Below are 115,343 nucleotides of genomic sequence, written 5' to 3'. Positions count from 1 at the left end.
ACTGCTGATTCGTTTAATACAGTTAGTGTATTTACTAAAATTTCTATATCTCCAGTTGGAATATTAGGATTTTTAGAAGCACGTTCAATTACTTGTCCTTTAACTTGAATGACAAACTCTCTCCCAAGGTTTTTAGCTGCTTCAAATACTGCTTTATCAGTTCTCTCAGCATCAAAGATTAACTGTGTGATACCATAACGGTCACGTAAGTCAACCCAAATCATAAAACCTTTATCGCGATGCTTGCTTACCCATCCTGACAGGGTAACTTCTGTATTTATATCCGAAGCTCTTAAGGCTCCGCAATTATGCGTTCTGTACATTGCTAAAAATTATTTCTACAAATTTATAAACTTATTGTGAATGAGAGAATAAAAGCTAAGACATTATACATAGATTTTATTAATTTCTAAGATTTTGCTATTTGCTTGTTTTTCATTAGGATAAAGATATAGGCTAATATCGCTCCGCATAAAGCAAGTCCTGCTCCAACCCATTCTGGAGAATTGTATCCTAATCCCATTGTGATTGGTATTCCTCCTAAGGATGCTCCCAAAGCATTTCCTATATTGAAAGAAGCTTGTCCTGCTGAGGCAGCTAACATTTCAGATCCTTTGGCATTGTTTATTAATAGCATTTGCAAAGGAGATCCTATTGTGAAAGCAACTAATCCTGTTATTAATGACATAGCGTAAGCCATCCATTGAATGTGAACTGTGTAATATACGATAATCAAACAAATCGCCATTGCACAGAAGGAAAAGATTACTGCTTTTGCTGGAGGGAAAGTATCTGCTAATTTTCCTCCTACAAAGTTTCCTAAGAACATTCCTAATCCTACTAAAGTCATTACTATAGGTATTTTTGCTTCTGCAATCAGGGCAATGTTGGTCATCATCGGCGCGATATAGCTTATCCACGCGAATAAACCTCCAGTACCAATAGAGATTAAAGCAACTAATACCCACGCTATTGGAGTTTTAAAGAAAGCTGTTTGCTTTTTTAAGTTGGTCTCTTTATCTGCTTCTAATTTCGGAACCCAAGCAGCTATTGTCAACGCTGATATTATACCCAGAGAAGCAATTAACATATAAGCTGTACGCCAAGAGTACTCGTGTCCAATATACGTACTCAATGGTACACCAACTAAATTCGCTGTAGTTAATCCTGCAAACATGATTGCTACAGCTTGTGCTTCCTTCCCTTTCTTTGCCAAGCGCGTAGCCACAACTGATCCAACACCAAAGAATGCTCCATGAGGTAATCCTGACATAAATCTCGATATGATTAATGTTGTATAACTTGGAGAGATTACAAATAATAGGTGAAAAACTGAAAACATGACCATTAAAGACATTAATACTTTATGTGGTGCATACTTATTGGATGACATCACTAAGAGTGGAGCTCCTACCACCACACCTAAAGCGTATGTAGATATGAAGTTACCCGCTTTTGGGATGCTTATCTTTAAGTCATTAGCGATATCAGGTAATAAGCCCATCATTGAGAATTCGGTCATTCCGATGGCTAATCCACCTACTGCTAATGCTATTAAACTTTTGTTCATTTTCTTTTGTTGAGTTTTAATTTTGTATAAATATTATATTGTTTCTTTTCCTCTTTCATATTGGTTTGCCCATTGTAAATCGACACCTAATTCGAGAGCCGCTTTCATTACAAAATGGGGATCTCTTAAAAAGGGTCTTCCTAAGAGAATACAATCTGCTTGATTGTTTGCTAAAATCTCATCGGCTTGTTTACCTGTTTTTATTAGGCCAACAGCCCCAACAAGAATATTAGCTTGTTGTTTGATCGCCTGAGCAAATGGTATTTGGTAATTTGGTTTGATGTCAATGGATTGGTGTTTTACCAATCCTCCCGAACTAACATCAATAAGTTCTACTCCTAATTGAGATACTATTTCTGAAAGCTTAATACTCTCATCCAACGACCAGCCTCCTTCTGCCCAATCTGTAGCTGATATTCTCAACCACAAGCTTTCGGTTGTCAATACTGACTTTACTTCCTTTATAATTTCGACTACTAATCGCGTTCTGTTTTCGAAGCTTCCTCCATATTGATCTGTTCGGTGATTGGTGAGAGGAGATAGAAACTGATGTATTAAATATCCGTGAGCTCCGTGTAATTCAATTATTTTGTAACCTGCTGCTACTGCTCTTATAGCACTTGCTTTAAAATCTGTTACAACTTTCTTTATCTCACTTAAAGACAGGGCTAATGGCGGATTTTCATCTACGTTAAATGGAATTGTTGACGGAGCTACCGTTTGCCAGCCATTTTCTTCATTTGCGCTGATTTGTGCTCTACTTATCCACGGTTTTTCACAGCTTGCCTTTCTTCCTGCATGGGCAAGTTGTATGCCTGGAACTGTTCCTTGTGACTTGATGAAAGTTGTTATTTGTTTGAGTTTATCAATTTGGTGATCTGACCATAAGCCTAAATCTCCATAGGTAATTCTTCCTTCTGGGCAGATAGCTGTTGCTTCTTGGATAATAGCGCCTACTTGCCCTATCGCAAACTGTCCATAGTGTACTAAGTGCCAATCTGTCGCAAAACCATCTATTGCTGAATATTGACACATTGGGGAAACAATTATTTTATTGCGTAAAGTATTGTCCCTTAGTTTTAAAGGAGTAAATAAAGTTTTCATAAGTTGTGTGTTGTTTGGTGGTGCAAAATTATTAATTCATTCTTGGAATAGAAGGTCTTTTGTCCTAAAAAGTGATTTTATTTTACAAAAATCTGTTTTATGTGATTCGTTGTGAAAAAGGTGCCTTATATTTGTTATTTATAATTAATTTAAATTAAAGTATGAGAAATTGTGTTAGGCTACTTGGAAGTGTAGCTTTGATGGCTATTGTTTTGACTAGTTGTAAGCAGACGAATAAGGAATCTCAATCTACAGAGACGTTAACGGTTGAGAATATGGGTAGATCTATTTCATTTGACAAGAAATTGGACAATGTTGTAGTATTTGACGTTGGTGCAATGGAGAATATGGTTGAACTTGGTCTTCCGTTCAAGGGTATGGCTAAAGTTTACAGTCCTAACTACCTTTCTAAGTACGCAGAAGATGACAATATTGTCAATGTAGGCTCTTTTATGCAACCTAATTTTGAAAAAATCAGTTCAGTTGATCCTGATTTAATCATCATGAGTAACTGGTTTGACAAGGATTACAGTGAGTACGCTAAGATCGCTCCTACGATTTCTTTAGGGATTTCTGGAAGTAATTATTTAGCAAGTACAAAAGAGAATATTGCTACGATAGGTCAAGTTTTCCAAGTTGAAGAGAAAGCTGAGCTTTTGATTAAGAATATTGACGACAAAGTTGCGCGTATTCACAACGCTATCAAAGACCGCAGTGAAAAGGCGATGTTGATTTTATACAACAATAAGAATTACAGTGTTTTTGATCCTGAGTCTCGTTACGGTTATATTTTTAAGCACCTTGGTGTAAAGCCTTCAGCAGAAGGAATTGAAGGAGGTAGTGACCACGGTAATGTAGTTTCAAGTGAGTTTATTTTGGAACAAAACCCTGATATCATCTTTATTATCGATCGCGGTGCTGTTATGGATAATCAAATTGCTGAGAAGAAAGAGGTTGAAAACGTTCTTATTCAAAAGACAAATGCATACAAAAATGGCAAGATCGTATACTTAGATCCAAACGCTTGGTATTTAGCAGGAGGGGGTTATATCTCATTGAACATTATGTTAGACGAGATTGAAAATGCCTACAAATAATAAAGAAAAGCCTCTATTTAGAGGCTTTTTTTATTGTTCTTTTACAAATAGATTACTTGCTATTTTCTTTGTTATAGTAATATTGTGATTATCTATTTTGACCGTGTAGGATTGGTCAAATGGTTCGATGTCTGTTATTTCTATTTTTGAACCTAAGGATATTTTTTGTTTATCCAAATATTGCAAAAACTCTGAAGATGAATCTTTTACTCCTACGCAGATAACTATTTTATTCGTTTCTACTTCTGATAATAACTTTTTATCAACTTGTTTTATTTCTCCTTTAGCGTTTGGAATTGGATCTCCATGTGGATCTTGTGTTGGATATTCTAAAAATGCATCGAGTTTATTAATCAGCTTTTCGGACTTTATATGTTCTAACTCCTCAGCGACATCGTGGACTTCATCCCAACTGAAACCAAGTTTATCGACTAAGAAAACCTCCCATAGTCGGTGTTTGCGAACAATCATCTTTGCAGCTAATAATCCTTCTGCAGTGAGTGTTACCCCTTGGTATTTTTGATACTTAATTAACTTTTTTTCATTAAGTTTTTTGATCATATCTGTTACAGAGGACGCTTTAGTTTCGATTTTAGCAGCTATTGCATTAGTTGAAATACCTTGTTGCTGTCCCAAAGACAGGTGGAATATGGTTTTCAAATAATTTTCCTCAGAATATGTAAGCATAATCGCGTGTTTTATTTTAAAAAAACAAAGTTACATTTTTTTTATTTATAAATATATTTTTAGCTTTGCCTAAATTTTAATTAATATAAGTAAAAATATATTTTTATGCGTGTAGCAATATGTTTTTTGTCAACCCTGTTTTTTGTTGGTTCCTCAATAGCACAAAACATTAAAGGAAGAGTAGCTTCTGGGGGGGCGAGTTTGCCTTATGCCACTGTAGCCATTGATGGCACAGCAAGTGGTGTGACAGCAGATGAGAATGGGAACTTTGTTTTGAGTCATCTCAAAGATGGAGCCTATCAAGTTAGTGCTGAATTTGTTGGTTATCAGAAACAGTACAAGCGCGTCAACATTAAGAACGGACAAGATGTAACTGTCAATTTTGAATTGAAAGAAGATTCTAATTTAGATGAGATTGTTATTTCGGGAACTTTAAAGCCTGTTTTAAAATCGGATGCCGTAGTACCAGTAGAGATTTACAATCCCGCTTTTTTTGCTAAGAACCCAACAGCAAGTTTATTTGACGCTGTTCAGATGATTAATGGTGTACAGCCTCAGTTAAACTGTAATGTATGTAATACGGGTGATATCCACATTAACGGGATGGAAGGTCCATATACAATGATTTTGATAGATGGGATGCCGATTGTTTCTTCTTTGTCAACAGTATATGGTTTATTCGGTATTCCGACGAGTTTGATTGAGCGAGTAGAGGTTGTTAAAGGACCTGCTTCTTCGCTTTATGGAACAGAAGCTATGGGTGGTATTATCAATGTAATTACCAAAGATCCTGAGCACGCTGCTAAATTAAGCGTAGATGCCTTTAGTACTACTTGGTTAGAGAACAATGTAGATTTAGGAGCAAGCTATAAGTTAGGAAAGAAAGTAAATGGTTTGTTTGGAGGTAACTACTTTAAGTTCGGAGAGCGAAAAGATAAGAACAACGATGGTTTTACTGATGTTACTCAACAAGAAAGAGTATCTGTATTTAATAAGTTTACGCTTAAGCGTCCAGAGAATAAAGTGGCAAGTTTAGCTTTGCGTTACGTATATGAAGATAGATGGGGAGGAGAGACAAACTGGGATCGCAAGAAACACAGAGGAGGTGAAGAAGTGTATGCTGAAAGCATCTTTACGAACCGATTTGAAGCAATTGGTATGTATCAATTGCCGACAACTGAAAAGATCTATACACAGTTCTCTTATATCTATCACGGACAAAATTCGATGTATGGTCCTGAATCATACGATGCAAAACAACAAGTGGCTTTTGCTCAAGCTTATTGGGATAAAGAGATTGGAAATCACAGTCTATTAGTAGGAGGATCATTTAAGTACACTTATTATGATGACAATACTCGAGCAACTGGAATTTATGATGAAAATGGTTTGGTAAAGAATCAGCCACAAGAGACACCGATACCTGGTATTTTTATTCAGGATGAATGGACTTTAAACAAAAAGAACAAGGTTTTGTTAGGTTATCGTTTTGACTATGATAAAACGCATTATGGCATTCACTCACCAAGGGTTGGATATAAGTATACGCCACATCCACATCATACATTAAGAGGTAGTTTTGGTACAGGTTTTCGCGTTGTAAATGTATTTACTGAAGATCACAGAGCCTTAACAGGGGCAAGAGAAGTTGTCTTTGCTGAAAAGTTAGACCCTGAAAAATCGTATAATGCCAATTTGAACTATACATTCAAGTTGCCTACTAATTTTGGAGTATTCAATTTTGATGTGAATGGTTTCTATACCTATTTTACGAATAAAATTGATGCAGATACTGATACAGATCAAACTAAAATTATATATGCGAATCTCGATGGACATGCAATTTCACAAGGAGTATCTCTAAACGTAGACATGACTTTTGATATACCATTGAAATTAATGGCAGGGGTAACTTATATGGATGTTTACCGCAAGGAAGACGGAGAACGCGAACAAATCTATCACGCGCCAAAATGGTCAGGTAATTTTATAGCAAGCTACAATTTTGGAAATGGATTTAGTGCTGATTTAACTGGGGACTGGAAAGGGCCAATGAGATTGCCAAGAGTTGAAGATGACTATAGACCTGAGTATTCACCTTGGACTGTCTTGACTAATGTTCAGGTAAGTAAGAAGTTTAACAATGGTTTGGAAGTTTATGGAGGTGTAAAGAACTTATTTAACGTATTGCCAAAAGAAGATCCTATTGCAAGATGGTGGGATCCATTTGGAGAGCCTGGTAATGGCGTGACACCGCCAAATGGGCGCAATGATGTCATTTTTGAACCTAATGATTACAGTTATACTCCACTACAGGGAATCAGAGGTTTCTTAGGAGTTCGATATAATATATTTTAGTTAGTTGTAATTTACGATGAGATGTATTCTTTTTTTTATGTTTAGTTATTTCTTTGGGTTAGCAGCTTTTGCTCAACCCAAAGAGATACTAATTTCTCAAGTGGAGGAGGTTCTGAAGAATGATCCAAAGCCTGTGGTCATTTTTTTACACACCAAGTGGTGTAGTTATTGTACTTTGATGGAGAGGAAAACATTTAAGAATGAAGAAGTAGTTAGTAAATTGAATAGCGATTTCTATTTTATTTCATTTGATGCAGAACAGGAAGAGGATATCGTTTTTCACAATCAAACGTATTCGTTTAGAAAGAAAGGTATAAATGGGGGAGTTCACGATTTAGCAAATTTACTAAGTGGAAAAGAGGCTTATCCCGCCCTCATCTTTTTGAATGAAAAACTCGAAAAAGTATATGAGCACAATGCTTATATTCGTCCAGATGATCTGTCTAAGTTACTTGAATTATTATAAATAGCTTTATCGTTATCACAATATGAAATAGCTCAATCTGCTTATTGACAGATTGAGCTATTTCTATTATAGAGGTAAATCTATTACTCCTTACATTAAACCATTTTATTATTTGCCTTTAGCTACAATTGTATGGTTTTTAGATCTCCATTGGGAGTTAAAACTTTTATTTCTTGGGGGTCAAGCTTATTCTTTTTTAGTTCCAAGTCTATGGCCATTGTGATTTCGTAAATTATCTGAATACTTGGTTCTGATAGAGCTTGTCCGATCACAAAGTCAAAGTTAGCATCGCTAAATGAATTATAATATCTCGTGATACTCTTTGTTTGTTGATTCACATTGTTGTTGCTACTCTGTTTAGTTGTTAGACTTGGGCTACTAAAGGCAGAATAAGCATGATAACTATTGCTTGGATAGGTATCTATATAATTACTTTTAATAAATTTTTGTTGGTTATTAAACGTGGTGTTTAATACCGTTTCGTGATGTTTTATTTTATCTAAAAGTACTTGTTCTGCTTTTGATTGAAGTTCTCTCTTTATACTATCTATTTTGCTCGAAAAGTAATTGACTTTTACTAAATCATAGATGTCTTCTTCAGCCAGTTTTCGAACGATATGATCAATGTCGTTTGCATTGCAATATTTAATATGAATGTTCTTGCAAAGTTCAAAACCAATAGGTACTTCGTTATAATCATTTTTCTTAAAGACCTTTTTCTCTATTTCGTATTCGTATAGGGGTACCAAGGAGATCATGTCGATTTGCGTTTCAACTTTTGGTATTTGTGAGAGATTTTGCGTGATAGATTTTAGTTTATTATCCATTAAGGTAACAGTTTCTTCAATGTTTTTACCTGTTTGCTTTAGAGCAAAAATGGCAATAAAGGCATCTGCTTTTACATTTGCTTTTCCACTAACTGTTAGGTTTAGAATCTTGTCGATTTTGGATATTGAAGAGTAATTCGTGTAAGTGTAGTTTGAACTTCCATTCGAGTAAAGTGCGTTTCCTGCTACTTGAGCTTGCACAAATGTTGAACTAAGTAGTAGTAATAAGTAAATTTTCTTCATGTTATTTTATTTGTTAATATGATATTTTTTTGTTGTCTATATCTGTTAGTAATGGTTTGTTTTTAAATTTTTAATAATAATTTATTTATTTCTGTTTTATTTTAAAAATCGAATGGGATTGGTCATTAAATGAGTTTGTGCTAATCAAGGAAGAATTTAACGTATTGAGGTAACACCATTAGGTTTAGCAGTTTGTTCTATTGAATTTAGTTTTACGGCAACTAAGAGAACTTGATACAACTATGGATGATCTGAATAGGTTTGTTTGTGATTAGAATCACAAGTGTCAATAGCAGCTATTGGAGTTGTATATTCGACTGGGGAGTTAGGGTTGTACGAGCGATTTACTGCAGGCAGGTCTACAGCGTGTCATTTTCGTTATGAGAAGGAAGACCTACTATACGAAAAAAACGTACGACAAGAATTTGTATAGTTATAATAGGATTAGNGAAAAAAACGTACGACAAGAATTTGTATAGTTATAATAGGATTAGAAAACCAAATGTACAGTTAAAAGCAGGATTATAAACAATAACTGTACAGCTATATTAGGACGAGACATAGAACGAGACATTGATTTTAGGGGGTGGTCGGCTTGTGGTCGCATAGTGATCGCATAGTGGTCGCATTATTTATAGCCAAAAACATGCGACCACTATGCGAACTTTATGGTATCACTTAGGGATTATGTCATAGAAGGATCCTATCAAGGCTTCTTCTGTAAGTTTGAAGTGTTTATCTTATTGTAAATTTTTTCGCAACATAATATTGCTTATCCTTAGGGGATATTAGGAGTGATTTTATGGGATTGTTGTGTTTACAACTCTTTTAGGATACCATTTTCAAGAATTAAATTTTTCGTCAATATTTCGCTTACTAATTCTGTGTTATGGTCCGTGACGATGATAATCTTATCTCTTGCTTTTTCTTTTATGCGATGAGCTATAAATTCTTGTAGAATAGGTGATAACCCAGCAAAAGGCTCATCTAATAAACAGATCGGCTGGGGTAGATTTAGAATGTAAAGTGTTTGTATTAATTGTTGCTCACCTTTGGATAAGTCTTTTATTTTTGAGTTTATAAAAGGTTGTATGGGAGTTAGATCAGTATCGTTTGATTTTAGAACTTCTTTTACTCTTAAGTGTTTTGGAAAGATATTGAATTGCGGTTTATAACTGAAGTATTGATTGAGATTATATCTATTAGTTATGACTGTATGATCCACTCGGATGTATGAATGATCTGCTTTGAGTATTCCAAACATAATTTTCATCAGCGTGCTTTTGCCAGTTCCATTTCGTCCACTAATACTGACTACATCACCTGTTACAGCAGTGAAGTATATGCCATTTAATATAGTTTTATTGTCAATGGTGTACTGGAGGCTATCAACGTGTAGAGTATGGTTATATGACATTGAACAAGTATTGAATAAAGTAGGTGAAGACTGCACAGCCTAACGTTAGCAGTATTAGACTTTTTAGAATGGGCATTTTATTATTTCGATGGTAGATCAGTTCATTTTTTCTGAATGCTATGAAATATAAACTGTATAGACCTATTGTGATGATAGGAATAAAGAAAAATAAGACATTTCGCATCGCTATACTCAGGGCAATGTTTAAGATTAATATAGAAAACACATCTCTCCATGGAACTGTGATTCTGCTTTTCATAAGTATGTAATTGTTTGGTTTGTAAATAGTAAGTTAACCTTTTTTATCACACCAAGTACAAATTAAGAAAATTTTAGTCAATCTAAAGTCTGATTTAGTAGATTAGAGGTTTGAGTACTTTATGTTTAGCAATAAAGGTTATGTTTTAGTTAGTGGGTAAATTAATAGTAAAACTTCATTGTGTCCGTTGGTATTTGATAGTTTTAAGTATATTTGCCTCTAAACTAATAACATCAATATGGAATTCAGTACAATTATTAAACAGGCACACTCTGGAGTAGCATATTTGGCTATTATATTTTTAGCTATTGCTATTATTAATGCTTTCGCTGGCGCATCAGCTAAAAGACAGTTTACAGATAAGGATAAGAAGTTTGGATTATTTGCTTTAATCTTTACTCATATTCAATTATTGTTAGGATTAATCTTATACTTTGTATCTCCAATGGTTCACACATTGAATGGCAGTATGGGAGAAGTAATGAAGAACTCAGCATTGAGACTTTATGGAATTGAGCACCCAATGATTAATATCTTAGCAATCGTTTTGATTACTATTGGATGGTCTAAACACAAAAAAGCGACTGACGACAACAGTAAGTTTAAGAAATTTACAATTTTCTATACAATCGGATTGATCTTAATTTTATCGAGAATCCCTTGGTCAAATTGGTTGCCAAGTATCTTTGGATAATTAGAAATACAATATATAAAGGAATCTATTTTTAGATTCCTTTTTTTGTTTTTGACCATTCCAAAAATAGTGGAGTACTCGTTTGGGGAGAGATATTTGTACGAGTGAATAAACAAGAGCTTTTTAAACTTTTTTAGTTTTGGTATATAAGTTGCCTATATATCGAAGTTAGAAACTTTACAAACGATGAAAAAGAGTGTTTATTTATTAGTACTTTTTACTTTTATTTTATTCAGCTTTACAAGTGGAGATTATATTTTCAAACCACATACAACAAGAGTAATTTCAGCTTATCCTGTGAGTGACACACTTGCTGTTGATGATGATTCTATAGTTGTAGCTATTGAAGATGAAGATGATTATGAACTAATCAACGAAGAAACAAAAGCATCTTATTATCACGATAAATTTACTGGTAGAAAAACGGCAAGTGGTGCAGTTTTTAATAATCAAGAGTATACAGCTGCTCATAAAACATTGCCTTTTGGTACAAAAGTAAAGGTTACAAATATCAACAATCAGCGCTCTGTTATATTGACTATTACTGATCGAGGTCCTTTTGTTAAGGGGAGGAGTATTGACTTGTCTAAAAAGGCTTTCTTAGATTTAGCTGACAATTTGAATAGTGGTGTTCTCGATGTGAAGATAGAGCGACTTATCGAAGCAGAGGACTAATCACCTGTTCAACTATAAAGAACTTTACAAGAGTAAATTTTCAATTATACATATTGAAGTATCCGTAAAAAAGACAATACTATATCTTGAATATGGAATTGTTTTTATAGGGTAATCGAGGGGGTTTTTGTGTGGAAAAAATCCACAATTTGAGTATATCTACCGCGTATTGGGACTCTTGTTCAGATGCACTCTCTGACAATTCCTATCGATCATTATATGCTGTAATACAAGTTTGACGTGCTACGTCATTTACTCTTTTTTAGGGAAGAATGATTCAGTTAGTTACAGTAGGTTTTATAACACTGTACTTTGAATATTTCTTCTGGTTGTCCTTTTCTTTTCGATTTTATTTCCACTGTTTAAAAGGAGTATTCGAGATATACGAATTGTAGTAACGGATATCACCAGTAACTTCTACACCTAACCAATCTGGTTTTTCAAACTTTTCATTTTCTGTAGTTAATTCTATTTCAGCTATAATGAGTCCTTCATTATTTCCGTGAAAGATATCAACTTCAAATAGATGACCTTCATACTCTACCAAGTATCTCGTTTTGTCAATGATGTAATCCTCACAAAGTTTGAGTAACTGAACTGCTTCTTCATAATTGATTTCTTTTTCCCATTCAAATCTTTTTGTACCAGCTTCATTTGACTTGCCTTTTACAGTTATATAAGCTTGATGATCTTTTAAACGTACCCTAACTGTTCTATTTGAATCTGAATTCAAATATCCTTGAGTTATTTGTGTTTTTTTAAAACTTTTTGAGATAAACTTCTCAGATTTCACTAAAAATTTTCTTTCTATTTCAATCATGATTATTCAGAATAAAATGTAATTTTATGCCAAATTACAATGATTAAATTTAAAAGCTGTTTTAAAACGAAGAAAATTTATTCGAATGAAGTTAAGACACATGTTACAATCTCCTCATGGAGTTGAAGAATTGTTTAATAAATATGTGATAGACGGGAAGGTATACGCTACTGACGACTTACTTTTTATCGTTGATTTAGTTCATATTTTTAGACCTAAAAATGTAAAGAAAATAAAACGTGTATCCATTGATGCATTAGTTTCATATTTAAAAACACACGATACCGAACGTGCTGCTATTTCTGTTTATCTTAAAGAGTTATTGTCTAATCGCTATTTCAGCCGAATGGTTTCGGATGCAGGGATTCTACAAGATTCTGAATTTTTTAGTGAGGTAAAAAAGCGTTTGTGGGCAAAAGTACTTCCATATCAGCCTGAGAAAGGAACTTACGAATATGTGTTGAATCAAGTTTTCTATAAGCATACCGATGCAGAATGGGTAGATATGATTCCCGTAGAACAGTTGTTGGAATTGTTCGGATTACTTGAGTTCAACGATTTATTTGTCAGTAATAAAGAGGGAACAGTCTTAAACGAGTTGCTAAATTCTATTGATATTATTACTCAAAGGATGAGTGGACGTGCTATGGAGAGCTATATAATCAATATGGTGCCGGAGTACTCCCATTTAGAAAGTCCTTTTAGGGCTTTGGAAATCGAGTTTAGCAGTGTATTAGAGGCTTTCCTAAACGACGAGATTAAGGTTCTGCATGAGAGTGACATGAGCTATAAGCAGATTCTGATTTTACATAAACAGTGTCAGGAATTTGTCAATCAGGCATTCAAGAATAGCTCTAAGTACGGTATCTCAATTAAAGTAAATCAAAGCTTGTTGCGTCTTCGTCAGCAATTGCAACGTGTGTATGTATTGATTTCTCTGTTAGTAGTGAAGGAAGATGTTGTGGTAGAAAGACAAACCAATACTATCGAGTTGGCAAGGAGGTTGGTGAAGTATAACTGTTATAAGTACAATGTAACAGGGCTGATAAAAGAGAGTACCCAATTGATTTCTTATGAAATAACGCAGCATACAGCTAAGACAGGAGAGCACTATATTACTAATTCTCCGAGGGAGTATTGGCACATGTTTAGAGGGTCAATGGGAGCCGGAATTGTCGTAGGATTCTTGTGTATTTTCAAAGTATTTGCTCACCATGCAGATGTTAGTAATTTCGGTGAAGCGATGCTATATAGTTTGAATTATGCATTTGGTTTCTGTCTTATTTATTTACTCGGTTTTACTTTAGCTACAAAGCAGCCAGCAATGACTGCCGCAACGATTATTAAGGCTATTGAAGATGGTAGAAAACAACATATCGATAGCGATGACAAACACCTTGGTTTTGCTAAATTATTTGCGCGTTTGTTTCGCTCTCAGTTTATCGCTTTTGTAGGAAACGTAATTTTGGCTTTTCCAGTTGCATTGTTTTTAATATGGGGGATAGACCAATTGTTTGGAGTGAATATTGTGGGTACTCAAGAGGAGTGGACTAAGATGCTTGTCGATACAGATCCGTTTGCTTCGAGAGCCTTATTTCACGCTGGTATTGCTGGTATCTTCTTATTTTTATCGGGTATTATTTCTGGAAATGTTTCCAATAGAAACAAACACAATAAAGTACTTTACCGCATTCAAGAACACCCTTGGTTGAAGAGAAATCTTGGACCAAAACGTACTGCTAAGTTGGCAAACTGGGTAGATACTAAGTGGCCTGGTATGGTATCTAACGTTTGGTTTGGAGTCTTTATGGGTACTTGTGGTACTATTGGTGCTTTTTTAGGACTGGGAATTGACATTCGCCACATTACCTTTGTGAGTGGTAATATTGCTTTAGGTCTTTATGGATCTGGTTTTGCTGCGCCAGTTGAAATGCTTGTATGGGCTTTTATAGGAATGTGGATGATTGGTTTTATGAACTTTATGGTAAGTTTTAGTTTGTCTTTGCTATTGGCCTTCCGTTCGCGTAATATACCCTTTAAGGAGACAAAAGACCTTGCTCGTGTAACCTGGAGACACTTTAAGAGTTTTCCAATGGAGTTTTTCTTGCCGACTTCTTCTGGTGTTGTTGAGAATCCGAACAATTTAACAGGGAAAAGTGATACAGACATACAGAAAGACAAGAAATAGGATATAATTAATATCTATTCGCATATAAAGAAAAAGCAGTGATACTCTTCATAGAGAATATCACTGCTTTTTTTAAGGAGTATTGACAAGAGATCTTCTTTATAAGAGCAAAGTTAGACTCTTGTATGATGGGTGTGTATGTAAATAAAACAGCCCTATCAATCAATAGGGCTGTTTATTCATTATGAATTGTTCTTTGGGTTATTTCTTTTCTCAGATAGTTTCTGTTTTAGAAGTTCTGATTGTTCAGCAAATTCAATTCTCGAGACATTTATATAGTCCTCTAAGTTGTGGATATTCTTTGCTAATTTTCTCAGGGACTTTCTATCGCTATTGATAAATAATTCGCTTTGTTGCCTTGCTTCTTCGTGACTAAAGCCAAGTTTTTCAAGCATTACTGCTCCGACGTATACCGCTGTAAAGAAGGTTTCTCTATATACTTCAGTTAAGCCGTCTTGTAAGTATTCGTATGCATTCTTTCTATTTTTGGCGCGTACGATTATTTCGACATTTGGAAAATTCTTGCGGATGACCTCTACAAGTTGCTGATTAACTTCAGGAGGATCCATAGCGGCAATCACATAATCTGCTTGATCAAGTCCAATAGATTTCAAGATGTTAATGGACGTTGCGTCTCCATAGTAAACATTAAAGCCAAGCTTGCGCAAGTGATCAACTCTTTCAGCATCATTGTCGAGTACTAATGTAGGTATGTCATTTGCTTGTAATAATCGTCCTATTGTATTTCCAAAATCTCCAAATCCAGCAATTACAATTTTCTTTTCTGCACTGATATGTGTTAAGTCATCGTATTCTTGACTTTCTTTAGTTGACGGTGTTAACCCAAGATAAGGGGCAATCCACTTTTCGTTTAAAAGGAGTAAGATTGGTGTAACGACCATTGATAGCGCTGTAGTAGCTAACATATAGTCGTACCACTGTTGATTTACTAAGTTGATTGTTTTGGCCAAAGCCAAAATTACAAAGGCAAATTCTCCTATTTGAGAAAGTAGAATAGCGAATAAGAAGGACTGATCGTTAGGGAATTTTTTCCATTTACCGATTGCGAGTAATACAATCGCTTTGATGGACATCACACTGACTAATAAAGCTAAGATGATTAAAGGCTCATTGACAATGATATCAAAGTTGATTGTCGAACCAACAGCAATAAAGAAAATACCCAGAAGCAGTGCTTTGAAAGGTTCTATGTCACTTTCTAATTGGTGTTTGTAAGGATTATTTGCCAGTACAATACCTGCTATAAAAGCTCCTAAGGCAGGAGAAAGTCCTACCGCTTGCATCAATATTGCAACCCCAATAACTAAAAGTAAAGCAGAGGCTGTGTATATCTCTCTAATTTTGAGTCTACCTACTGATTTGAACAATGGATTAACAATATAATTTCCAACAAGGAAAATAATAGAAATCGCACCTAATATCGCTAAGGTCTTCATAAACACAGGAGCTCCATCTAACCAGCTACCCGTTCCGGTTTCTATTGGCGTTTTGGCTGATACTGCTAATAAGGGAATAATAGCCATCATTGGGATAACAGCTATATCCTGAAACAGTAATACGGCAAAACTCGATTTACCTGCATTGGATTGGTTTAAACCTCGTTCAGATATTGTTTGTAAGATGATCGCGGTAGAAGACATGGTTATAATAAACCCAAGCGTCAGAGAGGTTCCTAAAGTCATATTTAACCCCCAATGTGCTATGGCTGTTACAATTGTTGTGGTTCCAACAAGCTGAGCAGTACCTAAACCAATAATTTCATTTTTTATTTTCCAGAACTCCTTTGGGTCTAATTCTAATCCCACAAGGAATAACATCATAACTACTCCAAACTCAGTTGCATGCATAATATCAGCACCGTCTTTTCCGACAAATTGCAAAACAAAAGGGCCGATTAATACTCCTGCAAATAGGTATCCTAAGACAGACCCCATACCTAATTTCTTTGAGATAAGTACACAGATTACAGCAGCAAATAGAAATATAAAAGCTTGTATTAAAAATTCATTCATTTTTTTCGTTTTTAACTACATATTGTTTGTAAAACAGATTAGTATAAAGAAACTATAAAATAAATAAGATCTTAAGGGGTATAATTTTAATATTTTAACGGTTTTCTTCATAGCTCCTACAAATTTATAAAAATCTTACTCCTATAAGTAAGCATTCGATTAAAAATATTGGCCTTTTTTAGGATAAATTTTAACTTTCATACTCATTTGAATAGTACATTTGTGTTAGATGGATCGAAAGATTATACATATCGACATGGATGCTTTTTACGCATCGGTAGAGCAATTGGATTTTCCTGAACTGAGAGGAAAACCTATTGCTGTGGGTGGTAGTGGTGAGAGAGGAGTAGTTGCAGCAGCGAGTTATGAAGCAAGAAAGTTTGGCGTTAGAAGTGCTATTAGTGGTGCTCAAGCGAAGCGAAATTGCCCAGATTTAATCTTTGTCAAACCGCGATTCGATCGCTATAAGGAGATATCCAAAGAAATTCGAAGTATCTTCTATGAATATACTGATCTCGTGGAACCATTAGCATTAGATGAGGCTTTTCTGGATGTTACTCAAAATAAAATAGGTTGCCCGAGTGCTACTTTAATTGCTTATGAGATTAGACAAAAGATTTTCGAGCGCTTACAGCTAACCGCATCTGCTGGAATTTCTATTAATAAGTTTTTAGCGAAGATTGCAAGTGACTACAATAAACCAAATGGACAAAAGACGATAGAGCCTGAGGAAGTGATTCCTTTCTTAGAGGCCTTAGAGATAAAGAAGTTTTTTGGTATAGGTAAGAAAACTGCTGAGAAGATGTATCATTTAGGAATTTTTACCGGAAGGGATTTAAAAGAGAAAAGTGAAGCCTTTTTAAGTGAACACTTTGGAAAATCAGGGGCTGAGTATTATCACTTAGTTAGGGGAATACAAACTTCGGAAGTTCGTCCAAATCGAGTTATGAAATCTGTGGGAACAGAGCGGACATTTGATGAGAATTTGTCTTCAGAAGTTTTTTTGATGGATAAACTGGAAGTGATAGTGGAAGAACTCGTATTGCGGTTAAAGAAAGTAAATGTCGCTGGTAAGACGATTACCTTGAAGATTAAGTATGCTGATTTTTTGCAGCAGACAAGGAGTAAAACAGTTCCGTATTTTATTGCCGATGCGGCTATTATTCGCGATATAGTAAAAGATTTATTATACCAAGAGAAACTAAAAGACTCTGTTCGCTTGATTGGAGTTACAGTATCCAATCTCAATACAGAGGAGAGAAAAAAGCCAATAGCTATACAGTTGGCTTTTGATTTTTAACAATGATTATTAAAAAGAAAATGATTAAACCTGCATATTTAAAAGAAGGAGATAAAGTTGCAATTGTTTGTACAGCGAGAAAATTCAGCAGAGAAGAAGCACAACCTGCTATTGAGTTACTACAAAGTTGGGGATTGGTACCCGTACTTGGCGATACTATTGGCCTTGATAATTTCCAATTAGGGGGGAGTGATAAAGAGCGAGCTGCGGATTTCAACAAGCAGTTAGCTGACGAATCTGTTAAGGCTATCTGGTGTGCACGAGGTGGATATGGTACTGTCCGCATCGTGGATGCAATCGACTTTGATTTATTAATGGCTAATCCCAAGTGGATTATCGGTTTTAGCGATGTTACTGTTCTGCATTGTCATGTGCACAACCTTGGGGTTCAAACCTTACACGGCATTATGGCTTTTAGCGTTCCCAAAGCAACCCAAGAGTCTAAAGACAGTTTGTATGCTTCTTTGTTTGGCAAGCCAATCCGCTATGTTGTAGGTCATCATAGCGCAAATATTCTCGGTGAGGCAAAAGGTGAGCTTGTTGGCGGTAATCTCTCAATCATCTATAGTCTGTTGGGCTCAAGATCGAGTATTGAAACGAAGGATAAGATATTGTTTATCGAGGATTTAGATGAGTATTTGTACCACGTAGATCGCATGATGCACAATTTAGATAGAAATGGTCTTCTAAAAGGGTTAAAAGGTATGATTGTTGGTGGAATGACAGATATGCATGATAATGCAATTCCATTTGGTTATGATGCCATTCAAATTATTAAAAGTCTTGTCGCTCAGTATGATTTTCCTGTAGTGTTCGATTTTCCATCAGGACATGGTGTTGAAAATAGAGCTTTGAGAATGGGAGCTGTAGTTAGTTTGAATATAAAAGCAAGTGGAGTGGAACTAAATATTTAAAATTATCTGTTATGGCTGAACACAATGAACTTGGCAAGTTAGGTGAGGAACTTGCTGTGGAGTACTTAGAGCGAAATTGGAGATTTCAAGATAAAGAAATTGACATTATCGCTTTATACAACGGTGTATTAGTTTTTATAGAAGTTAAGACTCGAAGTTCGCTCGAGTTTGGGCTCCCTCAAGAATTTGTAAAACGCCATAAGATTAAACGACTTTTAACTGCAGCAGATGCTTATATTGAATTGAACTCTCGAGAGGAGGAAGTTAGATTTGATATTATTGCTATTCACGCAGTGAATAATGAGTTTTCTATCGATCACTTGGAAGATGCTTTCTACTTTTTTTGATGAGTAGGAGATTTCATTCTTGTAATATTTTATGTTTTAATTGAGAATGAATTGAAATTGTCTTTGATGATTTTTACTTTTTATTGTGTTTTTTCTTTTCTTAGAATTTCATTGTTTTTTACAATTATCCTATGTAAATAGTAGGATTAAGTATAGTGTCGTATATGATTTAGTTTGTTATTTTATATTTTATTTAAATAAAGTCTTAATAAGATTTGTTAATTATTTAGAATCAGTTTACTTTTGCATTCAGTTAAATCAGTCTAAATAATACATTTTTAAATGAGAACTATTGCTACAATTATTTTTAGTGCTTGTTGTTCTGTGGTAGGATTGGCACAATCTTCTACCATTAAAGGTAGAGTTGTTGATGAAGTCAATAAACCCTTGCCATTTGCAACAATTTATATCGAGAATACTAATATAACGACGCAAACAGATGCGAATGGAGAATATATTCTAAAAGATGTACCTCAAGGAAAGCAATCTATTAAAGCTTCATTTGTTGGTTTTTCATCATCTGTGAGAGAGTTTAATTTTTCTAAGAAAGATGAGGTTGCTAACTTTTTGTTAGTAAACGATGGGCAGTTAGCTAATATTACTGTTTATGGTCGATCAAATAAAAATGTAAAAAAACTACAGTATTTGACAAGATTACCACTTGGTTTACAAGATCAAGTTCAGTCAATCAGTATTGTTTCTGATCACATTATAAAAGAGCAAGGAGCTTTGTCTATTACAGATGCTGCTCGTAACGTAGCTGGGGTTACTCAGTTTGCAAGTTATGGTGGAGTAAAAGAAAGTATGTCAATTCGCGGTTTCCGTGGTACACCAGTTTTGAGAAATGGTGTAGCTATGGATTCGGACTTTAGAACAGCTTCTGCGATTGCGGATATGCAAGGTGTAGAGAGTCTTGAGGTAATAAAAGGTTCAGCTGCTATTCTACAGGGAATAGGTAATGGATTAGGTGCTGCTGGGGGTGTGATTAACTTAGTAACTAAAACACCAAACTTCCAGAATAAGAGAGAAATTGGTTTCCGTACAGGAAGTTATGGACAAGTTCGTCCAACACTTGATATTGAGCAAGTATTAGATAAGAAAGAAACGTTGTCTTTCCGTTTTAATGGTGCTTATGAGCGCAACGACGGATGGAGAACATTTGTAGATAACGAGCATTTTTACGTTAACCCATCTTTGTCTTGGAAAATTGACGATAAAACGAAGTTAACTTTAGAAATGGATTATCTATATGGTGACTATACACCAGATAGAGGTACTGTTAATTTAGGTCCTGATTATACAGATAAATTATTAGAAATGCCGCATAACCGCTTCTTAGGTTATAAGCAAGATAATATGAATGTACAATCTCTGAACTATGTTGCGCGTTTTGAAAGACAATTGACAGAGAAATTGAGCTTTAGATTTTCTTCTGTTAACTCAATCTATAAAACAGATACTGAAGATTCATCTATTGCATTACACAAAAAACAAGAGGCAATCACTGACTTTAGTGAGTTTGCTAATAGAAAGCGTACTATTGGCCGTTCTGATCGCGATGATAGAAACTCTGTTATTCAAGTTGATTTCATCGGTAAGGATATCTTCACAGGTATGTTGAAACACACTTTCCAAGTTGGTTTTGATTATAGAGAGAATCGCTTAGAAACTCACGGATATGAAGCGTACTTGAATGGTGTTTTATATCAAGATAATATCAATGTCTTAGAAGATATTAACAACCAGAAACCAGAAGGTTTAGAGTATCGTCCTGCTAAGAAAGGACCATACAGTAAATCTGTAACACCAACTTATGGTTTTATGGCACAGGATTATATCCAGATTGGTGATAAATTAAGTGCTTTATTGGGTATTAGATACAGTCGTCTAAATGGAAATGTAACAGAAGGTGCAACTGTAGAAAGATGGAACCCAGCAGTTGGTTTAATCTTCAAACCACAAGAAAACATCAGTACGTTTGCTTCATATACTACAACAAGTAGTTTAAGACAATCAAACTATAAGATGCACGATGGTGGATTCGCAGGACCACAAGATACAGATCAATTTGAGTTTGGATTTAAATCAAACTGGTTTAACGACCACTTAGGGGTAAACTTTAGTTATTACTTCATTACTCAAGATAACTTATTAGCTGAGGTAATTGATGAGAATGGTAAAGGAACAGGCCTTTATGACAAAGTGGGTAGTCTTAAGAGAAACGGTTTTGAATTAGAGATTAACGGTAAGATTACTAATAACCTTGAAGTTATGCTTGGGTATGCTAACCTTGTAGCAAGATACCAAGATAGTCCTAATTACGTAGACGGATCAGCTCCAATGAATGCACCAGAGCACAGTGCGAATGGTTGGATCAATTATAAGTTTAACGACGGTAAACTGAATGGTCTTTCATTAGGATTAGGAGTTTACTATGTTGGAAAACGCCCAGTTAACGAATATGCAAGAACTTCTGATGGTCACGGTTCTTATGTGAATAGACGCCCATTTGATATGCCAGAATATACAACTGTAAATGCACAGATCGGTTATACATATAAGAACGCAAGTATTAAAGTATTTGCAAATAATATGTTTGATCAGATTGGTTATACTTCATATTATAGAGGTGGATATATTAATGAGATTGCTCCAAGAAACTTCGCAGCTCAGTTAACTTATAGATTTTAATCATCTTAGATAAATATAGTTAGTAACATATAACAAACACGATTTTACAATGATAGAATCGTGTTTGTTCTTTTTATAAGTCTTTTTATGAATGTGAAAAAGCATTATACTTTCAGAAAATTTATCAATGATATTCACCTTTGGTTGGGTATAGGTAGCTCTGTGATTTTATTTGTTGTCTGTTTAACAGGGACTATTTATACGTATAAGAGTGAAATACAAACATGGTTAGCCCCTAGTATGTATAAGATTGCGGAAGTAGGTGATACCAAAGTGAGCCTGAATAAGCTGCAAAGTGATATTGAGCAACAATACAATGGGGTAGTTAGTCGTGTTAGTATTTCAGATAACGCCATAAAGCCTTATGTGTTTTCAGTTTCTTTTGCTGATAAAGATAAGCGTGGAGAAACAGTTTATGTTAATCCATATAATGGAGAGGTTCTGGGTGAGGGTAGGGGACCTGCCAGTGAATTCTTTATGACTGTATTTAAGTTGCATAGATGGCTGTTGTTAGATATGAAGATTGGACGACCAATAGTTGGAGTTTCAACTATCATCTTCATCGTTTTATCTATTTCAGGAATGATTCTATGGTTACCCAAAAAAGTTAAAGGTTGGAAAAGTTTTAGACCAGGCTTTCAAGTTAAGTTTAAGGCGAATTGGAAGCGAATTAATCACGATCTACACAATACGCTTGGCTTTTATACTTTTGCTGTTTTATTTGTTTTGTCAATCACTGGATTATGTTGGTCCTTTGAGTGGTACAGAGATGGGTTGAGCAAGGTACTGGGAACAAAAGTATTTGGAGGAAGAAATGAAGTGAAACCATTATCAAATGTTGTCGAAGATGGTAGATCTATTCGCTTGGAAGATGCATTAGCTTTGGCCGATAAAGCTTTGCCTTACCAAGCAAGAACAGTAACTGTAACACTGCCTAAAAACGCAGAAGGTAGTTTTGAGATTAGCAAGAACGAATTGGCTCGATTCAACGAAACAGTGACAGATCGCGTTTTTATAGATCAGTATACAGGTGTGGTAATTCGAAAAGAGTTATTTAGTGAAAAGAGCATAGGAGAGAAGTTGTCAGCCTCAATTCGACCATTGCATTTTGGAGATATTTATGGTGGTTTTTCGAAGTTTATCTATTTCATTGTCTGTCTTATTGCTACGAGTTTGCCTATTACAGGCTTGTTTATTTGGTTAAATAAAATGAAGAAAAAAAGCAAGAAATAAGCTCTAATATAAAGTATAACATTTCTTTATAATTGTGCTATTCCTTTCTTTAAGAAAATGTGTAACTTTGCTTTATAACCTATTTAGATTAAATATTATGTATCCAGAAGAAATAGTAAAACCAATGCGTCAAGAATTAGTTGATGCAGGATTTGAATCACTACATACAGCAGAAGAAGTAGATGCAGTAATTGCAAAGGGCGATACAACTTTAGTAGTTGTTAATTCTGTTTGTGGTTGTGCAGCTCGTAATGCACGTCCAGGGGCTATCATGAGCCTTACAGGAGATAAGAAACCAGCAAACATTATCACTGTATTTGCTGGAGTAGATAAAGATGCTGTAGATGCAGCACGTAAGCATATGTTCCCTTTTCCTCCTTCTTCGCCTTCAATGGCTCTATTTAAAGATGGAGAATTAGTACACATGTTAGAAAGACATCATATCGAAGGGCATCCAGCAGAAGTAATTGCTGAGAATTTAAAAGACGCTTTTCAAGAATATTGCTAAAAAAGTAGACCACCTCTGAGGGTGGTCTTTTTTTTAATGTATATTTGCTTATTAACTATATAAGCAAATGCAAAAGATAATATCAATCCCCTTTTCTATACTCTTTGTAGTATTGTTGCTGGTGGTCTTATATGTTTTTCAAGCTTTTCAATGGATTGCTTTTAATCTATTTGGGTACCAGGCACATAAAAAAGTTGTAGATTCCTTGGTGTGGTGGTTAATGCTCGTTACTGGCGTACTTGGAACTACCTATAAATTTCGAGGTCATAAGGACCTTCCTACAGATAAACCAATAATCTTTGTATCTAATCATCAAAGTATGTTTGATATTCCTATGATTATATGGTTTTTTAGAAAGAATCATCCAAAATTTGTTAGTAAGAAGGAGTTAGGGAAAGGATTTCCCAGTGTTTCGTACAACCTTAAGCATGGTGGTTCTGTGTTGATTGACAGAAAAGATGCTAAACAGGCTCTTGCAGCAATTAGAGATTTAGGGCAATATATCGCTAAGTATAACCGATCTGCTGTAATTTTTCCTGAAGGTACTCGCAGTCGAGATGGCAAGCTAAAACGCTTTTCAGAGAATGGAGTGAAGATGTTGATTAAGTATGCTCCAGAGGCTTATGTTGTACCATTGACGATTAATAACTCTTGGAAGTTATTCCGATTTGGCAAGTTTCCTTTTGGTATGCTTGCTAATATAAGTATATATGCTCATGAACCTATGAAGGTTTCTGACTATACATTTGAAGAAATCTTTGCTAAGTGTGAAGAAAGAATCAAATCAAAATTAGTTTAATAATTACTGCCTATCTGCTCAAACAAACTAAACCAAACCCGCAGCAGTATAGGATATAAATCATTATTTATGTCTATTAAAAACGTACGTCTGGAAGTGATGCACTTCTTAGAAAAGAATATAGATAGTTTTGTTGATAACTATCTTATTCCAGTTGAGAAAATTTGGCAACCTTCGGATTTATTGCCTGACTCTGAGAGTGAGGAATTTATTGATGAGGTCATCGAATTAAGAGAATACGCAAAAGAATTACCTTACGATTTTTGGGTAGTTCTTGTTGGAGATACTATTACTGAAGAAGCACTACCTACTTATGAATCTTGGTTAATGGATGTGGAAGGTGTGAAACAAAAAGAAGGTGAAGGTGGAAATGGTTGGGCAAAGTGGATTCGCCATTGGACTGGTGAAGAAAACCGACACGGGGATTTGCTGAATAAGTACTTATACCTTTCTGGTCGTGTGGACATGAGAGAGGTGGAGATTACTACGCATCATTTATTGAATGATGGCTTTGACCCTGGTACAGATAGAGATCCTTACAAGAACTTTGTGTTTACAAGTTTCCAAGAATTAGCTACTTATGTTTCTCATAATCGCGTAGCTAAATTAGCTAAGCAATATGGAGATCATAAGCTATCTAAGATTTGTAGATTGATTGCTGGAGATGAGATGCGTCATCATCATGCTTATTCAGAGTTTGTCGATAGAATTTTCAAAGTAGATGCAAGTGAGATGTTATTGGCATTCGTGGATATGATGAGAAGAAAGATTACAATGCCTGCAAACCTTATCAGGGAGTCAGGTGGTAAGATGGGTGATGCTTTTGAGCGTTTTTCTGACTCGGCTCAGCGTATTGGCGTGTATACCGCTCATGACTATGTTGATATTATGGAGAAATTAATTCAACGTTGGAAGATTGCTGATTTAACTAATTTAACTGATGAAGCTGAAAAAGCGCGTGACTACTTAATGAAGTTACCTGCAAGAATGACTCGTGTAGCTGAGAGAATGGTAGTAGAGAGTGAGCCGCATGTGTTTAAATGGGTACGTCCAGCGCTGATTAAATAGCAACACAAACCTCAAACAACTCAAACAACACAATAAAATGGACAAACAAATTGATCAAGTAATTCTTTATGTAAAGAAAGAGTTAGAAAACGCTGAGAGTGGACACGATTGGTTTCACATCGAGCGAGTTTATCGGACTGCTTTAACGATTGCTAAAGAAGAAGGTGAAGTTAACCTTACCGTGGTTAAGTTAATTGCTCTTTTGCACGATATAGCTGATAGTAAGTTTCACGATGGTGATGAATCCATTGGACCGCTTAAAGCGCGTAAATTGCTTGAGCAGTTAAAGTTTGAATCCGATGTGATTGATCACGTTGTTTTAGGTATAGAGAATATCTCTTTTAAAGGGGGTAATTTCAATCAAACGTTTCGATCTGATGAATTAGATATAGTTCAAGACGCAGACCGTTTAGATGCTTTAGGAGCTATTGGAATTGCCCGTACATTTAATTATGGTGGATTTAAGAATAATGTAATTTACGATCCGAGTATTGACCCTGTTTTTGGTATGACGAAAGAAGCGTACAAAAACCATAAAGGGACAAGTGTTAATCACTTTTACGAGAAATTACTTAAGTTGAAAGATCTAATGAATACTAAAACAGGTCTGAAACTTGCTGAAGGTCGCCATCGATACATGGAAAACTTTTTAGCTCAGTTTTATACTGAGTGGGAGGGAGAAGCATAAAAAAGGGGAGTCTAATGACTCCCCTTTTTGTTGTAATATAGTTAGATTTTTATTTTACTTCAGAAATTCTTAAAGTATTTACCATACCTTTTTCAACGATTGGCATAGCAGCAAGGTTAATAACCATATCTCCTTTTTTTGCAAAACCTTGTTCCATTACGATATTGTTAATGTCGTCAATTGTTTCGTCTGTACTTACAAACTTGTCGTAATAGAATGCTTGTACTCCCCATAATAAGTTTAACTGCGTAATAATACGTCTGTTAGATGAGAATACTAAGATATTACTATTTGGTCTCCAAGCAGAAATTTGGAATGCTGTATATCCACTGTTTGTCAAAGTACAAATCGCCTTAGCTTCGATATCATTAGCCATTAAAGCTGCGTGATAACAAATGTTTTTAGTGATATAGCGATTTGTTTTGATTGTCGGTGGGCTTTGAGGAACTTTAATCAATGGAGAATTTTCAACACTTTGAATAATTTGTGTCATTTTCTCAATTACTTGTACAGGGTAGCTACCTACTGAAGTTTCTCCAGAAAGCATCACCGCATCAGCACCGTCCATGACAGAGTTTGCTACGTCGTTTACCTCTGCTCTTGTTGGAGTTAAGCTTGAGATCATTGTTTCCATCATTTGAGTAGCAATAATCACAGGAATACGCGCATTTTTTGCAGCTTGTACTAATTCTTTTTGGATTAGTGGAACCTCTTGTGCAGGAATTTCTACTCCTAAGTCACCACGTGCAACCATTAGACCATCACAGCTTGTAACAATACTTTTGATATTTTTTACTGCTTCCGGTTTTTCGATTTTTGCAACGATTGGAATTTTGTGATCAGAGTGTTCATTGATTAAGTTTTGCAAATCAAGTAAATCCGCTGATGTTCTAACAAAAGATAAAGCCATCCAGTCTACTTGTGCTTTGATAGCAAAAATAGCATCTCTAATGTCTTTTTCCGTTAGAGCAGGCAAAGATACTTTTGTCATTGGAAGGTTTACCCCTTTCTTAGATTTCAAAGGACCTCCTTGAATAACTTTCGCTTTTACTTCGTCTTTTCTATTTGTTTCTAAAACTTCGAAAATCAATTTTCCGTCGTCTAATAAAATTCTTTCCCCAGGATTTACATCTTGTGGAAATTGTTGATAGTTCATGTAAACGCGTTGAGCGTCACCTTTGAACTCTTCTTTCGTAGAAAAAGTAATAGTATCACCAGGATTAACTATTACATCTTCAGCCATAACACCGACACGTAGCTTAGGACCTTGTAAGTCTCCTAAGATAGAAGTTGTATATCCGTACTCTTTGTTAAGCTCACGGATTATATCAATTTTTTCTTGTACGTCAGAATAATCTGCGTGCGAGAAGTTTATTCTAAATACGTTTACACCTGCCTTAATCATGTTGTGCAACACTTCTTTCGAACTTGAAGCAGGTCCTAATGTTGCAACGATTTTTGTCTTTTTTTGTGCTACCATATTTTAAAAAATTAGGTTTTTTCTATTTTTAATTGTTTCCTGTCTAACTTCGTAGGCAGTAGAGAAGATTTTGATTGAGTTTAACTTTTCAAGGACTATACCAATGTCAAAATATTCATCAGTATCTTCTATTTTTATTAAGTAATCAACGTTTTTCAGTTCGGGCACAAGGTAACCTTGCTTTGTAATAGCGTGTTTTTTATCACTAAATAGAGGAGATTCAATATCTGTATCAGGTTTAATGAATGCCTTGTTTGCTACAACTTTCCACAAGATATGATGGTCGTGATCTTCATATTCAAAGTGTGGGAAATTGGCGAAGCCCTCATCAGTAGTAATTGTTATATCTTTTTCTTCTTTAACTAAGAATAATTCTAATGTAGTATTAATCGAGTATACGACTTTATAATCTTCTTTTTTAGAAGAGTGTATCGCTATTAGTTTGTAATCTTCAATATCAAAATCATCTAATGTTAGTTTGATAACTTTCGTAGAATCTTTCATACGATACAAATATACAACAATTATAATTTTTTAAACGTTTATTAGTTAAACTTGTTATTATCAAATTGTTAATATAGAAGAATTACTAATTATTTATGAATTTTTTCTTGAAGTGCGAAATAAGCCCTTTGCGCGGCTTTTTCTTCTGCTTTCTTCTTAGAAGTTGCCCTTGCTCTTGCGATTACTTTATTGTCGATATATAATTTTACACCAAAATACTTTGTGTCTTCTGCAGTGTCTTCTTCGAAAGTGTCAAATTTGAAAGTGTGTTTGTTTTTTTGACACCATTCTATCAGTAGACTCTTATAGCTTGTTATTTTTGTTTCTAATTGCTCTATATCAGCTACTTTCGACAATAGTTTTTCGTGGATGAAGCGTTCACATGCTGGGTATCCTAAGTCGAGGTATATTGCGCCAATTAGTGCTTCTAAAAGGTTGCCATAAATATTCTCACCAAATTGTTGGTTACCCATTTTGCTTTCTACATGTGAGATCAAGTCAAGTTCTTTGCCTAAACTATTTAAGTTTTCGCGACTGACTATTTTAGAACGCATTTTAGTCAAGTATCCTTCATCTCCATAAGGCACCTGTAAATAAAGATAAGAAGCGATAATAGAGCCCAACATAGCATCGCCCAGAAACTCCAATCTTTCGTAGTTTACCGGATTGCCATGTGTATCTATTATGTTCATAGAACGGTGAGTGAAGGCTAATTTGTAGTATTGTGGATCAGCAGGTTTTATTCCTGTAATCTTAAATATTGTACGACAAAAATTCCCGTCTTCATTAGAGGAACGGGAATTTTTATATATCTTATTTATTAGCTTACTCAACATAAGAGTATTCTTAGTTTTCTAATTTTTTCACTAAGACACAAGCGTTGTGTCCTCCGAATCCAAATGTATTACTCATACCTACTTTTACATCTCTTTTCTGAGCTTTGTTGAAAGTGAAGTTTAGTTTAGGATCGATACTTTCATCATCAGTGAAATGGTTGATAGTTGGAGGTACGATACCGTGTTCTATAGAAAGAATAACTGAGATTGCTTCAATTACTCCTGCTGCACCTAATAAGTGACCTGTCATCGATTTTGTCGAGTTTAGGTTCATGTCATAGGCGTGTTCTCCAAATACGTTTAAGATTGCTTTAGATTCAGCGATATCTCCTAATGGAGTAGAAGTACCATGCATATTTAATACATCAACATCTTTAGCTTCTAATCCAGCATCTTTTAAACAGTTGATCATTACATTTGTCGCTCCAAGTCCTTCTGGATGAGGTGCAGTTAAATGGTGTGCATCTGCAGACATTCCACCACCACCGATTTCGCAGTAGATTTTTGCTCCACGTGCAACAGCGTGTTCATATTCTTCAATTACTAATGCTCCAGCTCCTTCTCCTAAAACGAAACCGTCACGCTCATTATCCATTGGACGTGACGCTGTTTGTGGGTCGTCGTTTCTCGTTGATAATGCGTGCATTGCATTGAATCCTCCTATACCTGCAATTGTTACAGCAGCTTCTGATCCTCCTGTTACGAAGATATCTGCCATACCTAAGCGAATGTAGTTAAACGCATCGATTATTGCATTTGTAGAAGATGCACATGCAGAAACAGTCGTAAAGTTTGGCCCTCTAAGTCCATACTTCATTGATATATGACCTCCTGCTAAATCTGCTATCATTTTAGGGATAAAGAAAGGGTTGAATTTCGGAATTCCATTTCCTTGTACGAAATTAGTTACTTCATTTTGAAAAGTCTCTAATCCTCCAATACCAGAACCCCAAATAACTCCTGCTCTATCTAAATCAATAGTTTCTAAATTTAATCCTGAATCTTTGATCGCTTCATCTGCACTTACCATAGCATATTGTGCATAACGGTCCATTTTTCGTGCTTCTTTTCTCTCAATAAAATCCTCTACGTTAAAATTCTTTATCTCGCACGCAAACTGAGTTTTGAAATTGGTAGCGTCAAAATATGTAATGGGTGCAGCTCCGCTAACTCCATTAATCAGGTTGTTCCAATATTCTTGAATATTGTTTCCAATTGGCGTAAGAGCACCTAAACCTGTTACAACAACTCGCTTTAATTTCATAAAACTTAAATTTATGGTTTGTAAAAAAAAAATCCCAACTTTCACTTTTCAAAAAGGAAACATTGGGGTAGTTTGTTTGATGTATTTTTTAGATTGTTTCCAATCTGTCCTTTTTTGTACTTAAAAATTATCTGACATTTTAAAAATAATAACGCCCACGTGTTTATTAAATAGACACGTGGGGTATTAAGTTATTATTTTTTAGCTTCTTCAATATAAGAGATAGCTTGACCAACTGTAGAGATATTTTCAGCTTGATCGTCTGGAATTTGAATGTCGAATTCTTTTTCGAACTCCATGATAAGCTCAACAGTATCTAAAGAATCAGCTCCTAAATCATTATTGAAGCTTGCTTCTGCTACAACTTCGTTCTCGTCAACACCTAATTTGTCAACGATAATCGCTTTTACTCTTGATGCAATGTCTGACATAATCTTTAATTTTAAATTTAATTTCTTTCGGCAAAAATAAAAAACTTTATTTTAAAACCTTATTTTCTATGTTAATTGTCGGTGCGAAATTATGAAAATAATTAATACTTCTAACTATTTTTCTATTTATTGTCACATATTATTCTTTTTTTTGTACTCGATTCTAATATGTATAATTGACTATTAACGCATTATTTATGAGAAAAATAGCTCTATTCGCTTCCGGTTCAGGAACTAATGTTGAAAACATTATTAAATATTTTGACGAAAAATTAATTCCGAACCAATACCTTGTACTGGTAAATAACCGAAATGCTAAGGTAATAGAAAAAGCGGAAAAAAGAAATGTACCAGTAGTGATTTTTGATAAAGAAATGTTGAATGGGGAAGAGATACAACGTGTTTTACTTGATTTTTCTCCTGATTTGATAGTATTAGCTGGTTTTTTATGGAAATTTCCCGAGGCTCTTGTCCAGTTATATCCTAACAAAGTTATCAATATCCACCCTGCTTTGTTGCCTAAATATGGCGGTAAAGGGATGTATGGTCACCACGTACACGAGGCTGTTTTAGCTAATAAGGAGAAAGAAACGGGAATTACAATACACTATGTGAACGAGCATTACGATGAAGGAGGTATAATTTTTCAGGAAAAGTCTTCCGTTGAACACTGCACTACATGGGAGGATATTGCCAAGGTAGTACAGGTTTTAGAGCATAAACATTTCCCGATTGTTATTGATAAATTGCTGTTCGATGAGTAATTTTCAAGTAATCCTGTATACTGATGGTTCCTCTCGTGGAAATCCTGGCCCTGGTGGCTATGGGCTAATTCTCGAGTGGGCTGGTCGAAATGTATATAAAGAGATGTCACAAGGTTTTCGCTTGACTACAAATAATCGAATGGAGTTAATGGCAGTTATTGTTGGCTTAGAGATGCTTAAAAATGAAGGGACTTCAGTTCTTGTTGTTTCCGACTCAAAGTATGTGATCGATGCCGTAACGAAAGGATGGGTGTTTGGTTGGGAAAAGAAAGGGTATAAGGACAAAAAGAACCCTGACCTTTGGAGTAGATTCTTGGAGATTTACAGAAAACACCGCGTTTCTTTTCAATGGGTAAAAGGACACAACGATCATCCAATGAATGAAAGATGTGATGTTTTAGCAGTCAAAGCCGCTACATCTTCTGATCTTTTGATTGATGAATATTACGAAACTCTTGAAAACTAGAAAAGGAGTGCATCCTACACAAAGGTGCACTCCTTTTTTGTTTTTAGGCGTGCAAATTCACTACAGCTCTAAGAATGTGTCACCATAATATTTGCTTGGTTTGATCCAAGCCATTGTTCTATCCGCATTTATTATCCAGTTAAATCGCTTGAGCATATCAGCTCCAAATAAGCTAAAAGGTTGATTTTTTAGTTCACCAGTGAAGTAGCCTACTTTAGCGTTCTTTATTTCATAATTTGCTATTTCAAGTTTGTCAATTAATGCAGTATTAGTGATGATGCTTTGACCATACGAGTTTTTTAGTTCTTTTTGATTGATGGTAGTGAGTTTGTTATGTAAGGTATTTTGCTCGGAGAAATTATCATCGTAAAGCAATGCTCCAGAATAGCCCGATTGTAAGTAAAACGGATGAGTGTAAGTGTGTTTATCTATTTCAGTAGTTATATCGATGAATAGAGCTCCATTTCTATAGCTTACGGGAATTTCGCTGTAACCTGTCGTGTCAGGTATATGATCATGAGCAATTAATGTTGAATTGTCATAGTCGATTTCTAACACCTTTCCTTTAAACAAGGTCATGCCAATCTTGCCGTCAGACTCTTTGCCACTGTATTGATTATTTGCAAATGGAATATTAAACCAAGAGCAATTGCCAATTTGTACTTGATTTGAAGGGCTAAAATCGTTAGAGTCAAACGCTATGCTTTCTATAACATGTGTTTTAATTGGAGATATGGCACCGTCGTCCATAGCTAATTGAAACATTAGATCTAAACTATCTCTTTGATTGACAAGCGTCTTTAGAATAATGTTATTACTACTGGTTAATCGAAACGGAATGTGAACTTGTGCTTGTAGTGTAGTACACACAATAAGCAAATAGAATAAAGCTAAGTGGTTTCGCATGAAATTGTATTGTTTTTTAGTGTTTAATCTTTTAAAATTAATTAAAGTTAACTTCAGTTGTATGTGATATTCTTTATTTCCTTTTAAAAATGATGTGATTTGAAATAATCTATCAGTTTTAAGTCTTGATATTAACTTGCTAATCTGTATCTTTAAGGAGAGAAATATATTTTATTGCTATTGTTAGATGAGATAATCTCATCGGTTATGGTGTGATTTTGTTGTGGAAAGTAAAAAAGATAACTTCATTTTATTCAAGAGAATGAGGTTGTTTAACAAAAAATAGATAGTTCTTTTGTGAAATGTTAAAGCGCATGAAATGAAATTTATCATGTCTCTTTATAAAGAATTAATTGTCTATTTAATTTTGTAGTCAAAAAAGTATTGCCCTATATTTGCAGCTTTATTTCTTAGCAAAAAATATGAACAAATTACTGATCGTGGGGACGGTAGCCTTTGACGCGATTGAAACTCCATTTGGGAAAACGGATAAAGTTCTTGGTGGAGCCGGTACGTATATAGGTTTGTCTGCCTCACACTTTAATGTGAAATCGGCAATTGTTTCTGTCGTAGGAGATGATTTTCCACAAGAATACCTTGACTTATTAAAGAGCAAGAATATTGAAACATGTGGAATAGAAGTTGTAAAGGGAGGGAAGACATTTTTTTGGAGTGGACGTTATCACAATGATCTAAATTCAAGAGATACATTAGATACTCAATTAAATGTATTAGCTGATTTTAAACCAGTAGTTCCTGAAGAATTTAAAGATTCTGATGTAGTGATGTTGGGTAATTTGCACCCTAATATACAGATCAGTGTCTTAGATCAATTGAAGTCGAAACCAAAATTAGTTGTTTTAGATACAATGAATTTTTGGATGAATTGTGCTCTTGATGAGTTGAAGGTATTGTTGAAACGCATTGACGTTATCACTATTAATGATGAAGAGGCGCGTCAGTTGTCAGGGGAGTATTCCCTGGTAAGAGCAGCTGAAGTTATTCAAGAGATGGGACCAAAGTATGTGGTCATTAAGAAAGGAGAGCACGGAGCTTTACTGTTTTCGGGAAGTGAAGTGTTTTTTGCACCAGCTTTGCCATTAAAGGAGGTATTTGATCCTACTGGAGCTGGAGATACTTTTGCTGGTGGATTCACAGGCTATTTGACACAAACGCACAATGTGTCATTCAATAATATGAAGAATGCAATTATCTATGGTTCAAATCTGGCATCATTTTGTGTAGAGAAATTTGGAACGGAGAGAATGGAGTGTTTGACTGAAGGTGATGTGCAACGAAGATTACAAGAATTTAAAATGCTAACTCAATTTAATATTGAGCTAACTAAATAATAAAATAGCCTCTTTATGGGGCTTTTTTTAATCAAAAAAACACAATACACACAACTAATTTTATGAGTGACGCACTAAAACACGAATGTGGGATAGCCTTATTAAGGTTGAAGAAACCGCTATCTTACTACAAGGAAAAGTACGGAAGTACTTTCTATCCAATTCAGAAGATGTACTTACTAATGGAGAAACAGCACAACAGAGGTCAAGATGGTGCTGGATTGGCAAGTATTAAATTGGATATGAATGCTGGTGAAAGGTATATTAGCCGTGTTCGTTCGAATAAAGCACAACCGATACAGGATATATTCTCTCAAATAAATGGGCGTATTAATCAAGAAATGATTGATCACCCTGAGTATGCCAATGATGTTGACCTACAGAAAAAGCAAATTCCATATTTAGGAGAAGTGTTTTTAGGGCATGTTCGCTATGGTACGTTTGGGAAGAATAACATTGAAAGTGTTCACCCTTTTTTACGTCAGAATAACTGGGTACACAGAAACCTAATTGTAGCAGGGAACTTTAACCTTACAAATGTAAGAGAGCTTTTCAATGACCTTGTAAACTTGGGACAACATCCCAAAGAGATGTCAGATACCATTACAGTAATGGAAAAGATTGGACATTTCTTAGATGATGAAATTGACGATTTATACTACAAAATAAAAGGAGAAGGATTCTCTAAGAAAGCTGCATCACCTTTGATTGGAGAGCGCTTGAATTTAGCTCGTATATTGAGAAGAGCTTCTAAGAATTGGGATGGAGGTTTCGCTATGGCTGGGATGATTGGTCATGGTGACTCGTTTGTATTGCGCGATCCTGCGGGAATACGCCCTGCTTTTTATTACGAGAATGACGAAATTGTCGTGGTGGCAAGTGAGCGACCTGTGATTCAAACTGCTTTTAATGTTCCTTTTGAAGATATTAAAGAGCTTGATCCTGGAAAGGCGATTATCATCCGCAAAGATGCAACGGTTCAGTTTGAGCAGATTTTAGATCCGTTGCCTTTAAAAGCTTGTTCTTTTGAACGCGTATATTTTTCTCGTGGAAATGATGCTGATATTTACCAAGAGCGAAAAGATCTTGGTAAGTTAATCTTACCTGATGTATTGAAAGTAATAGAAGACGATACCGATAACTCTGTTTTTTCATATATCCCAAATACTTCAGAAACTTCTTTTTTCGGTATGGTAGAAGGAGCTCAAGACTTCTTGAATCAGAGAAAGATTTCGGATATCTTGAATAATAAAGAGAATTTATCTGCTGAGAAACTACAGGAAATTCTTTCTGTGAAGTTGAGAACAGAGAAAATCGCAGTGAAAGATGCTAAGTTGCGTACGTTTATTACTGATGATAGCAGTCGTGATGATTTAGTTGCTCACGTGTATGACGTTACTTATGGAGTGATTAAACCTACGGATAACCTTGTTATTATCGATGATAGTATCGTAAGAGGAACTACTCTGAAAAAGAGTATTATTCGCATGTTAGATAGATTAAATCCAAAACGCATTGTTGTTGTTTCAGCTGCTCCTCAGGTGAGATACCCAGACTGTTATGGAATTGACATGGCTAAATTAGAAGGATTAATCGCATTTCAAGCCGCTATTGAATTATTGAAGGATAGAGGATTGAGTCATGTAATTGACGATGTTTATAAGAAATCTAAAGCTCAGATTGATCTTAACGATAGTGAGGTGATTAATTATGTTAAGGAAATCTATGCACCTTTTACAGATGAAGATATTTCTACGAAGATTGCCGAAATGGTTAAAGACGAAGGGGTGAAATCAGAAGTGAAGATCGTTTTTCAATCAGTGGAGAATTTACATAAAGCTTGTCCAAAGAATTTAGGAGACTGGTATTTTACAGGAGAATATCCTACAGTAGGTGGTAATAGAGTGGTTAATCGCGCTTTTATTAACTACTACGAAGGTAGAGATGAGAAACCATATTAATAGATATCAAATGATTTTATATAAAGCACTAATCTTAGATTAGTGCTTTTTTTTGCTATCAATGGGTGTTTTTTACTTTTTTTCCGAGGTGGTCGGCTTGTGGTCGGCTTTTGGTCGGCATGTGATCGGCTAAAAAGTACTATAAATAAGCCGATCACCTACCGATCACCAATGTATCATAAGCCTATCATCTACTTGCTATATCGAATAGACACTACAGTAGATGGGTTAGATACTAAAATGTTGGATGAAGATATGATTTGCTTAGCAACAAGGTTGCTGCTGCTCAAAGTCAAAAAGACTTTGAGCAAATTAACCTACGACAATCGCTACGCAAAGTCTATTTGACTTTGAGCGAATAATGTTCGTTTGAACTCTATTTCTTTAGCTATTCTGTTTTATAACCAAAAGTAGTAAGCTACAACAGAAATGATAACTGCACAGATAATGTTTAGAAAGAATCCTGCTTTCATCATTTCTTTTTGTTTTATATCTCCTGTACCAAACACAAGAGCGTTTGGCGGAGTGGCAACAGGTAACATAAAAGCACATGAAGCCCCTAATCCAATAATCATTGATAAGCCTAATGGAGGCATTCCAAGTTCTGTTGATATCGATATAAATATAGGAACTAATAAGGCAGCACTTGCCGTATTAGAGGTAAACTCTGTCAAGAACACAATAAAGAAAGCGACAACTAACCCAATGATAAAGAATGAACTTCCTTTAATCATCGATACAAGTAGGTCAGCCATTACTTTACTCGCACCAGAGTCTTTGAGTACCATACTTAAGGTAAGTCCACCACCGAATAGCAAGAGTACGCCCCAATCTACATTGTGTTGTAATTCTTTCCACCTTGAAACCTGACTTATGCAAATGAGAATAAAGGCTCCAAGGGATATGAAGGTGTCAAAATTGGTAAATTCTGGTTTGCCATAGCCTACGAGATTAGCGAAAATTGGATTGAGTTGTTTACTAAATATCCAGCAAATTGCAGTTAAAAAGAATATGCCCAATGTAATCCACCTGTCGCTATTCATATCAATTTTTTCGGTTGTGTGCTTGAATGTAAAGTTAAGCTGAGGTTTGAATACAAGGAAAATAATCCCTATCATAATTGGCAATAAGATAACGACCATAGGTAGTCCCATTTTCATCCAATCGACAAAGCTTATATCTAACTGTGATGCCACGATTGCGTTAGGCGGACTTCCTACTACTGTTCCCATACCTCCTATACTGGCACTATAAGCAATACCCAATAGTACAAATACATAGGTATTGTGGAACTTTTCTTTATCTAATTGTCCCAATACCCCGACAACCAATGGTAACATCATAGCAACAGTTGCTGTATTGCTAATCCACATTGAAAGGACTGCAGTAGCGATAAATAAGTAGAACACTGCAAGGGATAATTTGCCCTTTGCCAAAAACATGATCTTGTTGGCAATGATAGTGTCCAGTTTTTGTACGTGTAATGCCCCAGCCAGAACAAATCCTCCTAAGAATAGAAAAATAGTGGGATCAGCGAATGAGGATAGTGCTGGTTTGGTATCTGTTAGGCCTAATGCTATGGCTAATACAGGCACAAAAACGGCTGTTGTAGTCACGTGAATTGCTTCGGTTAACCATAGTACTGCAACGAAAATAAGTAAGGCAAGTCCTTTGTTTACTTGAGGTTCGTATGGCAAGTAGTTGATGAATACAAATAAGAATATTATATTAAATAGGATAATAAGGTAGTTTCTTATTGACTTTGTAGGTCTTCTTTCAGGTTCATAATCCAAGTGCATTCCGTATAATTTTAGAAAATGTTAATTGTTGTTAAAGTTAAGTATTTTGACTTTAATGAGCGATACGAGAGAAAGAAAATTTTGTATTCAACTTAGTCGTGTAGGGATATAAAAAAAGCGTCAAGAGAATATCTTGACGCTTTTGTAGAATTTATGCTTGATTATTTTGCTTCAGCATATCTTTTAGAAACCTCTGCCCAGTTAATCACATTGAAAAAAGCAGTGATATAGTCAGGACGACGGTTTTGGTAGTTTAAGTAGTAAGCGTGTTCCCAAACGTCCATTCCTAAGATTGGAGTTCCCCCACATCCAACACCTGGCATAAGTGGGTTATCTTGGTTAGGAGTACCACATACTTCTAACTTACCATTTTTTACACATAACCATGCCCATCCAGAACCAAATTGAGAAGCACCTGCTTTTGAGAAAGCATCTTTAAAGTTAGCAAAAGAACCGAAATCTTTGTTGATTGCGTCAGCTAACTCTCCAGTTGGTTCTCCACCACCGTTTGGAGTCATTACAGTCCAAAATAAATTGTGATTGTAGAATCCACCACCGTTATTACGTACAGCAGCTTTAGTCATGTCAAGATTTTTAAGGATTTCCTCAATTGTCTTTCCTTCTAAATCTGTACCAGCAATAGCAGCATTTAAGTTTGTAGTATAAGCATTGTGGTGTTTTGTATGATGTATCTCCATTGTGCGAGCATCAATATGTGGTTCCAATGCATCGTATGCATATGGTAACTTTGGTAATTCGAAAGCCATAATTCGTATTATTTAAAGATTAGTATTATTTTTATTTCAAATTTAGACATTTTATGCTTAATATAAAAAGTTAGAGTGTTTAATAAAAGTTAACTTATAGTACAATTTCAATGTCTGTAAACCATTCGTTTTCAATATATAATGCCTCAGCAGGTGCAGGTAAAACCCATACCCTTGTCAAAGAATATCTTAAAATTCTATTGCGGGATAGTCAAGTAGACGCTTATAAAAAGATATTGGCGATTACTTTTACGAATAAAGCAGTTGCCGAGATGAAGAATCGTGTTGTTTCGTGTCTTAACGCTTTTTCAAAAGAGGATATTCCCTTGAAATACAAGGGAATGTTCGATCAAATTATTGAGGAAACGGGCCTTACAGAAGATTTTGTGAGAAGTCGTTCAAGTCGTTTAATCAAGAGTATTATTCACAATTTCGCTGCTTTTGATATTTCGACTATCGATAGATTTACTCATAAAGTTATTCGTTCATTTGCATTCGATCTGGGCTTACCTGTCACTTTTGAAGTTTCTTTAGAGTCCGATGAGTTGCTACAAGAGTCAGTTGACGCTGTGATTGCCAAAGCTGGAACGGATAGAGAATTGACAGATTTGTTGATAGATTTTTCTTTAGACAAAGCAGATAATGATAAGAGTTGGGATGTAACAAGGGAGTTAAAAGAGGTTGGGAGCTTGTTGTTAAATGAAAATAACAGGGACGAGATTCGCCTATTCGAAAAGAACACGATAGAAGATTTCGTAAAAGTTCGCGACTATCTAAGACAAGAGATTAAGCATGTGGAAGCTCGCACCAAGGAGATTGGTCAAGAATTGCAGTCAATCATTGAGCAAAAGGGAATAGATGTAAAATCTTTTTCAAGAGGTACTTTTCCAAATCACATTGCGTGTATTGCAAAAGACGAGGTTAAGGCTACACAAAAGAGATATTTTGAATTTGACGATATTGCTATCAATAAGACCGCTAAGGACAAGGAGTTGATTGAAGCACTCATTCCTGATTTTTTAAGGCATTTAGATGAGGTATATAAACTCTATAATCGCAGGGCATTTTGTCAAGCTTTTTTGAAGAACCTTACCCCTTTGTCGCTATTGAATACGCTTAGTATTGAAATGGACAATATCCAAAGTGAGAAGAATATTTTGTCTATTTCACAGTTTAATGCCATTATTCATGAAGAAATTCAGGGGCAACCAGCTCCTTTTATCTACGAAAGATTAGGAGAGCGTTATACTCATTTCTTTATTGATGAATTTCAAGATACTTCCGAAATGCAATGGAAAAACTTAGTTCCACTGATTGATAATGCCTTGGCGGGCGAAGATCATGCAGGAGTAAAAGGAAGCTTGATGATTGTAGGTGATCCCAAACAGTCTATTTATAGATGGAGAGGCGGAAAGGCTGAGCAGTTTATTGCGTTGAGTAAAGATGTGAACCCTTTTTCGAACCCGAGTAAGGCGACTATTCACTTGGATACAAATTACAGAAGTTATGAGGAAGTGATTACTTTTAACAATCACTTTTTTAAATATGTATCACAGTATTTTACAGATGTTGATTACAAAGATTTGTACGAGAATAAGAGTTATCAACATCCCAATAAGAAAAAAGGAGGATACGTTGAAGTTTCGTTCTTGGCAAAGGAAGCTGTGACAGAGGAAGAAGAAACAGTTGAAAAGAACGAACAGTTTGCAAAAGCTACTTTGGAAGCGATTCACAAGGTTTTAGAACAAGGTTTTGAGTTAAAGGATATTGTTATCCTTACGAGAAAGCGCGACCATGGAGTTGTACTTGCCAATTACCTAACGGAGAATGACATTGAGATTTTATCTTCTGATTCTCTATTGATTAATAATGCCAGTGAGGTGAGATTGATTATCAATGTCCTTAAGTACTTGAGGAATTTTAAAGATATTGAATCTAAGACTTTATTGCTGTACTATATTGCAAGTAGGGATCAGTTAGGGGAGAATAAGCACGATTTTATTACTGAAGGGTTAGGTGTTGAAAGCGAAGATCATTTTGAGTTATGGTTAAAGGATCACCAAGTGCCTATATCTTTTCAGTCGTGTAGAGCGAAGTCATTGTACGATGCAGTAGAAGAAATAGTGTATGCTTTTATGCCAGATAAGAGTGCTAATTCATACGTCTTGTATTTTTTGGATTTAGTTTTAGAAAAGAGTTTAAAGAATCAATTCGGTATTAGTGACTTTCTGGATTACTGGGAATCTAATTACCACAAGTTTAGTATTCCGACACCAGAAGGGAAGAACGCTGTACAGATAATGACTATTCACAAGTCGAAAGGGCTGGAATTCCCCGTTGTTATCTTTCCTTTTGCCGAAGAAGACTACAGTAGACCAGGTAGAGATAAATTGTGGGTGGATATTGAGTCCGGATTAGAGGGAGATGTCAATTTTCCCAAAGCTTTAGTGGATTCCAAGAAAGAGGTTGTCGAATATGGAGAGAAAGCTCAGAAACTCTATGAACAAAAAGAGCAGGAGATGTTGTTGGACAATATTAACGTGCTTTATGTTGCATTGACTCGTGCGGAGGAGCAATTATATGTCATTAGTTATAAGCACGTGAACTCTAAGGGTGAGTTTAAGAACAACCTATCTAAGTTCTTTCTGGATTTTCTGGTGCAAGAGGGGATGTATAACGATGCGCAGTTAGTGTATTCATTTGGTGAATGCAAGCGCGTTTCTCAACATGAGCCTAATGAGGTAGATCAATTAAATAGATTGATCCAACCCGTAAAACAAGTTATTAATTTTGACAATACGATAAAGATTGCTCAAAGAGAGGCGTTGATGTGGAACTCTCACAACCAGAAAGCAATTGAATACGGGAATGTCGTGCATGAGATAATGTCTTTCGTAGGAAATGTAACAGAGATAGATAAAGCAATTCAAACAGCATTGGAACAAGGGCTTATATTCGATAGCCAAAAAGATGATTTTAAGAGAATTGTCTCTTTAATTGTTAATCACGAGGAGTTAAAAGATTTTTTTGCGATAGAGAATCAAGTGTTCAATGAAAGAGCTATTATTAGTAACCTTCGTCGAAATATTATACCTGATAGAGTTGTTATTCGCGAGAATAAGGCAATGGTTTTAGATTACAAAACGGGTAAAGAAGTAGAAAAATACAAGCAACAGGTTTTGCAATACGCTACAGCGCTAAGTGAGATTGGGTATGAAGTAGTTAAAAAAGTATTGTTATACACAGGAGATGATTTAAATATAATACATTTGTAGTTAAAGGAAAAGTCATTAAAAACAAACAACACTAATTAAATAATTTTAGTATGTACGGAAAGATTAAAGAATATTTACAAAAGGAGTTGTCTTCAATTGAAGAAAATGGTCTGTTTAAAAAAGAGCGCATAATAACATCTCCTCAAGGAGCAGAAATCACAGTTTCAAGTGGTGATAGAGTTTTGAATTTTTGTGCGAATAATTATTTAGGATTATCATCTCATCCAGAAGTAGTGCAGGCTGCTAAGGATACTTTGGATACACACGGCTTTGGGATGTCTTCTGTTCGCTTTATTTGTGGAACGCAAGATATACACAAGAAGTTAGAAGCAACTATTGCTGATTTCTATGGTACAGAAGATACTATTTTATACGCTGCTGCATTTGATGCTAATGGCGGAGTGTTTGAACCATTATTAGGAGCAGAAGATGCAATTATATCAGATAGTTTGAATCACGCTTCAATTATTGATGGTGTGCGTCTATGTAAAGCAGCGAGATACCGCTATGAGAATAATAATATGGAAGCATTAGAAGCTGAGTTAATAAAAGCAAACGAGGCAGGTCACCGCTTTAAGATTATTGTTACGGATGGTGTGTTTTCAATGGATGGATTAGTTGCACCATTAGATAAAATATGTGATTTAGCTGATAAGTATGACGCTTTGGTTATGGTAGATGAGTGTCATGCTGCTGGATTTATTGGAGCGACAGGAAAAGGTACATTAGAAGCTAAGAATGTAATGGGTAGAGTTGATATCATCACGGGTACTTTAGGTAAAGCATTAGGAGGTGCGATGGGTGGATATACAACAGGTAAGAAAGAAATAATTGAATTGTTGAGACAACGTTCTCGTCCTTATTTATTCTCAAACTCTTTGGCTCCTATGATTGTAGGTGCATCGATTAAAGTGTTTGAATTATTGAAGAAAGACACTAAGTTAAGAGATCAATTAGAGTGGAATACGAATTATTTTAAAGATGGAATGAAAAAAGCAGGGTTTGATATTATCGACGGAGATTCTGCAATTGTTCCAGTTATGCTGTATGATGCTAAGTTGTCTCAAGACATGGCAGATCGCCTATTGGAGAAGGGAGTATATGTTACAGGATTCTTCTATCCAGTGGTGCCACAGGGGAAAGCGAGAATTAGAGTTCAGTTGTCTGCTGCACACACAAAAGAGCATTTAGATAAAGCAATTCAGGCTTTTACAGAGGTAGGAAAGGAATTGAAAGTAATTTAGTTTGTAAAATTTAAGGCTTTCAAAGTGTGATTATTAACTAAATTTTTTGAAATATTCAATAATAGTCTTATTTTTGGAGCTTATTACGATAAAAGTAAAAATAAAAAGTTATGAAACATCTCAACAAATTGTTTGCAGCTGCTATACTTTGTGCGGGTATTTCTGCTCAAGCTCAAGATGCTGACCATCCTTGGTCTGTAGCTGTTGGAGCTAACGCGGTTAATACTAAAGTTAGTGCTGCTAAAGGTTTCTCTCACAGAATGGGGGGTTATTTCCAAACAGGAGATTACAATATCCTACCTTCAGTATCGTACTTAAATGTATCTAGATACTTAGGTGATGGATTCTCTTTTGGAGTTGTTGGATCTGTAAACAAGATCGACAAATTCATTAGTGATGAAGCAGAAGGGTATTTCAAATACAATCCTGGTGATTTAACTTACTACGGAATTGATGCAGAAATCAAATATAGCTTCAAAGAGCTATTGAAAACTAAAGTAGTTGACCCATTCATCTTAGTTGGTGGAGGTTATACTTTTATGGGTGACGCAAGTGCTGGTACAGTGAACGGAGGTTTAGGATTTAACTTCTGGTTTACTAAAAACATCGCTTTAACAGTACAGTCTACTTATAAGCATTCATTTGACGATACAAGAATCCCAGATGTTGATGTGGCTTCTCACATGCAACACTTTGCAGGTATCCGTTTCCAATTTGGAGGAAAAGATACTGACGGAGATGGAATCTTAGACAAGTATGATGAGTGTCCAGATGTTCCAGGATTACCAGAATTCAACGGATGTCCTGATACAGACGGAGATGGTATTCCAGATCATTTAGATGAGTGTCCAGATGTTCCAGGATTACCAGAATTCAACGGATGTCCTGATACAGACGGAGATGGAATCCCTGATCCAAAAGATGAGTGTCCAGAAGTTCCTGGTTTACCAGAATTCAACGGATGTCCTGATACTGACGGAGACGGAGTGCCAGATCATTTAGATGAGTGTCCAGAAGTTCCTGGTCCAAAAGAAAACAAAGGTTGTCCATGGCCAGATAGAGACGGAGACGGAGTGCCAGATCACTTAGATCAATGTCCTGATGTTCCTGGAACAGTAGAAAACAACGGATGTCCAGAAATCAAAGAAGAGCAAGTTAAACAACTTAACGAGTACGGAAAAACTATCTTGTTCAACACAGGTAAGTATACTTTCCAACAACCTTCTTACGCTGTTCTTGACAACATCGTTAAAATCATGAAAGAGTACCCAACAGCTAAATTCCACATTGCTGGATATACTGATAGTACAGGATCTGATAGAGTTAACGTTCCATTATCTGACAACAGAGCAAACGCTGTTAAAGTTTATTTAATTGAGCAAGGAGTTGATTCAGCTCGTTTAACTTCTAAAGGATACGGATCTGCTGACCCAATCGCTTCTAACAAAACTGTTAAAGGTCGTGAGTTAAACAGACGTGTTGAAATCCAATTAGTAAAATAATTGTATTTACATATATAAAAGAAAACGCTTCGAGTAATCGAAGCGTTTTTTTTATACCTTTATTTTTATGAATTCGAATACTTTCTTACATAAACTAAGTGCACAGATTAAACAGGATTTTCCTGATAATATGAATGATTTAGTGGTTGTGTTGCCCAATCGCCGTGCTAAGATTTTTTTGTTAGAGTCCTTAAAGGGCTTTTATTCTCAAACTGTTTTTGCTCCTGAAATAATTAGTGTAGAGGAGTTAATTCAAGATATTTCTGGCATACGTGCCATTGATTCAATTGAATTGGTCTTTGAATTTTTTGCTGTTTATAAGGAGTTACATCCTAACGACGCTCAAGAGTATGATTACTTTGCAAACTGGGCGAATATGTTGTTGCAGGATTTCAATGAGATTGATCGTTATCTATTGAATCCCGATCACGTTTTTTCATACTTGAAGGATATTGAGGATATCAAGCACTGGTCTTTGGATCCAGAGAAACGCACTCCGTTGATTGAAAAGTACTTGGAGTTTTGGCGTGTGATGCCTTTGTATTATAAGGAACTTTATCAGCGTTTGTTGAGTAAGAAGATTGGTTATCAAGGATTGGTATATCGGGAAGCAGTTGCACATAAGGAGCTCTTTTTGAAGGATTTAAATAAGACTTTCTTTTTTGCTGGATTTAATGCGTTGAACGCAGCAGAGGAGATAATCTTTCAGTATTTTTTAGGTGAGGGAAAAGCAAAAGTCTTCTGGGATTTAGATCAGCAGTTCTTACACGATCCTTATCACGATGCTGGTCTGTTTTTGAGAAAGATCAAGTCGAAGTGGAAATATTATCAAATGCATCCCTTTGAGTGGATTGTAGATGAGTTTGGTAAAGAGAAGAATATTACCGTGATACAGACTCCTAAGAGTGTGGGTCAGGCAAAGATTACTGGACAGATTATCGATTCTTTATTGGAGCAGAATAGTGGAACGCGATTAGATAGAGTTGCGGTTGTATTGGGAGAAGAGAACCTACTCTTGCCTGTGTTGCACAGTTTACCCGATGCTGTATCAAGTTTGAATATCACGATGGGGTATAGCGGTAATAGCAATCCCGTTCAAATACTGTTAAATAAGATTTTTAAAATGCATCTAGCAGCAATTAAACGCAGTGAGAAGCGATATACCTTGTATTATAAAGAAATGTTAGATGTGCTTAGTAATCCTGTAGTTACGCAAATAATTATGGGAGACTCTATCGCAAAGGAGATTAGCAGTAGAAACCTTACTTTCTTTAATATGGATCGCTTTCAAAGTTGGATTGATGAGATAGATTTTCCGTTGAGAAAACTCCTTTTTTCACCTTGGAGAGGTCTTACTGCTGTAGAGGTTCTTCAGCGACTAATCGAGGTGGTTTTGGAGATTAAAGCTAACCTAAATGACGAGGAGAAAAGCGAGCGTTTAAGCAAGACATTCTTGTATGCTGCTTATCAGATGTTAATGCGTTTAGTTTCATATTGTGAGAAGTATAGTTTTATTCAGAGTTTTGACACACTTTACGCCTTGTATAAGCAAATAATGGATATGGCTGAAGTTTCTTTTGAGGGAGAGCCACTTGAAGGATTGCAAATAATGGGAGTTTTGGAAAGCCGTGTTTTGGATTTTGATACGGTGATTGTGACTTCAGTGAATGAAGGTAAGTTTCCTGCCGGAAAATCTCAGAACTCCTTTATTCCTTATGATGTTAAGTATGAACTTGGATTACCAACATATAAAGAGAAAGATGCTATTTATAGTTATCACTTTTACCATTTGCTGCTTAGAGCTAAAAATGTTTACCTGCTTTATAATTCTCAATCAGAAGGAATGGATGCAGGAGAAAAGAGTAGATTCTTAACTCAGTTGGAAATTGAGCATTGTGCAAATCACCATGTAGAGTATATTACTTATTCTGCAGATTTACCAGATAAAGCTTATGAGCCTATTGAGATTCCAAAGTCTGTCTTGCTTCAAGAAAGACTAAGGGAAATTGCTGTAGGTAAGGGGTTTTCACCTTCTGCTTTAGCTAATTATTTGCGCAACCCAATCCAGTTCTATATGCAAAGGGTTTTGGGTATTCGCGAAGTAGAAGAAGTAGAGGAAAGCGTTGCGTTAAATACTTTGGGAACTATTATTCACAATTCATTGGAGAACTTATACAAGCCTTACAGAGGGGAGTTGTTGTCTGTTGATATCATTAAAAAGTTGCTGAGTATTGCTGATCAGGAGGTACAGGACCAATTTGAAAAAGAGTATAATGAAGAAAAAGAAAAGAAAGGAAAGAACCTACTTGCATTCGAGGTAGCAAAACGCAATGTGTATCACTTCTTGAATCAGGAGATTGAGAGTTTGAAAAAAGGTGATGAGATTAGGCTACTTGAGTTGGAGACCAAGCTTGAGGCAACTATAGAAGATGACCGATTGCCTTACCCGGTTAATCTTTTTGGCTATGTGGATCGCATTGAACAGCGCAATGGGGTTGTTCGCGTCATTGACTATAAGAGTGGGAAGGTTGAGTCGACTAATGTAAGATTAAGTCAATGGGATGGTTTCGCATTAGAGCTAAAGAACGATAAGATTATCCAATTGTTGAGTTATGCTTTAATGTATGGTAAGAATGGAATTACTGAGCCGTTTGAGGCGGGTATATACTCTTTCAAGAACAGAAGAGAAGGTTTCTTGTTTTTCGGATTTAAAGAGGGGAGAGAGGTGGATTGTCGAATTACGCAAGAAACGTTGGATTATTTTAAAGAAGAATTAGTTGGTTTGTTGCTTGAGATATTAAGTGTAGACAAGAACTTTATTGAAGAGTTGAAATAGAAAAAGCAGAGTATTTACTCTGCTTTTTTGTTTATGAAAGTATCTAAACTCTGTAGTAATAGTTCTTTACTGTCTATGTGTAACATGTGACCGCCTTTAATTATGCTGTGCTCTATGGTGGTTCCTTGTAGTTGTTGTAATGTATTTTCAAGGGGCATGACGGTATCATATTCTCCAAAGATCATATTGATGGTATAAGGAGCAAAATGCAAGAGAACTTCTCTGTCAGTTCTCTCTTTCATACCTTCTAAGGCTGCAATGACTCCTTGGACCGGTAGTTGTAGTGCTTGTATTATAGCATTGTCAATTTCAGTGTGGTGGTTTATTCTGTTTTCGTCTGTGAAAAGATTGCTTAAAGCCATTTTAATAAAAGTTGCACTGTTTTTTTTGATAATGCTTATGGAGCGATCTCTGTTAGCTTTTCTTTCTGCACTATCAGCAGCTGAAGTAGAAGCGACTAAGATTATTTTGTTTACAATATCAGGATAAAGCTCACCAAAGGCGAGAGCCACGTATCCGCCCATGCTATGCCCTACTATTGTTAAGTTTTCTAATTGATTTTCTTGAACAATTGCGTACACCGCGTCTGCCATATCTTCCATGGAATGGATGTATCCAAGGCATTCAGATTGACCATGTCCCAGTAAATCTACAGAAAATACCTGGTGTGTTCTTGAAAAGTGTTTTGTAAAGTATTCCCACATATTCGCTGTGGCAAGAAATCCATGTAAGAAGATTATCGGTTCGCCTTGTCCTTGTTCGCAATAGGAAAGTGCAATGTTTTTATATGTTAGTGATTTGTGGATCATTCTTGTTCTTTTAGCGTTGCAAAAGTAGGAAGTCTATCTGTATATTGAAATAGTATGGCCTTTTATAGGTTGTTAATTGTTTTAATTTAATTATCTATATTGAGTCTAAATTACTCTAAAGCATATATATTTGTTATTCACAATTTAATAGAATTACAATGAAGAGATTATTGGGGTTAATTGTTTTGATTTGCAATATTAGTTTTGCGCAATCAGGACAGCCATATCAGATCTATAACGCAAAAGGAAAAAAAGTAACTTATAAGAAGATGATTAGAACACTGGCAAAACAAGATGTTGTTTTGTTTGGTGAGTTTCACAACAACTCTTTAGGGCATTGGCTTCAACTGAAAGTAACAGAGGATTTAGGTAGCAAGCGTCAACTAGTCTTAGGTGCAGAAATGTTTGAGGCAGATAATCAAGTTGGTGTGAGTAATTATGTTTCAGGAAAGATTGATGAGAGTAAGTTTAAAGAAGATGTGCGATTGTGGAATAATTATGTGACTGATTACAAGCCTTTGATTGAGTATGCAAAAGCGAATCAATTAAACTTTGTCGCCACTAATGTACCTCGTAGGTATGCGAGTATTGTATTTAAGCAAGGAGTTGAGGCATTAGATACATTAAGTTTGGTGGATAAATCTTGGATAGCCCCTTTGCCATTTCCTTACGATAGTGAGTTACCTGGGTATAAAAAGATGATGAGTATGTTTGACGATAAAGACCATGCAAACGATAACTTCCCAAAAGCACAAGCGATTAAAGATGCTACCATGGGGTACTTTATCAGTCAGAATTTGTTGGACTCTAAGTTGTTTGTGCATTATAATGGTTCTTTCCACAGCGACTATTTTGACGGTATTTATTGGTATATCAATAAATATTCACCAGGTAAGAGAATAAATACAATCACGATGGTAGAAAGTGATAATGTGGGGGATTTTGAAAATGATAATTTAGACAGGGCTAACTTTATCATTGTTATCGATACGAATATTTTAAAGTCATTTTAACTATTCTGCTAATAAAATAATTTAATATCTTAAAATCATTTTAGTTTGGTTTGAATTTGCCAAATTAGAGTGATTTTTTGTTTGTTTAAACTCAGTATAAATAGAGTGTTGCTCATTGTGCATAACGTTAATAAGCTGTATTTTTGAGAGATTTTTTCAAGAAAAACAATTAAAATTACATTATGGCAAAATCTGCACTTTTAAAGTCGTCCTTAGCTAAGAAATATTGGATGGCTCTTACAGGGTTATTTTTATGCTTGTTTTTGGTTGGTCACTTGGCGGGAAACCTTCAATTGATATTTGGTGATGCTTCTGCATTTAACGAGTATGCATTATTCATGACAACTAATCCAGCAGTAAAAGTATTATCTTACGTTACTTATATATCAATCCTATTCCACGCGATTGATGGTATTGTTTTAACTATTCAAAACAAAAAAGCACGTCCAATTGGATATGCAAAAAACAACGCTGCTGCTAATAGCTCATTTTCTTCAAGAAACATGGCTGTATTAGGAACTTTATTGTTAGTGTTTATTGTTACTCACATGGTTAACTTCTGGGCTAAAATGCATTTCACTCAAATGCCTTTGCAAACTATAGAAGTGAAAATGGAAGGACAAAAGCCTTTAATTGTTTATAAAACAGTGCAAGAACAATATATTCCTGTAGAAGCTGTAGATAGAGGGCAAGTTGAATTGAAGGGAACGAAGTTCTATCAATTTGGTACTGATTTGAAAGTAGCTGATGGATACAAAGATTTACATAAGATAACTATTGAGTTCTTTAAAGATCCAAGTTATGGAATATTCTATACGATAGGATATGTATTAGCAATGATTGTTCTTGGATTCCACTTATCACATGGTTTTGCAAGTGCATTCCAGTCTTTAGGAATCAACAATCCAAGATACAACGGAGTAGTTAAGGGAATCGGGTATTTATTTGCTTATTTAGTACCTGCATTATTTGCTATCATTCCTTTGTATATATATTTTATTAAATAGTCCTAAAGAAATTGATTATGAAATTAGATTCTAAAATACCTAATGGACCACTTGATAAAAAATGGTCTGATTATAAAAATCATATTAAATTAGTTAACCCAGCAAACAAACGTAATATTGATGTTATCGTTGTTGGAACTGGATTAGCTGGTGGTTCAGCTGCTGCTACATTAGCTGAATTAGGTTATAATGTAAAAGCTTTTTGTTACCAAGATTCACCTCGTCGTGCGCACTCTATTGCTGCTCAAGGGGGGATTAACGCATCAAAAAACTACCAAGGAGATGGTGACTCAGTTTACAGATTATTCTATGATACTGTAAAAGGTGGAGATTACCGTGCTCGTGAAGCAAACGTTTACCGTTTAGCTGAAGTTTCAGAAAATATTATTGACCAATGTGTTGCTCAAGGTGTACCTTTTGCACGTGAGTACGGAGGTCTTTTAGATAATCGTTCTTTTGGTGGGGTACAAGTATCACGTACTTTCTACGCTAAAGGACAAACAGGACAACAGTTGTTGTTAGGAGCATACTCTGCAATGAACCGTCAAATTGGACGTGGAAAAATCAAAATGTACAATCGTCATGAAATGTTAGATATTGTACTTGTTGATGGTAAAGCAAGAGGAATTATTGCTCGTAATTTAATCAACGGAGAGATTGAACGTCATTCTGCACACGCTGTAGTAATTTGTACAGGTGGATATGGAAACGTTTTCTTCTTGTCTACAAACGCAATGGGTTCTAACGTTACTGCTGCTTGGAAAGCACACAAACGTGGAGCATATTTTGCTAACCCATGTTATACGCAAATTCACCCAACTTGTATTCCTGTTACTGGTGACCACCAATCAAAACTAACTTTGATGTCTGAGTCATTGCGTAATGATGGACGTATTTGGGTTCCTAAGAAAATGGAAGATGCGATTGCGATTAGAGAAGGTAAATTAAAACCAACTCAGATTGCTGAAGAAGATAGAGATTACTACTTAGAAAGAAGATATCCATCATTCGGTAACTTAGTACCTCGTGACGTTGCGTCTCGTGCTGCTAAGGAAAGATGTGATGCTGGGTATGGTGTAAACTCAACTGGTGAAGCTGTTTATTTAGATTTCGCTTCTGCTATTGAGCGTTATGGTAAAGAGCAAGCTCGTATCCAACACTTAGATGAAAATGATGCTAAGTTAGTTTACAAATTAGGTAAAGACGTTGTAGAGAATAAATATGGTAACTTATTCCAAATGTATGAGAAGATCGTAGATGAGGATCCATATACTACTCCAATGATGATTTATCCTGCTGTTCACTATACAATGGGTGGATTATGGGTGGATTACAACTTAATGTCTACTATTGAAGGATGTTATATCTTAGGTGAGGCAAACTTCTCTGACCACGGAGCAAACCGTTTAGGAGCTTCTGCATTAATGCAAGGTTTGGCTGACGGTTACTTTGTACTTCCTTATACTATCGGAGATTATTTAGCTAATGACATCCGTACAGGAGCTATTCCAACAGATTTACCAGAATTTGCTGCTGCTGAAAAGAATGTACGCGACATTATTGATCATTTAATGAACAATAAAGGAACGCATTCAGTAGACCACTTCCACAAGAAATTAGGTAAGATTATGTGGGATAAAGTTGGTATGGCTCGTAATGCTAAAGGTTTAACTGAAGCAATGGACGAGATCGCTGAATTGAGAGAAGATTTCTACAAAAATGTGAAAGTTTCAGGTACTGCAGAAAGTTTTAACCAAGAGTTAGAGAAAGCTTTAAGAGTAGCTGACTTCTTAGAATTAGGTGAATTATTCGCTAAAGATGCTTTACACCGTGAAGAGTCTTGTGGAGGTCACTTCCGTGAAGAACACCAAACTGAGGATGGAGAAGCAAAACGTGATGATGAAAACTTTGCGTATGTTGCTGCTTGGGAATACAAAGGTAACCCAAGAGAAGCTGTTCTTCATAAAGAAGACTTAGTTTATGAAAACATTAAATTGGTAACTCGTAGTTATAAATAATATTGAGATTAAGATCTTCGGATCTTATCTTATTGTAAAAATTCGATGCAAATGAATCTTACACTAAAAATATGGCGTCAAAAAAACGCTAAAGAAAAAGGACAAATGGTTGATTACAAAATCAGCAATGTTTCTCCTGATATGTCTTTCTTAGAAATGCTTGATGTATTAAACAACGAGTTAATCGAGAAAGGTGATGATCCTGTAGCTTTCGACCATGACTGTCGTGAAGGTATTTGTGGTATGTGTTCTTTATTTATTAATGGTGAAGCACATGGACCAGATAGAGGAATCACTACTTGTCAGTTACACATGAGAATGTTCAAAGATGGTGATACTATTTATATCGAGCCATTTAGAGCTAAAGCTTTCCCTGTGATTAAAGACTTAGTAGTTGACCGTACTGCTTTTGATAAAATTCAACACGCAGGTGGTTTCGTATCTGTAAATACATCAGGTAATACACAAGATGCAAATGCTATACCTATTCCTAAACACGATGCAGACCGTGCATTTGATGCTGCTACTTGTATTGGGTGTGGGGCATGTGTAGCTACTTGTAAAAACTCATCAGCTATGTTATTCGTATCTGCAAAAGTTTCTCAGTTTGCTTTGTTACCACAAGGTAAAGTAGAGGCTGCTGAACGCGTGTTAAACATGGTGAATGAAATGGATGCTCTTGGATTTGGTAACTGTACGAATACAGGTGCTTGTGAAGTAGAATGTCCTAAGGGAATCTCTTTAGAGAACATCGCTCGTATGAACAGAGAGTACTTAAAAGCAAGTTTGAAATAACATTGTTTTTCCAAACATAAATTGAAAGCAGATATAGAAATATATCTGCTTTTTTTATGTTTTTATTTTAATTGTAAAAAATGAGATGATTTATTTTTGCATTTTATTTTTTACAATTTAATTTATGAAAGCTACAAAGTACATGGCTTTTAAGTATAAGGTATATGATGTATTAAACAATGATTCTACGACAATAGGTAGTAAGGTTGTTCAAGGTGCTATCATTATTTTAATCTTGATCAATGCTCTTTCTTTAATATTTGAATCTATACCTGAAGTGAAAGAGGATTATGCCAGTTTTTTTTATTACTTCAATTTATTCTCTGTTATATTTTTTTCTGTTGAATATTTCTTGAGAATGTGGTCGATAACTTGCGATCCTCGTTTTAATAAGCCTTTGTTGGGTAGGGTTAAGTATGCGTTCACTTCGATGCAATTAATAGATTTGTTGGCTATACTTCCTTTTTATTTATCCTTCGTGCATTTTGACCTACGTGTAATTCGTTTGATGCGGGTTTTTAGACTCCTAAGGGTGTTTAAAATTACAAAGTATGTTTCTGCCTTATCTATCGTGGTAAATGTCTTTAAACGCAAAGCAAGTGAGTTAGCGATAGCTGCTTTCATGCTTGTCTTTTTGTTGTTGATAGCTTCTACAGCTATTTATTATGCTGAGAACCCTTTCCAGCCAAACGCATTTTCGAGTATTCCTGATTCTATGTGGTGGTCTGTTATTACTATTTGTACGGTGGGATATGGCGATATATATCCCATTACAATCTTTGGAAAGTTGATTGGTGGTGTGTTAGCTGTGATCGGTATTGGTTTTTTCGCCCTGCCGACAGGTATTATATCTTCTGGTTTTGCAGAGGAACTTGCCGAGCGTAAAGAGAAGAAGAGAAAGGATGAGTTTAATACGCATGGCTGTGATCCTGAAGTAACTTGCCCTTGTTGTGGAAACAGCATGAAAGCGAAGTAAGATTTATTATGCTTATTTTTGGAGTTCTAATAGGTATTTTATGAAAGTAGCAGTGTTACAATCTCCATTGGCTTGGGAAAATGTAGAGGAGAATAAAAAACAATTTATTAAGCAGTTAAATGAGATTCAGCAAGACGTTGACTTAGTTGTTTTACCTGAGATGTTTACATCAGGTTTTACTATGCAGCCAGAACGCGTGTATATGACAATGGAGGATGAGTTCTTAGCTCATCTAACAGAGATTGCCAATCAAAAGAATATGGCAATCATTGGAAGTGTAGTCATAAAGGAGAATCAGCAATTCTTCAATCGATTGCTTTTCATTGAACCAAGTAAAGAGTTACATTATTACGACAAACGACACTTGTTTTCACTGGCAGGTGAGGAGAAGGTTTACACAGCAGGACAGAATCGCATTATTGTTAACTACAAAGGTTGGAGAATTTGTCCTTTAGTATGTTATGATTTGAGATTCCCTGTATTCGCTCGAAATAGTAAAGCAGAATACGATTTGTTGATTTATGTGGCAAGTTGGCCTGATCAACGCATTTATGCATGGGATACTATTATCAAGGCAAGAGCAATTGAGAATATGAGTTATGTAATAGGTGTTAACCGTTGTGGCAGTGATGAGAATAACAACGTTTATTCAGGGCATTCACAGGTGATTGATTATATGGGTAAGTATTTAATCGAGCCTCTTGTTGGTCAACAAGTAGCAACTGTTAGTTTAGACTTAGGTTTACAGAACAAAGCAAGAGATCGGTTTGGGTTTCTTAGAGATGCTGATCAATTTACAATAGACCTAAAGTGATTTTAGAACATTCATAATGTAATTTATAGAAAAAAAATAGCCTCAATCTAATTGAGGCTATTTTTTTATTGAAAATTGATATCTTGTTGTATATCCCAATTGGCTCTTACATCAATAGCCTCAGGGAAGTAGATTGTTTCTTCGGGTTGTCTTTTGTCCCAATAGTATCCTGAATCCCACTTGCCATTTTTATTATCATCGTATATTACTCGGATATAGTATTTTTTCGGTTGTAGTAAAAGGAACTCAATATCGGTCTTTTCTTCGCTATATTGACTTGCTACAAGTTGCTCTCTCTCATCCAATAACTCTATTATGATTGGGAATCTCTTTATCCCTGTAAAGTTTAAGAATAGATTACCGTAATCTGTATGAGGATTTGTTTTTACGGTGTAATTTAATGTATCATTAGATGTCCCAAAAAAGTCAGTAAGGGCTTTTGGCATTAAATTAATATAGTAATTGCCATTTTCCTCTTTCTCAAACTTAAGTAAGATATCATGTTGCATTTTCTTATTCTCAATAGAGAAGGGAATTGCTACAGAATCTTTGTTTAAAACGGTGATCAACTCCTTGTTAATTGACTCCACAGGTGTAGAGGTATTTAATTTGAAGTCATTGATGTAATGCAAGACACTATTTGTCCCAGTGATAGCTAAAGAGTCTATTTCTTTTACCTTTGCTCTTGGTTTGACTGTAAAGGTTTTGTCATAATCTCCTTTTACAACTTTTACGTGTAGAGAATCCGCAATGACTTGAGGGAACCACACTTGTAGAGAATCTTTTTGCGGTAATTGAGTATAGGTACTCTTGATGATACTATCGTTTTTTGATACGGTTAGTTCCGCATCTTTTATATCTCCAAAATAGGGTAGATACCACTTGTTTTGCGATATTTGAGAAGGTCTATTAACCTCTAAATTTTCCTGTGATTTAAATAAGACAAGATTATAAGTCTGATCGGTTGGTATAGTAATCGAATCTTTGACAAAAGCGATTTTATCTTGTTTTGGGTCAAATTTATAATTGTTGTTCTTGTCTTTTAACGCTATAAGATAGTACGTTCCTTCTTTGATATTCTCAATTGTAAAATCAGTTAAACTATCTAAAGTATTAGTGACATAAAGTGGTTTTTGCTTGTAAACAGTAGAGTCTGTAAAAGTTCGTGCATCATAAAGCATGACATTGACAAAATTGTCTGCTTTTAATTGATTAGCACTTGATATTTTTCCACTTAGTTTTAAAGAATCGATAAAATCTCCTGTAGAGAATATATACTTAAATTGTTTTAAGATATTGCCTTCGTTATTATCTACAATAGCATCGCCAAAGTTAAAACTGTATGTCGTATTTTCCTTTAGAGTGTCTCGCAATTTAATCGTGATCACTCGTTTGGCATTTCCCATAGGTGTTACCTCTGGATCATTTTCCATAGGTGGTGAAATAATCAAGTTTTGATTTAACTTATTTACTTTGATAAACTCATCAAAATCAATAGTTATTAGATCTCCTTTGAAGTTTGTAGTAAAGTTCTTAGGAGTACTTTTTAGTACTACTGGAGGAATGGTATCTTGAGGACCACCAGTTATATAACCGCGCTTCGCACAGTTAGTCAAACTAACTACGCATAGTACAAGTAAACATGTGATAAAATATATTCGAAACTTCGACATAACTCTATTTTAAAAAGCAAATTAACGATTATATTTTTTACTTCGAAAGTATCTGTAATTAAAAACTTTTTGTAGACATTGCTAAACAGAGTATTGTTACTTTTGAATGCGGTATATTGAGCAGTTGTTTAGCGCATTTTTCTAATGTGCTGCCTGTTGTTAGGATATCATCTAATAGCAAGAAGTGTTTTGCTTGTTTGTCTGCTTTCGGACAGAGCACAAATTCTGCCTCTTTTGTTTTTAACCGATCAAATAGCCCTTTTTTGGCTTGAGATTTACCTCTCTTACTTTTGATTAATAATTTCTCATTGATAGGGATGTGAAAATTATCGGCCAGTGCTTTGGCAAATCCCTCTACTTGGTTGTACCCCCTCTTTCTTTGTTTAGATTTGTGGAGAGGTACAGCGATTATTTCATCGACTGTATCTAATATTGTGGTTTCCTTCAATTGCTGTGCATATAGATTACCAAGGAAGTAACTAATTTCAGGGTGGTTGTTATACTTCAGATTGTGAAGTATATTTTGAGTAGCTGTTCCTTTTTTATAGTATAGAAAACTACAAGCCATTTCTATTTTTACCCGACCATAGAATTTTCCCATAGACTGATTGTTTGCTATTTTGTGCTGGTTGGTTATGGGTAAGGCACATCTACAGATTGTACACAAGATTATCTCATTTTTTAGCAAAAGTGTATTGCAGGCCATACAACACTTAGGAAATAGTAAGTTGATTAAGTTCTCAATTAGGTTTATCTGTCTGAATATTAATGATCTATGAAAATAATAAAATAGAATTTCTCAAATGAGTTTTTAGCGAATATCTTTGTCCTTTAAAGAATATTCAATGACAAAGCAAGAGAGAATACAACGTGAAATAATCGTATTGATGAAAGTGGCGAAAGAGAACGATAAGCTTGATTTATCCGAGAAGATAGAAGAATTAGTTTTCAGTATAAAACAAGGGATAGATGAAGCACAAACAGATGATGAAGTTGTCTTATATGCTAAGTATCTAAAGATTGTTAACAGCATTAAGAAGTAAAGAATATGACAGAGAGTAAATTGTGCTATTGCGGCAGTGAGATGACTTATGAGAATTGTTGTGGGCGATTTTTATCTGCCAAAGAGAAGCCGACTACAGCAATTGAGTTAATGCGCTCAAGATACAGTGCATACGTGCTGGCTAATGCCAAGTACATTATTGATACTACTCATCCTAAGGTTAGGTATCAGCACAGTAAAAAGGCTATTCTACAATGGGCTAAAGATAACGTTTGGTTAAAGTTAGAAATCGTTTCCAGTGGGGAAAGTCAAGTTGTATTTAAAGCTTTTTTCATGGATCAGCAAGGGGTAGAGCACGAACACTATGAAAATTCTTTGTTTGAGAAGTTGGGTGATCAGTGGTATTATGTCTCAGGTACATTTAAAGATGAAAACTAAGTGAATAATTATAAATTATTTGATTTATACTTTGTAAATTAGTGATTAATTAAAAATTATTTAACTATGGGTTTAACGAGAGTAGAGAGTGATTTGTTAGGAGAATTACAAGTTCCTCAAGAAGCATATTATGGTGTTCAGTCACAACGTGCAATAAATAATTTTAAAATATCTAATAGTAAATTGTCTCACTACCCTGAGTTTGTAAAAGGGTTAGCACAAGTTAAATGGGCTGCAGCGAAGACTAATTTTGAGTTAGATGTATTAGATGAGAAAATTTATAAAGCTATCGCTGAGGCATGTCAAGAGATTTTAAGTGGAAAGTTTTTAGAGGAGTTTCCTATTGATATGATTCAGGGAGGAGCAGGAACTTCAGTAAACATGAATGCCAATGAAGTAATTGCCAATCGCGCTTTAGAAATTTTAGGACATCAAAAAGGAGAATATCAGTTTTGCTCTCCTAACGACCATGTCAACTTATCTCAGTCTACCAATGATGCTTATCCAACTGCACTTAAGGTTGCTGTTTTTGAGATGAATAAAACTGTCGTACATAGCTTAGAGAAATTAGTTAAAGGTTTTGAAAGTAAGGCAAAAGAATTTGAAAATATAATCAAGATGGGACGTACACAACTTCAAGACGCTGTACCTATGACTTTAGGTCAGGAGTTTGGAGGTTTTGCGTTTACCTTGAAGAAAGAAATACAAGCGCTAAATTTTGCAAGTAAGTCCTTTTTAGAGATAAATATGGGAGCTACAGCAATCGGAACAGGTTTGAATGCTGTACCAGGATATGCTGAGTTATGCGCTAAGAATTTAGGTGAATTGATGAAACAAGAGGTTGTATCGGCAGAGAATCTTGTTGAGGCTACTTCTGATACGAGTGGTTTTGTCGCTTACTCAGGATCATTGAAGAAGTTAGCTATCAAGCTATCTAAGATTTGTAATGATTTGCGTTTGTTATCGTCAGGACCTCGTACAGGATTAAACGAAATACAATTGCCTCCAATGCAGCCGGGGTCTTCAATCATGCCTGGTAAAGTGAACCCTGTTATCCCTGAAGTAGTGAATCAAGTTTGCTTTAAAGTGATAGGTAATGATATGACTATTACGATGGCTTCAGAGGCGGCACAGTTGCAGTTAAATGTAATGGAACCCGTATTAGCTCATACCATAATGGAGTCTATGATGTGGTTGGAGAATGCTATGGACACACTATTGGACAAATGTGTTGTTGGAATTAAGGCTAACGTTGAGCACAACAAAGAATTGGTGATGGGAAGTATAGGTATTGTAACTGCTTTGAATCCTTATATTGGATATAAAGCGAGTACAAAGATTGCAAAAGAGGCATTGGAATCTGGCAGAGGAGTCTATGAGTTAGTATTAGAGCACAATCTATTGAGCAAAGAGAAATTAGATGAGATCTTAGATCCAAAACACATGTTAGCACCACATAAAAGTAAATAGTTTATACTATTAAATAATATTTAAAGCCAATTTGTATTTCTGTATAAATTGGCTTTCTTTTGTGTTTATATTTGAATTATGACAATTGTTAAGGTTAAAATATTTGTTTGTATTGTGTAATATTGTGATTATATTGAATATATTTAATAGTATATTAGATTCGTTTAATTACTTTTGAACAATTGAAATAAATAGATAACATGAAGGCTTTAGTTATTGGTGCGACTGGAGCAGTCGGCAAAGTATTAGTTAGACAGCTACTCTGTGATGATTATTTCACGGAGGTAGATATTTTTATACGCAGTGAGTGGGATATTCAACATCCCAAATTGGTTACGCATATTGTCGATTTTGAAGAAATAGATCAGTGGGCTCACCTGATAACTGGTGATATAGCCTATAGCTGTTTAGGAACAACACGCAAGCAAGCAGGTAGTAAGGAAAGGCAAAAGCATATCGATTATGACTATGTGATGCAGTTTGCTCAGTATTGCAAGGGAAATGGCGTTAAAACGTTTGCAATGGTATCCTCTATCGGGGCAAATGACAAGAGTACTAATTTCTATACCCGAGTAAAAGGGCAATTGGAAAGGGTAATCTTTACTTTGCGTTTTAATTCAACAGTTATTGTTCGTCCCAGTTTGTTAATTCGTCCACATTCAGATCGATGGGTAGAGAGGGCATCTATTCGCTTGCTCAAATGGTTGAACGCATTAGGGATTATGAAGCGATTTAAACCTGTTTCGCTAACCCAAGTATCCAATTGTATAAGAGAAGAGAGTAAACGACAGAATTGCAAGATTATTATTGTTGAAAACGTATATATTTAGTGGCAGTTTGTCTTTATACAGAATAGTTTGCTTGTACTGTAAAATATGAAAAGAGGCTATGGAGAAATTTGCTCCACAGCCTCTTTGTTTAGTTTGGTATATCAAGAAGGATTATTTTACTTGAGTAAACTCTAAGTTTACATTGATTTTTACATCTTTAGCAATCGCTTGTCCTGATGGATCGTACGCTACTCCGAAATCAAAGCGATTAATCGTAGTAGAAGCTTGGAATCCCAATTTCGTATTTCCTTGTCCATCATCTTTTAATAGACCACCATAAGTAAGGTCAAAGGTTACTTTTTTTGTGACATCTCTGATAGTAAGGTTTCCTTCCAATTTGTATTGATCTTTTCCCGCTTTTTTGATTGATGTACTTTCAAAAGTCATTGTAGGGAACTTTTCTGCGTTGAAGAAGTCATCCGTTTTTAAGTGGTTGTCACGCATCTCGATAGATGTGTTCACACTATTCATCTCTACAGAGAACTTGAATGCTCCCTTCGTTAAATCTTCAGGTGTTCCTTCAAAAGTTCCTGAATATTTGTCAAAACGACCATCTACAAAAGAAATTCCTAAGTGTTTTACTGAGAAGTTTAAAAATGAGTGGTAGTTATCTACATTCCATTTAGTCTGCGCAAATGAAGCTACCGAAAATAATGTTGCTACAAATAATAATGCTATTTTTTTCATGGTAATAATTTTTATTGTTTTGTTATCTATTACAAAGGTAGTACCAAACTTATGTTGTCTTGCTTAATCTACATTAAGAACGCTTTTTGTGTTTTTTAGCATATTCTAACTTATTAAATATAAGTAATTTATATTGTATTCTTCTCTTTTTTTTACTTATTGAATGTTTTGGCTCCGTCTTATTATTGTGTTTGTTGTAAAGGTATTTTGATGCGTAAAGGCGTATTTCGAAAACTACTTTTAAAGGTACTTTTTACAGCCTGAATAGGAGTGGTCGGCTTGTGATGGGCATTTGGTCGGCTAATAAATACCATTTTTAGCCTATCACTATGGGAACATTAGGATATCATATCACAATCATTTCGAAGCGTGTTTATCTCAGGATCTATATTGAACTTAGCCAATGTGGTTTTCAATATCTTTTGATGTGAAAAGGCTGATGTGCGTTTAATTGTACTTTTAGACAAGAACGAATAGTATTCTTAGTTAACTGCTCATACTGTATGAGATTTGTTTTTTAAGAAAACGCCTATTAATAATTTGCGTTTAACAAGTATAGGTCAGATCGGTTTATTGACTATTTGACGTACAGATTAATTATCGAATCAGGAGTAGTTAGCAAGAATTTTTGTCTATCTACTTAGTGTAGGATTGTAAATATGCACCTTGAACGTATTTCTATTCAGCTTGAGAAGATTGACTGAGTATAGCTGTTTTACTTCGGTGAAGGTATTGCGTATCTATCTTTCTCACTTGATGAGGACTTTGCTTTTTGCTTACCTGGACTTTCAGGTAATTATGATTAAGGATAAAGAATTTGCATATACATTGTTTACACAACTATTTGTACTAATGTATGCTTTTTGTGTAGGGCTGATACCTGTTGTAGTTTTGATGTGTATTGTGATTTGAAGGTTTAGAAGTAAGATCCTGTATGCGTCTTGGCATTCGTTGATGCTATTCATAGGCATCGTAATTTTTGGTTTGGGAAAAGTAATGGTAGTGTGATGTGTTATACCAACTCTATGGACTGGAGATTTAATGACCTTGATTTTTGGAAAGGCAGGTGAGAGATTGAATGAGGAGAGCGAAGGCATGAATACAGTAAACTAGAAATGTATACCTAAGAGAAATAAAAAAAAGCTGCTCCGGTGAGGAACAGCTTTCGTATGTTTAATAATTATCTGATTACTTCATTTTCTTTAACCAGTTTTTCATAGATACTTCGTTTTCTATGATGTTTTTAAGGTCAGCGATTGCTACACGATCTTGTTTCATCGTGTCACGATGACGGATAGTAACCGTTTTGTCTTCTAATGACTGGTGATCTACCGTAATACAGAAAGGTGTACCTAATGCATCAGCACGGCGGTAACGACGACCTACTGCGTCTTTTTCGTCATAAGCTACATTAAAGTCCCATTTCAGTTCTTCGATAATTTCTTGAGCTAACTCAGGAAGACCATCTTTTTTTACTAAAGGCAAGATTGCTGCTTTAGTAGGAGCAAGTACTGAAGGTAATCTCAATACAGTACGTGTACTACCATCTTCTAAGGTTTCTTCTACTAATGATTTAGAGAATACAGATAAGAACATACGGTCTAAACCTACTGATGTCTCAACTACATAAGGTACATAAGACGTATTTGTTTCGTTATCGAAGAATTGTAGTTTCTTTCCAGAGAACTTCTCATGTGCTTTAAGGTCAAAGTCAGTACGCGAGTGAATACCTTCTAACTCTTTAAATCCAAATGGGAAGTTAAACTCAATATCAGTAGCAGCATTAGCATAATGTGCTAATTTCTCATGGTCGTGGAAGCGATAGTTCTCTGCTCCCATACCCAATGATAAGTGCCATTTGTGACGAGTTTCTTTCCAGTACTCGTAGTACTTCATTTCTTCACCTGGTTTTACAAAGAATTGCATCTCCATCTGTTCGAACTCACGCATACGGAAGATGAACTGACGAGCTACGATTTCGTTACGGAAAGCTTTACCTGTCTGAGCGATACCGAATGGAATCTTCATACGTCCAGTTTTCTGTACGTTTAGGAAGTTAACAAAGATTCCTTGAGCAGTCTCAGGACGCAAGTATAAGTCCATAGCAGAGTCTGCAGAAGCTCCAAGTTTAGTTCCGAACATCAAGTTGAATTGACGCACTTCCGTCCAGTTTTTAGAACCTGTATCAGGATCAGCAATCTCAAGTTCTTCAATAAGTGCTTTTACGTCTGCTAAATCTCCTGAATCAAGACCACGAGCCATACGCTCTAAAATCTCTTTTTTCTTCGCTAAATATTCTACTACACGAGGGTTAGTAGCTACGAATTGTTCTTCGTCAAAAGCTTCTCCAAAGCGCTTCTTCGCTTTTTCGATTTCCTTTTGAGCCTTTTGGTATAATTTTTCACAGTAGTCTTCGATAAGAACGTCAGCTCTGTATCTCTTTTTACTGTCTTTATTATCAATTAATGGGTCGTTGAATGCATCGACGTGGCCTGAGGCTTTCCAAGTGGTAGGATGCATAAAAATTGAGGCATCAATTCCTACAATATTCTCGTGCATTTGTACCATAGATTTCCACCAGTACTCTCGAATGTTTTTCTTTAACTCCACACCGTTTTGAGCGTAGTCATATACTGCGCTTAAACCATCGTAAATTTCGCTTGAAGGAAATATGTACCCATACTCTTTCGCGTGCGAAACAACGTTCTTAAAAATATCCTCTTGTTTTGCCATGATGCAAAAGTAATAAAAGACTTTAAGATTAGAAACTATGCTATAGGCATTTTGTTGTTAATAACCTTAAGTTTATTGATTTACTATACTTATTAATTGTTTTTATTTAAATTATCTCGATGGTATTCCTCTAAGATACGTTCGGTATTCTCTATATGTCCTGACATATTCCATTGATCATGTCCTGGGATGATAGATTTCACCTTTTTAAATTTGCGTTTTACCGCTTTAACGGTTTTAGGCCAGGCATTTACATTTGCATTCGCTATATTTCCAATACTTGTAGCTTCAGCACTCTTAATCAGACAGCCTCCATACAGTATTTTTTCTTGTGGAAACCACACGACAGTATTGTCTTTTGTGTGACCTTCACCTAAGAAATAAACCGTTAGTTTCTCATTGCCGAAGGTAAAGTGTCTTTCTTTATCAAAAGTGTGTTGTGCTTGAGGTTCATTGCGCTCCTTTAGCATCTCATTAGTTTGTACAAAGGTATACGTTTGAGCTCCAGCTTTATTAAAGTAATCTAACCCTCCCGATCGATCTTCGTGAAAGTGGGTAGTGATTACCCATTTAATCTCTTTGTTGTGTGCTTGCTTGATGTGATTTACTAAAGGTTCATATTGCTCTTTATCCCAAGGGGTGTCGATGAGCAATACTCCATCGTCAGTTACTACATATAAGGCGTTAGAGGAGTATTGTACACCATTAAACTCTTGATAGGTAGTGTAGACATACATTTTGTCATTTAACTTTTCGATCTTTAGTTTTTCGGATTGGGCATGTGCAATAAATGAGCATGTTAGCAAGGCGATAGTGTAAAGAAATTGACGCATAATTTAACGTATTGATTGAGGGATTATACCCATCCTTTTTTCTTGAATTTTTTAATCACTGATAAGAATTTGTTCATTTCTTCCGTTGTACCAAGGGTAACTCTACTCCAATAAGTCAATGGAGGAAAGGGACGACCCACGATAATGCCTTCTTTTTTCATCTCAGCAGTATACAACTCAGGTTCACATTTTATTTGATGAAAAAGGAAATTCCCATGACTTTCTAAGTACTTAATGTCTATTTGATCAAATAACTCAGTCGTTATCTTTAGTGAATGAGTATTCATCGCCTTACTTTCGTTGATATAAGCTTTGTCTAGTAAAGATGCTGTACCTGCCACAGCAGTAGTTGAACTAATGTTTTCAATTGCCATAAATGGACTTAGTGCTTTCGCTGTTGCTTCAGTTGAAATACTGAACCCCAATCTCATTCCCGCCATAGCGAATAGCTTTGAGAATGTGCGTAACACTATAACATTATTTCTGTTTTCTCTGATAAATGAAGTTCCACTGACAAATGCAGGATCTGTAATATATTCTGCGTAAGCTTCATCCACCATAAAGAAGTTCTTTGTAGCATCGGCTTGCGTGATCCAATCTGCAATTGTCTGCGTAGAGGTAAGTGTTCCTGTAGGGTTATTTGGGTTGCACAAATAGCATATTGATAGACCGTCAAATGCATCGGCTATGTTTTTCATAGTCGCGATATCCATACAAAAGTTTTTGTCTAAAGGAACATTAACTACTTTTATTCCCATAGCAGAGGCGTGCTCTGCTGCCAACGAAAAAGAAGGTTCTGGTGAGATAAGTTGGATTTTTTTTCCAGCTTGTGCCGCTAAATAACCTTGCATATTGATTAAACCTCTAATGATATCAGAGGATCCTGATCCAATGGTAATTTGTTGCTTTTCAACTTTAAAAGTATCAGCTATAGTCGCGAGCAGTTCATTTATGTGACTTTCAGGATATCGGTTAACGTTTGATAGTACATCTACAATAGCTTTTTTTGCTTTTGGTGATAGACCAAGGCTATTTTCGTTAAAATGTAGATAAAGTGGATTGTCAACATTTGTTGGTAAATCTAATCCCGCAATTGTTTCTAAAGTTTTAGTTGTTGCATATCCTTGTGTAAGAATGCTCCCTGCAAAGAGGGTACCTGATAGTTTTAATAGACTGCGTCTGTCCATAGTGAGTAGTAATTTCTGAATTGTTTTAAAATAGAAAAAGCCTTAATCACATGAATAAGGCGTTGAGAGAATAAAGTTAGTGTTTATATCAGAATTACACTATACACAAGCTGTGTTTTTACAAAAAAATATTTAAAAGATATGTTTGATATATCTTAGTCGTTTTTGCTTTATGGATTTAGTGTTGACGCTAAGTCTTGAAGTTATTCGAGTTTAGGTAGGAGTCTATAGTTTTGTATGGTCAACCATTTTAAGAGTGTGGCGAAACAGACTTTTTCTTTACATTTGTTATTCATAATTATAATTTAAAGCGCGCTATAAAAGATGAAGAAATATAACCACTCTATTTTTTTGACCAAAAACAGTAAACTGTTGTTAATGGTAGGACTGTGTATATTGACTTTTAGTTCTTGTAAGAAGAATAAAGAAACAGAATCAAAACAGGAGAAGACAGAAGAGGTCGTAAAAGTTAATCCTATTGATGCGTTTTTAAACAAGTTCGAAACGGCAGTAAATAAGCAAACAGATTTGTATGTAAAGCTTTCTAAAGGGGAGGAGGAACACTCTAAAGCATTCAATGCTGTAAGTGAAGAAGTGACAAGGTTAGTTAGCGAAGGATACGGTTTGGATTTAGGTGATTTTACGGATGAACAAAAAGCAAGGTTAAAAGAGATTCAAGCAAGGTACAGTCAAATAGTAGGAGAAGGCGAGTAGTGTATAGCCTTTTACTCATAATGTCTTTGAAAAGTATTTCTTTGGTTTGAAATATAGATGTAAAGCATTAAAAATCTTCGTTTTATACTTCTATTGATTTGGTCATATATAGTATTTTTGAAGGAAAAAGCTGCATGACTATTCCTCATTTTTTATCGAAGATATATTTGTATTTCGCTGTTGTTATCGTTATACCTTTTTTTTGTGCTTGTGAAGATTCAGATTTTATTCCTCCAAGAGATTGCCCTAAGGTGGTCACACTTAGTAAAACTTCTTTGACCTTTGAAGTGCAGGGCGGCGAGCAAGTTGTGACAGTTAGTCCAAGTTCGTTTACACTAAGTCCAAGTTTTGGCTTTTTTGATTCTAATTCATCTGGGAACCAAATACTAACAGATGAGATTAAGACCAAAAATATCTGGGTGAAAAAAGTAAGTGGCACTCACCAAATAAATATTGTTGTTTACCCTACTTATAAAGAGGATAATAAAGACTTTACGGTTGAGGTTATAGCTGAAGGCTATTGTTCAGCAAGTTTTGATATCAAGATTAAAGAATAAATATAAAGTCATAGTTGATAAAATCAAAAAAGGAGTAGGTAATCGATTACCTACTCCTTTTTTTGATTTTGCTATTCCTCTTCTTCTGTGTTTTTTAGTTTCATTAGCAGTGTATAAGCTCCCTTAGTTACTATTTTCTTATTCGATAGTTCTGTAGGATTGTTTATTTGTATATAGCCATCTTCTTTTGGCCCAATCTGCACGGGTGTCATTTCATAAGTTTGTCTCTCCGTTTGGACAAATACGTAGTTCTGCTTTTCGAAGTAAACGACACTTTCCTCTGGTAGCGCCTGCGATACTTGGGCATGTGTGTCGATATCGGCATTCATATACATACCTGGAACCAGTTTTTTGTCAAATTCTTCAAAGTGGCAATGCACTTCTGATACACCGTCTGCATTGACATCCATACTGATTAAAATAATTTTTCCTTCATATCTTTTGTCTGGGTTGGCATTCGTATAACTTACGACGCGCTGTCCTATCTCCAACTTATCTAAATCTTTTTCATACACTTTCAGATTCAAGTGAATATCTAAAGGATTGATCAGTTCAAACATCACGTCAGAAGGAGTGACATACTTGCCTACATTGACATAAGCCTTACTGACAAATCCGTTTATAGGGCTATATATGCTGATTGTACGACTAATATTGTCATGGGTTAAGGAACTCGGATTGATATTGATTAAGGCTAATTGTTGAGCCAAAGCATTCATTGTGATGCGTTGATTGTTCATTTCTGCTTGAGCTATCTGCATTACCTTGTCACTGCTGGCTTGACTCGCATTCAAGTCTTTCTGGCGATTGTAGTCCAATTTGGCAAACTCATATTTGTCTTTGGCGATGAGGTAATTTTGTTGTAATTGAATATACTGCGGATCCTCCATCATCGCGATGAGTTCACCTTTTTTGATATGCATACCAGGTAGTAACTTCGTGCTCTTTAGATATCCTCCTAACGGGTTGGTAACTGAAACTAAGTTTTGTGGAGGGACATCTATTTTCCCTGTGAGTTTTAGTGTTGTTGCAATTTTACGCTCAGATAGAGTTCCTGTTTCAATCACTGTGTTTTTCATCTGTGCATCTGTTAAATGTACAGTTGTTTCATTTTCTGCTACTGTAGTTGTGGTTTCTTCAGTAGGTTGTTCTTTTTTACATTGCGTAAAGAATATCGCGCTTCCTAAAGCAAGGATTAGTACAAAACTGCGCGTTTGAATATAGTTAGATTTCATGATGATTACTTGTTAGAGGTTAAATAGTTGATTTGAATAACATTGTCATTGTACATTTTTAATGTATCGAGGTATCTATTGACAGTCTCTATTGACTGATTAATCAACATTACATATTCGAGGTAATTGATATCCCCGTTAATGAATTGCAATTGTGCCGTTTTTGCAATTGTATCCGCATTTGCAAATGAGAAGTTTTCATAATGAGTTAGAACCTCCGCATTGCTTTGATGAGATACTAACAATTGTTGATAACGAGAATTCATGAGTTCCTTAGCAGTTGTGTATTCAGCTGCTGCTACTTCTTCTGCTTTTTGTGCACTTTTAATTCGCCCTCTCTGTCCGCTTGTAAACAGAGGTAAACTAATCCCTACTTGAAAGGCGTGAAAGCGATTGTTTCTATCATAGTAGACATCATTGGCAGCCAGCCCCATAAAACTACTGTTATTATAAGTCGCTTGTATATTCGGTAATTGTTTCGAGCGCTCAAGTTTAGTTTGTCCTTCGGCTATTGCCTTTTGATTTTCAATGGCTTGTAAAACAGGGTTGTTTTCTAAATCATTCTCGATAGTATTTAAGACTGCGCGTTGCTCTTGTACAACTGGCTTAATGTCTTCTGCAGTATTCAGCAAATATCGGAGTTCTACTAAGATAAGTTTCTTTGTTTTTTGGACTTCACTTAGCTGCGCTTGAATGCTCATTTGTTGATTTTGGGCTGTTGTTTTTTCCAGAATATTACTTTCACCTTTCTGTAGTCGTAAAGCCGCTTTATTGTAAAAGTTAGCGTATAAACTATCTGCCTTGAGTAATAGATTCTCTTTTTCTTGCCAATACATAAAGTCATAGAAACCTTGAGTTACCGCTTTTTTTAGCTCAAAGGTTTTTAGTTCAAGGTCGTATATGCTTTGTTGGTACTCGGCTTTGAATACCTTTTTTTGTCTATTGTACACCGTAGGAAATGCTATTTCTTGTGTAACAGTAAATTTGTTATCTGTATAAGGACCATTGATTTGCCCAAATTCTCCCGTAAGGGTAGTTTGGGGTATATCTGTAGAGGTTTTTATAAAAGCCTTAGCATACTCTGTTTTTAGTTTTTCTGTGCGTATACTACTGTTATGCTCGATAGCTTGACTTATTGCATTCTCTATAGTGATAGGTGTTTGTGCATTAACAGTGAGTCCTAATCCAAGGAAAACGACTACTGCGGTAATGGCCTTTTTCTTTTTCATAAAGCTAAAGTTTAGTTTTTGTTCAAAAGTGATATACAGCAATGGCAATACAAAAAGGGTTAAGAATGTTGCTAACATCAATCCTCCGATTACCACCGTTGCCAGAGGTCGTTGTACTTCTGCACCTGCTCCATTGCTCAATGCCATAGGTAGAAATCCAAATGAGGCTACACATGCAGTCATTAGTACGGGGCGTAGTCGCGAGGTAGCACCTCTAACTACTACGTAAACTATATTTTTTACACCTGATTTTTGGAGTCTGTTAAACTCTGCAATAAGCACGATACCATTCAGTACTGCTACTCCAAATAAGGCTATGAATCCCACACCTGCACTGATGCTAAAAGGCATTCCTCTCAACGCTAACAAAAATACCCCTCCAATGATGGATAAGGGAATGGCTGTGAATATCATCAGACATTCTCTGATATCTCTAAAGGCAAAGAACAACAATAAGAAAATTAGCACTAACGCTAAAGGTACTGCGATAGCCAAACGCGCTTTTGCCTCGTTTAAGTTTTCAAATTGACCTCCATAAGTGATTTGATAACCAGTGGGAAGTTTGATTTGCGCTTCTACTTTTTGTTGCAATTCTTCTACTATACTCTGTACATCTCTATCCTTTACATTAAAACCGACAAATATTCTGCGTTGTGCGTTTTCGCGTTGAATTTGGTTAGGTCCTTCTTTTATTTCTACTGTTGCCAACTGATTTAAAGGTACTTGATTGCCAAGTGGAGTAGGGATGAGTAGATTTTGAATGTCTGAGAGGTTTTTGCGATTGGCCTCATCCATGCGTACTACCATATCGAAGCGCTTTTCACCTTCATACACCATACCGGTACTTTGGCCTGCAAGAGCGGTATTGACAATTCGGTTGATTTCAGCAATAGAAAGTCTATAGCGTGCAATCGCTGGACGGTTATACTCTATCAATAACTGCGGCATGCCAGTCACTGGTTCTACATATAAGTTAGTTGCCCCTTTAACTGTGCTGGCAATATGGCCGATTTTTCCTGCTATTTCTGCTAATTGATCTAGGTCCTCACCAAAGACTTTTACGACTACATCTTGTCGGGCACCTGTCATTAATTCGTTAAATCTCATTTGTACTGGGAATTGGAATCCCACAGTTACTCCAGGAACTTCTTCTAAGGCTTTCGTCATTTTTTCTGCAAGTTCTGGAAAGCTCTCTGCTGAGATCCACTCGCTTTTATCTTTTAAGATGACCATCATATCACTGGCATCCATAGGCATTGGATCAGTAGGTACTTCAGCACTACCGATTTTGGTTACTACTTTCTCTACTTCAGGGAAGCGTGTCTTTAAGATATGTGCTGTTTTCTGTGTACTTTCGATAGTTGTCGTTAAGGTACTTCCTGTTAAAACTTTCGTATCTACGGCAAAGTCACCTTCTTCTAAGGAAGGAATAAACTCGCCTCCAAGGGTAGACAAGATATACAAGGCAATTGCAAATAATACCCCAACTACTGCGTATATCGTTTTCGGTAGTTCTAAAACTTTAACAAGGCATTTTTGATAGAACTTTTCGAGTTTTGCCATAACGCGTTCAGAGAAGTTTGGCTTATGAGTCACTTTACGACTCATGATCAGTGAACTCATCATTGGTACATAGGTCAGCGATAAAAGGAATGCTCCTAATAAGGCGAAAGCTACAGTTTGTGCCATTGGTTTAAACATCTTACCTTCAATGCCTTCTAATGTTAGGATTGGTATATACACAATTAGGATAATGATCTGACCAAAAACAGCACTGTTCATCATCTTAGAAGCTGAGTGTATGACGGTTTTGTTCATATCATCTTGTGAAAGTTTATTCATTGACTTATACCGTGCATTATGTGAGAATTGATGAAGGACAGCCTCGACGATAATAACGGCACCATCAATGATCAGTCCGAAATCGAGTGCCCCTAAGCTCATTAAGTTTCCACTTACCCCAAAGAGGTTCATCATGCAGATCGCAAACAGCATGGCTAAGGGAATAATAGAAGCGACTAATAGTCCTGCTCTCATATTTCCCAAGAATAGTACTAATACAAAGACTACGATAAGAGCTCCTTCAGTAAGGTTTGTTTCTACTGTACCTATGGCGTTGTTTACCATTTTAGTACGATCAAGGAAAGCTTCTATCACCACTCCTTCAGGTAGTGTTTTTTGTATTTCAGCTACTTTGTCTTTTACATTTTTGATAACTTCATTGCTGTTCTCTCCTTTAAGCATCATTACTACAGCTCCAGAAACTTCTCCCCTGTCATTATAGGTCATGGCACCATATCGGGTAGCATGTCCTATCTGTACTTTTGCTACATCTCTAATTAAAATTGGATGCTCAGAATGCTTAGAAGTAATGGCGATGCTTTCGATATCTTTAATGTTACCTACCAATCCTTCTGTTCGGATATATAATACGGTGGGACCTTTTTCGATATAGGCTCCACCTGTATTCTCATTGTTGTTTTCTAAAGCGGTAAATACATCATTAATGGTAATGCCAAAAGCATCCAATTTATTTGAGTTTACAGCTATTTCATACTGTTTTAGTTTTCCTCCAAAACTACTTACTTCAGCTACTCCTTTGACAGATAGTAGTTGGCGACGCACTACCCAATCTTGGATAGAACGCAGTTCTGTTAGGTCATATTTATCTTCATATCCTTCTAAGGGTCTTACTACATATTGGTAGATTTCTCCTAACCCTGTGGAAATTGGACCTAACTCAGGTTGTCCTATGTCTTGTGGGATGTCTGCTTTTACTTGATTTAAGCGTTCGCTCACTTGTTGTCTTGCCCAATAAACATCGACATCTTCCTCGAAAACAATAGTTACCAGTGATAACCCAAAACGAGAGAAGCTACGCATATTCTTAATGCCGGGAATATTGCTATTGGCTTGCTCGATAGGGAAGGTAACTAAACGCTCTATATCTGTTGCTCCATACGACGGAGCTACGGTAATTACTTGTACTTGATTATCCGTAATATCTGGTACTGCATCAATTGGCAGTTTGGATGTTTGGTAAATACCAACACCGATTAGAGCTAATACAAATAGCCCTATGATGAGTTTATTCTTTACAGAAAACTCAATTATTTTATTTAACATGATTTGTGTCTGTTAATACGTTAAAATTGCTTGATTGTAATAGACAATTTCTCCATGCAATATTGCATAGATTGTTGACTTAAATTTGGCGATAAGGTATTAACAGTATTTCGGCGGTTGCCAAATAGAAGATAAGTAGCTACTCTCGACTTCATCTTCGTCGAAAGCGTGTATCTTGTCGTGGATGGTATTGAATCTAATGCGTTCTATCTTGAGAACAGGAGTAGGAGTAACGATACCTATTATACTCACAAAGTGATGCGTGACAAAAGGTAGCTTTTCGTCTACAGGATCTCCTTCTTCCTTGTGACTTTCACTATAGTGTATCTGTAAAAAGCCCCACATGGTTAGATTGGGGTTATTAGTCTTGTGCTCTACGTAATGTTCAATCAATAGTGGTACTTTCAACAACTGACCAAACTCAGTTGTCGAGACCAAAAAGATTAACATAAACAGTAGTGCAACTTTTCTTTTCACAAGAATCCCCTATTGATTATTAATACAAAGTTATAAACTTATTAACGAATGAAAGAGCTAAAGTACTAATTTGTATTAATTCAAAGTTACTAAAGTATTAAGTTCTAATTCAATTCTAATAAAAATGGAATGTTTCGGAGATAGTGCCTATATTCCGATCTTCTTTTATATATCTTCGTTGATAGGTTCGAAATCTCTTTCTGTAAAAGCTTCTGTAAGTATATTGCTACTGCATAACCACTCGATTGCTTCGGTAAGCGTATTCCCCAAAGGGTATATTAAATCTTCATTTCGCGGAAGGACAAAGTATTGCTTGTTATAGTAGATGATTTCATCACCGTCCAAAGTGTCTCCTAAACAAATTGAATTTAGTACTTCTTCTTTTGTCAATACATTTTTCCCATCATCCCAGAAGTAATATTCTGTTATGCGTTCTATCCATTCCTCTTGGTTATTTGCAACAAAGCTTGGCATGTATATACGAATATATGTACCTCCGAGAATACCTCTCCCATATTGTGAGATAAATTGTGTATAACATTCAGGAAGCTGAATGTTTAATTTGCTTTCACAAGTTGAAAGTTCAGATTCTTCAGGTAAGACAAGTTTGGTTGTATGTGTTTTGTAATTAGGAATGATATTGTAGTTATACATGATCTTAGGGGATATTTTGTATGTTATTTAATCCTGTGCGCAATTCTAAGTTTAAAAAGTATTGTTCTTCTGCAGATATTGGGCGAATAATGCTTTCATTGAGATTCTTTCCTTCAACAGTCCACAGGGGAGGGGAAAAGTTGAAAACATCATCAGGAGAAAGTGATTTCAAGTCTTCTTGTTCAGTTTTCCAGTGAAAGTCTTGATAAAACTGTTCAATATTTCCAGAGAAAAAGAAGTTTATCAATTGAGAATAGTTTACTTCTAACGGTTCGAAGTCTAAACTATCTGGAGCAAAATAGTACATAGAGCCGACATCTTTTCCTAATACACCAGCATTTATACAAAAATATCCTCCAATTGCATCATCTGCAACTAACAGAAAACCAGGTTGATTACTAAAGTCATTGCTTTGCTTGTTTTTGTTCCATTCAGATATAGATCGAGTTAGTTTTTCTGACCCACTACCTAAGATACGTATCCATCCATCGGCAACAAGTATTCCTCCAGTTTCATAGATTATAGCTCCCATAGGTGAGCGGGTGCTCACTTGAGTATCCAGTAGTACTTGTTCAGCCTGTTGTTTTGAAATAACTGGTAAAACTTCTATAGTTCTTGTAGCTTCATTAATCCACTGTTGAACAAGCTCCCACCCAGGTTCTTCTGTGTTGATGAGTTCGCTTATATCTCGCATGATGATTTTCTTTAGTTGTTGTGCTATAAAGGTACTAAAAGGGAATAGGCAACTATAGGTTTTTTAAATAAAAAAAGAGAAATATATTGTATTTCTCTCTTTGGGTGATTACACGATAAAAGTAATTATTTGATATTGGCAATATGTTCTATTGCTTCATCTACTGGAGAATAGATGGTTACAACTGATTTAGTAACCATACTTAACATTATAAATAAGCAGAAGAAACTTAAATAAGCCATTACCTTACTCGATTGTTTTAAACTAACCACACTCAGTACTAACCCAATAAAAAAGAACAATGGACCTATGACTTTTGCATAAGCGATTGTCTCTGGATAAATAAATAACATTATTGATCCTATGGATAAAAGTAAGGCGAAAATACTCAATAGAGGATTTTTTCTTGTTTCGTTATAAATCATAGTTCTGCTATTTTAAATTTTTAAAAGAAAAATATTATGCTCAATAGCGAGCCTTGATATTTTTAAAAAGTTTACAAATATAATATCCTATTTTAATTAATAAGTATAAAAATCATTTATTTTTACTTCTTTATAACTTTTTTTAATAAATTAATTAGTGTAAAATTCTTAAAAATCAAATTAATATTTAATGATAGTTATCATGTGTCTTCTTTTTTTTAAGAAATATGATTTCTTGGCTCTAATGTGTTGAGGAAAAAGAGGTTTTAATCTACGTAAAGTATTGTAGTGATAATTGCTTTTGTAGATAATATGGCAATTGAAGATAGTATAAACAAAAAACATCAGGCTTAACCTGATGTTTTTTGTTTTATTTATAAGGGTATGTTCCCGTGTTTTCTATTGGGTAGCTCTACTTGTTTATTTTCTAACATGGCAAAAGCTTTTAATAGTTTGCGTCGCGATTCATTAGGTAGAATTACTTCATCGATAAAACCACGTTGTGCTGCTCTGTATGGTGTTGCGAATTTGTCAGCATATTCTGCCTCTTTCTCAGCTAATTTAGCTGCAGGATCTGCTGCTTCAGAGATTTCTTTTTTGAAGATTATCTCGCTCGCTCCTTTTGCTCCCATAACTGCGATTTCAGCATTTGGCCATGCAAAGTTCATATCTGCTCCGATGTGTTTTGAGTTCATCACATCATAAGCACCTCCGTAAGCTTTACGCGTAATGAGTGTTACCTTTGGTACGGTAGCTTCGCTTAGTGCATATAGTAGTTTTGCTCCATGTACAATGATACCATTCCACTCTTGATCTGTCCCTGGCAAAAAGCCTGGTACGTCCACTAATACTAATAGAGGAATATTAAAGGAATCACAGAAACGCGTAAATCTCGCTGCTTTAATAGAGCTATTTACATCAAGACATCCAGCTAAGAACATTGGGTTGTTTGCAACTATACCAATACTTTTTCCTCCTAATCTGGCAAAGCCAACCACGATGTTTTCAGAATAATCTTTGTGAATCTCAAAAAACGTATCTTCATCGATGATCTGATGAATGACATCTTTCATGTCATATGGTTTATTAGCACTTTCAGGTACTATATTATCTAAGTCAAATCTATATTCCTCAGTTATTTTATACGGTACGTCGTATGGTTTTTCTTGATTGTTTTGAGGCATATAGGATAAGATCCTTTTGATGTCTTCAAGGCAAGCAATGTCATTAGCTGAGGTTGTATGTGCAACTCCTGATTTTGTTGAGTGTGTACTGGCTCCCCCTAATTCTTCAGAGGTTACTTCTTCATTTGTCACAGTTTTTACTACATTCGGACCTGTGACAAACATATAACTTGATCCCTCAACCATCATGGTAAAATCTGTAATCGCTGGTGAGTATACTGCTCCACCAGCACAAGGTCCCATGATAGCGGATATTTGTGGAATAACTCCAGATGCCTTAACGTTGCGATGAAAAATATCTGCATATCCTCCAAGGGAACGTACACCTTCTTGTATACGCGCTCCTCCTGAATCATTAAGACCAATCATTGGAGCTCCCATTTTGACAGCTAAGTCCATGACTTTACATATCTTTTCGGCATGTGTTTCTGAAAGTGCACCACCGAAGACAGTAAAATCTTGTGCGAAAATGTACACTAAACGACCGTTAATCGTTCCATAGCCTGTAACAACACCATCGCCATAGTAAACTTCTTTATCCATTCCAAAGTCTGTTGTACGGTGCGTTACCAGCATTCCTATTTCTTCAAATGAACCTTCATCTAATAAATACTCAATGCGCTCTCTTGCTGTAAGTTTGCCTTTACTATGCTGTGTGTCTATTCTTTTTTGCCCTCCGCCAAGTTTAGCTTGGGCTTTTATATCTTGTAATTTTAATGTTTTTTGATTCATGGTAGAATTAGTTTGGTAGGCGTAATAGTTTTTGATCTTCCAAGTATTGTTGTAATGCTATATAAGCAGCAACTTCTTCTTCATTTTTATACTGTTGTTGTATAATGTCTGCTTTGTAATATTTCTTTACAAAGTTTGTATCAAAATTCGCAGATCTAAATGCTGGGTGTTCAAATACAAATTGACCAAATGGGAGCGTGGTCTGAATGCCTTTTACTTTAAATTGCTTGATTGCATTTAACATGATCTCAATCGCTTCTTCACGTGTCTTTCCAAAAGTGATTAGCTTGGTAAGCATAGGATCATAGTATATTGGCACTTCCATTCCCTCATCTATTCCATTGTCAACTCGAATACCAGGTCCTATAGGCAATTGATATTGTTCTAAGTGACCTACACTTGGTAAGAAGTCATTTACAGGATCTTCTGCATAGATTCTTAGCTCTAATGCGTGACCTTTAATTTCTAAGTCTTCTTGTGTAAAAGGAAGTACTTCACCTCTCGCAACTCTAATTTGCATTTCTACTAAATCTAATCCTGTAATTAGCTCAGAAACAGGATGCTCAACTTGCAAGCGGGTGTTCATTTCTAAAAAATAGAAATTTAGGTTTTCATCAATTAGGAATTCTACCGTTCCTGCTCCGATGTAATTGCACGATTGAGCAACTTTTATAGCTGCTTCTCCCATTGCTTTACGAACCTCAGGTGTCAGTACAGCAGAAGGTGCTTCTTCAATTACTTTTTGATGGCGTCTTTGGATACTGCATTCTCTTTCATATAAGTGAACAATATTTCCGTGTTTATCTGCAAGTACTTGTATTTCTATATGACGAGGAGATCCGATGTACTTTTCTATGAAAACAGATCCGTCTCCGAAGGCATTTGTTGCTTCAGATATTGCGCGATTCATTTGAGATTCAAATTCGCTTTCATTTTCGACGATGCGCATTCCTTTTCCACCTCCTCCAGCAGAAGCTTTTATTAGGATAGGGAATCCAATTTGTTTAGCAAAAGCTTTTGCTTTATCAAGGTCTGTAATGGCTTCATCTAATCCTGGAACCATTGGGATTCCATATGCTTTTACTGTTTCTTTTGCCGCTAATTTACTTCCCATAAGTTCGATGGAATGTGATTCAGGGCCTATAAATGTTATTCCTGCTTTGTCACAGGCAATAGCAAAGTTAGCGTTTTCACTTAAAAACCCATATCCAGGATGTATTCCATCAACATTTAGTGATTTAGCGACTTCTAAGATTTTATCTCCTAATAGGTAAGATTGGTTTGAAGGAGCTTCCCCTATACATACAGCTTCATCAGCCATTCTAACGTGTGGTGCATTTCTATCTACAGTTGAGTATACAGCTACTGTTTGTATTCCCATCTTCTTTGCTGTCTTCATGATGCGCACAGCTATTTCTCCGCGGTTTGCGACTAAGATTTTATTCATTTCTACTCAAATTCAATTAATACTAATCCCTTATCAACAGTAGCTCCTTTGCTAACGTTAATAGCTTTGATTTTTCCAGCTCTTGGAGAAGTTAGGTTGTTTTCCATTTTCATGGCTTCAAGAATGAGTAAATTGTCATTCTCCTGTACTTCCTGGCCAACCGCTACTACTATGTCTAAGATAAGCCCAGGCATAGGTGCTTTTATTGAATTGACTTGTTTAGTCGAATTCAATGCGAAACCAAGCTTGTTGATTAGATTGTCTAAATCGGTTTGAATGTTTACAGTGTATGTATTGCCATTTACTGAAACAATGTAGTTTTTAGTATTAAAATCTTTAGATAGAAGTTTTGCCTCATACGAAGTATTGTCCTTTAAGACATGATATGAGTCTATCCCTGTTTTTGCGGAATTGATGTTTGTATGTAATAAATTCTCACTTTCAAAAACAGCATCACCACCTACTTTTAGTTGATACGTTTTATTCATTGTTATTTTATAGTTTTTGGTATTTGTAAATATAAATAAATGTGCGATATATAAATAATATTTGTTGAAAATTTAATCTTTAGACCTCTTTAGTTTGATATATTGCTTTTTGTTCGCATTTTGACTTATTTATGATGATTAAAAAGACACCGTGAAAGAACTGCATTTGGGTGTAGGTGGGTGGTTTTTGCTTTATTTAGTGAATAGTATGTATGAAAAGAGATTTGTTTTTGCACAAAAGAGTATAAAGGTACTTTGTTAGTGCTTTCAAAGGAGAAGTTTTTGACATTTATTAGGCTAATGAAGTATTGAAGGTCAAAGTGGTGATATGTAAGTTAAAACAGTATTAGTAGGAGAGAGCTCTGTTCTCTGAGTATTGAAAAATATGTTTGTAAAGTCTGCTGCAGTATGGTAATTGGCTCTTGTGGTGTGTCTATATGACGTTTATCGATTTGTTTCCTTTGTCTAAACGTTCAAACTTTTTGTTTGTTTTTTTATAAGGTATTTTAGGTGTATTTGTTACTGTTTCACAATTAGAAAGCAGGTAAGTAATGATATGGAGATTGTTGGTGAAAATGAGCTATGGCTTATCAGGTTGTAAGCCAATTGATGCTTGAGTACTCTAGAATTGAGCAACACGCTTGGTTTAGGGAGATAAGGAAGTTCGAACTGGTGGATATGCAAAGAGGTTACTTTCGCTTTGAAAATAACCTCTTTGTGTTTTATTCTTCTTCATTATTTGCTAAAGGATTCCATCCTCTTGCTTTTAAAGGAATTTTTGTATTTGCTCTTGTGATTAAATGTAACCCTTCGCTCTCTTGCGTTGTGTGTCCAATTATCGTTAGATTTGGATTTGCTTTTACTTTTTCAAAGTCTTCCATTTTGATAGTAAAAAGAAGTTCGTAATCTTCTCCTCCATTTATAGCCATTGTGGTAGAATCAATATTGAATTCTTCACATGTATTTATAAACTGAGGATCAAGAGGTAGCTTATCTTCATATAAATTGCATCCTACTTTGGACTGTGTGCACAGGTGAAAGATCTCAGAAGATAAACCATCTGATATATCAATCATTGAAGTTGGGTGAACGTCTAAGTCTTTTAGTAATTGTCTTATGTCAGTTCTCGCTTCTGGTTTAAGCTGTCTTTCTATGATGTAATCATACATCGATAAATCTGGTTGACTATTTGGGTTGACTAAGAATACTTGTTTTTCTCGTTCTAAAACTTGCAATCCCATATAGGCCCCTCCGATATCTCCCGATACAACTAACAGGTTGTTATCTCCAGCACCACTTCTATAGATAATCTCGTCTTCATTTGCTTTACCTATTGCCGTAATACTGATTATTAGTCCTGTTTGAGAAGAAGTTGTGTCACCTCCAACTAAATCTACCTTGTAGTAATTACATGCCAGTTTAATTCCTTCGTATAATTCTTCTAACGCTTCTAATGGGAAACGGTTAGATACTGCTATAGAAACCGTTATTTGCGTCGGAACAGCATTCATAGCGCAAATATCTGATATATTTACAACTACAGCTTTGTATCCTAAGTGTTTTAAGGGAGCATAAGCTAAGTCAAAATGTACGCCTTCTATCAATAAGTCTGTAGATACAACTACTTTTTCTTTCTCAAAAGATAAAACAGCAGCATCATCACCTACTGATTTGATCGTGGATTCTTGCTGGATAGGGAAGTCCTTTGTAAGATGTTCTATTAAACCAAACTCGCCTAATTGTTCTAAACTTGTTCGTGATTGATTTTTATTCTCGATCATTGTATACATTTAATTAATTAATGTGCAAAGGTATAAAGAAAAAGGCGATAGTGTATTTACTATCGCCTTTTGTTAACTTATTTACTATAGTCCATGTCTTCTAAACTGCGGAAACTTAGCATTGTATTCATTGAATTCTTCTTTCAATTTGGCATAGAATGAAGGATCTTCTTCTTCTGCTATCAAGACAAGTTGTCTCCAGATCTCTATCTGTTCTACAATCTCTGATTGATAGTAGTTTATTTCGTCTATTTTCAAACTATTGAAATAGTTCAATTGCTCTTTTGATTTCTGTGCGAGTACTGTTGTCATTTCTCTCGCTTTTTCTTTTTCGCCAACTTTGTAATAACCTTCAACAAACGGCTGAACTAACTGGTAATAGCCATAGTATTCTATAGGCATATTATCCATAGCAATATCAATTATTTCTTTTGCTTTGTCTTCTTTGTTTTCAATTAACAGCTGTTCCATTAAACGAGCAAGGTTAATTCTATAACTAAGTGCGTTTCTTCTTGTTTGTGGGTCATGGTATATTTTGTCACTTCCCATATTTCCCCAGTACCAAGACTTGACATTAGTGTACATTCTATCTGCATCGATTCCTCCTAAGTCTAATGGATGACCACTTTCTGTTGAAGTTTTAATTGGGACAAGTTTGTATATTAAACCTTGAAGTTGTAAGTAGTTCTTCATCCAAACGAAATCATCATCATTAAAACTTCCTCCTGAGAAATAAACAGGTCTTTCCCAATTGTTATTTGCAATGATATCAAGCATAATTAATCGGTGCTTGTAGATTGCTTGTTCAGAGATGTTTACTTCTAATGAGTCTACAACTTGATCCATTAAATAAGGTGAAACAATATTGTTTTTCTTGATGATATCTTTATCAACAGGGATACTTATCTTGTTTGTAGGCAATAAGTACAACGTTGTTCCTGCCTCTGATTTAGTCTGTAATCGTTTATCGTCTGATCGGGCGAAGCTCATAAAAAGATTAATATCTAATCTTTCTTGTACCATAGGTTGTATGATTAATGCATCTCTTTTATTACCAACATATTGATCATGGGTAAACTTGATTGGCAATGGCTCAGAGTCATATGCTTTTGCTTTCATTTGGTCAATGTACCAGTCAAGCGGTAGTAAGCTTGTACATACAACGCGCACATCAGTTCTATAACCTTCTATTTCTTGTAAATACCAAAGGGGAAATGTGTCGTTATCACCAATGGTAAATAAGATAGCGTTTTTATCACATGAGTCTAAGTACGCCTTTGCATTTGCCAATGCTGTATATCGGTCTGATCGATCGTGATCATCCCAGTTTTGTGAAGCCATTAGTACTGGTGCGGCTAATAATGATAGTCCTACTATTGCTGGTCCAACAACCTTTGGCGAAGCGTATTTCTTAATTCCCTCGTAGATACTATATACTCCAAAACTTATCCACATTGCAAAAACGTAAAAGGCAGGTACAACTGCGTAATCTCTTTCACGTGGTTCAAAAGGTCTTTCGTTTAGGAATATCTTTAATGCAAAACTTGTAAATAGGAACAACACAAGTAATACCCAAAACATTTTAGGGTCTTTTCGGTAGTGGAATACTATTCCTATTAATGCAAAGATAAACGGCAAGAAAAAGTATGTATTTCTTCCTTTGTTATTTAAGCTATCTGGAGTTAGTTCGTCTTGGTTACCTAATCTCAAAGCATCTAAAGGCTTGATTCCACTAATCCAATTACCGTGAAGAGCTTCTCCTTGACCTTGAATATCATCTTGACGTCCTACGAAATTCCACATCAGGTATCTCCAAAACATATAGCCAAACTGATACTCGAACATATAGGACATATTGCTACCAAAACTCGGAACTTCGATATCAAGATATTGTCCGTATTGATCTAAGAATTTATCTAAACCTTCGATACCGATTTCTCCTTTATCGATTGCTTCTTGTACACTTTTCGAAATTTGAACTACTTGTTGTAATTGTGGGTACTGTGCCATCGCACTGATTACTTCTGGTTTAACCTCAAAGCTCAGTGGTTTAGTGTAACGCATATAATTGATGCGGTGATTTCGATCTGTACTCCACAGTCTTGGTAAAAAGCCTTTGTGTGTGCTATTATAGTTTTGACCAGCATTTTGCCATTCGTTAACTATAATGTATTTACCAGTTTTATAATCTCTTTCGTAGTTCGGATTCTCATCTTTCCACGGATTATTTTCATCTAAGCCAACATATTTCTTTGTAAAATAAGAATCGTAATAGATACTTTCGTCACCATACTGTTCACGTTGGTAATAGGCAAGGAGCTCTGCAGCATCTGATGGCGTGTTTTCATTGATTACCACTTTTGCGTTCGCTCGAATAGGTAACATAATCCATGACGTCAATCCAATACATACAAAAAGAAGTGCTAATATTATAGTGTTCGCTTTTACATAATTGTGCTTTTTGGTATACTTCAATGTGATAACAAAAAATGCGACAATTAGTAAGAAAGCTATAATTGTACCACTGTTAAATGGCAATCCCATTGAATTAACCATGAAGATTTCTGTCTTACCAAAAAGGGCAAGCAGCTTTGGAAATAAGAATGCAAATAAGAAGAATAATATCGCAACTGCAGCTATATTTCCAATTATAAAGTTTTTAATAGTGATTTTTTGATATTGTTTAAAGTAATACAATAACACAATAGATGGAATTGTCAATAAGGCCATTAAGTGTACTCCAAAAGAAGATCCAGCTACTAAGGCAATAAGTAAAAGCCATCGATCACCATTTTCTTTGTCTAAATCATCGTACCATCTCAAACCAAGGTAGAGTAGTAGAGAAATTAAAAACATGGCAGATGCATATACCTCTGCTTCAACGGCACTAAACCAAAAGCTATCTGAAAAGGTAAAAGCAAGTGATCCTACTGCAGCACTCCCAAGTACCACGAATGCATTGCTTGTATTCCATTCAGATGTTTTTTCTACTATTTTCTTAATTAAGTTAGTGCTACTCCAATACATGAATAAGATTGTGAATGCACTTGATAGTACAGCAACCATATTTACCATTAAGGCAACTTTATCTGGTGAAGTTGCAAAAAGGGAAAAGAATGCTCCTAACATTTGATAACCTGGAGCTCCTGGAGGGTGTCCTACTTGTAATTTAGCTGAAGTTGCTATATACTCTCCCGGATCCCAAAAGCTTACTGTAGGTTCGACTGTTAAAGTGTACGTAATTAAAGCGATAAGGAAGCATATCCATCCTCCTATGATATTCCACTTTTTGTAATTGAATGTTAACATAAGTGTAGTTGCTTGAATATTTAAGATATTATACTTACAAAGAAAAGATTTTTTTTGTGTCTTTTACTTGAATTAGAAAAAATTAATTTTTTTGAACTAAAAATTTGGTGAATATAAAAAATGTAGTACATTTGCAACCGCAATACAGAAGCAGTACTGCTTTAGAATGCGAAAATAGGTATTGGCCTATGGTGTAATGGTAACACAGCTGATTTTGGTTCAGTCGTTCTAGGTTCGAGTCCTAGTAGGCCAACGAAGCCCTCTTTTATAGAGGGCTTTTTTTATGTTCCAGAAGTTTTTGTTTACTAAATGTTAAATTTTATTTACATCAGTATTGATAATGAGTTTGTTAGTTTTTATGCTATACAAAACCTCAAAAATATTTTGGAATGTTGTTAAACATATACTACATTTGCAACCGCAATACAGAAGCAGTTCTGCTTTAGAATGCAAAAGGTATTGGCCTATGGTGTAATGGTAACACAGCTGATTTTGGTTCAGTCGTTCTAGGTTCGAGTCCTAGTAGGCCAACAAAACTTTTAGAAGTTTTATCTGTTAGAAATATCCATTTTATATTTATAATTAAAAAGGTCGAAGTTTATTAAGCTTCGACCTTTTTATTTTGTTACATTGTTCCTTTGAATTCGGCTTTTCTCTTTTCTATAAAAGCTGTTGTTCCTTCTGTGAAGTCTTCAGTTTCAAAACACTCACCGAAGTTCTTGATTTCTTCATGGAAACCATTTATGCCGTCTCTGTAGTTTGCATTGATAGATTTGATTGCTCTTCCAATTGCTGTTGCTGAGTTGTTGGCAATTTTGTTTGCGATGTTTTTAGTGAAGTCAAGCAGTTCTGTTTGATCTACTACGTGGTTTACTAATCCATAAGTTAAAGCTTTGTCAGCAGTAATCATTTCTGCAGTCATTATCATTTCCATTGCTCTTCCTTTTCCTATTAACTGTGGCAAACGCTGTGTTCCTCCATATCCTGGTATTAGTCCTAATGTTACTTCAGGTAATCCCATTTTAGCATTTGTTGATGCAATACGGAAATGCGATGCCATTGCCAACTCTAATCCTCCTCCTAATGCAAAACCATTAATAGCTGCAATCACTGGTTTGTTTAGATTTTGTATGAAATCAAAAAGCAACTCTTGTCCTTTAGCTGCCAATTGGGATCCTTCACTCATATTAAAATCTGAGAACTCCTTGATATCTGCTCCTGCAACAAAGGCTTTTTCTCCGCTTCCAGTTAAGATAATAACTCTTACTTCTTTCTCTAATTCCAATGCTTTCAAAGCGCTGTGTAACTCCTCTATTGTTGGTTTGTTTAAGGCATTAAGACTTTTAGGCCTATTTATTGTTATAATGGCTATTTTATTCTCTTTTTCGATTAAAATATTTTCGTAATTCATTCTATATTTATTTTAATTGTTATCATTACTTAAAATTGGTAATCTCACAGTGAAAGTTGTCCCTACATTTGTCTTGGTTGTGAAGGTGATACTACCGTTATAATTTTCTACTATATTTTTTATAATACCAAGGCCAAGTCCCATACCACTTGTTTTTGTTGTAAATTTTGGTTCAAAGACTTTGTTGATATTTTCTTGCGATATTCCAGTTCCATTGTCAGTAACTTTAATAATTACATCGTTTGCTTTTTGTTCAATGCTTACTTCTACACTTGGTTGTACTGTATCTTCTGGAATCGCCTGAATCGCATTTTTGACTAAGTTAGTAATAATTCTGATTAATTGCGTTTGGTCAATTTTCGAAATGATTTCATCTTTAGTAGTTGTAAATGTGATATAAGGTTCGTTAAAGATATCTAATGATAGTTTAACTGTTTTGACTACATTGATTGTTTCGTCTTTTTGTGCGGGCATTGAGGCAAAGCTTGAGAAAGCTGTTGCTACTGATGACATGGTGTCAATCTGCTGAATAAGTACTAAGCTAAATTCTTTTAGTTTAGTGCGTATATCTGGATCTTGTGGATCAAATTTTCTTTCAAAACTCTGAACTGTAAGACGCATTGGAGTTAATGGGTTTTTAATCTCATGCGCTACTTGTTTAGCCATTTCTCTCCAAGCTTGTTCTCTTTCGGTTTGAGCGAGCTTGTGGTAACTGTCCTCAAGTTTGTCGACCATGTCGTTGTAGGCGTTTATTAAAGCCGTGATTTCCTTGCTGGTAGAAGTATTCTCTATTTTCTCATTTTTCTGACCAAGTTCTGTGCTTGTTATTCTAATGCTGATGTCTTTTAAACTCTGTATGATGTAGTTTGAAAGGAAATATGAAATAGCGATTGACATAATAAGCATGATAACATAGACTTGACCAAACTTTACCATGAAATTTTGTATTTCATTTTCGTAAAATTCAGTCTTTTCTTCATAGGGGATCTTTAAAATTCCCAGCGGCTTGAATTTATTGTCCTTTAAAAAGCTATAGGCAATTCTAATACGGCTTTTATCGAGATCTTGTATGTCTACAAATCTTTTGTTATGTGATAGTTGTATCGTTCTTAGGACTATTGGTGATAGCGTATTGGAGATGTTGTCTACAGAAAAACTTCCCCTGGAAGATATGATCATATTCCCACTTAAGTCATGGATGTTAATCTCTGTATCGTGTATTGCTGCGAGTTCGTGTATTTTGTCTTTAAAGATTAGAGCTAAATTCTCCGTTGTTACAGGGTAACTTGTGGTTGTTAGGATATAGTTTATATTTTCATTAATCGCTAATTCCTTTCGCTCTAATCTATATTGGTGATAATTACGAGCTTCCTCTCTGAATTGATAAACTGATACTGCAGATATCAATACAGAAGAAATGATACTCAAGAAAATAAGTGAAAAAAATATTCTATTTCTTAAGGAAAAATTCTTTAAAAGAAACTCATCTTTCATTAGTTGTTTTTGTGTTCTCTTATTCGTTTATAGAGTTTTATGCCCAACATTAAGAGAATTGACAATCCTACAATTCCCACTACTCCAAATATCCAATTTACTGCGCTTTTTAAAATTACTAAAAAAACTACAGAAAATAGAATTATTGTTGCTCCTTCATTCCATATTCTGAAAAAAGAGGAAGTCTTAGTTAAAGTTCTGTCGTTTATCTGTTTGACAAATAGGTGGCAGGTGTAGTGGTATGCAAATAGCAGTGCTACAAATAGTAGTTTGACGTGCATCCAAGGTTGTTGTAGCCAAAATGGTTGTTCGACAAGCATCCAAGCGCCAAAAATGGTTGCTAATATGGCAGCAGGCCATGTAATAATATTCCATAGCCTGTTGGTCATAATTGTATATTGCTCACGTAAGATGCTGGATTGTAGTTCAGGCATATCCTTTGTTTCAGCATAGTATACAAATAAGCGTACGATGTAGAACAAGCCTGCAAACCAACATACAACGAAGATGATGTGTAGTGCTTTTAAGTAAAAGTAAAACATAATTATTTAGATTTCCATTCGTTTATCCAGGTAACCATTGCATCTATCCACATTTCATCGTCATTTAAACAAGGGATTGTTCTAAACTCCTCTCCTCCACGTTGCAAAAACTCATGATGTGCTTCCATGCCTATTTCTTCTAATGTCTCTAAACAGTCTGCTACGAAAGCAGGTGTGACAACTGCAAGCTTTTTGATGCCTTTTTCAGCTAATCCATTTACTGTAGCATCTGTTGGAGGTTGCAACCATTTGTCTGGACCTAATCTCGATTGGAACGAAGAGCTGTGTTTTTCTTGTGGTATTCCAAGTAGTTCCGTTACCTGTCTTGTAGTTTCTAGACATTGGTGTCTGTAGCAAAACTCATGAGCTTTTGACGCAGTAGAACAACATTGTCCGTCCATTTTACAGTGACTTTTGGTAACATCAGATTTTCTAATGTGCCTTTCGGGTACACCGTGATATGAAAATAGAATATGATCATAGTCAAATCCTTCCAAGTGTCCTTTGATTGATGCAGCAAGTGCTTCAGTATACTCTTTTCGTTTGTAGAAAGCAGGGAAACTTGTTAAGTTGATATCAGGGAAGTGTTTCTTTATGATTTCAGCAGCCAATACATCAATAGTCTCGGTTGTGGCCATTGCAAACTGTGGGTATAGTGGGATCATTAAGATATCTTTGACACCTTTGTTTTTGAGTTCTTGTATACCTGTTTTGATAGAAGGTTCTCCGTAGCGCATTGCTAATGCAACTGGAATATCTACTTTTTCTTGTACCTTTTTGTGTTGTCTTTGCGATATTACTATTAAGGGAGATCCTTCAGGCCACCATATTTTTTGATAGGCTTCAGCTGATTTCTTAGGTCTTGTATTAAGTATGATACCTTTCACTAAAAAAGCGCGTAGAATGTATGGCATGTCTATTACGCGTTTGTCCATTAAGAATTCATCTAAGTATGGTTTTACATCTTTAGCTGTTGGGGATTTAGGTGACCCTAAGTTTACTAATAATATACCTTTCATTGTTTAATTGTTTGTGTTGATAGACATTAAGTATTTTTTGGGAGTAGTGCCAAATTTCTTTTTGAAAGCAGAGATAAAGTGACTCGCTGAGCTATAGCCAACTTTCAATCCAACTTCGTTTACATTGTAATTACCGTTCTCTAAAAGTTTTCGAGCATATTCCATTTTGTAGTCAAATAAGAAACTGAAAACAGAGTCTCCGTAGATTTGCTTAAAGCCTAATTTTAGTTTTTTTATGTTTATACCTACTGTGTCTGCAAGTTCTTGCAGTGTAGGTGGTTCAGTCATTCGCGCTATTATTATTTCTTTTGCTTTTCGAATTTTTACTACATCGTCTTCATCTGATAGGAAGGGGCAGTTCTCTAAAGTCTTATCTTCTGTTTGATGAAAGAGTAGACTTAGTAATTCGTACGTTTTACCTGTATAGTAAAGGTTTTTTATAGATTGATTCATATAGTTGTTGAACATCTGGTTCAATACTATGGCCATAGAAGGAGAAGTCTGATCTTCGTGATAATACTTTTTATTGATGTTATCTCCTTTTAAGAATCCTATAAACTCTGCTTCAGAAGAAAACAATGCGTGAAATTTCTTGATTGAAATTAACACGCCAATAAACCAAGTGTTTGGGTTTATCTCTAAGTGTATAGGAAGTTGTTTTTGAGGGTTGTAAAGCAATAGTGATTTATCCTCTGCTAATCCTAAAGCGTATGCGCCTTGATTGAATACAAATTTACCAGATCCTTTTAGGCAAAAGTAAAATTGAATCATATCAGTACCCATTTCTTTCTCAAAACGAATAGTTTCATTATTTGTATTTTCAATTCTTAAAATTGAAAATTGTGAATCAATATTTATTTCTTCAATAGGACTCATAGCGATATTTTTATGACAATCAAAAAAACTTTTAGTTGTATTTTTTATTTAGAATGATTCTACATAGAGGCTTTGTTAAGCCTTGCTATTACTGCAAATGTACTGTATAATAATTAAATATGGTTATTTTTTTTAACTTTTTCCTCGAGCGATATAAATAGTCCCTACAGCGTTACTTTTGTCGATTCTTTAGTTTTAAATTTGTATACTTTTTTGAAATAATAGTGCAATATGGAAAGAATAGATAAGGCTAAGTCGTCTACATTTTATACTGTAGGTTTAAGTTATAAGAAAGCAGATGCCGAAATGAGGGGTAAGTTTAGCTTAAATGACGAAGCCAAAGACAATCTATTAGAGCAGGCGAAAAGAAGCGGTATTGAGAGTTTAATTGTTATCTCTACTTGTAATAGAACAGAGATTTACGGTTTTGCTCAGCACCCTTTTGAGTTAATACAGTTGTTGTGTGATAATAGTAATGGTACTGTAGACGATTTTCGCAATGTCGCTTATGTTTATAAGAATAGAGAGGCTATAGACCATTTATTTCGCGTAGGTACTGGTTTAGATAGTCAAATATTGGGTGACTTCGAGATTATTGCACAGATTAAGGCAGGGTTCTACTTGTCAAAAGCGAAAGGCTTAACAACTAATTACTTCGAACGTTTAGTTAATGCTGTGATACAAGCAAGTAAGCGCATTAAGAATGAAACAGAATTGAGTTCTGGGGCTACCTCAGTATCATTTGCTTCTGTTCAATATATTATGGATAATGTCCAAGATATTTCTAACAAGAATATACTGTTGTTTGGAACTGGAAAGATTGGGCGTAACACTTGTGAGAACTTAGTAAAGCATACACAGAATGACCATATCACTTTAATCAATAGAACAAAGGAGAAAGCTTTAGAAGTTGCAGGGAAGTTTAATCTAATTGTCAAAGATTACGCAGATTTACAATCTGAAATTCGAAAAGCAGATGTTCTCATTGTTGCTACGGGAGCACAGAATCCCACTGTAGATAAGCAGTTGTTGAGTTTAAACAAACCTTTGGTGATATTGGATCTATCTATTCCAAAAAATGTGAATGAGAATGTAAAGGAATTGGGGAATGTGGAGTTAATCCACCTGGATTACTTATCTCAAATGACTGACATTACACTTGAACGCAGAAGACAGTTTATTCCACAAGCAGAGGAAATCATTGAAGAAATCATGAATGAGTTTATTGCTTGGACGAAAATGAGAAAATTTGCACCTACTATACATGCACTAAAATCTAAGTTAGAGCAAATAAAAGACGGTGAGTTAGATTATCACCGCAAAAAGTATGATGGCTTTGATCAAGAGCAAGCAGAAATTATAAGTATGCGCATCATCCAAAAAATCACTACTCAATTCGCTAATCATCTTCGTCATGAGGACACAGTGGTTGATCAGAGTATTGAATGGATAGAGAAAGTATTTCAATTAGAAACAAATCATAATGAATAGAGTTATTAGAATCGGTACACGCGATAGTGAACTGGCTTTATGGCAAGCAAAAAAAGTTGAAGGTGAACTTCAAAAATTGGGTTATAAAACTAAGTTAGTTCCCGTAAAGTCTACAGGTGATTTAGTTTTAGATAAGCCTTTGTATGAAATGGGAATCACCGGAATCTTTACAAAGACTTTGGATGTAGCGATGATTAATAAAGAAATTGACATTGCAGTTCATTCGATGAAAGATGTGCCGACTATGTTGCCACAAGGTATCGTGCAAGCAGCAGTACTGAAACGTGCTAACTCTGTTGATATTTTACTACACAAAGGCAATACTGATTTCTTAGATCCTGAAAAAGGGGCAACTATTGCTACGGGAAGTTTAAGACGTAAAGCGCAATGGTTACACAAGTTTCCTAAGCATACGATTGTCGACCTAAGAGGAAACGTAAATACCCGTATGCAAAAGCTACAAGATAACGATTGGAACGCTGCTGTTTTCGCTTCAGCTGGTTTAGATCGCATAGCAAAGAAACCTAAGAACTTTATCAATTTAGATTGGATGATTCCTGCTCCAGCTCAAGGAGCAATGCTTGTAGTAGCAATGGCAGATGACAATTTTGTTTTAGATGCTTTGCATCATTTGAATGATTATGAAACAGAGATGACTACACATATTGAGCGCCAGTTCCTTAGAACTCTTGAGGGAGGTTGTACAGCGCCAATTGGGGCTCACGCTATGTATAATGAACACGATGACACAATTCAATTTATTGGTGCATTGTTTTCATTAGATGGCAAAGAGAAGTTTGAAGTTAGTAAGGTAGTTCCTATTCAAGAATGGAAAAAGCTCGGTTTCTTTGCAGCTAAAGAATTGTTAGAAGGGGGAGCCAATAAGCTAATGGAAGAATTACGTCAACAATTAAAAAAATAGAATGTCTTTTATTCCAACCATTTTATCTACTCGTAAAATTCAAGTGACAACACTTGAAGCTTTAGATATACAAGGGGTGAAGTTATTACAAGAGGACTATATCTCAACTGAACACTTAACTTTTGATCTCAGTAAGGTGAATGAGTATGTGCTTTTTACGAGTCAGAATGCAGTAAAGAGTGTGATTAGTCAAGGATATAGAGAAGTTCTGAATAAGAAACCTGCTCTATGTGTGGGGATAAAAACAAAGGAGTTGTTGGAGGAGAACGGTTGGGAAGTTAAGGCTTGGGCACATTATGCCAAGGAATTAGCTCCTATCATTGTTCAGAATTATACAGACAATACGATAACATTCTTTAGTGGAAGTATCAGAAGAGATTTATTGCCTGATGCTTTTAGGGCGAATGGTGTAGTCTTTAATGAGTTTACAGTATATCAGACTGTGCTTAATCCATTAAAGAATGAACATAAAATTGATGGATTGTGCTTTTACAGTCCTTCAGCGATAGAGAGTTATCTTCAGCAGAACAGCATCACGACAGAAGTGTGCTTCTGTATAGGAGATACGACCGCAGAACCATTAAAAGGAGTTACACAGAATATTGTAATCGCGAAGCAACCTACAGTGGAGGCTACATTACAAGCTTGTGTGGATTATTATAAATAGAGTCAGCTAAAAATTGACGTATTAAAATCGAATAGAAATGATTAAAAATGATTTATTCTTAAGAGCGTTAAAAGGTGAAACAGTAGAGAGACCACCTGTATGGATGATGCGTCAAGCAGGTAGATACTTACCAGAGTTTCGCGAATTAAGAGATAAGTATGATTTTTTTACACGTTGTAGAATGCCAGAAATCGCAGCTGAGATTACAGTACAACCGATTCGTATTGTAAAACCAGATGCTGCTATTTTATTCTCAGATATTTTAGTCGTACCACAAGCGATGAACATTGATGTAGAGATGAGACCAGGAGTAGGACCATGGGTACCTAATCCTATCCGTTCTGCTAAAGATGTAGAGCAAGTTATCGTACCTAATATCGAAGAGACATTAGGATATGTAATGGATGCTATTAAAGTAACGAAAGAGATGTTAAACGATGAGGTACCATTGATTGGATTCGCTGGTTCACCTTGGACTATCTTTTGTTATGCAGTAGAAGGAAAGGGTTCTAAGAGCTTTGACTTAGCGAAGGGAATGTGTTTTTCTGACCCAGTAGCTGCTCATACGTTATTACAAAAGATTACTGATACAACTATTTTATACCTTAAAGAAAAGGTAAAAGCAGGTGTTAATGCTGTACAAATATTCGACTCATGGGGAGGAATGTTATCTCCAGTAGATTATCAAGAGTTCTCTTGGCAGTATATTAACCAAATAGTAGAAGCATTAGCGGATATCACTCCAGTTATCGTATTTGGAAAAGGATGTTGGTTTGCATTACCTGAGATGGCGAAGTCAAAAGCGTCTGCATTAGGAGTAGATTGGACTTGTAGCCCACAGAACGCTCGTTTATTCACAGGAGGGGATATCACATTACAAGGTAACTTTGATCCAAGCCGTCTAATGTCGCCAATTCCTACTATTAAAAAGATGGTACACGAGATGATCGATGCATTCGGAAAAGATAAGTATATCGTAAACTTAGGTCACGGTATCTTACCTCATATCCCAGTAGATCACGCAAAAGCGTTTATCGAAGCGGTAAAAGAATACGAACACAAGTAAAATATTGACAGAAAAGCCTGCCGTAGTATGCCGTAGGCTTTTTTGTTTTACTATATCATTTGACCTATGTTAAACAAAGGAACCAAAAGCGAAGAAGATAGACGAATAGAGTCTATTGTACAGAAGTTATCTTCCATAGGATTTGTACCTGAAGACAAAAAGTTGATTGGGGATTTAGATGAAGAATTGAAAAAAGTAGGACTTAGTTATGAGTCTATGCTTGTTATGGCGAATGGTGAATTGGCACCTCATTTGTTGCGTTTCCATTTTTCTTGGGAGTATATGGAACAATTTGGAGATGTTTTAGTGAAATGGTCTTCTCAAGAGCCTTTGTTAAAAGCAAAAGCAAAAGCTGTCTATCAATTTATACAAGACGAGAGTAAAGCATTTTCATTTGCAATTATGACTAAGATTAGTAGTTTGTAACAGTTCATAGTTCATGCTACAACTTAGCGTATCTACCTTATGTAATTTAGTGGTAATAATGAAAGCATAAGGGGATTTTCTGCGGATCAATTCTTGTAATTATAAAGTGTCCTACTGCTGTAGGATTGGCACTATTTGAATATGAAAGAACAATTTTATCAATATATACAACAACTTCAAGATACGATTACAAAAGGACTTGAAGATATAGATGGAAAAGCAATATTCCAAGAAGACCTTTGGGAACGTCCTGAAGGTGGTGGAGGTCGCACACGTGTAATCGAGAATGGTGCAGTATTCGAAAAAGGAGGAGTGAATATCTCTGCCGTGCATGGACCGTTACCAGTAGCGATGCAAAAGTACTTTAATGTAGGAGATGTAGATTTCTTCGCTTGTGGATTATCGTTAGTGATTCACCCAAAGAGTCCTATGGTACCTACTGTACATGCCAACTGGCGTTATTTCGAAATGTATGACAAAGAAGGTACAGTAGTGCGTTCTTGGTTTGGTGGAGGACAAGACCTAACACCATACTACTTATTCGATGAGGATGCTACGCATTTCCATACTGTATGTAAGACAGCTTGTGATAAACATAATCCAGCATTTTATCCATTGTATAAAAAGCAATGTGACGAATATTTCTGGAATGCGCATAGAGATGAAGCACGTGGTATCGGAGGATTATTCTTTGACCGCTTAGAAGCAACAGAAGAAATGTCTATGCAACAGTGGTATGACTTCGTAACCGAAGTAGGAGATAGCTTCTTAGAAGCTTATGCACCTATCGTAGAACGTCGTATGGATACCCCTTATGGTGATGAACACCGTACATGGCAAGAAATCAGAAGAGGTAGATATGTAGAGTTTAACCTTGTTCATGATAAAGGAACTCTATTTGGATTAAAAACCAATGGACGTATCGAATCTATCCTAATGAGTCTGCCACCACATGTACAATGGGTATATGACCACCATCCAGAAGAAAACAGTTGGGAAGAAAAACTGTTGAAGGTATTGGCAGAACCAATTGATTGGGTGAAATAGGTCACGCACGGATTATAAATCCAAGACAATAGTATAGACGTAACGAATTACGTCTATCACAATACAGGTACAATGATTGCGCGGATTTGTAATCCGTGCATTAACAATAGTATATAAACATATAAAACCAAAAAGATTATGTTTCCATTACAAAGAGGTAGAAGATTAAGAACAAATGAGTCTATTCGTAGTTTGGTAAGAGAGACTATCGTGACTCCACAAGATTTTATGTTCCCTATGTTTATAGCAGAAGGGACTAATGTACAAGAAGCTATTCCTTCGATGCCAGGTATGTTCAGACGTTCTGTGGATTTGACAGTAAAGGAAGTAAAAGAGCTTTATGCAGTAGGTATTCGCGCAGTGAATATCTATGTAAAAGTAAGTAATCATTTAAAAGACAATGCAGGTACAGAAGCATGGAATCCTAATGGATTGATGCAGACTGCTATCAAAGCGATAAAAGATGCTTGTCCAGATATGATCGTAATGCCAGACGTAGCATTAGATCCATATTCTATATACGGACACGACGGTATTATCGAGAATGGAGTAGTAGTGAATGACCCTACAGTAGATGCACTAATGAAGATGAGCGTATCTCACGCAGAGGCAGGAGCAGACTTCGTAGCACCGAGTGATATGATGGACGGGCGTATCTTGCGTATGCGTGAAGCATTAGACCAATCAGGGTTTACGAATGTAGGTATCATGAGTTATTCTGCTAAGTATGCATCTGCATTCTATGGACCATTCCGCGATGCACTTGACAGTGCACCAAGAGCAGATGTAGAAATACCAAAAGATAAAAAAACATACCAAATGGACTATGCTAATCGTATCGAAGCTGTAAAAGAGGCGTTATATGATGTAGAAGAAGGAGCTGATATCCTAATGGTAAAACCAGGTATGGCTTATTTAGATATCGTACGCGAAGTGAAAGACGCTGTGAATGTGCCTGTAGCGGTGTACCAAGTATCGGGTGAGTACGCTATGGTAAAGGCTGCATCAGAGAGAGGATGGCTTGACCACGATCAGATCATGATGGAACAATTAACGTGTATCAAACGCGCTGGAGCAAGTATTATCTCAACTTACTTCGCTAAAGAAGCAGCAATACTTTTGAATAAATAATAGTTGTATCAAGTATAATAAATAGAAAAAGCTCAGTGATTAATTTCACTGAGCTTTTTTGTTATTGTTTAATAGCCAATTACCATTAGGATAGTAAATCTATCAATTCTTTACTTCTTATTTGTTAGCTTGTTTGTCGCGAATTCTCTTTTCTTCCAAGTATCTTTCTTCCGAAGTTTGACCGTAAGGGTTTTCAGGGTCGTAATAGATAACAATTTTCTCTCCTTTATCCTTTGCTAAGAAGGTGTCTTGTCTATATTCCGCAACGATTGTTTCTCCTTTAGCTGTTACAAATTGTATCTTGTACAGTGTTGCCTGTCCTTTCCCAATTCTACCATTACCATAAGTGTCTAAGATTGTAGCTTCAGCTTTCTCATAGTTTGTATAATAGAAATCTGTTCTGTTCATCTCTTGACGGTTTGGCATATAGACGTATAAGAAATACATTATCCCTGCACACAGTACAAGTGGGAGTACGATAATCTTCCAGTTTCCTTTTTTTAATTCACTTATTAATTTTGATAAGTCTGGAGCTGAATTTTCTTGATTCATAGTATGAAATTTTAATTTTTGACAAATTTAACTTTTATTTTAGAATATTTATCATTTTATGCGTCATAAATTAAATAGGTTGATAAATGTCTTGTTATCCTTGTTCTGGCTATGTGAAAACTAATTAAAGTGTCAAGCAGTATTTCCCTTTATTGAATTATTGCTTGTGTATAATAGTATATAAACGTATAGTTATCCACAATACTGGATTGAAAAAGGGGGATTAGTTCTTAATTCGGTGTATATCTTTTTTTCTATACTATTTAGTGGTTTTAATATTCGTAAGTAGTTGTATTATAGGTTTTAAATCTATATTCTATTGTTTAATAAAAGGAATTTATTGTGTGATGTAAGTGAAGTTATCAACAATTGTTAACACTTTAAGGACTGTTATTAACGGCGGTTATCAACAATGTTAATAACTATGTGGATAGTCTAATCTACTATTGTATTCTTTTTCCAATTTTAAACCAAATTGTTTTTTGCCTTCCTATCTTGGCATTACAATGTCTCTTTTAAGGAAGCAAATCGAAGAGCAGTTTATGAATTTTACTTATTCGATATAGCGAATGAAATTTTTTAGTTAAGCTACTATTCGCATTATATGCGAATGTAAAGTTTAATTTTGTCCGATAAGTGCACTAAAAGGACGCTTTTGTATACTGTTAGGTATGTTTTGTTTTTTTATTTTTGAACAAACAAATAAACAACAACAATGATGAATTTTATAAAAACTGGCGCTTTGTTATTTATACTTATGAGTGTGGTAGCTTGTGGTGGTAAAGATCAAAAAGCAAATACAAACTTAGATGATCAAAAAGAATGGACAGAGGCTGAATTACTTGATAAGGGAGATAAGCTTTTTAGAGGAAAGGGGAATTGTACAAGTTGCCATATGGCGGACAAAAAAATGATTGGACCGAGTATTCGTGAAATTGTAAAAGGCTATGATGCTGTTGGAGCTGACTTAGAAGCTTTTTTAAGAGGAAAATCCGATGCAATAATTGAACCAGCTAATTTTTCAATGATGCAACCTAACTTAACGATCACTAAGCGCTTTTCAAAAATGGAAATGGATGCGCTAATTTTGTATATGCGAAGTTTGTAAATAACAAGATATAATAGACCATTAAAGCCCTGAATATTTAATTTCTGGGCTTTTTTTCATTTAATACCTTATCAGTTTTTAGCAATAGAGTTGTATATAACCCAATTAATATTAGTTAGTAAATGGGAATATAATACTAATCAGAATGGGGTGGTCGGCTTGTGGTCGGCATGTGATAGGCATGTGATAGGCATGTGATAGGCTTAAAAGTACCAAAATAAGCCTATCACTATACTATCACTTACCGATAATAATGGTATTATACTGTGAGAAGTAGTATGCGGTGTGAATCGAATTAGTTTATTTCTATACAAGAGAAGGGGACTGTTTTGTGTTGGATATTAAGAATAGTACAGTTTATTTCTATAACTACAAAGGGATCTGGTAAACGTAAAGAAGTAAGAAGTGGTAAAACGATTATTTTGGAATTTTATCAGACACAATGTATTGCGTCTGTACTGTGTAGATTGTGTTCTTTTCAACAATAGAGGTGCAATATTTTGCACCTTTTTTTCGTGAGATGCAAAATATTTCATGAACCTTAATGTCTTGCCTGGTATGATTGTTATTTAGAAGCATTACAAATGCCGTTGAAGTCTTGTAGTCATTGGTTATTTAGAAGTATTCTAAGGATTTTTGAACGCTATATTTAGTAAATTTACTTCTCAGAAATAAACTAACAATTCAATGGACTTCATATATCAAGATCCGTATCCAATACTGAAAGATGACACGGCTTATAAAAAGATATCTTCTGACTATGTAAAAGTAGAAAAGTTAGGAGATAGAGAAATTTTAGTAGTTGATCCTAAGGGGATTGAATTAATTGCTGAAACGGCTATGACAGACGTTTCTTTTATGTTGAGAACAGCTCACCTTGAAAAATTAAAAGCTATTTTAGATGATCCGGAAGCGACAGATAACGATCGTTTTGTAGCGTATAATTTATTGCAAAATGCTGCGGTAGCAGTAGAAGGTCAATTGCCATCTTGTCAAGATACAGGAACGGCGATTGTCGTTGCGAAAAAAGGGGAGAATGTATATACTGGGACTAATGATGCGGAGAGCTTATCAAGAGGTATTTTTGAAACATATCAAAAGAAGAACTTACGTTATTCTCAGATTGTTCCAATAAGTATGTTTGAGGAGAAAAACTCTGGATCTAACTTACCAGCACAAATTGATATTTATGCGACACAAGGGAATAAGTATGAATTCTTATTCTTAGCGAAAGGTGGAGGTTCTGCTAACAAAACATTTTTGTATCAAAAGACGAAGTCGTTATTAAATGAAAAAAACCTTACGGAATTTATCAAAGAGAAAATAATGGACTTGGGGACAGCAGCTTGTCCTCCATATCACTTAGCATTAGTGATTGGTGGTACATCAGCTGAGGCTAACTTAGCTGCTGTGAAGAAAGCTTCTGCAGGATACTATGACAACTTACCTACTTCTGGTAACATGGGCGGTCAAGCGTTCCGTGACTTAGAGTGGGAGAAAAAACTACAACAAATTTGCCAAGAATCTCAGATTGGAGCACAGTTCGGAGGTAAGTATTTTACACACGATGTTCGTGTGATTCGCTTACCACGTCATGCTGCATCATGTCCTGTAGGTTTAGGTGTTTCTTGTTCGGCAGATAGAAACATTAAAGCAAAAATTACTGCTGAAGGTTTATTCGTAGAGCAGTTGGAAACTAATCCAGCTCGTTTTTTACCTGAGACAGCACCACATTTAGAGGAGCCTGTGGTAATTGACCTTGATAAACCTATGAAAGAACAATTGGCTGAATTGACAAAACATCCAATTAAAACACGTTTAATGTTGAATGGTACAGTTATCGTGGCGCGCGACATCGCTCATGCTAAGATCCAAGAAATGTTAGACAATGGACAAGAAATGCCTGAGTATTTCAAAAATCACCCCGTTTACTATGCGGGACCTGCAAAAACGCCGGATGGTATGCCTTCTGGTAGTTTTGGACCGACAACTGCAGGCCGTATGGACCCTTACGTTGATAGCTTCCAGGCTGTAGGTGGTAGTATGATTATGTTAGCCAAAGGTAATCGTAGTCAAGCTGTTACTGATGCTTGTAAGAAACACGGAGGTTTCTACTTAGGTTCTATTGGTGGACCAGCAGCTATCCTTGCAAAAGAGAATATCTTGAGCGTAGAGGTAGTTGACTTCCCTGAATTAGGAATGGAAGCGGTGCGTAAAATTAAGGTGAAAGATTTCCCTGCCTTCATTATCACTGATGATAAAGGAAATGACTTCTTTCAAAACTTATAAGAGTAAACTAACAATTTAATAATCGGAAAAGGCCGATACTCGTAAGAGTATCGGTTTTTTTTATTGGTGTTAACTGATTTTTTTTTTGGTATATTTAAGCTATGAAAAAATCAACTTATTTTCTTGTTTTATTGCTATTAGTACTATTGGGCATAGGGACTAAGTATTTTGCAATGGTTGTATTCTCTTACCATTTTAGTGATGCGTATTGGTTTGGGGTGGGCGCCGTATTGGTAACTTATATTTGGAGTAAAAAAGATTTTACTGGAAAACCGTGGTTTCTAATAAAGGAGAAGAGTAAAGAATCTACCAAAATGGTGGAAGTAAAACAAGAGAATTTACAAGTAGATAAAAAAGTTCTTGAAGGGTTTAAGGAATTGATAGGATTAAGTGTTCCAAATAATAAAACAAAAGATGAGTTAATAATAGTTATTGATCGTTTGCCCAGTTTACCAAATTATCATGAAGAGTTTATTGAAGAAATGGATGCCTTGCGTTATGTTAGTTTTCATTGTAATGAAGAGGCTATTGATTTTATTATTTCTTTAGATTGGAAAGAAAGGGTAGATGAATTTATCTATAGAATCAATAGTTCATTAGATAATATTTGGAATATAACAATAAAAAATATACCAACGGTTAGGAATTATCCATCTAATGGTTCTGTAAATTCTACAACAGTGTTTAAAGATGTTGATGTAGTATTGCGTCAACATCGACTGCAATTAGGGTTTTTTGATGTGGATGAAGATTGTTATAAGTTTTTTGTTCATAGGGTGGAGGATAAGGACTTGGTAAGAATTGCTGTTGAAAAAATAGGGTATAATTATTTTGAATGGAAGTAGTACATGATAATAAAACACTAGGACATTCTATACTTTTAATAAAAGGTTTGTTTAATTTAACTCTTTAGGTTTATATAAGTTTGATAAGGTTTTTGGATATTGACGGTCGTAAAATCTATACTTCGTTGTTAGTACATAAAGAGAATGCTCAGTTAGATGTAATATTAAAAAGGTATCAAGTGATAGAACAGAGTTTTAAATCTAAAGAATAATATAAATAGCCCTATTCTAGTAAAGAATAGGGCTGTTTTTTAAAACTTACTTCTTATATCTCAAGAGGAGTAATAAGCTAATTAGGAGTAATAAAGCTGCTATGGCAAAGGCTATACCAGGTAAGTAAGGTAAGGTATTATCCTGTGTGTATAGGTAGAAACAATAGGTAAATACTGGTGGAGCCACAATAGTTGTTAATCCGTTAAGGCTTCCTAATACTCCTTGTAGTTCTCCTTGATGTTGCTGATCTAGTGACTTAGAGAGCATAGACTGAAAACCGGTCTGTTGTATACTTCCTAGTAAGTATAATGTGATACCTACCCAGAGTTGTATTTCAGTAACACAATAACTCAATAAGAGTAATCCTATAAAGCTGGTTAATAAACCGATGTAGACAAGTCTTTGGTCAGATAATTTAGTAGATAAGTATTGCAATAGGTATGCTTGTACTAAGAAACCTATAATTCCTATAATGGTTAGTGAGATTCCTACCTGCTGTTTACTCCAGTCAAACTGTATCATGGTATAGAATGACCACGTACTCTCCATGCTATGTGATGCAGCAGATAATAAAAAGAATACAATAAATAGCAGACTTAGTTGTTTAAAGCGTTTGATACTTTTTAGAGATTGTAAAGGGGAGATTTCTTTTAGTGATAGTCGCATCAGTGAACGTGAAGTATTGGTTTCTGGAAAAAAGAAATACCCATAAATAACATTTAATAAACCTAATATTCCCGCAAAGTAAAAGGGGTAAGTAAAATGATATTCTCCTAATAACCCTCCTACTAAAGGGCCTATGATAAAGCCAATATTAAAAGCTGCATTTAAATAGCCGAAGTATTTCGTTCGGTTGCCTTCGTCCGTAACATCTGTAATGGTAGCAGATGCCACAGCAAAGGTGGCACCTGTCACTCCTGCGATAAGCCGACTGATGAATAGTAACCAATAACTATGAGCAAGTGCCATAATAAAACAGTCTATAGAGAATCCAAAAAGGGAAAGTAATAATACTCGTCTACGTCCATAGCGATCGCTAATAACCCCTAAGATTGGTGCAAAGATAAATTGCATAAAGGCGTAAGCTAACGTAAGTACACCTCCGTACTTCGCTGCTGTGCTGAGGTCAGCATGTAGTACGTGTTCTAATAGTTCTGGTAATACTGGAAAGATAATACCGAAGCCAGCACTATCTAATATAATGGTGATCGTAATGAATATTACGATGCTGTTAATCTTGTTTGATTGCATAAGTATATATAATAAAATAACGGTACCCTAAAGATGGGGTACGCTTAAATTAACTGAGTCACTTACTACGCTGTAGGGTGTGACTGTGATTCGAAATGTTATTTTACTATTGCTGCATAATGAACAAAGATAATGTGTAATGGGTTTATTATCAAAGAGTAATTGCCTTTTTTTAAAAAAAGAGAACAGATGTGTACAGTTCTAGAAGGTTATATTTCTATGAATTTTAGTACCTTGCCTTATCATTATACACTACTATGAACGACCTATTATCATACATATACAACAATCCATCAAGTCTTACCAAAGGAACAGGAGGAGACGAATTATTCTTAGCGAAGTACAGTGAGATACAGAAGAAGACAGATGCTCCATGCTTTTTTTGGGGTAATGTGAAAGATCCATTTATTATGGCACGTTGTTTAATTGCGTTGTCTAATGTGGTGAAGTCAAGTTTTAATTTATCTCCTGCTGATTTGGCTAAGCTAAAAGACCCTATCGCTACGGCTGGGGATGGTAGAGTGCGCTTTGAGGGATTTTCTCATTGTGCAGGAGTGTATGCAAGAGTAGATGTATTGCCTGATGGGTTAGATGGAGAGTTTTTAGAGAATGGGACTACGAATGTAGACTTTAACCAACCGATGCTTACTGGGCTGAATAGCATTAAGCAAAAGGAGAATGTCTTGCTGTCAATAGGTCAGAAGGAAGTTAGTATTCAGACGGAGGATAAGAAAATAGTGGAACGCAAAGTGCCTCTTCCGATTAAGTGGATTAAGGGACTGAGCACGGTACAGATTTACCTGTCTAAGGCAGAACGTGTACATACGTTTAATAAAATACAGGCTCAACAACTGTTTAGAGGTATTCCGAAAGGGATTGTGAAGAATGATTATTACTTGATATTGAGAGGGAATATGCCTTCCTTTTCTCCTGTTAAATCAAACAATGGTATTTGTGTAGGAGGTATTCACCGTTTACGATTATTAGAACCTTTATTACCTTATATAGATTATATGCAGGTCTTTCCTCATCCTGATATGCAAAGCACCACTTGGCAGTTGTATTTTGGAGATATTCGATTTAGTTTGTCTTTATCTCGTGAAGCTTTTAGAGGGTTCTCGGGAGAGGGAGCGGCTTTAGAATCCTTGATAGAGGATGTGGATGACGAGTGGATAGATGCGATGGATAAATATGCTTATGCGAATCAACGTTTTAATCCGACAATGTTTGCGATGGAAGAAGGGATGAGTTTCACTGATGCAGATAGTCTGACAGGGCGATTAGCCGCTATGGGGTTGTTAGGTTTTGACTTAGATGACAATGCTTTCTTTTACAGAAGGTTACCCTTTAAGTTAGAGCGCATTCTAAGTCTAAATCCTCGTCTAAAGAATGCAGAGAAACTAATTGCTGAGAATAAAGTAGAGATTATTAGCCAAGCTAATGGACGTGTGGAAGCTCGTGTAGAGGGAACTGGTGGTGTGAGACATACAGTAATCTTAGATGGCGACCAAGAGCGATGTACTTGTGAGTGGTATGGTAAGTACCAAGGAGATAGAGGGATGTGTAAGCATGTGCTGGCGGTGAAGAAGCTGGGTAGTAAATAATTTGTTGCACAGTAATTTGATTAACGAGTGGCTGGCTTTTTTAACCTTTAATTGTTATTGTAGTTTCGTTAAAACAGAGAAGATAGGGTAGATGCTTTCATCTGACTTGGTTTTGTTTTAGAGCGAAGTAAGTTGTAAATTTAGGATAAATCATAAAAACCACTTATATGAAACAATTAGAAAACAAAGTAGCAATTATTACTGGAGCTGCTTCTGGAATAGGTAAATGTGTAGCGGAGTTATTTGTCAAAGAGGGAGCTAAAGTTGCAGTTGTAGATTGGAATGAAGCAGAAGGTAAAAAAGTAGTATCAACATTAGGTGAAAATGCCATTTTCATTAAGGCAGATGCTGGGAAGGCTCAAGACCATGAGAGAGTAGTGCAAGAAACGGTTGCTGCTTTTGGTCAATTAGACATTGCTGTTAACAATGCAGGAATTGTTGGAGCCTTTGCTGTAACTGGCGAATATGGTGTAGAGGATTGGGATAAGGTGATCAGTATTAATCTCAATGGGGTATTCTATGGTATGCGCTATCAGTTGCCTGAAATGTTGAAAAAGGGAAAGGGAAGTATCATCAATGTATCGTCAATCTTAGCTGAGGTTGGCGTGGCTAATTCATCTGCTTATTGTGCAGCAAAGCACGGTGTGAACGGTTTGACGAAGACAGCTGCTTGGGAATATGGTACGAAGGGTATTCGCATTAATGCTGTGGGGCCTGGTTATATAGGTACTCCACTGGTGACAGAGAGTTATAGTGATGAGGTTATTAAAGAACTTTCTTCTCGCCACGCAATGAATAGACTCGGTAAGCCTGAAGAAGTAGCTGAGTTAATTTTATGGTTAGCAACTGATAAATCTTCGTTTTCTACAGGAGCATATTACCCTGTGGATGGAGGTTATTTGGCAAGGTAGATTGAGAAGTGTTAATAACGATAAATCTATGTTAATTATATTTTTGGAAACTCGTTTTGAAGTTTTTAAATAGTAATTTCATAGTACTTTAATATACTACAACTGAGTAAGTGTTTTAAGACTGCACTTGCTTGGTGAAATAAATAAGCACTTTTTCATTATATTTTTTTTAAGCCGACCTTTTTAGGTCGGCTTTTTTAGGTCGGCTTTTTTCGTGTTGAGGTGTGGCAGTTTAACTACTATGAGTTTCATATTGTTGTTATGGGTATTAGAGTTTTAATGGTTATATGTAGAAAGTTTATTTTAATAGCAATCAATGAATAGTGGTTAAACTTGGTACTGTAAGCAGTGTTTTGTGAATGTAAGAGACTGAGGAGCAAAATAAGAATGGGGATGAATGCAGAGCTCTTGAGTTAGACAGCAAGTTAGTTCAGTTAGAGTAGAAGCTCGCGTAGATGGAAGTGGAGGTGTGAGACATACGGTAATCTTAGATGGTGACCAAGAGCGATGTACTTATGAGTGGTATGGTAAGTACCAAGGAGATAGAAGGAGGTGTAAGCATGTACTGGCAGTAAAGAAGTTGACAGTTAAAGGTTATTAGTTTACTGACTGTAAACTGTTCACTGTCCACCGTTAACCTAAATACTTTATTGTTATAATTTTATTACAGTATTTGGCAGTCGGATAATTTGAGATTAACTTTGCGTCATGCAAATAGACAAAAAAGACATCAGAAGTTTATCTAAGGAACAATTAAGGGATTTCTTTGTTTCTCAGGGAGATAAGGCATTTAGAGGAAACCAAGTGTACGAGTGGTTGTGGAGTAAGGGAGCTCATAGCTTTGAGGATATGAGTAACTTATCATTGGCTACCCGTGAAATGTTGGATGCTAACTTCGTCATTAACCACATCAAAGTAGATAGTATGCAGGTAAGTACTGATGGTACGATCAAGAATGGTGTGCAGTTACACGATGGTCTTATTGTAGAGTCTGTTTTGATCCCAACAGAAACGCGCACGACTGCTTGTGTTTCTTCTCAGGTAGGGTGTAGTTTAGATTGTGAGTTCTGCGCTACGGCACGCCTTAAGCGTATGCGTAACTTGAATCCAGATGAGATTTATGATCAAGTATTAACCATAGACCAACAAAGTAGACAAAATCACGGACATCCGTTGTCTAATATTGTGTTTATGGGAATGGGAGAGCCGTTAATGAATTATAATAACGTACAGAAAGCCATTGAGAAGATTACTTCCGAAGAAGGATTAGGGATGTCTCCTAAGCGTATCACTGTGTCTACTTCTGGTTTGCCTAAGATGATTAAGAAATTGGCGGATGATGGAGTGAAGTTTAAGTTGGCTGTTTCACTACACTCAGCTATTGAAGAAACGCGTAATCGAATCATGCCATTTACAAAGAACTTTCCACTGACTGATTTGAGAGAAGCACTTCAGTACTGGTATAGTAAGACGAAGAGTCGAGTGACTTATGAGTACGTGATATGGAAAGATATAAACGATGATAAAGCATCTATTGATGCTTTAGTTAGGTTCTGCAAGTATGTACCGTGTAAGGTGAATTTGATTGAATATAACCCTATCGACGATGGAGAGTTTCAACAAGCTTCAGAACAGGCAACGAATGCGTATATCCGAGCATTAGAAGCAAATGATATAACTGTTGTCGTTAGACGCAGTCGCGGTAAAGATATCGATGCTGCTTGTGGGCAGTTGGCTAATAAATCTTAATTGCCTTTAGCTTTTGCAAGCTAATTTAAAACAGTAATTGAAAATATTATTATAAAAACTCTTTTTGTTTCATTTGTAGCAAAAAGAGTTTTTTTTTGGAAACGGTTTACCAACAAAAAAGTCGTATTTTTGATTTCGTTATGAACATAGTACAGCAAATACAGAGTCCGATTAAAACTGAAATGGAGCTTTTTGAGAAAAAGTTTCACAAGTCAATGACTACTAAGGTCGCATTGTTGAATCGAATCACTTATTATATTGTAAATCGCAAAGGGAAACAAATGAGACCCATGTTTGTTTTCTTAGTGGCAAAGATGGTCGGTGAAGGCGAAGTCAATGAGCGTACTTATAGAGGAGCTTCTGTCATAGAACTTATCCACACGGCTACTTTGGTTCACGACGATGTGGTTGATGATAGTAATAAACGCAGAGGGTTCTTTTCCCTTAATGCGCTTTGGAAAAATAAGATTGCTGTATTAGTTGGAGATTATTTATTAGCCAAAGGATTACTTCTTTCCATTGACAATGGAGATTTTGACTTATTGCGTATTATATCCGTGGCAGTTCGTGAGATGAGTGAAGGAGAGTTGTTACAGATAGAGAAAGCCCGTCGATTGGATATTACGGAAGAAATTTACTATGAGATTATCCGTCAGAAAACTGCGACTTTAATTGCAGCATGTTGTGGGTTGGGTGCTGCTTCAGTACAACCTGACAATGCTGAATTAATAGAGAAGATGCGCAAGTTTGGCGAAGTGATCGGAATGGCTTTCCAAATAAAAGATGACTTATTTGATTATACCGATGGTCCTATCGGTAAACCAACGGGTATTGATATTAAAGAGAAGAAAATGACTCTACCTCTTATCTATGCCTTAAATACTTCTGACGCAAAAGAGCGTAAGTGGCTTATCAATTCTGTCAAAAATCACAACGAAGATAAAAGACGTGTGAAAGAGGTAATCGCCTTTGTTAAAGAAAAAGGAGGCCTTGAATATGCTACTACTAAAATGATAGCGTATCAACAAGAAGCACTTCAAATTTTGAATCAGTTTCCAGAATCCCCTTACAAAGATTCATTGGTTACAATGGTGAATTATGTTATTGAAAGAAAGAAATAGTTATATAAACTGACAAGATATATAAAGAAGTCGCTTGATATTACCTTAAGCGACTTCTTTTTTTATCTTTGCAAGTATCAAGAAGTAAAGTAAAATATGATTTCCAAAAGTACCATAGATGCCGTTTTTGACGCCGCTCGAGTAGAGGAGGTGATAGGGGATTTTGTACATTTAAAAAAGGCGGGAAGTAATTATAAAGGATTAAGTCCTTTTGTAAATGAGAAAACGCCCTCTTTCATGGTTTCTCCGGTAAAGCAAATATGGAAGGACTTTAGTTCAGGAAAAGGTGGAAATGCAATTAGTTTCATTATGGAACACGAGCACTTTACCTATCCAGAAGCTATTCGCTATTTGGCTAAGAAGTATGGCATTGAAATAGAGGAGACTGAACAAAGTCAAGAAGAAAAAGAAATGCTGAACGAGAAAGAAAGTATGTTCGTCGTGTCTGAGTATGCTAAGAAATACTTTCAAGAGGTACTGTTTAATTCCGAGGAGGGAAAAGCGATTGGATTATCATATTTCAAGGAGAGAGGTTTTACAGAGGATACGATTCGAGAGTTCGGATTAGGTTATTCTCCTGATAAATGGGAAGCGTTTACTTCTGATGCACTTGGTAAAGGGTACTCTTTGGAATACCTCGAGAAAACTGGATTGACAATAGTCAAAGAAGATCGTAAGTTTGATCGATTTAAAGGGCGTGTCATGTTTCCTATTATGAGTATGTCTGGTCGAGTATTGGGATTTGGTGGCCGTATTTTGACGAATGATAAGAAGGCTGCTAAGTATTTGAATTCTCCAGAGAGTGATATCTATCATAAGAGTAAAATATTGTACGGTATATCACATGCTAAACAAGAGATTGCCAAGAAGGATAACTGTTATTTGGTAGAAGGTTATACAGATGTTATCCAAATGTATCAATCGGGTATTAAGAACGTTGTGGCTTCTTCAGGGACTGCACTGACGCCAGACCAAATTCGTTTGGTAAATCGCTTGACGAAGAATATCACTATGCTATATGATGGTGATGCTGCCGGTATTCGCGCTTCGTTTAGAGGAGTAGATCTAATTTTAGAGGCAGGAATGAATGTTCGGGTTTGTCCTTTGCCTGATGGAGAAGATCCGGATAGTTTTGCTCGTAAACATTCGCTGGAGCAATTGGAGAAGTATTTTGAGGAGAATGCAACGGACTTTATTCGCTATAAGGCGAATATGCTTATGGACGAGGCTAAACACGACCCTATTAAAAAAGCTGATCTGATACGCGATATGGTCATGAGTATTTCTAAAATACCAGATCAGATACAAAGAGAAGTATATGTGCAGGAGTGTGCGCGTATTATGGATATATCGGAGGATGTTATCTTTAATTCACTTGCTCAACAAGGTAGAAAGGAGCTTCAAGAGGCAAATAAAAAATATAATGAGGAACGCAAGAAACTTGAGGTTGTTCACAGCAAGAGCGAACAACGCAACCGACCTGAGGACGATCCTTTGTATATTCTTGAACGCAAGATTATAGAGATCTTATTGTTGTATGGCAATGTAAAGGAAGTGTTTACGGAACTTGTTTATGAAACCAATGAGGAGAATGACATTGTTGTTAATGAGCACAAAGTTGAACAAAAGGTCTATGAAAGAGTATTTTTAAGTTTACAGGAGGATGAAGTACACTTGACTAATTCTCTTTTTCAAAAGATTTACTCGAACTTAATTGCGTATTACAATCACAATGAGTGGAGTTTAGAAAACTATTTAAAGCAATTAGATACGGAGCTTTCAAATGAGGTTACAAGTATCATTATGGATGATGAGAAATGGACGTTACACAATTGGGAGTCACAGAATATCTTCGTTAAACAGAAAACACAGGGTATTGCACAGTATGTTTCAGAAACCATTCTTACCTTGCGTATGTACTTAGTTAATAATCTTGTTGAGAAGTACAAACAGAAATTACCTGCAGAAACGAATGTGAAACGCTCAAATGAAATGCTCACTGTAATTATGGATTATACAAGCTTGATTAATTTGTTCTCTAAACGATTAGGACAAGTCACATCAAGGTTTAAAAATATAGAGGGATAATTAACAAAAGATAGCCTTTGCTATCTTTTGTTAATTAAAGATTTCAATGTCAGTAGTGACTTGCGTATTTGTGTTGTAAAGTTTACGGACTATTGCATGATATGTTATATAGCCATTGTATTGTCCATTACTAAGGTTTAATTTCATTCGAAGGTAGTTGTCATTTCTATTATTGCAACTTTCTTTAAATATAGAATTAAAGTTGATTACACTGCGAAACCCATTAACATAAACTTGACCTATAATCAAATCTTCATTTCTCCAATCAATTTGACCTCTGTAATATACTGCTCCTTTAACTCTGGCTTGAAATTCATTTTCAGATCTGATTACTGTAAAAGAATCTCCTTGTAAGCCAATCACTTGGAGATTACTTGTAGGTAATGGTCTTTGTTCGTTTAGTTTATAGGTCTCGTAGTAATCATTGCCACAATAGTCATCATCTGTACTACACGATATTAAACCAAACATTACTATTAATAAATAAAATACTTTTTTCATAGTTTTAATTTTTATTCAAAAGTAGCTAATATTTTAAATAGTATGTATGGTAAGAATGAGTTATTTTACCAGTTTAAAGTAAACTGGTAGGAATAATACATATAGGTATAGGGTTTATCTTGTGTTGATTGATTCGATTTAATCTGCTGTAGATTTCAAAGACTTCTTTCTCTCTTCCTGTGAAGTCATCTGTTTTAGCTCCTTGTTCGTGAGCAAGCATTGCTATCTCTAATTCGTCGTATGACGCTCCTAATTGATCTTCATCAGATCGATCATCGCCAAATAAACCATCAGTAGGTTTTGCAATGATTATACTACTTGGTATTTGAAGATATTCACCTATTTGTCTAACTTCTGATTTCATTAAGTCAGCAATTGGACTTAGGTCAACCCCGCCATCACCGTACTTTGTGAAAAAGCCTACACCAAAGTCTTCGACTTTATTTCCAGTTCCCGCAACTAATGATCTGTTTATTCCCGCAAAATAATAAAGGGTAGTCATTCTAATTCTTGCTCTTGTATTGGCCAGTGTTAAGTTAAGTAAATATTCGCTTTGGCTACTTGGTACCGCTTTAATTAGAGATTCAAATGTATCTGTAAGATCTGCTTCTACTGATTGTACATTATTGAACTTGGCTTTTAAGAATGAGATGTGCTCTTTTGCTCTTGTTACTTGTGAAACCTCTTGATGTATAGGCATCTCTACGCATAATAGGGGTAAGCCTGTCATCGCGCAAAGTGTTGAGGTTACGGCAGAGTCTATTCCTCCCGATATACCGATTACATAACCATTAACTTTAGCTTGAGTTGCATACTCTTTTAGCCACATTACAATGTGGTTAGTTACAGCTTCCACTTGAAAGTTTTTATTCTTCATAGTATCCAATTTTTTAGTGCAGTCTCAGCTATCTTTTTATCTTTGTTTGAATAAAAATCACGATGAGCTATGACATTTTTCAAATTTAGTAAATTATCAGCTGTTCTTTTCTGTAGTCTTTTCCTTTTTTTAGTGAGTTGCAGTGATGAGAACAGTAAATTAGATCAAGAAGTTGCTAAGATTCCAATGAATATTGAAGTATATCGCTTTGATGAGATTTTTTACAAAGCATCTATGGAAGAGGTTCCCGCTGTAAAGGAACAGTTTCCGTATCTATTTCCTCATGAGGTTTCTGAGCAATATTGGTTGAATAAGAAAAAGGATACTTTGTTTGCAGAATTAAATCAGGAGGTTGAAAAGAAGTTTAAAGATTTGGGAAGTATTCCACAGGAAATTGAGGCTTTCTCAAAGCGCGCCAAGTATTATTTTCCAGCTGAAAGCGATAAAAAGAAATTTATTACTGTTGTGAGTGAGGTAGATATTACGTTGAAAGCTGTTTATGCAGATACACTTGTCTTTGTCTCACTTGACACATATTTAGGAGAGGATCACAAGTTTTATCAAGGTTTTGCGCAGTATTTGCGACCAGAGTTTAATCTGAATCGAATGCTACCTGATCTGGCAGAGAATTTTATTATTCAGAAAATGGAGCAACCTACTGACCGTCGTTTTATTGGTAATTTAATTCATCATGGCAAGATTTTGTATGGTAAGAAGGTATTATTGCCAAAGGTCAGTAAAGAAGATATTATAGGGTACTCTGCAGATCAACTACGCTGGGTAGAATTAAATGAGGGAGAAGTTTGGCGTTATTTTATGGATGAACAGTTGCTTTATAGCACAGATCTTAAATTGAATAAACGTTTTATCGACACAGCTCCATTCTCTAAGTTTTATTTAGAAATAGACAATGAGGCTCCTGGAAGAATTGGTACCTGGATAGGTTGGCAAATTGTGCGTTCGTATATGAAAAATAATAATGTAACTTTGCAGGAGCTTTTAACAAAAAGTACTGACGAAATTTTTCAACAATCAAAATACAAACCTAAGAAGTAATGAGTAAGAAACACGTTTCTGATATTAATATTAGAGTAGAATTAGACGACAATAGAGTTCCGGAGAAAATATTGTGGAATGCTAAAGATGGAGGTGTTGAAGCCGCTGCTGCCAAAGCAATGTTATTGTCTATTTGGGATCACAAGGCTCAAGAGACATTGCGTATCGATTTATGGACGAAGGATATGCCAGTAGATGAGATGAAAAAGTTCTTTCATCAAACGCTTGTTGCGATGGCTGATACTTTTGAACGTGCTACACAAGACGAGAAAATGTCTGCAACAATGAGAGATTTCTGCGAGTATTTTGCAGAGAAAATGGAATTGTTAGAAAAATAAAAATAGAGGCGTTTACGCCTCTATTTTGTTATGTATCTTAATCAGTTTAACTCTTAGACTACCATTAAATTACAACCTCTGATATCAGAGTTGTCAAATCTACCTAATATTTCAAAAGTACCGTCTGTATATTTCTTTCCCAAGTCTTGCGTTGCGATAAACGAACAAGAGTTTATATTAGCTAAATCAATGACGTTAACCCCTCCGGTTTTCCCGTTCTCTACATAGCTTAAGGCATCTTCAGGATCCCTTGTTAAGATATCCATCCATGGAGGACATTGAAAAATGCCGTCTCCTAAGGAATATCCTTGAGACAATAGCTCAGTCATCCCATATTCAGAGTGTATTTTATTTACGCCAAAACCTTTGCACAATAGATCGTGAAGTTCTTCCCTTATCATCTCTTTGCGTTTTCCTTTCATACCTCCTGTTTCCATAATGATGGTATTGTTTAATTGAAAAGACTGCAATTCAATCAAATCCAACAGAGCATAAGTTACTCCTATCAACAAGATATTTTTGCCTTCTTTATCTAAAGTCGTTAGTGTATCTGCTAATTCTTTATAGTTGTGTAAATAGAACCCACTTTCAGGGTGAATAGAGGACTTAATGAAATCGTCTGCCATATAGATTAAAGAAGAACCTTCTCTTTCTAAATATGACGGTAAAAGGGCTAAAACTACGTAATCTTCTATGTTTCCATAGAAGTACGAGAAAGCCTGTCTAAAACTATCTTCGTAAAAAGCTAAATCAGTGACATGATGTTTACTTGTCACCATACCAGTCGTACCGCTACTTGTAAAGGTTGTTTGTATCGGAGATGTAGAGCTTAAGACATCTTTAGATTTAAAGAATTCGATTGGTAAAAATGGAATATCAATTACAGTCTTGACCTCTTGAGGCGTTCTCTGAAGTAAATCGCAAAATTGCTTATATACAGGATTGTTTTCATATTGAAAGCGATATACTTTCATGGTTACTTTATGAAAGTCTTTCTTCGTCTGTATTTGTATAATATCTTCTGGTCTAAACACGAATGTCAAATTTTGTACAAAAATACAAATAAAAAAAGCATCAATATATATTGATGCTTTTTTACGTATATTAATTATATTATTTACTTCACTATAATCTTACGAGTGGCTGTTGAGTTTTCCTCTGTTATTTTCATAATGTAAATACCAGCATTTACACTGTAAGGTAAAACAAGTTCTTTAGAGTTTAATGTAACTTGAAACATCTTCTTTCCAACTACATTATACAATTCAACTTCTTTTTGTGCGTTTTTAGAAGATTCTATAAATATTTTACTGTTGTTTACAACAGGATTAGGGTATATAGAAAGTCCTTCAATACTCTGTGTAGAATATCTTGCTTCATTTGGTTGGATTCTATCCTGTGCGAAAGCTGTACCTCCAGCTATCAAACCAAAGAATGTTAAAAGAGTATAAAAGTATTTTTTAGCCATATACGTAAATATTTGGTATAAATGTAGTTAATAAAAATCAAATATAAAAGAAAAAAGTCCTGCTTTTTTTATAGCAGAACTTTTTATAACACATTTTATTCACTTAATTAGTTTAGACCTACAGTCCAACCTTTTGTCCACTCTGGAGCTTTATCCTTGTTTCCTGCTCCATCGTTATCTTTCTCAACAATTGCTTTACTTACATCAACAGCTTCTTTACCGCTATTAGCTCCTTTGAATTTCTCTGTGATATTCTTTCCGAATTGAATTCCATTGATTTTTAAAGAACCATCGTTTACATTTTTGATTGTTTCATCATGTTGAATATCTACTCCAACAGCCCAGAAATCAGCAAAAACATTTGATAAGTTTCCTTTTGTACCTTCACGTAGTTTTAATGCTTGAGCTTCTGACCCTTCTAATGAACCAAGTAAAGTGATGTTCTTGATTGTAGGGTTTGAATAAGGTGCTGCTGCGTTATCCTTACTGCTGTTATCTGCTTCAATACCTCTATTTCCTTCAGCTCTTTTTGAGTACCAGAATTCGTTATTTTGTCCAGACCAACCTTGTGTCCAGTCAAATTGATCATCTTCGTTATTTGTTGAAACTAAGTATTTAGCACTTACTGTACCACCAAACCATTCGAATCCGTCATCTGAACCTTCGTGAGCTTGTACATATTCTATTACTGTTCCCGAACCAACTCCAAATAATGAAAGTCCGTTAAATTCTTTTTCTGATGAGAAGTTAGCTCCTGCATACTCAATTCTTAGGTATTTAATAGATCCTGAGTTGTCATCTGCTTTAGTTCCTCCATATGTCAAGTCTGCTACTTCTGACTGCGCAGTTTCGCTTCCTCCATTGATTGGTGCTTTTCCACAAATCACTAATCCTCCCCATGAACCTCTTTCTACTTTTGAAGAAGTCATTACTACTGGATTTGTGCTTGTTCCTTTTACATCAATTAGTCCACCTTGAGCGATTGCAATATAAGAAGCTGTTCCACCTGCTCCGATGATTTTTGCTCCTTCTTCGATCACAAGTTTTCCACCATCTTGTACTTCAAGTTTTGATGTTAATGTATATTCATTATTTTTTTCAAGAGTGCGAGTTTCTCCTTTTTTCACTAACCCTGAAATTTCTTTTCCTTCTCCATTTCCGTTACCGTTTCCATTCCCATTTCCGTTATCACTGTTGTTGCTATTATCATCTGATGAACAACTTGCTATAGCTACTGATAGAGCTAAAATTGATAAACCGTTTCTAAATAATTTTTTCATAATTTAATTGTGTTACTTATTTTGTTATACAAATATTGAAAACAATTTTTATTTGCAGGTTAAGTGATTGTAAACTAATCATTAACAAAGCGTTAAGTAACGAATGTAAAATCAAAGAATATTGTTTGTTTTGACTTAACATACCCCTTTAGGTAGGCCTTTTGTTAAGTCTTTGTAAACATTTTTGTTTATCGTTGAAGTCAATGTAATATGTTTTGTAGCTTTTTTGTATTTGAGAACGTATTCCAACAAAAAAAAGAGGGTGTCCCAAAAGGTCACCCTCTTTTGT

Annotated in this window: 99 protein-coding genes and 2 tRNA genes (1 of these 101 running past the window's edge); 55 read left to right on the top strand and 46 right to left on the bottom strand. The window is 35.5% G+C overall.

Going from position 1 to position 115,343, the window contains the following annotated elements; translation table 11 throughout:
• From aspS to GJV76_RS05400, 3 genes are all read right to left on the bottom strand, one after another.
• A protein-coding gene (gene aspS, locus GJV76_RS05410; protein ID WP_155091618.1) for an aspartate--tRNA ligase crosses the window boundary here: on the bottom strand, positions 1-323 show its start. Its footprint begins 1,435 nt before the window's first position; 323 of the gene's 1,758 nt are visible here — the first part of the coding sequence; its start codon is at positions 321-323; the stop codon falls past the left edge of the window.
• An 86-nt stretch (positions 324-409) separates the two neighbouring features.
• Complete coding sequence (locus tag GJV76_RS05405; RefSeq protein ID WP_155091617.1) at positions 410-1,570, bottom strand: MFS transporter; 1,161 nt, start codon at positions 1,568-1,570, stop codon at positions 410-412.
• A 33-nt stretch (positions 1,571-1,603) separates the two neighbouring features.
• Positions 1,604-2,674 (bottom strand): NADH:flavin oxidoreductase/NADH oxidase, encoded by a 1,071-nt coding sequence (locus GJV76_RS05400; RefSeq protein ID WP_155091616.1) that lies wholly within the window; start codon positions 2,672-2,674, stop codon positions 1,604-1,606.
• 161 nt (positions 2,675-2,835) lie between these two features.
• Here GJV76_RS05400 and GJV76_RS05395 point away from each other — a divergent pair, with 161 nt between their 5' ends.
• Complete coding sequence (locus tag GJV76_RS05395; RefSeq protein ID WP_155091615.1) at positions 2,836-3,771, top strand: siderophore ABC transporter substrate-binding protein; 936 nt, start codon at positions 2,836-2,838, stop codon at positions 3,769-3,771.
• Between the two features lie 30 nt (positions 3,772-3,801).
• Here GJV76_RS05395 and GJV76_RS05390 read toward each other — a convergent pair whose 3' ends face one another.
• A complete protein-coding gene (locus GJV76_RS05390) occupies positions 3,802-4,458 on the bottom strand; it encodes a metal-dependent transcriptional regulator (RefSeq protein ID WP_155091614.1) in 657 nt (218 codons plus the stop codon).
• A 105-nt stretch (positions 4,459-4,563) separates the two neighbouring features.
• Between GJV76_RS05390 and GJV76_RS05385 the strand changes: the two genes are divergently transcribed.
• Together GJV76_RS05385 and GJV76_RS05380 are read left to right on the top strand one after the other, a co-directional pair.
• Positions 4,564-6,816, top strand: a complete 2,253-nt coding sequence (locus GJV76_RS05385) for a TonB-dependent receptor (RefSeq protein ID WP_155091613.1) — start codon at positions 4,564-4,566, stop codon at positions 6,814-6,816.
• Between the two features lie 37 nt (positions 6,817-6,853).
• Positions 6,854-7,282 carry a thioredoxin family protein gene (locus tag GJV76_RS05380; RefSeq protein WP_230381498.1) on the top strand — a complete coding sequence of 143 codons (429 nt, stop codon included), beginning with the start codon at positions 6,854-6,856 and terminating at the stop codon, positions 7,280-7,282.
• 122 nt (positions 7,283-7,404) lie between these two features.
• Here GJV76_RS05380 and GJV76_RS05375 read toward each other — a convergent pair whose 3' ends face one another.
• Both GJV76_RS05375 and GJV76_RS05370 read right to left on the bottom strand, forming a co-directional pair.
• On the bottom strand, positions 7,405-8,352 hold the full coding sequence (locus GJV76_RS05375; protein ID WP_155091611.1) for an SIMPL domain-containing protein: 948 nt from the start codon (positions 8,350-8,352) through the stop codon (positions 7,405-7,407).
• An 817-nt stretch (positions 8,353-9,169) separates the two neighbouring features.
• Positions 9,170-9,769, bottom strand: coding sequence for an ATP-binding cassette domain-containing protein (locus tag GJV76_RS05370; RefSeq protein WP_155091610.1), 600 nt, complete (start codon positions 9,767-9,769; stop codon positions 9,170-9,172).
• Positions 9,770-10,266: 497 nt separating this feature from the next.
• Here GJV76_RS05370 and GJV76_RS05365 point away from each other — a divergent pair, with 497 nt between their 5' ends.
• Both GJV76_RS05365 and GJV76_RS05360 read left to right on the top strand, forming a co-directional pair.
• Positions 10,267-10,722, top strand: coding sequence for a hypothetical protein (locus tag GJV76_RS05365; protein WP_155091609.1), 456 nt, complete (start codon positions 10,267-10,269; stop codon positions 10,720-10,722).
• Positions 10,723-10,908: 186 nt separating this feature from the next.
• Positions 10,909-11,397, top strand: coding sequence for a septal ring lytic transglycosylase RlpA family protein (locus GJV76_RS05360; RefSeq protein WP_155091608.1), 489 nt, complete (start codon positions 10,909-10,911; stop codon positions 11,395-11,397).
• 349 nt (positions 11,398-11,746) lie between these two features.
• Here the strand turns inward: GJV76_RS05360 and GJV76_RS05355 are convergent, their stop codons facing one another.
• Positions 11,747-12,217, bottom strand: coding sequence for a CYTH domain-containing protein (locus tag GJV76_RS05355; RefSeq protein WP_155091607.1), 471 nt, complete (start codon positions 12,215-12,217; stop codon positions 11,747-11,749).
• Between the two features lie 100 nt (positions 12,218-12,317).
• Here GJV76_RS05355 and GJV76_RS05350 point away from each other — a divergent pair, with 100 nt between their 5' ends.
• The gene (locus tag GJV76_RS05350) at positions 12,318-14,405 is read left to right on the top strand and encodes a recombinase (protein ID WP_155091627.1); all 2,088 of its coding nucleotides are present in this window, start codon (positions 12,318-12,320) and stop codon (positions 14,403-14,405) included.
• Positions 14,406-14,587: 182 nt separating this feature from the next.
• Here GJV76_RS05350 and GJV76_RS05345 read toward each other — a convergent pair whose 3' ends face one another.
• Entirely contained in the window at positions 14,588-16,438 is a 1,851-nt protein-coding gene (locus tag GJV76_RS05345; RefSeq protein ID WP_155091606.1) for a monovalent cation:proton antiporter-2 (CPA2) family protein, read from the bottom strand.
• 229 nt (positions 16,439-16,667) lie between these two features.
• Here GJV76_RS05345 and dinB point away from each other — a divergent pair, with 229 nt between their 5' ends.
• The 9 genes from dinB (at position 16,668) to GJV76_RS05300 (ending at position 25,986) form a co-directional block, all read left to right on the top strand.
• On the top strand, positions 16,668-17,738 hold the full coding sequence (gene dinB, locus GJV76_RS05340) for a DNA polymerase IV (RefSeq protein WP_155091605.1): 1,071 nt from the start codon (positions 16,668-16,670) through the stop codon (positions 17,736-17,738).
• Positions 17,739-17,758: 20 nt separating this feature from the next.
• The gene (locus GJV76_RS05335) at positions 17,759-18,652 is read left to right on the top strand and encodes a S66 peptidase family protein (protein ID WP_155091604.1); all 894 of its coding nucleotides are present in this window, start codon (positions 17,759-17,761) and stop codon (positions 18,650-18,652) included.
• A gap of 11 nt (positions 18,653-18,663) precedes the next feature.
• Positions 18,664-18,999 (top strand): YraN family protein, encoded by a 336-nt coding sequence (locus GJV76_RS05330; protein ID WP_155091603.1) that lies wholly within the window; start codon positions 18,664-18,666, stop codon positions 18,997-18,999.
• Positions 19,000-19,281: 282 nt separating this feature from the next.
• A complete protein-coding gene (locus GJV76_RS05325; protein ID WP_155091602.1) occupies positions 19,282-21,690 on the top strand; it encodes a TonB-dependent receptor in 2,409 nt (802 codons plus the stop codon).
• Positions 21,691-21,777: 87 nt separating this feature from the next.
• Positions 21,778-22,923 (top strand): PepSY-associated TM helix domain-containing protein, encoded by a 1,146-nt coding sequence (locus GJV76_RS05320; protein ID WP_155091601.1) that lies wholly within the window; start codon positions 21,778-21,780, stop codon positions 22,921-22,923.
• A 97-nt stretch (positions 22,924-23,020) separates the two neighbouring features.
• Entirely contained in the window at positions 23,021-23,431 is a 411-nt protein-coding gene (locus tag GJV76_RS05315) for a BrxA/BrxB family bacilliredoxin (RefSeq protein ID WP_155091600.1), read from the top strand.
• 67 nt (positions 23,432-23,498) lie between these two features.
• Positions 23,499-24,230 (top strand): lysophospholipid acyltransferase family protein, encoded by a 732-nt coding sequence (locus tag GJV76_RS05310; protein ID WP_155091599.1) that lies wholly within the window; start codon positions 23,499-23,501, stop codon positions 24,228-24,230.
• Between the two features lie 69 nt (positions 24,231-24,299).
• Positions 24,300-25,298 carry an acyl-ACP desaturase gene (locus GJV76_RS05305; protein ID WP_155091598.1) on the top strand — a complete coding sequence of 333 codons (999 nt, stop codon included), beginning with the start codon at positions 24,300-24,302 and terminating at the stop codon, positions 25,296-25,298.
• A gap of 37 nt (positions 25,299-25,335) precedes the next feature.
• A complete protein-coding gene (locus GJV76_RS05300; protein WP_155091597.1) occupies positions 25,336-25,986 on the top strand; it encodes an HD domain-containing protein in 651 nt (216 codons plus the stop codon).
• 49 nt (positions 25,987-26,035) lie between these two features.
• Here GJV76_RS05300 and pyk read toward each other — a convergent pair whose 3' ends face one another.
• From pyk to GJV76_RS05275, 5 genes are all read right to left on the bottom strand, one after another.
• Positions 26,036-27,466 carry a pyruvate kinase gene (pyk, locus tag GJV76_RS05295; protein ID WP_155091596.1) on the bottom strand — a complete coding sequence of 477 codons (1,431 nt, stop codon included), beginning with the start codon at positions 27,464-27,466 and terminating at the stop codon, positions 26,036-26,038.
• A 3-nt stretch (positions 27,467-27,469) separates the two neighbouring features.
• Complete coding sequence (locus tag GJV76_RS05290) at positions 27,470-27,970, bottom strand: IPExxxVDY family protein (protein ID WP_155091595.1); 501 nt, start codon at positions 27,968-27,970, stop codon at positions 27,470-27,472.
• A gap of 89 nt (positions 27,971-28,059) precedes the next feature.
• Complete coding sequence (rnc, locus tag GJV76_RS05285; protein WP_155091594.1) at positions 28,060-28,806, bottom strand: ribonuclease III; 747 nt, start codon at positions 28,804-28,806, stop codon at positions 28,060-28,062.
• Positions 28,807-28,816: 10 nt separating this feature from the next.
• Positions 28,817-30,070, bottom strand: coding sequence for a beta-ketoacyl-ACP synthase II (gene fabF, locus GJV76_RS05280; protein WP_155091593.1), 1,254 nt, complete (start codon positions 30,068-30,070; stop codon positions 28,817-28,819).
• 194 nt (positions 30,071-30,264) lie between these two features.
• The gene (locus tag GJV76_RS05275; protein WP_155035668.1) at positions 30,265-30,501 is read right to left on the bottom strand and encodes an acyl carrier protein; all 237 of its coding nucleotides are present in this window, start codon (positions 30,499-30,501) and stop codon (positions 30,265-30,267) included.
• Positions 30,502-30,698: 197 nt separating this feature from the next.
• On the opposite strand from GJV76_RS05275, the gene purN reads away from it, so the two are divergent.
• Together purN and rnhA are read left to right on the top strand one after the other, a co-directional pair.
• Positions 30,699-31,265, top strand: a complete 567-nt coding sequence (purN, locus tag GJV76_RS05270) for a phosphoribosylglycinamide formyltransferase (protein WP_155091592.1) — start codon at positions 30,699-30,701, stop codon at positions 31,263-31,265.
• Positions 31,258-31,731: a ribonuclease HI gene (gene rnhA / locus GJV76_RS05265; protein WP_155091591.1), complete on the top strand. Its 474-nt coding sequence runs from the start codon at positions 31,258-31,260 to the stop codon at positions 31,729-31,731. Before purN ends, rnhA begins: the two co-directional genes overlap by 8 nt.
• 60 nt (positions 31,732-31,791) lie before the next feature.
• Here rnhA and GJV76_RS05260 read toward each other — a convergent pair whose 3' ends face one another.
• A complete protein-coding gene (locus GJV76_RS05260) occupies positions 31,792-32,637 on the bottom strand; it encodes a hypothetical protein (protein WP_155091590.1) in 846 nt (281 codons plus the stop codon).
• A 422-nt stretch (positions 32,638-33,059) separates the two neighbouring features.
• On the opposite strand from GJV76_RS05260, the gene GJV76_RS05255 reads away from it, so the two are divergent.
• Entirely contained in the window at positions 33,060-33,989 is a 930-nt protein-coding gene (locus tag GJV76_RS05255; protein WP_155091589.1) for a PfkB family carbohydrate kinase, read from the top strand.
• A gap of 62 nt (positions 33,990-34,051) precedes the next feature.
• Positions 34,052-35,950: an amidophosphoribosyltransferase gene (locus GJV76_RS05250; RefSeq protein ID WP_155091588.1), complete on the top strand. Its 1,899-nt coding sequence runs from the start codon at positions 34,052-34,054 to the stop codon at positions 35,948-35,950.
• A 398-nt stretch (positions 35,951-36,348) separates the two neighbouring features.
• Here the strand turns inward: GJV76_RS05250 and GJV76_RS05245 are convergent, their stop codons facing one another.
• Both GJV76_RS05245 and GJV76_RS05240 read right to left on the bottom strand, forming a co-directional pair.
• Entirely contained in the window at positions 36,349-37,749 is a 1,401-nt protein-coding gene (locus GJV76_RS05245; protein ID WP_155091587.1) for an SLC13 family permease, read from the bottom strand.
• Positions 37,750-37,910: 161 nt separating this feature from the next.
• Complete coding sequence (locus GJV76_RS05240; protein ID WP_155091586.1) at positions 37,911-38,516, bottom strand: superoxide dismutase; 606 nt, start codon at positions 38,514-38,516, stop codon at positions 37,911-37,913.
• Between the two features lie 110 nt (positions 38,517-38,626).
• Here GJV76_RS05240 and GJV76_RS05235 point away from each other — a divergent pair, with 110 nt between their 5' ends.
• From GJV76_RS05235 to GJV76_RS05220, 4 genes are all read left to right on the top strand, one after another.
• Complete coding sequence (locus GJV76_RS05235; protein ID WP_155091585.1) at positions 38,627-41,791, top strand: UvrD-helicase domain-containing protein; 3,165 nt, start codon at positions 38,627-38,629, stop codon at positions 41,789-41,791.
• 50 nt (positions 41,792-41,841) lie between these two features.
• Complete coding sequence (gene kbl / locus GJV76_RS05230; RefSeq protein ID WP_155091584.1) at positions 41,842-43,035, top strand: glycine C-acetyltransferase; 1,194 nt, start codon at positions 41,842-41,844, stop codon at positions 43,033-43,035.
• 110 nt (positions 43,036-43,145) lie between these two features.
• The gene (locus GJV76_RS05225) at positions 43,146-44,537 is read left to right on the top strand and encodes an OmpA family protein (protein ID WP_155091583.1); all 1,392 of its coding nucleotides are present in this window, start codon (positions 43,146-43,148) and stop codon (positions 44,535-44,537) included.
• 67 nt (positions 44,538-44,604) lie between these two features.
• Positions 44,605-47,373, top strand: coding sequence for a PD-(D/E)XK nuclease family protein (locus GJV76_RS05220; RefSeq protein ID WP_155091582.1), 2,769 nt, complete (start codon positions 44,605-44,607; stop codon positions 47,371-47,373).
• A gap of 14 nt (positions 47,374-47,387) precedes the next feature.
• Here GJV76_RS05220 and GJV76_RS05215 read toward each other — a convergent pair whose 3' ends face one another.
• Entirely contained in the window at positions 47,388-48,182 is a 795-nt protein-coding gene (locus GJV76_RS05215; RefSeq protein ID WP_155091581.1) for an alpha/beta fold hydrolase, read from the bottom strand.
• 158 nt (positions 48,183-48,340) lie between these two features.
• On the opposite strand from GJV76_RS05215, the gene GJV76_RS05210 reads away from it, so the two are divergent.
• The 6 genes from GJV76_RS05210 to GJV76_RS05185 all read left to right on the top strand — a co-directional run bounded on the left by GJV76_RS05210 (position 48,341) and on the right by GJV76_RS05185 (position 54,805).
• A complete protein-coding gene (locus GJV76_RS05210) occupies positions 48,341-49,195 on the top strand; it encodes a ChaN family lipoprotein (protein WP_155091580.1) in 855 nt (284 codons plus the stop codon).
• A 182-nt stretch (positions 49,196-49,377) separates the two neighbouring features.
• On the top strand, positions 49,378-50,202 hold the full coding sequence (locus GJV76_RS05205) for a succinate dehydrogenase cytochrome b subunit (protein WP_155091579.1): 825 nt from the start codon (positions 49,378-49,380) through the stop codon (positions 50,200-50,202).
• A 17-nt stretch (positions 50,203-50,219) separates the two neighbouring features.
• Positions 50,220-52,220, top strand: coding sequence for a fumarate reductase/succinate dehydrogenase flavoprotein subunit (locus GJV76_RS05200; RefSeq protein WP_155091578.1), 2,001 nt, complete (start codon positions 50,220-50,222; stop codon positions 52,218-52,220).
• 51 nt (positions 52,221-52,271) lie between these two features.
• The gene (locus tag GJV76_RS05195) at positions 52,272-53,015 is read left to right on the top strand and encodes a succinate dehydrogenase/fumarate reductase iron-sulfur subunit (protein ID WP_155091577.1); all 744 of its coding nucleotides are present in this window, start codon (positions 52,272-52,274) and stop codon (positions 53,013-53,015) included.
• Between the two features lie 124 nt (positions 53,016-53,139).
• Complete coding sequence (locus tag GJV76_RS05190; protein WP_155091576.1) at positions 53,140-53,991, top strand: ion transporter; 852 nt, start codon at positions 53,140-53,142, stop codon at positions 53,989-53,991.
• 40 nt (positions 53,992-54,031) lie between these two features.
• Entirely contained in the window at positions 54,032-54,805 is a 774-nt protein-coding gene (locus GJV76_RS05185) for an amidohydrolase (protein ID WP_155091575.1), read from the top strand.
• 65 nt (positions 54,806-54,870) lie between these two features.
• Here the strand turns inward: GJV76_RS05185 and GJV76_RS05180 are convergent, their stop codons facing one another.
• Both GJV76_RS05180 and GJV76_RS05175 read right to left on the bottom strand, forming a co-directional pair.
• Positions 54,871-56,478: an Ig-like domain-containing protein gene (locus GJV76_RS05180; RefSeq protein ID WP_155091574.1), complete on the bottom strand. Its 1,608-nt coding sequence runs from the start codon at positions 56,476-56,478 to the stop codon at positions 54,871-54,873.
• Between the two features lie 58 nt (positions 56,479-56,536).
• A complete protein-coding gene (locus GJV76_RS05175; protein WP_155091573.1) occupies positions 56,537-57,079 on the bottom strand; it encodes a ComF family protein in 543 nt (180 codons plus the stop codon).
• Between the two features lie 244 nt (positions 57,080-57,323).
• On the opposite strand from GJV76_RS05175, the gene GJV76_RS05170 reads away from it, so the two are divergent.
• From GJV76_RS05170 to GJV76_RS05155, 4 genes are all read left to right on the top strand, one after another.
• On the top strand, positions 57,324-57,521 hold the full coding sequence (locus GJV76_RS05170; RefSeq protein ID WP_155091572.1) for a hypothetical protein: 198 nt from the start codon (positions 57,324-57,326) through the stop codon (positions 57,519-57,521).
• A gap of 5 nt (positions 57,522-57,526) precedes the next feature.
• Positions 57,527-57,919: a YchJ family protein gene (locus GJV76_RS05165; protein ID WP_155091571.1), complete on the top strand. Its 393-nt coding sequence runs from the start codon at positions 57,527-57,529 to the stop codon at positions 57,917-57,919.
• Positions 57,920-57,985: 66 nt separating this feature from the next.
• A complete protein-coding gene (aspA, locus tag GJV76_RS05160) occupies positions 57,986-59,389 on the top strand; it encodes an aspartate ammonia-lyase (RefSeq protein WP_155091570.1) in 1,404 nt (467 codons plus the stop codon).
• A gap of 200 nt (positions 59,390-59,589) precedes the next feature.
• Positions 59,590-60,219, top strand: coding sequence for an NAD(P)H-binding protein (locus GJV76_RS05155; RefSeq protein WP_155091569.1), 630 nt, complete (start codon positions 59,590-59,592; stop codon positions 60,217-60,219).
• Positions 60,220-60,330: 111 nt separating this feature from the next.
• On the opposite strand, the gene GJV76_RS05150 is transcribed toward GJV76_RS05155, so the two are convergent.
• From GJV76_RS05150 to GJV76_RS05135, 4 genes are all read right to left on the bottom strand, one after another.
• On the bottom strand, positions 60,331-60,906 hold the full coding sequence (locus GJV76_RS05150; protein ID WP_155091568.1) for a YceI family protein: 576 nt from the start codon (positions 60,904-60,906) through the stop codon (positions 60,331-60,333).
• A 1,188-nt stretch (positions 60,907-62,094) separates the two neighbouring features.
• Complete coding sequence (locus GJV76_RS05145) at positions 62,095-63,639, bottom strand: glycine--tRNA ligase (protein WP_155091567.1); 1,545 nt, start codon at positions 63,637-63,639, stop codon at positions 62,095-62,097.
• Positions 63,640-63,731: 92 nt separating this feature from the next.
• On the bottom strand, positions 63,732-64,472 hold the full coding sequence (gene blaWUS, locus GJV76_RS05140; RefSeq protein ID WP_155091566.1) for a WUS family subclass B1 metallo-beta-lactamase: 741 nt from the start codon (positions 64,470-64,472) through the stop codon (positions 63,732-63,734).
• A gap of 23 nt (positions 64,473-64,495) precedes the next feature.
• Entirely contained in the window at positions 64,496-65,659 is a 1,164-nt protein-coding gene (locus tag GJV76_RS05135) for a pyridoxal phosphate-dependent aminotransferase (protein WP_155091565.1), read from the bottom strand.
• A gap of 324 nt (positions 65,660-65,983) precedes the next feature.
• Here GJV76_RS05135 and GJV76_RS05130 point away from each other — a divergent pair, with 324 nt between their 5' ends.
• Positions 65,984-66,373, top strand: coding sequence for a hypothetical protein (locus GJV76_RS05130; RefSeq protein WP_155091564.1), 390 nt, complete (start codon positions 65,984-65,986; stop codon positions 66,371-66,373).
• A gap of 134 nt (positions 66,374-66,507) precedes the next feature.
• Complete coding sequence (locus GJV76_RS05125; RefSeq protein WP_155091563.1) at positions 66,508-66,930, top strand: hypothetical protein; 423 nt, start codon at positions 66,508-66,510, stop codon at positions 66,928-66,930.
• 71 nt (positions 66,931-67,001) lie between these two features.
• Here GJV76_RS05125 and GJV76_RS05120 read toward each other — a convergent pair whose 3' ends face one another.
• The 11 genes from GJV76_RS05120 to GJV76_RS05070 all read right to left on the bottom strand — a co-directional run bounded on the left by GJV76_RS05120 (position 67,002) and on the right by GJV76_RS05070 (position 83,711).
• Positions 67,002-68,165, bottom strand: coding sequence for an efflux RND transporter periplasmic adaptor subunit (locus tag GJV76_RS05120; RefSeq protein WP_155091562.1), 1,164 nt, complete (start codon positions 68,163-68,165; stop codon positions 67,002-67,004).
• A 5-nt stretch (positions 68,166-68,170) separates the two neighbouring features.
• On the bottom strand, positions 68,171-72,520 hold the full coding sequence (locus tag GJV76_RS05115; RefSeq protein WP_155091561.1) for a CusA/CzcA family heavy metal efflux RND transporter: 4,350 nt from the start codon (positions 72,518-72,520) through the stop codon (positions 68,171-68,173).
• Positions 72,521-72,619: 99 nt separating this feature from the next.
• Entirely contained in the window at positions 72,620-72,970 is a 351-nt protein-coding gene (locus GJV76_RS05110) for a hypothetical protein (RefSeq protein WP_155091626.1), read from the bottom strand.
• Between the two features lie 192 nt (positions 72,971-73,162).
• Entirely contained in the window at positions 73,163-73,651 is a 489-nt protein-coding gene (locus tag GJV76_RS05105; RefSeq protein WP_155091560.1) for an SMI1/KNR4 family protein, read from the bottom strand.
• A gap of 4 nt (positions 73,652-73,655) precedes the next feature.
• Positions 73,656-74,345, bottom strand: coding sequence for a DUF2625 domain-containing protein (locus tag GJV76_RS05100; protein ID WP_155091559.1), 690 nt, complete (start codon positions 74,343-74,345; stop codon positions 73,656-73,658).
• A gap of 125 nt (positions 74,346-74,470) precedes the next feature.
• Positions 74,471-74,770: a hypothetical protein gene (locus tag GJV76_RS05095; RefSeq protein ID WP_155091558.1), complete on the bottom strand. Its 300-nt coding sequence runs from the start codon at positions 74,768-74,770 to the stop codon at positions 74,471-74,473.
• Positions 74,771-75,144: 374 nt separating this feature from the next.
• Entirely contained in the window at positions 75,145-76,686 is a 1,542-nt protein-coding gene (locus GJV76_RS05090) for an acyl-CoA carboxylase subunit beta (RefSeq protein ID WP_155091557.1), read from the bottom strand.
• A gap of 7 nt (positions 76,687-76,693) precedes the next feature.
• Entirely contained in the window at positions 76,694-78,133 is a 1,440-nt protein-coding gene (gene accC / locus GJV76_RS05085; protein ID WP_155091556.1) for an acetyl-CoA carboxylase biotin carboxylase subunit, read from the bottom strand.
• Positions 78,134-78,135: 2 nt separating this feature from the next.
• Positions 78,136-78,621: an acetyl-CoA carboxylase biotin carboxyl carrier protein subunit gene (locus GJV76_RS05080; protein ID WP_155091555.1), complete on the bottom strand. Its 486-nt coding sequence runs from the start codon at positions 78,619-78,621 to the stop codon at positions 78,136-78,138.
• Positions 78,622-79,343: 722 nt separating this feature from the next.
• A complete protein-coding gene (gene thiL / locus GJV76_RS05075; protein WP_155091554.1) occupies positions 79,344-80,402 on the bottom strand; it encodes a thiamine-phosphate kinase in 1,059 nt (352 codons plus the stop codon).
• 84 nt (positions 80,403-80,486) lie between these two features.
• Complete coding sequence (locus tag GJV76_RS05070; protein WP_155091553.1) at positions 80,487-83,711, bottom strand: glycosyltransferase family 117 protein; 3,225 nt, start codon at positions 83,709-83,711, stop codon at positions 80,487-80,489.
• A gap of 182 nt (positions 83,712-83,893) precedes the next feature.
• On the opposite strand from GJV76_RS05070, the gene GJV76_RS05065 reads away from it, so the two are divergent.
• Together GJV76_RS05065 and GJV76_RS05060 are read left to right on the top strand one after the other, a co-directional pair.
• Positions 83,894-83,964: transfer RNA gene (locus GJV76_RS05065), tRNA-Gln, on the top strand.
• 207 nt (positions 83,965-84,171) lie between these two features.
• Positions 84,172-84,242 (top strand) — tRNA-Gln (locus GJV76_RS05060).
• Positions 84,243-84,336: 94 nt separating this feature from the next.
• Here the strand turns inward: GJV76_RS05060 and GJV76_RS05055 are convergent.
• Genes GJV76_RS05055 through GJV76_RS05035 form a run of 5 tightly spaced genes read right to left on the bottom strand, consistent with a single transcriptional unit; the run spans position 84,337 to position 89,053 of the window.
• Complete coding sequence (locus tag GJV76_RS05055; protein WP_155091552.1) at positions 84,337-85,122, bottom strand: enoyl-CoA hydratase/isomerase family protein; 786 nt, start codon at positions 85,120-85,122, stop codon at positions 84,337-84,339.
• A 12-nt stretch (positions 85,123-85,134) separates the two neighbouring features.
• Positions 85,135-86,616: a sensor histidine kinase gene (locus GJV76_RS05050; RefSeq protein WP_155091551.1), complete on the bottom strand. Its 1,482-nt coding sequence runs from the start codon at positions 86,614-86,616 to the stop codon at positions 85,135-85,137.
• Positions 86,616-87,158: a CopD family protein gene (locus GJV76_RS05045; protein WP_155091550.1), complete on the bottom strand. Its 543-nt coding sequence runs from the start codon at positions 87,156-87,158 to the stop codon at positions 86,616-86,618. Before GJV76_RS05045 ends, GJV76_RS05050 begins: the two co-directional genes overlap by 1 nt.
• A 2-nt stretch (positions 87,159-87,160) precedes the next feature.
• Positions 87,161-88,177: a ferrochelatase gene (gene hemH, locus GJV76_RS05040; protein WP_155091549.1), complete on the bottom strand. Its 1,017-nt coding sequence runs from the start codon at positions 88,175-88,177 to the stop codon at positions 87,161-87,163.
• Between the two features lie 3 nt (positions 88,178-88,180).
• Complete coding sequence (locus GJV76_RS05035) at positions 88,181-89,053, bottom strand: helix-turn-helix transcriptional regulator (RefSeq protein WP_155091548.1); 873 nt, start codon at positions 89,051-89,053, stop codon at positions 88,181-88,183.
• Between the two features lie 231 nt (positions 89,054-89,284).
• Here GJV76_RS05035 and hemA point away from each other — a divergent pair, with 231 nt between their 5' ends.
• From hemA to hemB, 7 genes are all read left to right on the top strand, one after another.
• A complete protein-coding gene (gene hemA / locus GJV76_RS05030) occupies positions 89,285-90,544 on the top strand; it encodes a glutamyl-tRNA reductase (protein ID WP_155091547.1) in 1,260 nt (419 codons plus the stop codon).
• Positions 90,537-91,466, top strand: coding sequence for a hydroxymethylbilane synthase (gene hemC / locus GJV76_RS05025; RefSeq protein ID WP_155091546.1), 930 nt, complete (start codon positions 90,537-90,539; stop codon positions 91,464-91,466). Before hemA ends, hemC begins: the two co-directional genes overlap by 8 nt.
• A 1-nt stretch (position 91,467) precedes the next feature.
• Entirely contained in the window at positions 91,468-92,133 is a 666-nt protein-coding gene (locus GJV76_RS05020; RefSeq protein WP_155091545.1) for a uroporphyrinogen-III synthase, read from the top strand.
• A 37-nt stretch (positions 92,134-92,170) separates the two neighbouring features.
• The gene (gene hemE / locus GJV76_RS05015) at positions 92,171-93,199 is read left to right on the top strand and encodes a uroporphyrinogen decarboxylase (protein WP_039328658.1); all 1,029 of its coding nucleotides are present in this window, start codon (positions 92,171-92,173) and stop codon (positions 93,197-93,199) included.
• Between the two features lie 66 nt (positions 93,200-93,265).
• Complete coding sequence (locus GJV76_RS05010; RefSeq protein WP_155091544.1) at positions 93,266-93,625, top strand: hypothetical protein; 360 nt, start codon at positions 93,266-93,268, stop codon at positions 93,623-93,625.
• 141 nt (positions 93,626-93,766) lie between these two features.
• A complete protein-coding gene (hemF, locus tag GJV76_RS05005; RefSeq protein ID WP_155091543.1) occupies positions 93,767-94,672 on the top strand; it encodes an oxygen-dependent coproporphyrinogen oxidase in 906 nt (301 codons plus the stop codon).
• 138 nt (positions 94,673-94,810) lie between these two features.
• Positions 94,811-95,803: a porphobilinogen synthase gene (gene hemB, locus GJV76_RS05000; protein WP_155091542.1), complete on the top strand. Its 993-nt coding sequence runs from the start codon at positions 94,811-94,813 to the stop codon at positions 95,801-95,803.
• Between the two features lie 117 nt (positions 95,804-95,920).
• On the opposite strand, the gene GJV76_RS04995 is transcribed toward hemB, so the two are convergent.
• On the bottom strand, positions 95,921-96,355 hold the full coding sequence (locus GJV76_RS04995; protein ID WP_155091541.1) for a DUF3592 domain-containing protein: 435 nt from the start codon (positions 96,353-96,355) through the stop codon (positions 95,921-95,923).
• A gap of 715 nt (positions 96,356-97,070) precedes the next feature.
• Between GJV76_RS04995 and GJV76_RS04990 the strand changes: the two genes are divergently transcribed.
• The 3 genes from GJV76_RS04990 to GJV76_RS04980 all read left to right on the top strand — a co-directional run bounded on the left by GJV76_RS04990 (position 97,071) and on the right by GJV76_RS04980 (position 100,597).
• On the top strand, positions 97,071-97,463 hold the full coding sequence (locus GJV76_RS04990) for a c-type cytochrome (RefSeq protein ID WP_155091540.1): 393 nt from the start codon (positions 97,071-97,073) through the stop codon (positions 97,461-97,463).
• A gap of 687 nt (positions 97,464-98,150) precedes the next feature.
• On the top strand, positions 98,151-99,752 hold the full coding sequence (locus tag GJV76_RS04985; RefSeq protein WP_155091539.1) for a fumarate hydratase: 1,602 nt from the start codon (positions 98,151-98,153) through the stop codon (positions 99,750-99,752).
• Positions 99,753-99,853: 101 nt separating this feature from the next.
• A complete protein-coding gene (locus GJV76_RS04980; RefSeq protein ID WP_155091538.1) occupies positions 99,854-100,597 on the top strand; it encodes a DUF6630 family protein in 744 nt (247 codons plus the stop codon).
• A 258-nt stretch (positions 100,598-100,855) separates the two neighbouring features.
• Here GJV76_RS04980 and GJV76_RS04975 read toward each other — a convergent pair whose 3' ends face one another.
• The gene (locus GJV76_RS04975; protein WP_155091537.1) at positions 100,856-102,061 is read right to left on the bottom strand and encodes a TCR/Tet family MFS transporter; all 1,206 of its coding nucleotides are present in this window, start codon (positions 102,059-102,061) and stop codon (positions 100,856-100,858) included.
• 257 nt (positions 102,062-102,318) lie between these two features.
• On the opposite strand from GJV76_RS04975, the gene GJV76_RS04970 reads away from it, so the two are divergent.
• The 6 genes from GJV76_RS04970 to dnaG all read left to right on the top strand — a co-directional run bounded on the left by GJV76_RS04970 (position 102,319) and on the right by dnaG (position 109,534).
• Positions 102,319-103,665, top strand: a complete 1,347-nt coding sequence (locus tag GJV76_RS04970) for an SWIM zinc finger family protein (protein WP_155091536.1) — start codon at positions 102,319-102,321, stop codon at positions 103,663-103,665.
• 167 nt (positions 103,666-103,832) lie between these two features.
• The gene (locus GJV76_RS04965) at positions 103,833-104,576 is read left to right on the top strand and encodes an SDR family NAD(P)-dependent oxidoreductase (protein ID WP_155091535.1); all 744 of its coding nucleotides are present in this window, start codon (positions 103,833-103,835) and stop codon (positions 104,574-104,576) included.
• Positions 104,577-105,045: 469 nt separating this feature from the next.
• Positions 105,046-105,177 carry a hypothetical protein gene (locus GJV76_RS16075; RefSeq protein WP_258204695.1) on the top strand — a complete coding sequence of 44 codons (132 nt, stop codon included), beginning with the start codon at positions 105,046-105,048 and terminating at the stop codon, positions 105,175-105,177.
• A 107-nt stretch (positions 105,178-105,284) separates the two neighbouring features.
• On the top strand, positions 105,285-106,325 hold the full coding sequence (rlmN, locus tag GJV76_RS04955; RefSeq protein ID WP_155091534.1) for a 23S rRNA (adenine(2503)-C(2))-methyltransferase RlmN: 1,041 nt from the start codon (positions 105,285-105,287) through the stop codon (positions 106,323-106,325).
• Between the two features lie 140 nt (positions 106,326-106,465).
• Entirely contained in the window at positions 106,466-107,446 is a 981-nt protein-coding gene (locus GJV76_RS04950) for a polyprenyl synthetase family protein (RefSeq protein ID WP_155091625.1), read from the top strand.
• A 96-nt stretch (positions 107,447-107,542) separates the two neighbouring features.
• A complete protein-coding gene (gene dnaG / locus GJV76_RS04945; RefSeq protein ID WP_155091533.1) occupies positions 107,543-109,534 on the top strand; it encodes a DNA primase in 1,992 nt (663 codons plus the stop codon).
• A 30-nt stretch (positions 109,535-109,564) separates the two neighbouring features.
• Here the strand turns inward: dnaG and GJV76_RS04940 are convergent, their stop codons facing one another.
• Entirely contained in the window at positions 109,565-110,035 is a 471-nt protein-coding gene (locus GJV76_RS04940; RefSeq protein WP_155091532.1) for a hypothetical protein, read from the bottom strand.
• Between the two features lie 73 nt (positions 110,036-110,108).
• Complete coding sequence (nadE, locus tag GJV76_RS04935; protein WP_155091531.1) at positions 110,109-110,912, bottom strand: NAD(+) synthase; 804 nt, start codon at positions 110,910-110,912, stop codon at positions 110,109-110,111.
• A 69-nt stretch (positions 110,913-110,981) separates the two neighbouring features.
• Between nadE and gldB the strand changes: the two genes are divergently transcribed.
• Positions 110,982-111,968, top strand: coding sequence for a gliding motility lipoprotein GldB (gldB, locus tag GJV76_RS04930; protein ID WP_155091530.1), 987 nt, complete (start codon positions 110,982-110,984; stop codon positions 111,966-111,968).
• Positions 111,968-112,306, top strand: a complete 339-nt coding sequence (gldC, locus tag GJV76_RS04925; protein WP_155091529.1) for a gliding motility protein GldC — start codon at positions 111,968-111,970, stop codon at positions 112,304-112,306. The genes gldB and gldC overlap by 1 nt, the downstream gene beginning before the upstream one ends.
• Before the next feature lie 53 nt (positions 112,307-112,359).
• Here the strand turns inward: gldC and GJV76_RS04920 are convergent, their stop codons facing one another.
• The 3 genes from GJV76_RS04920 to GJV76_RS04910 all read right to left on the bottom strand — a co-directional run bounded on the left by GJV76_RS04920 (position 112,360) and on the right by GJV76_RS04910 (position 115,054).
• Positions 112,360-113,349: a LuxE/PaaK family acyltransferase gene (locus GJV76_RS04920; protein ID WP_455429734.1), complete on the bottom strand. Its 990-nt coding sequence runs from the start codon at positions 113,347-113,349 to the stop codon at positions 112,360-112,362.
• Between the two features lie 74 nt (positions 113,350-113,423).
• Entirely contained in the window at positions 113,424-113,774 is a 351-nt protein-coding gene (locus GJV76_RS04915; protein ID WP_166520744.1) for a T9SS type A sorting domain-containing protein, read from the bottom strand.
• 107 nt (positions 113,775-113,881) lie between these two features.
• Entirely contained in the window at positions 113,882-115,054 is a 1,173-nt protein-coding gene (locus tag GJV76_RS04910) for a hypothetical protein (protein WP_155091528.1), read from the bottom strand.
• Positions 115,055-115,343: the final 289 nt, after the last annotated feature.

Source organism: Myroides albus (assembly GCF_009711045.1).
GTDB lineage: Bacteria > Bacteroidota > Bacteroidia > Flavobacteriales > Flavobacteriaceae > Flavobacterium > Flavobacterium album_A.
This window is presented reverse-complemented; position numbering and strand designations above follow the sequence as displayed.

What these genes read in the sequence shown, in the direction of transcription:
- GJV76_RS05405 (WP_155091617.1), bottom strand. Translation starts at nt 1,570, where the DNA reads ATGAACAAAAGTTTAATAGCATTAGCAGTAGGTGGATTAGCCATCGGA.
- GJV76_RS05400 (WP_155091616.1), bottom strand. Translation starts at nt 2,674, where the DNA reads ATGAAAACTTTATTTACTCCTTTAAAACTAAGGGACAATACTTTACGC.
- GJV76_RS05395 (WP_155091615.1), top strand. Translation starts at nt 2,836, where the DNA reads ATGAGAAATTGTGTTAGGCTACTTGGAAGTGTAGCTTTGATGGCTATT.
- GJV76_RS05390 (WP_155091614.1), bottom strand. Translation starts at nt 4,458, where the DNA reads ATGCTTACATATTCTGAGGAAAATTATTTGAAAACCATATTCCACCTG.
- GJV76_RS05385 (WP_155091613.1), top strand. Translation starts at nt 4,564, where the DNA reads ATGCGTGTAGCAATATGTTTTTTGTCAACCCTGTTTTTTGTTGGTTCC.
- GJV76_RS05380 (WP_230381498.1), top strand. Translation starts at nt 6,854, where the DNA reads ATGTTTAGTTATTTCTTTGGGTTAGCAGCTTTTGCTCAACCCAAAGAG.
- GJV76_RS05375 (WP_155091611.1), bottom strand. Translation starts at nt 8,352, where the DNA reads ATGAAGAAAATTTACTTATTACTACTACTTAGTTCAACATTTGTGCAA.
- GJV76_RS05370 (WP_155091610.1), bottom strand. Translation starts at nt 9,769, where the DNA reads ATGTCATATAACCATACTCTACACGTTGATAGCCTCCAGTACACCATT.
- GJV76_RS05365 (WP_155091609.1), top strand. Translation starts at nt 10,267, where the DNA reads ATGGAATTCAGTACAATTATTAAACAGGCACACTCTGGAGTAGCATAT.
- GJV76_RS05360 (WP_155091608.1), top strand. Translation starts at nt 10,909, where the DNA reads ATGAAAAAGAGTGTTTATTTATTAGTACTTTTTACTTTTATTTTATTC.
- GJV76_RS05355 (WP_155091607.1), bottom strand. Translation starts at nt 12,217, where the DNA reads ATGATTGAAATAGAAAGAAAATTTTTAGTGAAATCTGAGAAGTTTATC.
- GJV76_RS05350 (WP_155091627.1), top strand. Translation starts at nt 12,318, where the DNA reads ATGTTACAATCTCCTCATGGAGTTGAAGAATTGTTTAATAAATATGTG.
- GJV76_RS05345 (WP_155091606.1), bottom strand. Translation starts at nt 16,438, where the DNA reads ATGAATGAATTTTTAATACAAGCTTTTATATTTCTATTTGCTGCTGTA.
- dinB (WP_155091605.1), top strand. Translation starts at nt 16,668, where the DNA reads ATGGATCGAAAGATTATACATATCGACATGGATGCTTTTTACGCATCG.
- GJV76_RS05335 (WP_155091604.1), top strand. Translation starts at nt 17,759, where the DNA reads ATGATTAAACCTGCATATTTAAAAGAAGGAGATAAAGTTGCAATTGTT.
- GJV76_RS05330 (WP_155091603.1), top strand. Translation starts at nt 18,664, where the DNA reads ATGGCTGAACACAATGAACTTGGCAAGTTAGGTGAGGAACTTGCTGTG.
- GJV76_RS05325 (WP_155091602.1), top strand. Translation starts at nt 19,282, where the DNA reads ATGAGAACTATTGCTACAATTATTTTTAGTGCTTGTTGTTCTGTGGTA.
- GJV76_RS05320 (WP_155091601.1), top strand. Translation starts at nt 21,778, where the DNA reads ATGAATGTGAAAAAGCATTATACTTTCAGAAAATTTATCAATGATATT.
- GJV76_RS05315 (WP_155091600.1), top strand. Translation starts at nt 23,021, where the DNA reads ATGTATCCAGAAGAAATAGTAAAACCAATGCGTCAAGAATTAGTTGAT.
- GJV76_RS05310 (WP_155091599.1), top strand. Translation starts at nt 23,499, where the DNA reads ATGCAAAAGATAATATCAATCCCCTTTTCTATACTCTTTGTAGTATTG.
- GJV76_RS05305 (WP_155091598.1), top strand. Translation starts at nt 24,300, where the DNA reads ATGTCTATTAAAAACGTACGTCTGGAAGTGATGCACTTCTTAGAAAAG.
- GJV76_RS05300 (WP_155091597.1), top strand. Translation starts at nt 25,336, where the DNA reads ATGGACAAACAAATTGATCAAGTAATTCTTTATGTAAAGAAAGAGTTA.
- pyk (WP_155091596.1), bottom strand. Translation starts at nt 27,466, where the DNA reads ATGGTAGCACAAAAAAAGACAAAAATCGTTGCAACATTAGGACCTGCT.
- GJV76_RS05290 (WP_155091595.1), bottom strand. Translation starts at nt 27,970, where the DNA reads ATGAAAGATTCTACGAAAGTTATCAAACTAACATTAGATGATTTTGAT.
- rnc (WP_155091594.1), bottom strand. Translation starts at nt 28,806, where the DNA reads ATGTTGAGTAAGCTAATAAATAAGATATATAAAAATTCCCGTTCCTCT.
- fabF (WP_155091593.1), bottom strand. Translation starts at nt 30,070, where the DNA reads ATGAAATTAAAGCGAGTTGTTGTAACAGGTTTAGGTGCTCTTACGCCA.
- GJV76_RS05275 (WP_155035668.1), bottom strand. Translation starts at nt 30,501, where the DNA reads ATGTCAGACATTGCATCAAGAGTAAAAGCGATTATCGTTGACAAATTA.
- purN (WP_155091592.1), top strand. Translation starts at nt 30,699, where the DNA reads ATGAGAAAAATAGCTCTATTCGCTTCCGGTTCAGGAACTAATGTTGAA.
- rnhA (WP_155091591.1), top strand. Translation starts at nt 31,258, where the DNA reads ATGAGTAATTTTCAAGTAATCCTGTATACTGATGGTTCCTCTCGTGGA.
- GJV76_RS05260 (WP_155091590.1), bottom strand. Translation starts at nt 32,637, where the DNA reads ATGCGAAACCACTTAGCTTTATTCTATTTGCTTATTGTGTGTACTACA.
- GJV76_RS05255 (WP_155091589.1), top strand. Translation starts at nt 33,060, where the DNA reads ATGAACAAATTACTGATCGTGGGGACGGTAGCCTTTGACGCGATTGAA.
- GJV76_RS05250 (WP_155091588.1), top strand. Translation starts at nt 34,052, where the DNA reads ATGAGTGACGCACTAAAACACGAATGTGGGATAGCCTTATTAAGGTTG.
- GJV76_RS05245 (WP_155091587.1), bottom strand. Translation starts at nt 37,749, where the DNA reads ATGCACTTGGATTATGAACCTGAAAGAAGACCTACAAAGTCAATAAGA.
- GJV76_RS05240 (WP_155091586.1), bottom strand. Translation starts at nt 38,516, where the DNA reads ATGGCTTTCGAATTACCAAAGTTACCATATGCATACGATGCATTGGAA.
- GJV76_RS05235 (WP_155091585.1), top strand. Translation starts at nt 38,627, where the DNA reads ATGTCTGTAAACCATTCGTTTTCAATATATAATGCCTCAGCAGGTGCA.
- kbl (WP_155091584.1), top strand. Translation starts at nt 41,842, where the DNA reads ATGTACGGAAAGATTAAAGAATATTTACAAAAGGAGTTGTCTTCAATT.
- GJV76_RS05225 (WP_155091583.1), top strand. Translation starts at nt 43,146, where the DNA reads ATGAAACATCTCAACAAATTGTTTGCAGCTGCTATACTTTGTGCGGGT.
- GJV76_RS05220 (WP_155091582.1), top strand. Translation starts at nt 44,605, where the DNA reads ATGAATTCGAATACTTTCTTACATAAACTAAGTGCACAGATTAAACAG.
- GJV76_RS05215 (WP_155091581.1), bottom strand. Translation starts at nt 48,182, where the DNA reads ATGATCCACAAATCACTAACATATAAAAACATTGCACTTTCCTATTGC.
- GJV76_RS05210 (WP_155091580.1), top strand. Translation starts at nt 48,341, where the DNA reads ATGAAGAGATTATTGGGGTTAATTGTTTTGATTTGCAATATTAGTTTT.
- GJV76_RS05205 (WP_155091579.1), top strand. Translation starts at nt 49,378, where the DNA reads ATGGCAAAATCTGCACTTTTAAAGTCGTCCTTAGCTAAGAAATATTGG.
- GJV76_RS05200 (WP_155091578.1), top strand. Translation starts at nt 50,220, where the DNA reads ATGAAATTAGATTCTAAAATACCTAATGGACCACTTGATAAAAAATGG.
- GJV76_RS05195 (WP_155091577.1), top strand. Translation starts at nt 52,272, where the DNA reads ATGAATCTTACACTAAAAATATGGCGTCAAAAAAACGCTAAAGAAAAA.
- GJV76_RS05190 (WP_155091576.1), top strand. Translation starts at nt 53,140, where the DNA reads ATGAAAGCTACAAAGTACATGGCTTTTAAGTATAAGGTATATGATGTA.
- GJV76_RS05185 (WP_155091575.1), top strand. Translation starts at nt 54,032, where the DNA reads ATGAAAGTAGCAGTGTTACAATCTCCATTGGCTTGGGAAAATGTAGAG.
- GJV76_RS05180 (WP_155091574.1), bottom strand. Translation starts at nt 56,478, where the DNA reads ATGTCGAAGTTTCGAATATATTTTATCACATGTTTACTTGTACTATGC.
- GJV76_RS05175 (WP_155091573.1), bottom strand. Translation starts at nt 57,079, where the DNA reads ATGGGAAAATTCTATGGTCGGGTAAAAATAGAAATGGCTTGTAGTTTT.
- GJV76_RS05170 (WP_155091572.1), top strand. Translation starts at nt 57,324, where the DNA reads ATGACAAAGCAAGAGAGAATACAACGTGAAATAATCGTATTGATGAAA.
- GJV76_RS05165 (WP_155091571.1), top strand. Translation starts at nt 57,527, where the DNA reads ATGACAGAGAGTAAATTGTGCTATTGCGGCAGTGAGATGACTTATGAG.
- aspA (WP_155091570.1), top strand. Translation starts at nt 57,986, where the DNA reads ATGGGTTTAACGAGAGTAGAGAGTGATTTGTTAGGAGAATTACAAGTT.
- GJV76_RS05155 (WP_155091569.1), top strand. Translation starts at nt 59,590, where the DNA reads ATGAAGGCTTTAGTTATTGGTGCGACTGGAGCAGTCGGCAAAGTATTA.
- GJV76_RS05150 (WP_155091568.1), bottom strand. Translation starts at nt 60,906, where the DNA reads ATGAAAAAAATAGCATTATTATTTGTAGCAACATTATTTTCGGTAGCT.
- GJV76_RS05145 (WP_155091567.1), bottom strand. Translation starts at nt 63,639, where the DNA reads ATGGCAAAACAAGAGGATATTTTTAAGAACGTTGTTTCGCACGCGAAA.
- blaWUS (WP_155091566.1), bottom strand. Translation starts at nt 64,472, where the DNA reads ATGCGTCAATTTCTTTACACTATCGCCTTGCTAACATGCTCATTTATT.
- GJV76_RS05135 (WP_155091565.1), bottom strand. Translation starts at nt 65,659, where the DNA reads ATGGACAGACGCAGTCTATTAAAACTATCAGGTACCCTCTTTGCAGGG.
- GJV76_RS05130 (WP_155091564.1), top strand. Translation starts at nt 65,984, where the DNA reads ATGAAGAAATATAACCACTCTATTTTTTTGACCAAAAACAGTAAACTG.
- GJV76_RS05125 (WP_155091563.1), top strand. Translation starts at nt 66,508, where the DNA reads ATGACTATTCCTCATTTTTTATCGAAGATATATTTGTATTTCGCTGTT.
- GJV76_RS05120 (WP_155091562.1), bottom strand. Translation starts at nt 68,165, where the DNA reads ATGAAATCTAACTATATTCAAACGCGCAGTTTTGTACTAATCCTTGCT.
- GJV76_RS05115 (WP_155091561.1), bottom strand. Translation starts at nt 72,520, where the DNA reads ATGTTAAATAAAATAATTGAGTTTTCTGTAAAGAATAAACTCATCATA.
- GJV76_RS05110 (WP_155091626.1), bottom strand. Translation starts at nt 72,970, where the DNA reads ATGTTAATCTTTTTGGTCTCGACAACTGAGTTTGGTCAGTTGTTGAAA.
- GJV76_RS05105 (WP_155091560.1), bottom strand. Translation starts at nt 73,651, where the DNA reads ATGTATAACTACAATATCATTCCTAATTACAAAACACATACAACCAAA.
- GJV76_RS05100 (WP_155091559.1), bottom strand. Translation starts at nt 74,345, where the DNA reads ATGCGAGATATAAGCGAACTCATCAACACAGAAGAACCTGGGTGGGAG.
- GJV76_RS05095 (WP_155091558.1), bottom strand. Translation starts at nt 74,770, where the DNA reads ATGATTTATAACGAAACAAGAAAAAATCCTCTATTGAGTATTTTCGCC.
- GJV76_RS05090 (WP_155091557.1), bottom strand. Translation starts at nt 76,686, where the DNA reads ATGAATCAAAAAACATTAAAATTACAAGATATAAAAGCCCAAGCTAAA.
- accC (WP_155091556.1), bottom strand. Translation starts at nt 78,133, where the DNA reads ATGAATAAAATCTTAGTCGCAAACCGCGGAGAAATAGCTGTGCGCATC.
- GJV76_RS05080 (WP_155091555.1), bottom strand. Translation starts at nt 78,621, where the DNA reads ATGAATAAAACGTATCAACTAAAAGTAGGTGGTGATGCTGTTTTTGAA.
- thiL (WP_155091554.1), bottom strand. Translation starts at nt 80,402, where the DNA reads ATGATCGAGAATAAAAATCAATCACGAACAAGTTTAGAACAATTAGGC.
- GJV76_RS05070 (WP_155091553.1), bottom strand. Translation starts at nt 83,711, where the DNA reads ATGTTAACATTCAATTACAAAAAGTGGAATATCATAGGAGGATGGATA.
- GJV76_RS05055 (WP_155091552.1), bottom strand. Translation starts at nt 85,122, where the DNA reads ATGAATTACGAAAATATTTTAATCGAAAAAGAGAATAAAATAGCCATT.
- GJV76_RS05050 (WP_155091551.1), bottom strand. Translation starts at nt 86,616, where the DNA reads ATGAAAGATGAGTTTCTTTTAAAGAATTTTTCCTTAAGAAATAGAATA.
- GJV76_RS05045 (WP_155091550.1), bottom strand. Translation starts at nt 87,158, where the DNA reads ATGTTTTACTTTTACTTAAAAGCACTACACATCATCTTCGTTGTATGT.
- hemH (WP_155091549.1), bottom strand. Translation starts at nt 88,177, where the DNA reads ATGAAAGGTATATTATTAGTAAACTTAGGGTCACCTAAATCCCCAACA.
- GJV76_RS05035 (WP_155091548.1), bottom strand. Translation starts at nt 89,053, where the DNA reads ATGAGTCCTATTGAAGAAATAAATATTGATTCACAATTTTCAATTTTA.
- hemA (WP_155091547.1), top strand. Translation starts at nt 89,285, where the DNA reads ATGGAAAGAATAGATAAGGCTAAGTCGTCTACATTTTATACTGTAGGT.
- hemC (WP_155091546.1), top strand. Translation starts at nt 90,537, where the DNA reads ATGAATAGAGTTATTAGAATCGGTACACGCGATAGTGAACTGGCTTTA.
- GJV76_RS05020 (WP_155091545.1), top strand. Translation starts at nt 91,468, where the DNA reads ATGTCTTTTATTCCAACCATTTTATCTACTCGTAAAATTCAAGTGACA.
- hemE (WP_039328658.1), top strand. Translation starts at nt 92,171, where the DNA reads ATGATTAAAAATGATTTATTCTTAAGAGCGTTAAAAGGTGAAACAGTA.
- GJV76_RS05010 (WP_155091544.1), top strand. Translation starts at nt 93,266, where the DNA reads ATGTTAAACAAAGGAACCAAAAGCGAAGAAGATAGACGAATAGAGTCT.
- hemF (WP_155091543.1), top strand. Translation starts at nt 93,767, where the DNA reads ATGAAAGAACAATTTTATCAATATATACAACAACTTCAAGATACGATT.
- hemB (WP_155091542.1), top strand. Translation starts at nt 94,811, where the DNA reads ATGTTTCCATTACAAAGAGGTAGAAGATTAAGAACAAATGAGTCTATT.
- GJV76_RS04995 (WP_155091541.1), bottom strand. Translation starts at nt 96,355, where the DNA reads ATGAATCAAGAAAATTCAGCTCCAGACTTATCAAAATTAATAAGTGAA.
- GJV76_RS04990 (WP_155091540.1), top strand. Translation starts at nt 97,071, where the DNA reads ATGATGAATTTTATAAAAACTGGCGCTTTGTTATTTATACTTATGAGT.
- GJV76_RS04985 (WP_155091539.1), top strand. Translation starts at nt 98,151, where the DNA reads ATGGACTTCATATATCAAGATCCGTATCCAATACTGAAAGATGACACG.
- GJV76_RS04980 (WP_155091538.1), top strand. Translation starts at nt 99,854, where the DNA reads ATGAAAAAATCAACTTATTTTCTTGTTTTATTGCTATTAGTACTATTG.
- GJV76_RS04975 (WP_155091537.1), bottom strand. Translation starts at nt 102,061, where the DNA reads ATGCAATCAAACAAGATTAACAGCATCGTAATATTCATTACGATCACC.
- GJV76_RS04970 (WP_155091536.1), top strand. Translation starts at nt 102,319, where the DNA reads ATGAACGACCTATTATCATACATATACAACAATCCATCAAGTCTTACC.
- GJV76_RS04965 (WP_155091535.1), top strand. Translation starts at nt 103,833, where the DNA reads ATGAAACAATTAGAAAACAAAGTAGCAATTATTACTGGAGCTGCTTCT.
- rlmN (WP_155091534.1), top strand. Translation starts at nt 105,285, where the DNA reads ATGCAAATAGACAAAAAAGACATCAGAAGTTTATCTAAGGAACAATTA.
- GJV76_RS04950 (WP_155091625.1), top strand. Translation starts at nt 106,466, where the DNA reads ATGAACATAGTACAGCAAATACAGAGTCCGATTAAAACTGAAATGGAG.
- dnaG (WP_155091533.1), top strand. Translation starts at nt 107,543, where the DNA reads ATGATTTCCAAAAGTACCATAGATGCCGTTTTTGACGCCGCTCGAGTA.
- GJV76_RS04940 (WP_155091532.1), bottom strand. Translation starts at nt 110,035, where the DNA reads ATGAAAAAAGTATTTTATTTATTAATAGTAATGTTTGGTTTAATATCG.
- nadE (WP_155091531.1), bottom strand. Translation starts at nt 110,912, where the DNA reads ATGAAGAATAAAAACTTTCAAGTGGAAGCTGTAACTAACCACATTGTA.
- gldB (WP_155091530.1), top strand. Translation starts at nt 110,982, where the DNA reads ATGACATTTTTCAAATTTAGTAAATTATCAGCTGTTCTTTTCTGTAGT.
- gldC (WP_155091529.1), top strand. Translation starts at nt 111,968, where the DNA reads ATGAGTAAGAAACACGTTTCTGATATTAATATTAGAGTAGAATTAGAC.
- GJV76_RS04915 (WP_166520744.1), bottom strand. Translation starts at nt 113,774, where the DNA reads ATGGCTAAAAAATACTTTTATACTCTTTTAACATTCTTTGGTTTGATA.
- GJV76_RS04910 (WP_155091528.1), bottom strand. Translation starts at nt 115,054, where the DNA reads ATGAAAAAATTATTTAGAAACGGTTTATCAATTTTAGCTCTATCAGTA.